General features: G+C 62.5%; 103 protein-coding genes and 1 pseudogene (1 of these 104 only partly in view). 76 read left to right on the forward strand and 28 right to left on the reverse strand.

What is annotated here, in order from left to right; genetic code table 11:
• Positions 1–308: 308 nt before the first annotated feature.
• The 3 genes from GGD61_RS34030 to GGD61_RS34040 all read right to left on the reverse strand — a co-directional run bounded on the left by GGD61_RS34030 (position 309) and on the right by GGD61_RS34040 (position 2220).
• Positions 309–1388: a YeeE/YedE family protein gene (locus GGD61_RS34030; protein WP_092261864.1), complete on the reverse strand. Its 1080-nt coding sequence runs from the start codon at positions 1386–1388 to the stop codon at positions 309–311.
• A 74-nt stretch (positions 1389–1462) separates the two neighbouring features.
• A complete protein-coding gene (locus tag GGD61_RS34035) occupies positions 1463–1813 on the reverse strand; it encodes a metalloregulator ArsR/SmtB family transcription factor (protein ID WP_092261865.1) in 351 nt (116 codons plus the stop codon).
• Positions 1814–1848: 35 nt separating this feature from the next.
• On the reverse strand, positions 1849–2220 hold the full coding sequence (locus GGD61_RS34040; protein ID WP_092261866.1) for a thioredoxin: 372 nt from the start codon (positions 2218–2220) through the stop codon (positions 1849–1851).
• A gap of 106 nt (positions 2221–2326) precedes the next feature.
• Between GGD61_RS34040 and GGD61_RS34045 the strand changes: the two genes are divergently transcribed.
• Positions 2327–3058 (forward strand): cytochrome c biogenesis CcdA family protein, encoded by a 732-nt coding sequence (locus tag GGD61_RS34045; protein ID WP_092261867.1) that lies wholly within the window; start codon positions 2327–2329, stop codon positions 3056–3058.
• Between the two features lie 2 nt (positions 3059–3060).
• Here the strand turns inward: GGD61_RS34045 and GGD61_RS34050 are convergent, their stop codons facing one another.
• Positions 3061–3675: a hypothetical protein gene (locus GGD61_RS34050; protein WP_246786109.1), complete on the reverse strand. Its 615-nt coding sequence runs from the start codon at positions 3673–3675 to the stop codon at positions 3061–3063.
• 146 nt (positions 3676–3821) lie between these two features.
• Here GGD61_RS34050 and GGD61_RS34055 point away from each other — a divergent pair, with 146 nt between their 5' ends.
• The 18 genes from GGD61_RS34055 (at position 3822) to GGD61_RS34140 (ending at position 19403) form a co-directional block, all read left to right on the forward strand.
• Entirely contained in the window at positions 3822–4445 is a 624-nt protein-coding gene (locus GGD61_RS34055; RefSeq protein WP_246786110.1) for a thioredoxin family protein, read from the forward strand.
• A gap of 126 nt (positions 4446–4571) precedes the next feature.
• Positions 4572–5027, forward strand: a complete 456-nt coding sequence (soxX, locus tag GGD61_RS34060; RefSeq protein WP_092261868.1) for a sulfur oxidation c-type cytochrome SoxX — start codon at positions 4572–4574, stop codon at positions 5025–5027.
• 18 nt (positions 5028–5045) lie between these two features.
• Positions 5046–5498 (forward strand): thiosulfate oxidation carrier protein SoxY, encoded by a 453-nt coding sequence (soxY, locus tag GGD61_RS34065; protein ID WP_183231927.1) that lies wholly within the window; start codon positions 5046–5048, stop codon positions 5496–5498.
• An 18-nt stretch (positions 5499–5516) separates the two neighbouring features.
• On the forward strand, positions 5517–5843 hold the full coding sequence (gene soxZ / locus GGD61_RS34070; protein ID WP_092261870.1) for a thiosulfate oxidation carrier complex protein SoxZ: 327 nt from the start codon (positions 5517–5519) through the stop codon (positions 5841–5843).
• Positions 5844–5872: 29 nt separating this feature from the next.
• Positions 5873–6694, forward strand: coding sequence for a sulfur oxidation c-type cytochrome SoxA (soxA, locus tag GGD61_RS34075; RefSeq protein WP_092261871.1), 822 nt, complete (start codon positions 5873–5875; stop codon positions 6692–6694).
• A gap of 27 nt (positions 6695–6721) precedes the next feature.
• On the forward strand, positions 6722–8413 hold the full coding sequence (gene soxB / locus GGD61_RS34080) for a thiosulfohydrolase SoxB (RefSeq protein ID WP_183231928.1): 1692 nt from the start codon (positions 6722–6724) through the stop codon (positions 8411–8413).
• Positions 8414–8419: 6 nt separating this feature from the next.
• The gene (gene soxC / locus GGD61_RS34085; RefSeq protein ID WP_092261873.1) at positions 8420–9682 is read left to right on the forward strand and encodes a sulfite dehydrogenase; all 1263 of its coding nucleotides are present in this window, start codon (positions 8420–8422) and stop codon (positions 9680–9682) included.
• Entirely contained in the window at positions 9666–10358 is a 693-nt protein-coding gene (locus GGD61_RS34090) for a c-type cytochrome (protein ID WP_177237456.1), read from the forward strand. The genes soxC and GGD61_RS34090 overlap by 17 nt, the downstream gene beginning before the upstream one ends.
• Positions 10355–10819, forward strand: coding sequence for a DsrE family protein (locus tag GGD61_RS34095; protein WP_092261875.1), 465 nt, complete (start codon positions 10355–10357; stop codon positions 10817–10819). The genes GGD61_RS34090 and GGD61_RS34095 overlap by 4 nt, the downstream gene beginning before the upstream one ends.
• Positions 10820–10833: 14 nt before the next feature.
• Positions 10834–11739, forward strand: coding sequence for an alpha/beta hydrolase (locus tag GGD61_RS34100; protein WP_092261876.1), 906 nt, complete (start codon positions 10834–10836; stop codon positions 11737–11739).
• 8 nt (positions 11740–11747) lie between these two features.
• Positions 11748–12191, forward strand: a complete 444-nt coding sequence (locus GGD61_RS34105) for a DsrE family protein (RefSeq protein WP_092261877.1) — start codon at positions 11748–11750, stop codon at positions 12189–12191.
• A 106-nt stretch (positions 12192–12297) separates the two neighbouring features.
• Positions 12298–13383 (forward strand): YeeE/YedE family protein, encoded by a 1086-nt coding sequence (locus tag GGD61_RS34110; protein WP_092261951.1) that lies wholly within the window; start codon positions 12298–12300, stop codon positions 13381–13383.
• Positions 13384–13537: 154 nt separating this feature from the next.
• Complete coding sequence (locus tag GGD61_RS34115; RefSeq protein WP_092261878.1) at positions 13538–14797, forward strand: extracellular solute-binding protein; 1260 nt, start codon at positions 13538–13540, stop codon at positions 14795–14797.
• Between the two features lie 2 nt (positions 14798–14799).
• On the forward strand, positions 14800–15741 hold the full coding sequence (locus GGD61_RS34120; RefSeq protein WP_092261879.1) for a carbohydrate ABC transporter permease: 942 nt from the start codon (positions 14800–14802) through the stop codon (positions 15739–15741).
• Positions 15734–16582 carry a carbohydrate ABC transporter permease gene (locus GGD61_RS34125; protein WP_092261880.1) on the forward strand — a complete coding sequence of 283 codons (849 nt, stop codon included), beginning with the start codon at positions 15734–15736 and terminating at the stop codon, positions 16580–16582. Before GGD61_RS34120 ends, GGD61_RS34125 begins: the two co-directional genes overlap by 8 nt.
• 22 nt (positions 16583–16604) lie before the next feature.
• Entirely contained in the window at positions 16605–17702 is a 1098-nt protein-coding gene (locus GGD61_RS34130; protein ID WP_018316060.1) for a Gfo/Idh/MocA family protein, read from the forward strand.
• Positions 17703–17712: 10 nt separating this feature from the next.
• Complete coding sequence (locus GGD61_RS34135) at positions 17713–18357, forward strand: ThuA domain-containing protein (protein ID WP_026201593.1); 645 nt, start codon at positions 17713–17715, stop codon at positions 18355–18357.
• Complete coding sequence (locus GGD61_RS34140; RefSeq protein ID WP_026201594.1) at positions 18354–19403, forward strand: LacI family DNA-binding transcriptional regulator; 1050 nt, start codon at positions 18354–18356, stop codon at positions 19401–19403. The genes GGD61_RS34135 and GGD61_RS34140 overlap by 4 nt, the downstream gene beginning before the upstream one ends.
• A gap of 129 nt (positions 19404–19532) precedes the next feature.
• Here the strand turns inward: GGD61_RS34140 and GGD61_RS34145 are convergent, their stop codons facing one another.
• Both GGD61_RS34145 and GGD61_RS34150 read right to left on the reverse strand, forming a co-directional pair.
• A complete protein-coding gene (locus tag GGD61_RS34145; protein WP_092261881.1) occupies positions 19533–20573 on the reverse strand; it encodes a tripartite tricarboxylate transporter substrate binding protein in 1041 nt (346 codons plus the stop codon).
• Between the two features lie 211 nt (positions 20574–20784).
• Positions 20785–21753, reverse strand: coding sequence for a LysR family transcriptional regulator (locus GGD61_RS34150; RefSeq protein WP_177237467.1), 969 nt, complete (start codon positions 21751–21753; stop codon positions 20785–20787).
• Between the two features lie 173 nt (positions 21754–21926).
• Here GGD61_RS34150 and GGD61_RS34155 point away from each other — a divergent pair, with 173 nt between their 5' ends.
• From GGD61_RS34155 to GGD61_RS34195, 9 genes are all read left to right on the forward strand, one after another.
• Positions 21927–22547, forward strand: a complete 621-nt coding sequence (locus GGD61_RS34155) for a UbiX family flavin prenyltransferase (protein ID WP_183231929.1) — start codon at positions 21927–21929, stop codon at positions 22545–22547.
• A 26-nt stretch (positions 22548–22573) separates the two neighbouring features.
• On the forward strand, positions 22574–23992 hold the full coding sequence (locus tag GGD61_RS34160) for a UbiD family decarboxylase (protein ID WP_092261884.1): 1419 nt from the start codon (positions 22574–22576) through the stop codon (positions 23990–23992).
• 124 nt (positions 23993–24116) lie between these two features.
• Positions 24117–24956 carry a helix-turn-helix transcriptional regulator gene (locus GGD61_RS34165; RefSeq protein WP_091952531.1) on the forward strand — a complete coding sequence of 280 codons (840 nt, stop codon included), beginning with the start codon at positions 24117–24119 and terminating at the stop codon, positions 24954–24956.
• Positions 24957–25099: 143 nt separating this feature from the next.
• A complete protein-coding gene (locus tag GGD61_RS34170; protein WP_092261885.1) occupies positions 25100–28108 on the forward strand; it encodes a molybdopterin cofactor-binding domain-containing protein in 3009 nt (1002 codons plus the stop codon).
• Positions 28105–28920: a xanthine dehydrogenase family protein subunit M gene (locus tag GGD61_RS34175; protein WP_092261886.1), complete on the forward strand. Its 816-nt coding sequence runs from the start codon at positions 28105–28107 to the stop codon at positions 28918–28920. Before GGD61_RS34170 ends, GGD61_RS34175 begins: the two co-directional genes overlap by 4 nt.
• Complete coding sequence (locus GGD61_RS34180) at positions 28917–29435, forward strand: (2Fe-2S)-binding protein (RefSeq protein ID WP_092261887.1); 519 nt, start codon at positions 28917–28919, stop codon at positions 29433–29435. The genes GGD61_RS34175 and GGD61_RS34180 overlap by 4 nt, the downstream gene beginning before the upstream one ends.
• Complete coding sequence (locus GGD61_RS34185; protein ID WP_092261888.1) at positions 29428–30972, forward strand: AMP-binding protein; 1545 nt, start codon at positions 29428–29430, stop codon at positions 30970–30972. Before GGD61_RS34180 ends, GGD61_RS34185 begins: the two co-directional genes overlap by 8 nt.
• A gap of 29 nt (positions 30973–31001) precedes the next feature.
• Positions 31002–31808 (forward strand): enoyl-CoA hydratase/isomerase family protein, encoded by an 807-nt coding sequence (locus GGD61_RS34190; RefSeq protein WP_092261952.1) that lies wholly within the window; start codon positions 31002–31004, stop codon positions 31806–31808.
• A 76-nt stretch (positions 31809–31884) separates the two neighbouring features.
• Positions 31885–33216 carry an MFS transporter gene (locus GGD61_RS34195; RefSeq protein WP_183231930.1) on the forward strand — a complete coding sequence of 444 codons (1332 nt, stop codon included), beginning with the start codon at positions 31885–31887 and terminating at the stop codon, positions 33214–33216.
• 39 nt (positions 33217–33255) lie between these two features.
• On the opposite strand, the gene GGD61_RS34200 is transcribed toward GGD61_RS34195, so the two are convergent.
• A complete protein-coding gene (locus tag GGD61_RS34200) occupies positions 33256–33990 on the reverse strand; it encodes an SDR family NAD(P)-dependent oxidoreductase (protein WP_092261890.1) in 735 nt (244 codons plus the stop codon).
• Between the two features lie 9 nt (positions 33991–33999).
• Positions 34000–35040: a LacI family DNA-binding transcriptional regulator gene (locus GGD61_RS34205; protein WP_092261891.1), complete on the reverse strand. Its 1041-nt coding sequence runs from the start codon at positions 35038–35040 to the stop codon at positions 34000–34002.
• Positions 35041–35208: 168 nt separating this feature from the next.
• Here GGD61_RS34205 and GGD61_RS34210 point away from each other — a divergent pair, with 168 nt between their 5' ends.
• The 8 genes from GGD61_RS34210 to GGD61_RS34245 all read left to right on the forward strand — a co-directional run bounded on the left by GGD61_RS34210 (position 35209) and on the right by GGD61_RS34245 (position 43550).
• Positions 35209–36510 carry a sugar ABC transporter substrate-binding protein gene (locus GGD61_RS34210; protein WP_092261892.1) on the forward strand — a complete coding sequence of 434 codons (1302 nt, stop codon included), beginning with the start codon at positions 35209–35211 and terminating at the stop codon, positions 36508–36510.
• A gap of 62 nt (positions 36511–36572) precedes the next feature.
• A complete protein-coding gene (locus GGD61_RS34215; RefSeq protein ID WP_092261893.1) occupies positions 36573–37460 on the forward strand; it encodes a carbohydrate ABC transporter permease in 888 nt (295 codons plus the stop codon).
• 4 nt (positions 37461–37464) lie between these two features.
• Positions 37465–38292: a carbohydrate ABC transporter permease gene (locus tag GGD61_RS34220; protein ID WP_092261894.1), complete on the forward strand. Its 828-nt coding sequence runs from the start codon at positions 37465–37467 to the stop codon at positions 38290–38292.
• 7 nt (positions 38293–38299) lie between these two features.
• Positions 38300–39304, forward strand: coding sequence for a zinc-binding dehydrogenase (locus tag GGD61_RS34225; protein ID WP_092261895.1), 1005 nt, complete (start codon positions 38300–38302; stop codon positions 39302–39304).
• 6 nt (positions 39305–39310) lie between these two features.
• Positions 39311–40384 (forward strand): ABC transporter ATP-binding protein, encoded by a 1074-nt coding sequence (locus GGD61_RS34230; protein ID WP_092261896.1) that lies wholly within the window; start codon positions 39311–39313, stop codon positions 40382–40384.
• Positions 40381–41340, forward strand: a complete 960-nt coding sequence (locus GGD61_RS34235) for a sugar kinase (RefSeq protein WP_092261897.1) — start codon at positions 40381–40383, stop codon at positions 41338–41340. The genes GGD61_RS34230 and GGD61_RS34235 overlap by 4 nt, the downstream gene beginning before the upstream one ends.
• Positions 41337–42374, forward strand: coding sequence for a tagatose 1,6-diphosphate aldolase (locus GGD61_RS34240; RefSeq protein ID WP_092261898.1), 1038 nt, complete (start codon positions 41337–41339; stop codon positions 42372–42374). Before GGD61_RS34235 ends, GGD61_RS34240 begins: the two co-directional genes overlap by 4 nt.
• Before the next feature lie 48 nt (positions 42375–42422).
• Positions 42423–43550 (forward strand): mandelate racemase/muconate lactonizing enzyme family protein, encoded by a 1128-nt coding sequence (locus tag GGD61_RS34245; protein WP_092261899.1) that lies wholly within the window; start codon positions 42423–42425, stop codon positions 43548–43550.
• 28 nt (positions 43551–43578) lie between these two features.
• Here the strand turns inward: GGD61_RS34245 and GGD61_RS34250 are convergent, their stop codons facing one another.
• The 5 genes from GGD61_RS34250 to GGD61_RS34270 all read right to left on the reverse strand — a co-directional run bounded on the left by GGD61_RS34250 (position 43579) and on the right by GGD61_RS34270 (position 48149).
• Positions 43579–44451: an ABC transporter ATP-binding protein gene (locus GGD61_RS34250; protein WP_177237457.1), complete on the reverse strand. Its 873-nt coding sequence runs from the start codon at positions 44449–44451 to the stop codon at positions 43579–43581.
• Positions 44448–45344 (reverse strand): ABC transporter permease, encoded by an 897-nt coding sequence (locus GGD61_RS34255; RefSeq protein ID WP_092261901.1) that lies wholly within the window; start codon positions 45342–45344, stop codon positions 44448–44450. Before GGD61_RS34255 ends, GGD61_RS34250 begins: the two co-directional genes overlap by 4 nt.
• Positions 45341–46762: an ABC transporter substrate-binding protein gene (locus GGD61_RS34260; RefSeq protein WP_177237458.1), complete on the reverse strand. Its 1422-nt coding sequence runs from the start codon at positions 46760–46762 to the stop codon at positions 45341–45343. The genes GGD61_RS34255 and GGD61_RS34260 overlap by 4 nt, the downstream gene beginning before the upstream one ends.
• Positions 46763–46943: 181 nt before the next feature.
• Positions 46944–47720 (reverse strand): Crp/Fnr family transcriptional regulator, encoded by a 777-nt coding sequence (locus tag GGD61_RS34265; RefSeq protein ID WP_092261903.1) that lies wholly within the window; start codon positions 47718–47720, stop codon positions 46944–46946.
• 120 nt (positions 47721–47840) lie between these two features.
• The gene (locus tag GGD61_RS34270; protein ID WP_092261953.1) at positions 47841–48149 is read right to left on the reverse strand and encodes a gamma-butyrobetaine hydroxylase-like domain-containing protein; all 309 of its coding nucleotides are present in this window, start codon (positions 48147–48149) and stop codon (positions 47841–47843) included.
• A gap of 188 nt (positions 48150–48337) precedes the next feature.
• On the opposite strand from GGD61_RS34270, the gene GGD61_RS34275 reads away from it, so the two are divergent.
• The 4 genes from GGD61_RS34275 to GGD61_RS34290 all read left to right on the forward strand — a co-directional run bounded on the left by GGD61_RS34275 (position 48338) and on the right by GGD61_RS34290 (position 52206).
• Complete coding sequence (locus GGD61_RS34275) at positions 48338–49111, forward strand: ferredoxin--NADP reductase (protein ID WP_092261904.1); 774 nt, start codon at positions 48338–48340, stop codon at positions 49109–49111.
• 104 nt (positions 49112–49215) lie between these two features.
• A complete protein-coding gene (locus GGD61_RS34280) occupies positions 49216–50958 on the forward strand; it encodes a fumarate reductase/succinate dehydrogenase flavoprotein subunit (RefSeq protein ID WP_092261954.1) in 1743 nt (580 codons plus the stop codon).
• Between the two features lie 34 nt (positions 50959–50992).
• A complete protein-coding gene (locus GGD61_RS34285; RefSeq protein ID WP_007593252.1) occupies positions 50993–51226 on the forward strand; it encodes a ferredoxin family protein in 234 nt (77 codons plus the stop codon).
• 2 nt (positions 51227–51228) lie between these two features.
• Entirely contained in the window at positions 51229–52206 is a 978-nt protein-coding gene (locus tag GGD61_RS34290; RefSeq protein ID WP_092261905.1) for a HEAT repeat domain-containing protein, read from the forward strand.
• A gap of 216 nt (positions 52207–52422) precedes the next feature.
• On the opposite strand, the gene GGD61_RS34295 is transcribed toward GGD61_RS34290, so the two are convergent.
• Positions 52423–52761, reverse strand: coding sequence for an AMP-binding protein (locus tag GGD61_RS34295; protein WP_092261906.1), 339 nt, complete (start codon positions 52759–52761; stop codon positions 52423–52425).
• Between the two features lie 119 nt (positions 52762–52880).
• On the reverse strand, positions 52881–53603 hold the full coding sequence (locus GGD61_RS34300) for a response regulator transcription factor (protein ID WP_092261907.1): 723 nt from the start codon (positions 53601–53603) through the stop codon (positions 52881–52883).
• 186 nt (positions 53604–53789) lie between these two features.
• Here GGD61_RS34300 and GGD61_RS34305 point away from each other — a divergent pair, with 186 nt between their 5' ends.
• Both GGD61_RS34305 and GGD61_RS34310 read left to right on the forward strand, forming a co-directional pair.
• Positions 53790–54935, forward strand: coding sequence for a DUF3313 domain-containing protein (locus tag GGD61_RS34305; protein WP_244550806.1), 1146 nt, complete (start codon positions 53790–53792; stop codon positions 54933–54935).
• Positions 54936–55274: 339 nt separating this feature from the next.
• Positions 55275–56393 (forward strand): patatin-like phospholipase family protein, encoded by a 1119-nt coding sequence (locus GGD61_RS34310; RefSeq protein WP_246786111.1) that lies wholly within the window; start codon positions 55275–55277, stop codon positions 56391–56393.
• A gap of 250 nt (positions 56394–56643) precedes the next feature.
• Here GGD61_RS34310 and GGD61_RS34315 read toward each other — a convergent pair whose 3' ends face one another.
• Together GGD61_RS34315 and GGD61_RS34320 are read right to left on the reverse strand one after the other, a co-directional pair.
• Positions 56644–57894: a HAMP domain-containing sensor histidine kinase gene (locus tag GGD61_RS34315; RefSeq protein ID WP_244550807.1), complete on the reverse strand. Its 1251-nt coding sequence runs from the start codon at positions 57892–57894 to the stop codon at positions 56644–56646.
• Positions 57891–58619 (reverse strand): response regulator, encoded by a 729-nt coding sequence (locus GGD61_RS34320; RefSeq protein ID WP_092261908.1) that lies wholly within the window; start codon positions 58617–58619, stop codon positions 57891–57893. The genes GGD61_RS34315 and GGD61_RS34320 overlap by 4 nt, the downstream gene beginning before the upstream one ends.
• Positions 58620–58875: 256 nt before the next feature.
• Here GGD61_RS34320 and GGD61_RS34325 point away from each other — a divergent pair, with 256 nt between their 5' ends.
• Entirely contained in the window at positions 58876–59964 is a 1089-nt protein-coding gene (locus tag GGD61_RS34325) for an efflux RND transporter periplasmic adaptor subunit (protein ID WP_092261909.1), read from the forward strand.
• Positions 59961–63035, forward strand: coding sequence for an efflux RND transporter permease subunit (locus tag GGD61_RS34330; protein WP_092261910.1), 3075 nt, complete (start codon positions 59961–59963; stop codon positions 63033–63035). Before GGD61_RS34325 ends, GGD61_RS34330 begins: the two co-directional genes overlap by 4 nt.
• A 57-nt stretch (positions 63036–63092) precedes the next feature.
• Here GGD61_RS34330 and GGD61_RS34335 read toward each other — a convergent pair whose 3' ends face one another.
• Entirely contained in the window at positions 63093–63917 is an 825-nt protein-coding gene (locus GGD61_RS34335) for an SDR family NAD(P)-dependent oxidoreductase (RefSeq protein WP_092261911.1), read from the reverse strand.
• A 59-nt stretch (positions 63918–63976) separates the two neighbouring features.
• Here GGD61_RS34335 and GGD61_RS34340 point away from each other — a divergent pair.
• The 3 genes and pseudogenes from GGD61_RS34340 to GGD61_RS34350 form a co-directional block, all read left to right on the forward strand.
• Positions 63977–64222: pseudogene (locus GGD61_RS34340) on the forward strand (aldehyde dehydrogenase family protein); the annotation flags it as partial.
• A gap of 458 nt (positions 64223–64680) precedes the next feature.
• Entirely contained in the window at positions 64681–65880 is a 1200-nt protein-coding gene (locus GGD61_RS34345) for an ABC transporter substrate-binding protein (protein ID WP_183231931.1), read from the forward strand.
• Between the two features lie 107 nt (positions 65881–65987).
• Positions 65988–67790 (forward strand): AMP-binding protein, encoded by a 1803-nt coding sequence (locus GGD61_RS34350; protein WP_246786112.1) that lies wholly within the window; start codon positions 65988–65990, stop codon positions 67788–67790.
• Between the two features lie 106 nt (positions 67791–67896).
• On the opposite strand, the gene GGD61_RS34355 is transcribed toward GGD61_RS34350, so the two are convergent.
• On the reverse strand, positions 67897–68409 hold the full coding sequence (locus GGD61_RS34355) for a helix-turn-helix domain-containing protein (protein WP_092261913.1): 513 nt from the start codon (positions 68407–68409) through the stop codon (positions 67897–67899).
• Between the two features lie 235 nt (positions 68410–68644).
• Here GGD61_RS34355 and GGD61_RS34360 point away from each other — a divergent pair, with 235 nt between their 5' ends.
• From GGD61_RS34360 to GGD61_RS34390, 7 genes are all read left to right on the forward strand, one after another.
• Positions 68645–69274 (forward strand): 2-hydroxychromene-2-carboxylate isomerase, encoded by a 630-nt coding sequence (locus GGD61_RS34360; RefSeq protein ID WP_183231933.1) that lies wholly within the window; start codon positions 68645–68647, stop codon positions 69272–69274.
• 42 nt (positions 69275–69316) lie between these two features.
• The gene (locus GGD61_RS34365; RefSeq protein WP_092261915.1) at positions 69317–70054 is read left to right on the forward strand and encodes an SDR family oxidoreductase; all 738 of its coding nucleotides are present in this window, start codon (positions 69317–69319) and stop codon (positions 70052–70054) included.
• Positions 70055–70067: 13 nt separating this feature from the next.
• Positions 70068–71249, forward strand: a complete 1182-nt coding sequence (locus GGD61_RS34370) for an acyl-CoA dehydrogenase family protein (protein WP_092261916.1) — start codon at positions 70068–70070, stop codon at positions 71247–71249.
• A gap of 24 nt (positions 71250–71273) precedes the next feature.
• Positions 71274–72404: an acyl-CoA dehydrogenase family protein gene (locus GGD61_RS34375; protein ID WP_183231934.1), complete on the forward strand. Its 1131-nt coding sequence runs from the start codon at positions 71274–71276 to the stop codon at positions 72402–72404.
• A 14-nt stretch (positions 72405–72418) separates the two neighbouring features.
• On the forward strand, positions 72419–73606 hold the full coding sequence (locus tag GGD61_RS34380) for an acetyl-CoA C-acyltransferase (RefSeq protein WP_092261918.1): 1188 nt from the start codon (positions 72419–72421) through the stop codon (positions 73604–73606).
• 23 nt (positions 73607–73629) lie between these two features.
• Positions 73630–74634, forward strand: coding sequence for a nitronate monooxygenase family protein (locus tag GGD61_RS34385; RefSeq protein ID WP_092261919.1), 1005 nt, complete (start codon positions 73630–73632; stop codon positions 74632–74634).
• Positions 74635–74752: 118 nt separating this feature from the next.
• Positions 74753–75364, forward strand: a complete 612-nt coding sequence (locus tag GGD61_RS34390; RefSeq protein WP_092261920.1) for a TetR/AcrR family transcriptional regulator — start codon at positions 74753–74755, stop codon at positions 75362–75364.
• Positions 75365–75457: 93 nt separating this feature from the next.
• Here the strand turns inward: GGD61_RS34390 and GGD61_RS34395 are convergent, their stop codons facing one another.
• Positions 75458–76618 carry an iron-containing alcohol dehydrogenase gene (locus GGD61_RS34395; protein WP_092261921.1) on the reverse strand — a complete coding sequence of 387 codons (1161 nt, stop codon included), beginning with the start codon at positions 76616–76618 and terminating at the stop codon, positions 75458–75460.
• Positions 76619–77213: 595 nt separating this feature from the next.
• Between GGD61_RS34395 and GGD61_RS34405 the strand changes: the two genes are divergently transcribed.
• Together GGD61_RS34405 and GGD61_RS34410 are read left to right on the forward strand one after the other, a co-directional pair.
• Positions 77214–77591, forward strand: a complete 378-nt coding sequence (locus tag GGD61_RS34405) for a hypothetical protein (RefSeq protein ID WP_177237460.1) — start codon at positions 77214–77216, stop codon at positions 77589–77591.
• 524 nt (positions 77592–78115) lie between these two features.
• Complete coding sequence (locus tag GGD61_RS34410) at positions 78116–79405, forward strand: c-type cytochrome (protein ID WP_177237461.1); 1290 nt, start codon at positions 78116–78118, stop codon at positions 79403–79405.
• Between the two features lie 7 nt (positions 79406–79412).
• Here the strand turns inward: GGD61_RS34410 and GGD61_RS34415 are convergent, their stop codons facing one another.
• Both GGD61_RS34415 and GGD61_RS34420 read right to left on the reverse strand, forming a co-directional pair.
• Entirely contained in the window at positions 79413–79712 is a 300-nt protein-coding gene (locus GGD61_RS34415) for a hypothetical protein (protein ID WP_038970411.1), read from the reverse strand.
• Positions 79713–79764: 52 nt separating this feature from the next.
• On the reverse strand, positions 79765–81735 hold the full coding sequence (locus GGD61_RS34420) for a 4Fe-4S binding protein (protein WP_092261924.1): 1971 nt from the start codon (positions 81733–81735) through the stop codon (positions 79765–79767).
• Positions 81736–81914: 179 nt separating this feature from the next.
• Between GGD61_RS34420 and GGD61_RS34425 the strand changes: the two genes are divergently transcribed.
• The 10 genes from GGD61_RS34425 (at position 81915) to GGD61_RS34470 (ending at position 91063) form a co-directional block, all read left to right on the forward strand.
• Positions 81915–82640: a biotin/lipoate--protein ligase family protein gene (locus GGD61_RS34425; protein WP_244550809.1), complete on the forward strand. Its 726-nt coding sequence runs from the start codon at positions 81915–81917 to the stop codon at positions 82638–82640.
• Complete coding sequence (locus GGD61_RS34430) at positions 82637–83176, forward strand: DUF6505 family protein (RefSeq protein ID WP_092261926.1); 540 nt, start codon at positions 82637–82639, stop codon at positions 83174–83176. Before GGD61_RS34425 ends, GGD61_RS34430 begins: the two co-directional genes overlap by 4 nt.
• A complete protein-coding gene (locus GGD61_RS34435; protein WP_092261927.1) occupies positions 83173–84180 on the forward strand; it encodes a DUF6352 family protein in 1008 nt (335 codons plus the stop codon). The genes GGD61_RS34430 and GGD61_RS34435 overlap by 4 nt, the downstream gene beginning before the upstream one ends.
• Positions 84177–84692 (forward strand): DUF3305 domain-containing protein, encoded by a 516-nt coding sequence (locus GGD61_RS34440; protein WP_092261928.1) that lies wholly within the window; start codon positions 84177–84179, stop codon positions 84690–84692. The genes GGD61_RS34435 and GGD61_RS34440 overlap by 4 nt, the downstream gene beginning before the upstream one ends.
• Positions 84689–85300, forward strand: coding sequence for a DUF3306 domain-containing protein (locus GGD61_RS34445; protein ID WP_092261929.1), 612 nt, complete (start codon positions 84689–84691; stop codon positions 85298–85300). Before GGD61_RS34440 ends, GGD61_RS34445 begins: the two co-directional genes overlap by 4 nt.
• A 137-nt stretch (positions 85301–85437) precedes the next feature.
• Positions 85438–86217, forward strand: a complete 780-nt coding sequence (locus GGD61_RS34450; protein WP_092261930.1) for a molecular chaperone TorD family protein — start codon at positions 85438–85440, stop codon at positions 86215–86217.
• A 29-nt stretch (positions 86218–86246) separates the two neighbouring features.
• The gene (locus tag GGD61_RS34455; protein WP_092261931.1) at positions 86247–86456 is read left to right on the forward strand and encodes a twin-arginine translocation signal domain-containing protein; all 210 of its coding nucleotides are present in this window, start codon (positions 86247–86249) and stop codon (positions 86454–86456) included.
• A 14-nt stretch (positions 86457–86470) separates the two neighbouring features.
• Entirely contained in the window at positions 86471–89413 is a 2943-nt protein-coding gene (locus tag GGD61_RS34460; protein ID WP_092261932.1) for a formate dehydrogenase subunit alpha, read from the forward strand.
• A 12-nt stretch (positions 89414–89425) separates the two neighbouring features.
• Positions 89426–90022: a formate dehydrogenase FDH3 subunit beta gene (fdh3B, locus tag GGD61_RS34465; RefSeq protein WP_018316106.1), complete on the forward strand. Its 597-nt coding sequence runs from the start codon at positions 89426–89428 to the stop codon at positions 90020–90022.
• 39 nt (positions 90023–90061) lie between these two features.
• The gene (locus GGD61_RS34470; protein WP_018316107.1) at positions 90062–91063 is read left to right on the forward strand and encodes a formate dehydrogenase subunit gamma; all 1002 of its coding nucleotides are present in this window, start codon (positions 90062–90064) and stop codon (positions 91061–91063) included.
• A 31-nt stretch (positions 91064–91094) separates the two neighbouring features.
• On the opposite strand, the gene GGD61_RS34475 is transcribed toward GGD61_RS34470, so the two are convergent.
• Both GGD61_RS34475 and GGD61_RS34480 read right to left on the reverse strand, forming a co-directional pair.
• Entirely contained in the window at positions 91095–91292 is a 198-nt protein-coding gene (locus GGD61_RS34475) for a hypothetical protein (RefSeq protein WP_143109136.1), read from the reverse strand.
• 852 nt (positions 91293–92144) lie between these two features.
• On the reverse strand, positions 92145–92360 hold the full coding sequence (locus tag GGD61_RS34480) for a hypothetical protein (protein ID WP_049814761.1): 216 nt from the start codon (positions 92358–92360) through the stop codon (positions 92145–92147).
• Positions 92361–93382: 1022 nt separating this feature from the next.
• On the opposite strand from GGD61_RS34480, the gene GGD61_RS34485 reads away from it, so the two are divergent.
• Both GGD61_RS34485 and GGD61_RS34490 read left to right on the forward strand, forming a co-directional pair.
• Entirely contained in the window at positions 93383–94594 is a 1212-nt protein-coding gene (locus GGD61_RS34485) for a serine/threonine protein kinase (protein ID WP_312012775.1), read from the forward strand.
• On the forward strand, positions 94581–95657 hold the full coding sequence (locus GGD61_RS34490; protein WP_244550810.1) for a nucleotidyltransferase family protein: 1077 nt from the start codon (positions 94581–94583) through the stop codon (positions 95655–95657). The genes GGD61_RS34485 and GGD61_RS34490 overlap by 14 nt, the downstream gene beginning before the upstream one ends.
• A gap of 128 nt (positions 95658–95785) precedes the next feature.
• Here GGD61_RS34490 and GGD61_RS34495 read toward each other — a convergent pair whose 3' ends face one another.
• Positions 95786–96169: an H-NS family nucleoid-associated regulatory protein gene (locus GGD61_RS34495; protein WP_018316113.1), complete on the reverse strand. Its 384-nt coding sequence runs from the start codon at positions 96167–96169 to the stop codon at positions 95786–95788.
• 697 nt (positions 96170–96866) lie between these two features.
• Between GGD61_RS34495 and GGD61_RS34500 the strand changes: the two genes are divergently transcribed.
• On the forward strand, positions 96867–97232 hold the full coding sequence (locus GGD61_RS34500) for an H-NS family nucleoid-associated regulatory protein (protein WP_183231935.1): 366 nt from the start codon (positions 96867–96869) through the stop codon (positions 97230–97232).
• A 55-nt stretch (positions 97233–97287) separates the two neighbouring features.
• On the opposite strand, the gene GGD61_RS34505 is transcribed toward GGD61_RS34500, so the two are convergent.
• The 3 genes from GGD61_RS34505 to GGD61_RS34515 form a co-directional block, all read right to left on the reverse strand.
• Positions 97288–98757 (reverse strand): exopolysaccharide biosynthesis polyprenyl glycosylphosphotransferase, encoded by a 1470-nt coding sequence (locus GGD61_RS34505; protein WP_183231936.1) that lies wholly within the window; start codon positions 98755–98757, stop codon positions 97288–97290.
• 147 nt (positions 98758–98904) lie between these two features.
• Positions 98905–101007, reverse strand: a complete 2103-nt coding sequence (locus tag GGD61_RS34510; protein WP_183231937.1) for a hypothetical protein — start codon at positions 101005–101007, stop codon at positions 98905–98907.
• Positions 101008–101102: 95 nt separating this feature from the next.
• Positions 101103–103436 (reverse strand): AAA family ATPase, encoded by a 2334-nt coding sequence (locus tag GGD61_RS34515; RefSeq protein WP_246786114.1) that lies wholly within the window; start codon positions 103434–103436, stop codon positions 101103–101105.
• 297 nt (positions 103437–103733) lie between these two features.
• On the opposite strand from GGD61_RS34515, the gene rfbC reads away from it, so the two are divergent.
• From rfbC to GGD61_RS34550, 7 genes are all read left to right on the forward strand, one after another.
• Positions 103734–104291, forward strand: a complete 558-nt coding sequence (rfbC, locus tag GGD61_RS34520) for a dTDP-4-dehydrorhamnose 3,5-epimerase (RefSeq protein WP_183231938.1) — start codon at positions 103734–103736, stop codon at positions 104289–104291.
• 10 nt (positions 104292–104301) lie between these two features.
• Complete coding sequence (rfbB, locus tag GGD61_RS34525; protein ID WP_183231939.1) at positions 104302–105360, forward strand: dTDP-glucose 4,6-dehydratase; 1059 nt, start codon at positions 104302–104304, stop codon at positions 105358–105360.
• A gap of 13 nt (positions 105361–105373) precedes the next feature.
• The gene (rfbD, locus tag GGD61_RS34530; protein WP_183231940.1) at positions 105374–106363 is read left to right on the forward strand and encodes a dTDP-4-dehydrorhamnose reductase; all 990 of its coding nucleotides are present in this window, start codon (positions 105374–105376) and stop codon (positions 106361–106363) included.
• Complete coding sequence (gene rfbA, locus GGD61_RS34535; RefSeq protein ID WP_183231941.1) at positions 106272–107183, forward strand: glucose-1-phosphate thymidylyltransferase RfbA; 912 nt, start codon at positions 106272–106274, stop codon at positions 107181–107183. Before rfbD ends, rfbA begins: the two co-directional genes overlap by 92 nt.
• Before the next feature lie 87 nt (positions 107184–107270).
• Positions 107271–113228, forward strand: coding sequence for a DUF4082 domain-containing protein (locus GGD61_RS34540; protein ID WP_183231942.1), 5958 nt, complete (start codon positions 107271–107273; stop codon positions 113226–113228).
• A gap of 10 nt (positions 113229–113238) precedes the next feature.
• Positions 113239–113574, forward strand: coding sequence for a hypothetical protein (locus GGD61_RS34545; protein WP_183231943.1), 336 nt, complete (start codon positions 113239–113241; stop codon positions 113572–113574).
• Positions 113552–114540, forward strand: partial view of a peptidase domain-containing ABC transporter gene (locus GGD61_RS34550; RefSeq protein WP_183231963.1) — the 5' end (the start) only. Its footprint extends 1216 nt past the window's final position; only the first 989 of its 2205 coding nucleotides appear in the window; its start codon is at positions 113552–113554; its stop codon lies off the right edge, out of view. Before GGD61_RS34545 ends, GGD61_RS34550 begins: the two co-directional genes overlap by 23 nt.

The raw sequence follows: 114540 nt of genomic DNA on the forward strand, positions 1-114540 counted from the left end.
TCGGCTCCCGGGAGATCACGGCATAAGCCGTCCAGCCATCGCGCAGGGAAGGCCGAGTGATCGGCACCACCTGTATGCTGCTGTGCGGTTCTTCCGGCGCGTGCTTTTCGCGCAGCAGACCGCGGGTGCGAGCCAGCACCCGGCCTTCCCTGCGCCCTCTTGGCCTTAGAGGGTAGCGAGACCAAGCAAAGCTCGGGCGAAATCAGCCGCGAGAATGCGAAGGTGTGTCTGCCGTCATGCTTGAAAGGGCAACCGGACTGCAGGAGGATACGAGGCCGGCAGTTCGACGGCGATCCGCGTTTTTCGAGTCAGGTCGAGACCCCGAACAGTCTGCGAACGGCCGGCAGCCACTCGCCGGTCATCGTGAACTCGAGCCCGAGGCGGGCGCCGCAGGCGATGGCCACCATCGTGACGGGGGCCGAAACCGCGAGCGTCGACAGCGCGCTCAGGCCCTGACCGATGGTGCAGCCCATCGACATGATGCCGCCGATGCCCATCAGCAGCGCGCCGATCATGTGACGCTTCAGCTCGCGTGCGTCGTCGCACGCTTCCCAGCGGAATCCGCGCGCGAGCATCGCGGCGGCAAACGAGCCGGCGACGACGCCGGCAACCGAGCCGATGCCGAAATTGAGCCGCGCGCCGGAGAAGGTGGCGACGTAGAGAATGGCATCACCAAGCGGTGCCACGAAGCTGAGCGAGGAGACCCGCACGGGGTCGAACTCGTCGTCGGCAAGCCATCCGGTGGCAAACCAGCCGAACGCAATCGCGGCGCCGACGGCAATGCCGGAGGCCAGGAGCCGCGGCGACCGGATCAGCCTGCCATCTGCAAGGGCCCAGAAGGCGAGCGCGGCGGACATCGCCACGACGAGGATCGCGCGCATCGCGCTGCCTGCGCCGAGCAGCGACGTCAAGGTCTGGGTGCTTCCCTCGGGTAGCCGCAACGACAACGGCTCGATCAGCATCAGGCGCAGCATGCCGGTGATGCCGCGCATGGTCGCGAGCGCCGACAGGCCGAGCACGAGAAAGACCACGATGGCGCGCAGATCGCCGCCGCCAACGCGCACCAGCGTGCCGAAGCCGCAGGTGCCGACCAGCGCCATGCCGACGCCGAACATCAGCCCGCCGATGATCGCACCGCCAAGTCCGATCGACGCCGTGAGGTAGATCGACCGCGACAGATCGACAATGCCGAACGCGGCGAGCGCCTGGGTCGCGAGCAGGGCGACTGCCGCGGCCAGCGCGAAGGATTTCAGCCGACGAAAATCCGATCCGAAGAATGCGTCCTCGAGCATCGCCAGCGTACAGAAACGACCCGCGCGGCCGGCAACGCCGAGCACGGCACCGGCGGCAAGCCCGCATGCGAACGCTATGGTCGAAGGGCTCAGCATTCCTCCCGCTTCGTTTTTGGTTCTGCCTTGCGGGTAGTCTGCCCCGGTGGGGCGCGAAAATCCAGCGTGGAGAACTACCGGCGGCGCCGGCGAACCGGCTCGCAGAACACGTCGTAAACGGCGGTGAGAATCTTGCGGACGTCCTCGCTGGCGAGACTGTAGTAGATCGTCTTGCCGTCGCGGCGGGTCGTCACCAGCCGATCGAGCCGCAACCGCGCGAGCTGCTGGGAGACGGTCGATTGGCGCTCGCCAAGGAACTGCTCGAGCTCGGTCACGGACTTCTCGCCCTCGGAGAGGATGCAGAGCAGCAGCAATCGGGACTCGTGCGACAGCGCCTTGAGCATGTCGCTGGCCTCGCGCGCCTTCTCGATCATCTGCTCGAGTTCGGCGGAGCCCTCGATATCCTTCAGCTTTGGCAACGGCATCGCGTCAAGTTCCTCTCAGAAAATCCGCAAGATGGTCACGACCTCCCGGGTTCCGATCCCGTGTTTGACAGGATTCGGTCCAACAAGCCGAAGAAGAAGGCATCGCCGGGATAGCCGCGAATGCGCCCGATCTCGCGGCCCCCTTGTACCACGATGAAGGTCGGCGTGAAGGGACCCGGATCGATTCCGGCGAGATCGGCGGGAAGGGGGCTGTTCAGGTCGACCCGGCGCAGTGGTGCAGCCCGGCTTTCGTCGGTCTTGCCGTAGATCGGGGCGATCTCGGCGTTGAAGCGCGCGCACCAGGCGCAGCCGGCGCGCTCGAACATGACGAGCTCGGCGGCGCGCGATGCCGTCGCGGGCAGCGTGAGCCCGACGGCGAGCGCGAGCAAAACGATGATTCTGTGCATGCTGCGTAACCGGCCTTTGCAGACTTCCTCGTGAAGGACTTGCTTTCCAAACGTCCTCGGCGCTTTATATCATTAAATTCGTATATGTGCTAGGGATGGGGCGGAAATGACCTTGGACGTTACGCTGGGTGCGGCCTTCGTCGCGGGCCTGTTGTCGTTCCTGTCGCCCTGCATCCTGCCCCTGGTGCCGCCCTTCCTGTGCTACATGGCCGGCGTCTCGGTCACGGATCTGTCCGGCGACAGGCCGGATCTGCGGCCGCGGATCCTGATCTCCGCGCTGGCCTTCGTGGCGGGCTTTTCGCTGGTGTTCGTCGCGCTCGGCTCGACCGCCTCGATCGCGGGACACTTCATTTCCGCGCACCTGTCGACGCTCGGCATCGTCGCCGGCGGGCTGATTATCGTCATGGGCCTGCATTTCCTGGGGCTCCTTCGGATTCCGCTGCTCTATCGCAGCGCGACCGTGCAAGTTGACAACCGCCCGGCCGGCGTGGCGGGGGCCTTCGTCATGGGCCTGGCCTTTGCGTTTGGCTGGACGCCCTGTGCCGGCCCCATCCTCGCCGCCGTCCTGCTGATGGCGGGATCGGAGGACACGACCGGACGGGGCGCACTGCTGCTCCTCGCCTATTCGGTCGGGACCGGCATTCCCTTCCTGGTCGCGGCGGCCTTCACCGGTCGCTTCATTGCCGCGCTTGGCCGTGTGCGCCGGCATCTCGGTCTGATCGAGAAGACGATGGGCGTATTCCTGGTCGCGACGGGTCTGATGTTCCTGACCGGATTGATGCCCGTGGTCTCCGAATGGCTGCTCGAGCATTTTCCTGCATTGACCAGCATCGGCTGAGGCTAGCCGTAACGGAAGTCGAGCAACTGGGCAGAGGATTGCAGTTCGATGAGGTAACGATGCACGAGCGGGCCGTCGCCCGCCATCGCGGCATGAGCGATCTCGCCGCTGCTGGCGATTGCGCCGTCGATCAGGCGGCGGAATTCACCTTGGACGGCGATCTCGCTGTTTGCCCATTCGTTACAGCGTTGAAGCCGATCGCGGAACGCACTCGCGGCGGCGACGGTGTCCTCGGCATTCGCCGATGCCGGCTGTTCGCCGTACCTGGTGGCGGCGATACGCAACGCTTCCATGGCGGGCGCGATCTCGAAGATGCAATCGCCGAGGTCGTACAGGCCCGCGTGACGCCTGAGCGCGTGAAAAGCCTGCCGAACCGCAAGCAACTCGCGGCCAGCGGCGACATTGTCTCCGCGGTCCAGCGCGCCCGTGATCGCCGTGAGTCTCTCGCGACCTCCGTCGAGAAATCGCGTCAATTCGGCCGGCGCATAAGCGGGCGGGGGACCGGATGTGCTCGGCACAAGCCGCTTCCACCCGGCGACCGCTTCGTCCGTCTCGATCTGCGCCAGTGCGAAATTTCCAGTGCGCGCATAGCTCGCGGCGGTGCGCAGATTGGCCATGATCGGCGCCATCGCCGATGCGAAATCCGCAGGTCTATCGGCTTCCGCGCCGAGCGCGAGCGCGTTCGAGGCCAGCCATGCCAGCAGCACGATGGTGCAGCGCAAGATAGGATCTCCTTGTCACATTCGTGTATTCGAATATCATAATGAAAATGAGCAACGCGCAAGACCTTCCGAGGCACGAAACCCCGACCTCGCTTCGCAAGCCGACGCGACGCGGCGTCCTCGCATTCGCTGCAGGCGCGGCGTTGGCCGGCCGCGGCGCGGCGGCGGCCGAGGCAGTCGTCGGAGAAGACGGGCTCTATCACGAGCCCTGGTTTCTGCAGAGCTTCCTCGATCTGCGCGAGGATCTGGAGGGCGCTGCGGCCGGCGGCAAGCGGCTTGCCATCATGTGGGAGCTGCGCGGCTGCCCCTATTGCCGCGAGACGCATCTTGTGAACTTCGCCGATGCCGGCATCGCCAGCTATATCCGCGACAATTTCGAGGTGTTGCAGCTCAACCTGATCGGCTCGCGCAAGGTGACGGACTTCGACCGCCAGGAATTAACAGAGAAAGAGCTCGCCCAGAAATACGGGATCCGGTTCACGCCGACCTTTCAGTTCTTTCCACCATCCGCCGATGGCCTCGAAACAAAGGATGCAATGGCGCGCGAGGTGGCGCGGGCACCCGGCTATCTCAAGCCGCCGCACTTCCTGGCGATGTTTCGCTTCGTGCGGGAGCGCGCTTACGAGCGCGGCTCGTTCCGGGATTTTCTCGCCGCGAACGGCTGATGCGGAACGCCGTCGAATTCCGCTTGACGCCAGCGTTTATATGAACATATCATAATAACTGAATTTGATGGACTGTGAGTCCGTCGTGACCAAGCGGGCGTCACCCCGCGATCCGAGGGTAGGAACATGCGGCGCTCGCTTGCAGCTGCGTTTGCACTTTGTCTGTCGGCCGGAAGCGCTCTGGCGCAAGATCCGAACAAGGAGCCGATCAGGCTCGATATCGTCAACGACTCCTTGCCGAAATCCCTGACCGGCGCGCCCGGTAATGCCGCCGCCGGCAAGAAGGTATTTCTGACGCGCACGCTCGGCAATTGCCTGGCCTGCCACCAGGTCACCAGCCTGAAGTCCGAGGATTTCCACGGCGAGTTCGGTCCATCCCTGGACGGCGTGGCCGGCCGCTACACCGAGGAGCAATTGCGCCTCATCATCGCCGACCCCAAGCGCATCTTTACCGACACCGTCATGCCGGCGTTCTTCCGGAATGATGGCCTCAGCCGGGTGCGCCCGGAGTTCGTCGGCAAGTCCATTTTGACGGCCGCGCAGGTCGAGGACGTCATCGCTTTTCTCAAGACGCTGAACTGACGGCGAGGAGGATCAGGAATGAGAGCCATCAATCGACGGCAGGCATTTGCGCTCGGGGGCGGCTTCGTCATGCTGACGCTGATGCCCATCGCAGCCGATGCCGAGGTGACGGGCGATGCGGCGAAGTGGATCGAGACGTTCACCGGCGGCAAGCGGCCTGCCAAGGGCAAGATCGCGCTCGACCTGCCGGAGATCGCGGAGAACGGCAACACCGTGCCGCTCTCGATCAACATCGAGAGCCCGATGACGGCAGACGCCTATGTGAAAGACGTTCTGATCATCGCCGACGGCAACCCCAATGCGGGCGTGGCGACGCTGTCGTTTACGCCGCTGTCGGGCAAGGCGGAAGCTTCGATCCGGATCCGGCTTGCGACCACGCAGAACGTGATTGCGGTCGCGAAGATGAGTGACGGTTCGCTGTTCATGGAGCAGAAGACCGTCAAGGTCACCATCGGCGGCTGCGGCGGCTAGGGCGTCAGGAGAGGAACAATGGCAGACAAACCGCGCATCAAGCTTCCCAAGGAAGCGGCCAAAGGCGAGGTGATCCAGATCAAGACCCTGGTCTCGCATGTCATGGAATCCGGCCAGCGCAAGGACGCGCAGGGCAAGGCCATTCCGCGCAAGATCATCAACAAGTTCGCCTGCGAGTTCAACGGAAAGCCGGTGTTCTCCTGCGCGCTCGAGCCTGCGATCTCGGCCAATCCCTACGTCCAGTTCGACGCGCGGGTCGACGAAGCCGGCACGTTCAAGTTCTCCTGGACGGACGACGATGGCACGGTGATCACGGCTGAAGAGAAGATTGCGTTCAAGGCATGATGCGCATCGCGCATTGAGGGAGGCACGCAATGGCGCGACGATATGTTGGGTTGGCCGCTCTGGTCGCGGCCGCCGCGTCGGTTGCGACGCTCGCGGTCGCTGAGGACGCCGAGCGCAAGGGCATCGCGGCGCCGCCCGGCCACGTCTTCAAGACCATCATCTCCGGCTACGAATTTCGCAGCAAGGAGACCCGCGCGCTGCAGGACGACGATCTCGAGAATCCGGGCTTCCTCGCCGTGGAGCGCGCGGCTGACGTCTGGAAGAAGGTCGAGGGCAGCGAGGGCAAGTCCTGCATGAGCTGTCACGGCGAGGCCGAGACCAGCATGAAGGGCGTCGGCGCCGCCATGCCGAAATGGGACGACAAGCTGAAGAAGCCGGTCAATCTCGAACAGCGCATCAACATCTGCCGCAGCGAGCACATGAAGGCCGAGCCCTGGAAATTCAAATCCCGTGAGCTGACCGACATGACAGCGTTCGTGCGCTACCAATCGCGCGGCATGAAAGTCTCGGTGAAGACCGACGGGCCGATGTCGCCCTGGTTCGAGCGCGGCAAGCAGATCTATTACACGCGCTACGGCCAACTCGATCTCGCCTGCGAGTCCTGCCACGAGCGCAACAACGGCAAGTTCATGCGCGCGGACTTCCTGAGCCAGGGCCAGACCAACGGTTTTCCGACCTATCGGCTGCGCGACCAGCGCCTGGTGCCACTGCATGAGCGATTCGAAGGCTGCATGTTCGACGTGCGCGCCGAGCCGTTCAAGCCGCTATCGGACGAGTTCCTCGCGCTCGAGCTCTATGTGGCCTGGCGCGGCATCGGCCTTCCGGTCGAGACGCCGTCGGTGCGCAACTGAAACGTTGAGCTTGCAGGAGTGTTGCGCATGATCTCTCGCCGCGAGTTCATTCAGGTTGCCGCGGCAACGGCAGGACTTTCGACCGGTGTGGGCTCCAGCCTGAACCGTGCGTTCGCCCAGCAGCGCTTGACCGAAAAGGAATTGTTGGCCTTCGAGCCGCTCGGCAACGTCACGCTGGTGCATGTGACCGATATCCACGGTCAGCTGATGCCGCTCTATTTCCGCGAGCCTTCGACCAATCTCGGCGTGGGTGAGGCCAAGGGCCTTCCGCCGCACGTCACCGGCAAGGAGTTTCTCGCCCGCTTCGGCATCGCGCCCGGCTCCTCGGCGGCCTACGCCCTGACCTCGGAGGATTTCGAGGCGCTCGCCAAGAGTTATGGCCGGATCGGCGGCCTCGATCGCGCCGCGACCGTGATCAAGGCGATCCGTGCCGAGCGCGGCGACAAGGTCGCATTGCTCGACGGCGGCGACACCTGGCAGGGCTCATGGTCGTCACTGAAGACGCGCGGTCAGGACATGATCGACTGCATGGCACTGCTCAAGCCCGACGCCATGACCGGGCATTGGGAGTTCACCTACGGCAGCGAGCGGGTCAAGCAGGCCATCGAAGGCCTCGGCTTCCCGTTCCTCGGCCTCAATATCCGCGACACCGAATGGAACGAGGCGGCGTTCGAGGGCTCGACCATGATCGAGCGCGGCGGCGTCAAGATCGCGGTGCTCGGCCAGGCCTTCCCCTATACACCGGTCGCCAATCCGCGCTGGATGATTCCGAACTGGTCGTTCGGCGTGCGCGAGGAGGACGTCCAGGCGCAAGTCGACAAGGCGCGCAAAGGCGGCGCGCAGCTCGTCGTGCTGCTGTCGCATAACGGTTTCGATGTCGACCGCAAGCTCGCGAGCCGCGTCAAGGGCATCGACGTTATCCTGACCGGCCATACCCATGACGCGCTGCCGGAGGCGGTCAAGGTAGGCAAGACCCTGCTGATCGCATCGGGCTCCTCCGGCAAGTTCGTCTCGCGGCTCGATCTCGACGTCCGCGACGGTGAGGTCAAAGCGTTCCGTTACAAGCTCATTCCGCTGTTCTCCGATGTGATCACGGCGGACGCCGAGATGGCCGCGAAGATCGCCGAGGTCCGCAAACCCTTCGCCTCCGATCTGGCCAAGGTACTCGGCAAGACCGACTCGCTGCTCTACCGGCGCGGCAATTTCAACGGCACGTTCGACGATCTGATCTGCCAGGCGCTGCTGCAGGAGCGCGATGCCGAGATCGCACTCTCGCCCGGTTTCCGCTGGGGCACCAGCGTGCTGCCCGGACAGGACATCACTTTCGAGGACGTCACCAACGCGACCGCGATCACGTATCCGGCGGTTTACCGCATGGGTATGACGGGTTCGCGGTTGAAGGAGATCATCGAGGACGTCGCCGATAACCTCTTCAATGTCGACCCCTATTATCAGCAGGGCGGCGACATGGTGCGGATCGGCGGGCTTTCCTACGCGATCGACGTCACCAAGCCGCAGGGGCAGCGCATCTCCGACATGCAGGTCCTCAAGACCGGCACACCGATCGAGCCCGCCAGGGAATATCAGGTCGCCGGCTGGGCCAGCGTCAACGAAGGAACCGAAGGGCCGCCGATCTGGGACGTCGTCGCGAATTACCTGACGCGACAGAAAACCGTTCGGCTCGAGCCCAACCGGGCCGTCAAAGTTACCGGAGCGTAAGAAGCGATGTCGAAGATGGACAGTCAATCCCGTCGCAGCTTCCTGGCCGCCGGCGCCGGCGTCGCAGCCTCGATGCTGGCAAGGCCGGCGGCCGCAGGCGGAAATCCCGCCAACCAGCCGCCCAATGTGCCGGAATGGACCAAGTCGCTCGGCGAGGGCGTCGCGGTGCGCCCGTATGGTAAGCCGTCGAAATTCGAGAAGGACGTCGTCCGGCGCGACGTCGAATGGCTGACCGCCTCGCGCGAATCCTCGGTGAGTTTCACGCCGCTGCATGAGCTCGAAGGCATCATCACCCCGAACGGCCTCTGTTTCGAGCGGCATCACGGCGGCATCGCCGAGATCGATCCGGCCGATCATCGCCTGATGATCCACGGGCTGGTCGAGCGTCCGCTCATTCTCACCCTGGAGGAGTTGAAGCGCTATCCGCGCGTCAACCGCATCCACTTCATGGAATGCGCGGCGAATTCGGGCATGGAATGGCGCGGCGCCCAGCTTAATGGCTGCCAGTTCACCCACGGCATGATCCACTGCGTGCAGTACACCGGCGTCTCGCTGCGCACCCTGCTGGAGGAAGCCGGCGTCAAGGCGAGCGGCAAGTGGCTGCTGGTCGAAGGCGCCGACGCGGCGGCGATGGACCGCAGCCTGCCGATCGAGAAAGCGCTCGACGACTGCATCATCGCCTACAAGATGAACGGCGAGGCGCTCTATCCCGAACAGGGCTATCCGATGCGGCTCGTGGTGCCAGGCTGGCAGGGCAATCTCTGGGTCAAGTGGCTGCGCCGCATCAAGGTCGGCGACCAGCCCTGGCACACTCGCGAGGAGACGTCGAAATACACGGACCTCATGCCGAACGGCAAGGCGCGCCGCTTCACCTGGTCGATGGACGCCAAGTCCGTGATCACGAGCCCGAGCCCGCAAGCACCGATCAAGCACGGCAAAGGCTTTACCATCGTCTCGGGTCTGGCCTGGAGCGGCAACGGCAAGGTCAAGCGCGTGGACGTGTCACTCGACGGCGGCCGAAATTGGTGGCCGGCGCGGCTCGACGGGCCGGTTCTCGACAAGGCGCTGACGCGTTTTTACTACGAGTTCGACTGGAACGGTGAGCCGCTGCTGCTGCAATCGCGCGTGCAGGACGAAACCGGCTACGTGCAGCCGAGCAAGGCGGAGCTGCGCAAGATCCGCGGCGTCAACTCCATCTATCACAACAATGGCATCCAGACCTGGCATGTGCAGGCCAATGGTGAGGTCGAGAATGTCGAAGTCGCTTAAGTTCACTGCAGCCGCGCTGCTCGCATGCGCGCTGAGCGTGCCGGCGCTCGCGCAGCAGAAGGCGGACGCCAAGAACGGTCCACGCTATCACATCGGCCGCGCGCCGACCGCGGACGAGATCAGCGGCTGGGATATCGACGTGCGCCCGGACGGCCAGGGCCTGCCGGACGGCAAGGGCACGGCCATGCAGGGCGAAAAGCTGTTCATGGACAATTGTTCGTCCTGCCACGGCGAGTTCGGCGAGGGCAACGGCCGCTGGCCGGTGCTGGCCGGCGGCAAGGGCTCACTGACGTCTGACAACCCGGTCAAGACGGTCGGCTCGTACTGGCCCTACGCGTCCACCGTGTTCGACTACGTCCGTCACGCTATGCCTTATGGCAATACGGGATCCCTGTCCGTCGATGAATATTATGCGCTGGTCGCTTACGTCCTCTATCTGAACGACGTCGTCACCGATCAAAACTTCGAGCTGAACAAGAAGACCCTTGCGACGATCAAGATGCCGAACGAGCAAGGGTTCGTGATGGACGACCGCGCCACCAGCGAGAAGTCGTTCTGGCAGAAAGACCCCTGCATGAAGAATTGCATCGCCCCGGTGAAGATTACGGGGCGCGCTGCCGCCATCGACGTGACGCCCGAGGACGGCAAGGAGAAGAAGTCGCGGGGCGTGGAGTGAGACACGGCCGGGCGAGCCGCCGCGCGGTGCTGCATGCGGCTCTCGCTGTTGGCTCGCTCATCGTAATCCATCCGGCCGTGGCCCAGGCGGCCGAACCTCACAGGCTCGCGCTGCAGATCAGCGACGACGACCCGGTCAAGATGCGCGCCGTGCTCGATGTTGCGGCCAACGTCTCGCGGCATTATTCGGGGCAGGGCGAGGATGTCGAAATCGCAGTGGTTGCGTTCAACGGCGGCCTCGACATGCTGCTTCAGGACCGCTCGCCGGTGAAGGAGCGCCTGGCGAACTTCCTGAAATCGATGCCCAATGTGAGCTTCATCGCTTGCGGCAACACGCTGGAGACGCTGGCGGCGAAGGAGGACAAGCGGCCGCCGCTGATTGAGGGCGTCAGCGTCACGCAGGTCGGGGTTGCCGCGCTGATGGATTTGGCGGAGAAGAACTGGACGATTGTCCGGCCCTGAGGAGAAAGCCGCTGATGCGATGGTTGATAGGACTGGCCGTCTTGCTCGCGTTCGCAGGGTCCGCATATGCGGCTGAACAGGAGCTCGAACTGTCGGTCGACGGCCGCACCACGCTCGCGACACTGCGCACGCCAGCCGCGATGACACCGGACACGCCGCTCGTCGTAATGACCCACGGCACGCTTGCGCACAAGGACATGGAGGTCATTCAGGGCGTTGCCAAGGCGCTTGAGCAGCGCGGCATCGCTTCGCTCGCCCATACGCTGTCGCTGGGGCTCGATCGCCGCAAAGGCATGTACGACTGTACCGCACGGCATGATTATGTCGTTGAGGATGCAGTCGCGGAGATCGGCGCCTGGGTCGCGCGGGCGAGGGGCATGTCCCGGCTCGTCTTCGCGTTCGGCCATTCGCGCGGCGGCAACCAGGTGGCGCGGTATCTTGCCGCGAACGAGACTTCGCCGGTGGCGGGTGGGGTGCTGCTGGCGCCGGTGACCGCAAAAGCCGAGGCCGATCTGCGCGCCTCCTACGCCAAGACCTATGGCAAGCCGCTCGAGCCGGTTCTGGAGCTGGCGACGAAAGCGGTTGCGGCGGGCCGGGGCGGGGAGTGGATGGACGTGCCGGGCTTCGTCTATTGCCGCAATGCCGTGGTTTCCGCGCGGGCCTTTGCGTCATTCTACGGTCCCGATGCCGGCCAGGACACGGCCGCGCTGGTGGCGCGCGTGAAGCTGCCGGTGCTGGTGCTCGCCGCGACCAAGGACACCGTCGTGCCCGACGTGGCGGCCGCCTTCACGTCGCTTGCCGGTTCGAGCGGGGGCAGGGTGCATCTCGACAAGATCGAGGACGCCGATCATTTCTTCCGCGACCTGTTCGCGGAAGACGTTGCCGATCGAATCGCCGAGTTCATCAAGCAGGCACGATAGGAGGGACCATGCAGCGTCGATCCATGCTTGGCGCGAGCGTTGCCGGGCTGTTTGGTGCGTTCGCGGTGCGCCAGGCGTCCGCGGCGACGGAAACGCCCGCGCGACAGCGCGTCGTCTATCATCTGGCCGATTCCGATCGTGTCGTCTTCGTTCTGGGCAATCTGCAGAACCATGTCGACGGCGTCGGTGGACCCGGCAAGGCCGACATCAGGCTGGTCGTGCACGGACCGGCGCTGCGTGCCTTCCACGCGCTCGCGGCGCAGGACCACACCGTTGCGATGATGACGAAGCTCGTCGATGCCGGCGTCGGCTTCGATGCCTGCGCCAATACGATGAAGGCGCAGGGCGTCAAGCTGGACGATCTCACGCCCGGTTTCGTGGTGGCCGAGAAGGGCGGCGTGGTGCGGCTCGTCGAGCTGCAACAGCAGGGATTTGCCTATTTGCGCCCCTGAGGCCGCTGTGTTCCGGCATCCTGCGACATCGAGCTTTGATCTGGCTCATGGGACGCGACGACGCGATCGCTAGAATTGCATGCTCGCAGCAACAGCCGAGGCGGACGTGCTGACGCCGATCATCGATCTCTTGGGTGAAGATCCGCTGTCATGGTTCGGCGGCCTCATGGTCGGGGGTCTGTTCGGGTTCTTCGCGCAGCGCAGCCGCTTCTGTCTGCGTGCCGCGGCGGTCGAATTTTCCCGAGGCGAGGGCGGGCCGCGCCTTGCCGTCTGGCTCCTGACTTTTGCCGCGGCGCTGGTGGGTACGCAAGGCCTGGTCGCGCTCGGCTGGCTCGACGTATCCGAGGCGCGCCAGCTCGCGCAGCAGGGCAGCATCTCCGGCGCTCTCCTGGGCGGTGTGATGTTCGGTTGCGGGATGATTTTGGCGCGCGGCTGCGCCAGCCGGCTGCTGGTGCTCTCGGCCAATGGCAATCTCCGGGCATTGTTGTCGGGGCTGGTGTTTGCGGTGACCGCGCAAGCCTCCTATCGCGGCCTGCTGTCGCCCGCCCGTGAATGGGTGACCAACCTGTGGCTGGTCGATGGCGGTCCGTCGCGCGACATCATGGCCATGTTCGGTGCCGGCACGCCCGAGAAGCTTGCATTCGGAGGTTTGTGGCTGATTGCGGGGCTGGCCTTCGCCTTTCGCAGCCGGTTGCCGCGCCGGCTGATCCTTGCCGCGATTGCGACCGGAACGGCCGTCGTCGCCGGCTGGCTCTTCACCTACCAGCTGTCGCAGGCTTCCTTCGCGCCGGTGACCTTGAAGAGCCTCACCTTCAGCGGGCCGTCGGCCGAGCTCTTGATGCTGGTGCTCAACAGCGCGCAGCTTCGGCTCGGCTTCGACCTCGGCATCGTCCCCGGCGTATTCCTCGGCTCGTTTCTGGCCGCGGCGCGCGCGCATGAACTTAAGCTCGAGGGATTTTCGGACGGGCTCGGCATGCGGCGCTATCTGTTCGGCGCGGTGCTGATGGGGTTTGGCGCGATGCTCGCCGGCGGCTGCGCGGTCGGCGCCGGCGTGACTGGTGCCTCCGTATTCGCACTCACCGCCTGGCTCGTGCTCGGCGGCATGTGGCTGGGGGCGGGACTCACGGATCTGCTTGTCGACCGCGCCGGCGTGCCGCAGCAGACGACGGGCTTGCCGGCCGCGAGCGGCTGAAATCAACATTGTCGCATTGCTAAACACAACATCGAGCGTTTTGGCGAATGCGCGTGCTTGCTTCTGAGGTACGTAGATCAGAATTTTAGTTGCGTACCTCAGAAATCGGGAGCAGGATCGCGGCAAAGAATAAGATCGGTCGGGAGGAGATGTGATGAGACTGCTCAGGAAGCTGGGACTCGCCGCTGCCGCATGCCTGCTTTTGGCCGACGCCGCAGCATCCGATACGATCGTAAAGTGGCTGCACATCGAGGCAAATCCGGCCCAGGTGAAAATCTGGGAGGAGGTCGCGCGCGCCTATGAGGCCTCCCATCCTGGCGTCAAGGTCGAGATGCAGTTTCTCGAGAACGAAGCCTACAAGGCCAAGCTGCCGACCATCCTGCAATCCAAGGATCGCCCGAACATCATCTACAGCTGGGCCGGCGGCGTCCTGAAGACCCAGATCGAGGCAGGTGTTCTCGACGACATCACCGAACAGGTGAAGGGTTACAGCGATAGTCTCACGCCGGCCGCGCTCGCCGCGTTCACCGCCAACGGCCGCGTTTATGGTCTGCCGACCGCGCTATCGCAGGTCGGCTTCCTCTGCAACAAGGAGCTGATGGCCAAGGCGAAAGTCGATCCTGCCGGGATCAAGAGCTGGGACGATCTGCTTGCGGCGGTGAAGACGTTGAAGGCCGCCGGTGTGACGCCGATCGTGGTCGGCGGCGCCGACAAATGGCCGTTGCACTTCTACTGGACCCATCTTGCGGTGCGCATCGGCGGCAAGCCGGCATTCGACGCGGCATTGCGCGGCGAGGACAGCGGCTTCGCCGGCGAGACCTTCCAGAAATCCGGCGAGCTGTTCAAGCAACTCGTCGATCTCCAGCCGTTCCAGAATGGCTTCCTTGGTTTCAAGAATCCTCAGGCCGTCGGCTATTTCGGCGACGGCAAGGCGGCGATGACGCTCGCGATCAGCACTGTCTATCATTTGCAGCGCGCTCTCGCCGCCGACAAGGTCGGATTGAGCGAAGACAAGATCTGCTGGTTCGACTTCCCGGTGGTGGCCGGCGGCAAGGGCGCGCCGACCGACACGCTCGGCGGCATTACCGGCTGGCTGGTCACGAAAGGTTCGCCGAAGGAGGCGGTCGATTTCCTGAAGTACTTCGTCTCGAAGGACGTGCAGACGCGGCTTGCGGCGGGTAACTTCATCATCCCGGTGGTGCAGGGCGCGGACGCTGGTCTCAACAATGCCTTCATGAAGCTGATCGCGGCCAATCTGGCGAAGTCGAACTACCACCAGAACTTCTATGACCAGAGCCTTGGTCCGTCGGTCGGCCGCGTCGTCAACGACGTCACCGCGGAGATCGCCGGTGGCAGCATGAGCCCGCAGAATGCGGCGAAGGCGATCGAGGCGGCGTGGAAGCAGGGCAACTGACGGTGGCGCGGCGTATCGCGAATTCGCCCGCGATTGGCGTTGCGGGGACACCGTTCTCTTCGCTCGCGGTCCGCGGCCCGGCCTGGGACGGCCGCTTCACGGTTCTGATCTTGTTCCTGCCGCCGGCGCTGCTGTTATTCACGCTGTTCGTGGTGCTGCCGATCGGCGAGGCCGCCTGGTATTCGGCCTTCAATTGGAACGGGTTCGGCAGGCCGACCAACTGGATCGGCTTCGACAATTACCGCTTCGTGCTGGAGACGCGCGCCTTCTGGCTCGCGCTGCGCAACAATGGGCTGATTATTGCGGTCTCGCTCGCGATCCAGCTTCCGCTCGCGCTGACGCTCGCCTTGATGCTCGCCGAACGCTTTCGCGGGTCGGTGGCGCTGCGCATGCTGTTCTTCATGCCCTATATCCTGGCCGAGATCGCGACCGGGCTGATCTTCAGCTTCGTCTATGACGGCGATTACGGCCTCGTCGCCTCGATCTGGCGCAGCTTCGGCGCCGAGCCGCCGCATCTGCTGGCCTCGACCGACACGTCGATGCTGGCCGTGCTGATCGTGATCGTGTGGAAGTATTTTGGCTTCCACATGATGCTGTTCATCGCGGCGCTCCAGAGTCTCGACAAGAGCCTGATCGAGGCGGCACGCATTGACGGTGCGACGCGCTGGCAAGCCCTGCGCCATGTCGTCATTCCCTTGCTCTATCCGACGATCCGCCTCTCGGTGTTTTTCGCCATTGTCGGCTCGCTGCAGCTGTTCGACCTCGTCATGCCGCTGACACGCGGGGGGCCTGCGGACTCCTCGAACACGATGGTGAGCTTCCTCTACAACAACGGCATCTCGCGCATGCGGGTCGGCTATGGCAGCGCCATCGGCGTCATCCTGTTCGCGATCTGCGTGACCTTTGCCTTTACCTACAAGCGTTGGTTCATGCGCGATGAATAGTGCGAAGATTTCCCGCAGCCCGGTCGATCCTGCCGTGCTGTTCAAGGCCGTGTTCCTCGCCATCGTGGCCATCTTCGTGCTGGTGCCGCTGCTCGCGACGTTGCTCGGCGGCTTCAAATCGCTCGGCGAATTGCGCGTCAACCCGTTCGGTTTGCCGCGTCAATGGGAATGGCAGAATTACTCCGACATCCTGTTCTCCGCGCGCTACTGGCAGCTCCTGCGCAACTCGCTGATCATATCGTCGCTCGCGGTGGTGTTGACCCTGATCACCGCATCGATGGCGGCGTTCACCTTTGCCCATGTCAAGTTCTACGGCAGCTCGATGCTGCTGAGCTATCTCACGCTCGGCCTGCTGTTTCCGGCGGCGACCGCGGTGCTTCCGCTGTTCATCAAGGTGCGCGATCTCGGGCTGCTCGATACCTATTTCGGCGTTGCGTTGCCGCAGGTGGCCTTCAGCCTCGCGATGAGCGTGCTGCTGCTACGGCGGTTCTTCAAGGACATTCCCTACGAACTGCTCGAGGCTGCGCTGGTCGACGGCTGCAGCTACATCAAGTTCTTCCGCTATGTGACGTTGCCGCTGTCGCGGCCGATCCTGGCGACCGTCGGGACCATCACCTTCGTCAACAGCTGGAACGCCTATCTGTTGCCGCTGGTGATGCTCAACACGGATGCGCTCTATCCCTGGCCGCTCGGCATCATGGTCTATCAGGGCGAGTATTCGTCCGAATGGCACCTGATCCTGGCCTTCATCACGTTGACCATCCTGCCGACGATCATTCTCTTCCTTCTGGCGCAGAAGCACATCGTTGCCGGCCTCACTGCGGGTGCGGTCAAGGGATGAACGAACCCTTACGGAGATCACAATGAGAAAAGTCGGAATTGGAATCATCGGCTGCGGTGTCATCAGCACCGCCTACCTCAAGGCGGCGCAACGCTTCCCGGTCATGGAGGTCAGGGCGCTCGCCGATATGCGCAGTGAAGTCGCGGAGCGGCAGGGTGCCGTTTTCGGGCTGCCGGCGATGCGGGTCGATCAATTACTCAAACGCGATGACGTCGAGGTCGTCATCAATCTCACGGTGCCGCTGGCACACACTGATGTCAGTCTCGCGGTGCTGAATGCCGGAAAGCATGTCCATTCCGAGAAGCCGCTCGGCATCAACGCCGCCGAAGCCCGCAAGGTGATCGATCTCGCCGCACAGAAGAACCTGCGCGTCGGCTGCGCGCCCGACACGTTCCTTGGCGGCGGGCATCAGACCGCCCGCAAGCTGATCGACGACGGTGCGATCGGCACGCCGGTGGCGGGCAGTGCCTTCTTCGGCTGCCCCGGCCATGAGCGCTGGCACCCGGCGCCGGGCTTCTATTACTTGCGCGGCGGCGGGCCGATGCTCGACATGGGGCCGTACTACATCACCGATCTCGTGCAATTGCTCGGCCCGGTCGCGAGCGTGATGGGCTCGACGGCGCGGCCGCGATCCGAGCGCCTGGTTACCAGCCAGCCGATGAACGGCACGCTGATCCCGGTCGAGGTTTCGACCCATGTCGCGGGCACGCTTGAATTCGAGAGCGGAGCGGTCATCTCGATCGCGATGAGCTTTGATGTACCGAAGCACCGGCACGCGCCGATCGAGATCTATGGCGACAAGGGCAGCCTGCAGGTGCCGGACCCGAACCGCTTCGGCGGCGAGGTGCACCTCGCCAGGACCGGCGGCGAATGGGAAACAATGCCGTGGACGCACGGCCATGTCGAAGGCGAGTTCCGCTCCATCGGGGTCGCCGACATGGCGTCCGCGATCCTGAACAACCGACCGCACCGCGCCAGCGGCGCGCTTGCGTTCCACGTGCTGGAGGTGATGGAGGCGTTCCAAACCTCCGCCGATGAAGGGCGCCGCGTCAAGATCGAGAGCAGCGTCGAGCGGCCGGCGATGCTGCCGGCGGGACGTGAAACGGGACAGGTCGACTGAGGGAATGACCATGCGCAAAGCAATGATTGTATGGGGCGGCTGGCCGGGACACGATCCGGATCTCTGCGCCTCGATGATTCGCGGCTGGCTGAGGGCGGAAGGTTTCGAGGTGCGGATCGAGACGACGACGGCGGCATTCGCCGATCCTGAGATCCACGACATGTCGCTGATCATCCCGATCTACACGATGTCGAAGATCGAGAAGGCGGAAGCGCTCAATCTCTGCGCGGCGGTGCGGAGCGGCGTCGGGCTCGCCGGCCATCATGGCGGCATGTGCGACGCGTTCCGCGATTCCGTCGACTACCAGTTCATGTGCGGCGGGCAGTGGGTTGCCCATCCCGGCAACATCATCGACTACAAGGTCGACTTGACGAAGCCGGATGACCCCATCATGAAGGGCCTGAACAGTTTCGAACATCGTTCCGAGCAGTATTACATGCATGTCGACCCCGCCAACGAGGTGCTGGCGACGACGACCTTCACCGGCGAGCACGCCCCGTGGATCGAGGGTGTGGTGATGCCCGTGGTCTGGAAGAAGCGCTACGGCGCGGGTAGGGTGTTCTATTCTTCGCTCGGCCACCGTGCCTACGAGCTCGACGTGCCGGAGATCCGGACACTGATGACCCGCGGCATGCTGTGGGCGGCGCGCGAATGACGGGTGGGGCGACGCAGCCGGCGATTCGCGCCACGCTCGAGGACGTCGCGCGTGCGGCCGGCGTTTCGCTTGCGACCGTCGATCGAGTCGTCAACCGGCGCGAGGGCGTGCGCGCCAAGACCGTCGCGCGTGTCGAGGCCGCGGTGGCAAAACTCGGCTATCGCGCCGACCTCGCGGCGGCGCGGCTCGCCCGTGGGCAAACATTCCGCTTCGCCTTCGTGCTGCCGACCGGCAGCAACAGCTTCATGACCAATCTGAGCGAGCAGGTCCTGCGCACCGCGGACTGGCTCGCCGGCCAGCGCGGCTTCATCGACATTCTCCATGTCGATGTGTTCGATGCGGATGTGCTCGCCGGCGCGCTGGAGACCCTGTCGCCGGCCTACCAGGGCGTTGCCGTCATCGCGCTCGATCATCCCAGGGTTCGGGCCGCGATCGACGAGCTCGTCGGACGCGGGGTCGCCGTGGTGACCCTCGTGTCGGACGCGCCAAGCTCGCGCCGCCTGCACTATGTCGGCATCGACAATCCCGCCGCAGGCCGCACTGCCGCGACGCTGATGGGGCGCTTCCTCGCCGGGCGCGAGGGGACGGTCGCGGTGATCGCGGGATCGCTGTCGCTGCGCGATCACACCGAACGGCAGTTCGGTTTCCACCAGATCCTGTCCAGCGAGTATCCAAACCTGCCCGCGCTGCCGGTCATCGAGGGCCGCGACGATAGCGATCGCACACGGGAGCTCACGGCCGCGCTGCTCGCGCGCCATGCAGATCTTCGCGGCATATACTGCTGCGGTGCCGGAAACCGCGGCATCGCCGATGCGCTCGAGGCTTCGGGCCGCGCTCGCGAAGTGGTCTGGATTACCCATGAGCTGACCCAATACACACGGCGTTTCCTGGTTCGCGGCACCCTCGATGCCGTGATCAATCAGGATCCCGGGCACGAGGCGCGCTCCGCGGCACGCATTCTGCTCGCGCACTGTTCGGGCGAGCCAATCAGCGCCGACCAGGAGCGCATCCGCATCGACATTTTTCTGCGGGACAATCTGCCGTAACGCGAGCTCATACCGCGAGCGCCGCAGCGTTGAGCCAGGCGCGGGCCGGTCAGCGAGCGAGCTTTGGGCGAGCAGAGCGCGGATAGCGGATCACGCGGAAGCGGCTGACGACTACCCAAAAGCTGTAAGTCACATCGGCTCGATGCCGATCTTCTTGATGATCCCGGCCCATTTCTTGGTTTCCGCGGTCATGAAATCCTTAAGACCTCGGGGGTCCATTACCAGGGGCTCGGCGCCCTGCTCCACCAAGAGGGTACGCACCTTCGGATCGTTCATGGCTTCGATCATGGCGGCATAGAGCTTGTCGATAACGGCGGTGCCGGTGCCCGCGGGCGCGAGCAGGGCAAGCCACGCCGCGCTCTCGTAATCCTTCAGGCCAGCCTCGGCCGCGGTCGGCACGTCCGGCAGCGCCGTCATGCGTTTGTCGCTGGCAACCGCGAGCGGGCGCGCGTCGCCGCTCCTGATCAGACCGATGACGTTCGGCAAGAGCTGGAAGCCCAGTGGGACTTGGCCCGCGATGAAGTCCGGCGTGTAAGCGGCGATGTTGCGGTAAGGAACGTGGGTTATCTCGGTGCCTGTGAGCTGCTCGAAATAGGCGGCCGCGAGGTGCTGCGACGAGCCGACTCCGACCGTCCCGTAGTTCAGCTCCCGGGGGCGCGCCTTGGTGTACTCGATCAGTTCGCGCAGCGATTTCGGCGGCAGCCTCGAATTGATCACAATGACATTCGGCAGCGTGGCAAACAGTCCGATCGGGGCAAGATCCTTCAGCGGATCGTAGGGCAGCTCCTTGTACAATGATCGGTTCGCGGCCAGTGGGCCCGAGGTGCTCATCAGCAGCGTGTAGCCGTCCGGGGCGGCATGTGCAGCGGCCGCGGTACCGATATTGCCGCCGGCTCCAGGGCGATTGTCGACCACGAAGGCCTGTCCCAATGACGCCGACATGCGGTTAAGGAGGATGCGCGTGATGACGTCGCTGGCGCTGCCGCCTGCGAAGGGCACGAGCACCTGGATCGGACGCGCGGGGTAGTCTTGCGCTTGCGCAGGACGCGGCCCGGTGGCGGAGAGAGCTGCGCCCAGGCCGAGCGAGAGCAAAGACCTGCGGTCAGGGTGAAATCCTTCAACGCGCGGCGCTGTGCCGTCCGTGATCTTGCTGTGACCGAACCTTGCCATCTCGGACTGAATCTCCCGACCGTGTCTTGTTCTGCAAGCCTTGGGAGCGTCCGTGACAAGAATGTCCGGGAGGAGCGCCAGGCCGCGATTTTCTGCGCCTGGACCGTAGTTAGCGGCTTGACGTGACCGTCATGCCGGCTCGTCTCGAAACTTACCAACCCGTCTCATTTTGCAACGGGCGCGACATCTTGTCCGAATGAGCGTTCGGAATTCAGGAAATCATCTTCCCAGCCTTGTGACGCCGCTTGCGGGATGACGAGGCTGCGCGGCCGGAGCCAGGTTCAGCCAACTCCTTTGCCACCGCGGCGGCCTGCGCCAGATCGTGGCTGATGACGTCCAGCACGGCCTTGGCCGCAACCGAGACCGCTCGCCGCGGGTGATGCACCCAGGCGATCGAGCGAACGATCCGTTGCGCGTCGAAACGATGGGCTCGAATGGTTCCGCTTGCCAGTGACTGCCGGAGCGCGATGGTCGGCAGCACGGTCGCGAAGTCGGTGGTCGCGATCACGTCGCAGAGGGCGGGCAGCGTGTCGAGCTCCAGGCGCGGCCGCAGGTCGATGCCGAGGGCTGCGGCGTGCTCATCGAGGATCAGCCGCAGTCCGTGGCGCTTGGATGGTAGCACCAGATCGAAATTCGCGATGTGGTCGAAGCGCAGTTTTGCGGGCGGCTTGATCGGGCCGTCCTTGCGGCAGACGAACACCATTTCCTCGTCCATGATGTGATGCGCGGCGAGCGGCATCCTTCGGCGCGGCACGTTGATCAGCGCGAAATCGAGCTGGCCGCTGTTGACCCAGTCGACCAGCGTTTCGGTGTAGCCTTCGCACGCGGAGAGGATGATCTCGGGATAGCGGCGCGCGACGGTCGCCGACGAGCTTGCCATGGTGCTCTGCGCGACCGAGGTGATGAGGCCGACCGAGACGCGGCCCGAAATCCGCCCGCCGATCTGGGCCATCTCCTGGCGCGCATACTCGGCATCGCGCACGATAGGCGCCGTCAGCCGCACCAGCGCCTCGCCGGCGCTGGTCAGCGTCATGCCCTGGACGCTGCGGTCGAACAGCTTTTGGCCGAGCTCGGCCTCGAGCTTGGCGATTTGCATGCTGAGCGCCGGCTGCACGATGTTGAGCCGGCGCGCGGCCCGCGTGACGTTCTTTTCATCGGCCAGGCACAGGAAATATTGCATCTGCCTGAGTTCCACGAGGCCAGTCCTTCGTTCGCCAACTCGCTCGCGATCCATCATCTCTGATGATGAATGATATAATCAATCATTATTTGTTGTGATGGCAGAGATTGCCTAGTTTTGCGGCCGGCCACGTGACCTCGAGGGTACGTGCCTACGGGAGCGAAATCAGACATATGCAGCACGCAGCGCCCAAGCGCATGATCATCGGCATTTCCGGCGCCTCGAGCGTCACCTATGGCGTGCGCCTGCTGCAACTCCTGCGCAATGCCGGCGTCGAGACTCACCTGGTGATGTCGAAGACGGCCGAGCAGACCTTTGCCTACGAGACCGACCTGAAGATCGCGGAGGTGAGGGAGCTCGCCAATGTCAGCCATGCGATCGACGACATGGCTTCGGCAATCTCGAGCGGCTCGTTCCGTACCGCCGGCATGATCGTGGCGCCGTGCTCGATGCGCTCGATGTCCGAGATCGCCTCGGGCGTCACCACGACGCTTTTGACCCGCGCCGCCGATGTTGTGCTCAAGGAGCGCCGGCGCCTGGTGCTGATGGTGCGCGAGACCCCGCTGCACTCCGGGCATCTCAGGACGATGACGGTTCTATCAGAGATGGGCGCGATCATCGCGCCACCTGTGCCCGCCTTCTACGCAAAACCCGAGAATCTCGACGACATGGTCGAGCACACCGTCGGCCGGGTGCTCGACCTCTTCGATATCGATATCGGCGTGGTGCGTCGCTGGGGCGAGGACGAAGCGCTCAAGCGCCGCTCGCCGTCGCTGCGCAAGATCGCGCCCTGACCCGAACGGCCGAGGAAAGATACGTCATGCGAATGCAAAATTCGGCGAAGAGCACGAACGCACCGGCCGATCTGCGTGCCTGGCTCGCTTACCTCGCCGAGCGCGGCAAGCTCGCGATTGCCCGCGAGGGCATTGCGTTGACCGATGAGCTCGCCGCTATCGCGAAGCGGCTGGAGCGCGACAGCGCGGTGCTGTTCCCGCGCCCCGACGGGCACGAAATTCCCGTCATCGCCAACCTGTTTGCCGGCCGTGATTGGGTCGCCGATTCCATCGGCGTCACCGAGGACCAGTTGCTGCCACGATTCCTTGCCGCCGCAAGCAATCCGCTGCCGACCCGCGAAGTTCCCGACGGTCCAGTGCAAGAGGTCGTTCACGACGACGTTGATCTGCTCCGACAGCTTCCAGTGCCGAAGCACAATGAACGCGATAGCGGTCCCTATATCACGGCCGGCCTGCTGATCGCCCGCAATCCGAGGACCGGCGTTCAGAACGTTTCGATTCATCGTTGTCAGGTCAGCAGCAGGAATCGTATCGGCGTTCTGCTACTGCCGCGGCACACTTTCTCTTACTATCGTCTCGCGGAGGAGCTGGGCCAAGCGCTGGAGATCGCTATCGTCATCGGCGCGCATCCGGCGCTGCTGCTGGCTTCGCAGGCGATTGCTGCGCTTGACGAGGACGAGATGGCGATTGCGGGCGCGCTGCTCGGCTCGCCCGTGGACGTCGTCAAATGTCGCACCAATTCGGTTCGCGTTCCCGCCCATGCGGAGATCGTGATTGAAGGACGGATTCTGCAAGGCGTACGCGAGCCGGAGGGTCCGTTCGGGGAATTCCCGCAATATTACGGCCCGCGCGCCAATCGCGAGGTGATCGAAGTCGATGCGATCACGCATCGCGCGGCGCCGATCTTCCATACCATCGTCGGCGGCGGCTTCGAGCACCTGATCCTCGGCGGCGTGCCGCGCGAAGCGACGCTGCTCCAGCATCTGCGCCGCAGCTTCCCGTCCGTGCTGGATGTTCGCCTCACGCGCGGCGGCACCTGCCGCTACCATCTCGCGATCAAGATGGACAAGACCAATGACGGCGAGCCGAAGAACGTCATGATGTGCGCCTTCGGCGCGCATTACGACATCAAGCAGGTGGTTGTGGTCGACAAGGATGTCGATATCTCTTCCTCCGAGGAGATCGAATGGGCGGTGGCGACGCGCTTCCAGGCCGACCGCGATCTCATGGTCGTCGCCGGCGCGCTCGGCTCGAAACTTGATCCGACCACGGATGACGGTATCGGCGCCAAGATGGGCCTCGACGCGACCGCGCCGGTCAGGGCGTCCGAGCTCGCCTTCAAGCGCATCCGCGTCAAGGGCGAGGAGGACGTCGACTTGACGACAGCCCTGCAGGCCGATCCGGGCGCTGCGGTCGCGCGCCTTCTTGCGGAGGCGCGGATGTGAGCGGGTTGCCGCCCGGAAGCGCCTTGCGTCCGTTTGCGCCGTTGGAATATGTAGCTGGGGCGGCCTATAATGCCGCACCAACAAGGCAACCATTTTGCGGCGCAACGCCGGGAGGAAGAAACTGATGTCGACGGCCCTGCGCATCGCTCATGGCGCTTTCGGCAGGGTCGCTCTGCTCGACATGGACCGTTCGCTGGTCCGCCACGCTCATCATCACTGCCACGTCCTGCTCAAGGTCGAGGGCGCCGACACCCAGTTTCTGGTCGGTGACCAGGTCACGCCGCTGACGGACACGGCCGCCGTTCTGGTCGACGGCTGGAAGCCGCATGCCTATGTGCATGACGTCAATCGCCCGCGCACGCTCATCATGGCGCTCTATATCGAGCCGGAATGGCTGAAGGAGTTCCGGCCCGGATGGGCCGCGAGTGGCGCGCCGGGCTTTTTCGAGCGGCCCTCGGGCGAAGTCTCGCCGCGCATTCGGCAACTCACGCTGCATCTTGCGGCCGAAATGATGGCGAATCCCGATGCGGTGCGAACCCACGAGCAGACCCTTTCGGACCTCATGATCGCGGTGATCGAGCGCTTCACGCCCTGGCGCAGCTTTCCGACCTCGATCCGCGGCATGAGCGCGGTGAGCTGCGACTGGCGGATCCGCCGCGCGATGGACGCGATGCGCGTGAACGATTCCTATGCCAACGTCGATCAGTTCGTGAAGGGCGCGGGCCTGTCGCGCGCGCAGTTCTTCCGCCTGTTCGAGACCTCGCTCGGCGTTTCGCCAAAGCTTTACCTCAACGTCGTCCGCATGGAGCGCGCACTCGACGCGGTGATGCGCGAGGACACGCCGCTCGGCGAGCTCAGCGAGCGCTTCGGCTTTCCGGAGCCTGCGCATTTCACGCGCTTCTTCCGCGATCATGCCGGTGTCAGCCCGCGCGAATTTCGCAACGTCTCGCGCCTCGCGGGCTGATCCTTGCGGGCTGATATTGCGCTGCACGCTCTCGAATGAGACGATTTGGTAAGTCGTGAGAGCGGGCGGTATGGCCCTCGCGCCTCCTGTCCTGACAAACGTCGCCGTCGCGTCAGAGAACGCGTCGGGAGGTATGCCGGGACATGGTGCAGGCCGCGGTTCAATCCGCAAATTCGGTTGATCAGGGTGACGACAAGCCGTGGGTCGGGCGTTCAATCGAACGCGTCGAGGATGCCGCGCTGCTCAGCGGTCGCGGCCGCTTCATCGACGATCTCGGCGTCCAGCCCGGCACGCTGCATGCGACGATCCTGCGTTCGCCGCACGCCCACGCCGATATTGTTTCGATCGACGTTGAAGCGGCCAGGCGGCTGCCGGGCGTTGCCGCGGTCCTGACCGGCGAGCAGATCAAGGCGGTCACCACAAGCCTCGTCGTCGGCGTGAAGGCGCCGGTCGAGTGCTGGCCGATCGCGGTCGAGCGTGTGCGCTATGTCGGCGAACCGGTCGCCGTGATCGTGGCGACTGATCGTGCCCGTGCTGAAGATGCAGCCGAACTCATCAATGTCGCGTATCGCCCGCGAGCGGCCACAGTCGACCCGCTCGGGGCGATAGCACCGGGTGCACCGGTCCTGCACGACGGTTTTCCCGGCAATCTCGCCAGCGACCGCGCGTTCCGCTACGGTGATCCTGAAAAAGCGTTTGCGGATGCGCCGCATCGCTTCTCCATCGACATCCGCTATCCCCGCAACTCCTGCACGCCGATCGAGACTTATGGCGTCGTCGCCTCGCATGATGCCGGCGAGGATGCCTTTGAGGTTCTCGCGAATTTTCAGGGGCCGTTCAGCATTCACACCGTGATTGCGCGTGCACTGAAGGTGCCGGGCAATCGGCTGCGGCTGCGCACGCCGCCGGATTCCGGCGGCAGCTTTGGCGTCAAGCAGGGTGTGTTTCCGTACATCGTTCTGATCGCAGCTGCGGCGCGCGTCACGGGCCGGCCGGTGAAGTGGATCGAGGACCGGCTCGAGCATCTCACCGCGTCGGTGTCAGCGACCAACCGCGCGACGACATTGGCCGCGGCGGTTGCGGCCGACGGCAAGATTCTCGCGCTCGACTGGGACCAGGTCGAGGATTGCGGCGCGCATCTGCGCGCGCCCGAGCCCGCCACGCTCTACCGCATGCACGGCAACATGACGGGGGCCTACGACATCGGCCACGTCAGGATCCGCAACCGCGTCGTCGTCACCAACAAGACACCGACCGGCCTCAACCGCGGCTTCGGCGGGCCGCAGGTCTATTTCGCGCTGGAACGCCTGGTGCAGCGCATCGCGATCGGGCTCGGTCTCGATCCGCTCGATGTCATCGAGCGCAATCTGATCGAGGCAGGTGCCTTTCCCTATCGTACCGCAACCGGCGCGTTGCTCGATTCCGGCAACTACCAGGACGCGATCGCGCGCGCGGTCGAGCAGGGCAGGCTTGCGGAACTGAAGGCGCGGCGCGACGCTGCGCGGGCAGAGGGGCGTCTCTACGGGATCGGTTTCACGGCGGTGGTGGAGCCCAGCGTCTCCAATATGGGTTACATCACAACGGTGCTGACTGCCGCCGAGCGCCGCAAGGCCGGGCCGAAGAACGGGGCGCAGGCGACCGCCACTGTCGGCCTCGATCCGGTCGGCAGCGTCACCGTTCACGTCGCCTCCGTGCCGCAGGGGCAGGGCCATCGCACCGTGCTGTCGCAGGTGGTCGCCGACGTTTTCGGCCTTGAGCCGAAGGATATCCGCGTCAACACCGAGATCGATACCGCCAAGGACGCCTGGTCGATCGCGTCGGGCAACTATGCCAGCCGTTTTGCTGCGGCGGTGGCGGGCACCGCCAAGATCGCGGCCGAGCGCGTCGCCGGCCGTCTCGCCCGTATTGCTGCCAGCCAACTCAACGTCGAGGCCGCGGACATCGTGTTCGCGAGAGGTTTCGTGACCTCAAAACAAAATCCGGAAAACCGGATCGCGTTCTCGCGCGTCGCTGCGCTCAGTCATTGGTCGCCGGGCTCGCTGCCTGACGATGCCGGCCAGACCATCCGTGAGACCGTGTTCTGGACACCGCCGGAGCTGACGCCGCCCGGCGAGGACGACCGCATCAACTCCTCGCTGTGCCATGGCTTCATCTTCGACTTCTGCGGCGTCGAGATCGACCGCATTACTCTGCAGACGCGGATCGACCGCTACGTCACCATGCACGATTGCGGCACCATCCTGCATCCCGGCATGGTCAATGGCCAGATCCGTGGCGGCTTCGCGCAGGCGCTCGGTGCCGCGCTCTACGAGGAATATGCCTACGCCGAGGACGGCAGTTTCCTCACGGGAACGCTCGCGGACTATCTGCTGCCGACCACCACCGAGGTGCCGGAGCCCGAGATCTTCCACATGGAGACGCCATCGCCGTTCACGCCACTCGGCGCGAAAGGCGTCGGCGAAGGCAATTGCATGTCGACGCCGGTGTGCCTCGCCAATGCGGTTGCGGACGCGCTCGGCGTTGCCGACATCACGTTGCCGCTGGTGCCCGCGCGGCTTGCCGAGCTGGTGCGCGGCGCCGAGCCGCCGCCTCCCGCGGATGGCGTGGCCGCGGCGCCTGCGCGCGAATCAGATCGGCGGCTTCGCGGCGAAGGGCAGGCCTCGGTGAGGGGGACGCCCGAGCAGGTCTGGGTCATGCTGCTCGATCCCGCCACGCTCCAATCGATCATTCCCGGCTGCCAGCGCGTCGACAAGATCACCGAGACGCATTTCCGCGCCGACGTCACGCTCGGCATCGGACCCGTCACCGGGCGCTATCGCGCCGACGTGGAGCTGTTCGATCTCGATCCGCCGCGCGCGGTCACCTTGCGCGGCGGCGCCACCGGCGCGCTCGGCTTCGGCAGCGCTGAGGGGCGCGTCACGCTCGCGCCCGACGGCAGCGGCGGGACGAAGCTGACCTACAGCTATGACGCCGCGATCGGCGGCAAGATCGCAAGCATCGGCGGCCGGCTGCTCGACGGCGCGACGCGGGTGATCATCGGCCAGTTCTTCGCCGCGCTGGCCCGCAGGGCCGGCGGTGGTGGTGCGTCGGGCGGCTTCTCGCTGTTGGCTCTGCTGGCGAAGGTCGCCGGCCTGTTCGGGGGGCGCCGATGAAGCCGCCCGCATTTGACTATCTCCGCGCCGAGACCGTCGGCGAAGTCCTTGACGGGCTGGCGCAACAAGGCGGCGATGCCCGTGTGCTCGCCGGCGGACAGTCACTGATGGCGATGCTCAACATGCGCCTCGCCAAGCCGAAGCTTCTGATCGACATCATGCGGATCCCGGAGCTCCGCAAGATCGAGCGTAAAACTGATGCCGTCGTCATCGGTGCCGGCGTGCGCCAGGCCGATCTGCTGGCCTGGCCGGATCTGGCCGAGGCATTGCCGCTGGTGGCGCTGGCGCTGCCCTGCGTCGGTCACATGCAGACCCGCAGCCGCGGCACTATCTGCGGCTCGCTCGCGCATGCCGATCCCAGCGCCGAGATGCCGCTCGCGCTGGTCGCGCTCGGCGGCGAGGTGCTTTTGCGCAGTGCCAGGCGCCGTCGCCGCGTCGCGGCCAAGGATTTCTTCGCCGGCATGATGCTGACGGCGCGCAGCGACGACGAGCTGATCGAAGGCATCTCGCTTCCGGTCATCAATGGATCTCGCTTCGCGTTCCGCGAGGTCGCACGCCGGCACGGCGATTTTGCCATCGTGGCCTGCGCCGCGACGAAGACGCCATCCGGCGTCCGCCTCGCGGTCGGTGGCGTTGCGGACGTCCCGACCGCGCGGGACTGGCCGCGACTCGAGGGCAGCGCGGTCGACGATGCCCTCAACGCCTTTGCCTACGAGCTCGGCGCCCGCGACGACGTCCATGCCACCGCGCGCTATCGCCGCGACCTCGTGCGCATGATCGGCCGCGATCTGATCGGCGAGGTTCTCCGATGAGCCGTTTCAAATCCGACGCCCGCCATCCCATCCACGTCTCGCTGAATGGCGAGCCCGTCGCGGGGGAAGCCGAACCTCGGACGCTGCTGTCCGATTTCCTGCGCCACCGATTGGGCGCCACCGGCACCCATGTCGGCTGCGAGCACGGCGTCTGCGGCGCCTGCACGGTCGTCGTCGACGGCATGCTGACCCGTTCCTGCCTCACGCTGGCGGCGCAGGTCGATGGCTGCGAGATCAGGACGGTTGAAGGGCTTGCACCCGCGGCCGATCGTCTCGGCGTACTGCAACAGGCCTTCCGCCGTCACCACGCGCTCCAATGCGGCTTCTGCACCGCCGGCATCCTGATGTCGCTCGATCATTATCTCGCCAGGAACCCGGCGCCGACCGAGGCGGAGATTCGCGATCTCCTCAGCGGGCATCTGTGCCGCTGCACCGGCTACACGCCGATCATCCAGGCGGCCCTCGAAGCCGCCGCCCAGCTCGCTTCATCAAAAAAAGAGACGTCAGATGCTTGATCTCGCCAGCAGCTTCATGGCCAGCGCCGCGCGCGATCCGCGCGCCATCGCTCTGGTCGACGGCGATCTCCGCCTGACCTACCGGCAATGGTACGACAAGGTCTCTGCTTTGGTCGCATCCTTCGGCCGCCTGGGCCTCAAGCCCGGCGACCACGTCGTCACGCTGCTGCAAAACCGCTGGGAGGCCGCGACGCTGCATTGGGCCTGCCAGTTCGCAGGACTTGTAATCACCCCGATCAACTGGCGAGCCAAGGCCGACGAGCTGGACTTCTGCATCGAGAACGCCGAAGCCCGCGCAGTTTTCTACCAGGATGTCTCTGCCGAGGCGGTGCAGGGTTCGGCGCTCGCCGGCCGGGTGCTACGCGTGTCGGTCGATCCGGGCACAGGCGACGCGGTGGGCTTTGCCGATCTTATCAGGGGCAGCGCGCTCGACGCCGAGCCGTGCGTCGACTCTGATGCCTGGTCCATCATGCTCTACACATCGGGCACAACCTCGCGGCCGAAGGGCGTGCCGCGGCGTCATCGCGCCGAGCGTGCCGCGGCGATCGCCCATGTCGCGCAAAACCTCTACGGCCGCGGCGAGCGCACGCTCGGCGTGATGCCGCTCTACCACACCATGGGCGTCCGCTCGTTGCTCGCGATGTCGCTGATCGGCGGCAGCTTCATCTGCTTGCCGCGCTATGACAGCCGCCAGGCGCTGGAGCTGATCGAGCGGGAAGGGATCACCAATCTCTATCTGGTGCCGACGCTCTATCACGATCTCGTCCATCACGGGGCCTTTGCCCGGACCGACGTCTCCAGCGTGCGCAAGCTCGGCTTTGCCGGCGCCTCGATGACGGATGGCCTGCTGAAGAAGCTGAACGAGGCCTTCAGGCCGGAGCTGTTTGTCAATCATTACGGCAGTTCCGAGATCTACACCTTCACCATCGATCAGAACGCTACGGCAAAACCCGGCTCGGCGGGCAAGGCCGGGCTGAACCAGCACGTCAAGGTCGTGCGCATCGGCGCGCGTTCGGTGACGGAGCTTGCCGCGGTGGGCGAGGAGGGTGAGATCATCGCCACGCTCGCGGGCGACGAAGCCTTTGACGGCTACTGGCGCCGCCCCGAGGCCGACGCCAAGTCGCTGCGCGAGGGCTGGTATTTCACCGGCGACACCGGCTTTATCGATCCGGACGGCGACCTGTTCGTCACGGGCCGCGTCGACGACATGATCATCACCGGCGGCGAGAACGTCTCGCCGGTCGAGATCGAGAGCTGCCTGTCGCTGCACCCGGCCGTCGACGAGGTCGCGGTGGTTGGCGTCGCCGACGAAAAATGGGGCAAGGTCGTCGCCGCCTTCGTCAAGCGCAATCGCAACGTTTCCGAGATCGAGCTGGAGAAGTTCTGCCGCACCTCGGGCCTCGCCAATTTCAAGCGGCCGCGCCGCTACGTCTTCGTCGACGCGATTCCGAAATCGCCGGTCGGCAAGCTGCTGCGGCGCCTGCTCGTCGCCGGAGAATACGAGACCGAGCGCCGGCCGCCATCGGACGGCGCTTGATCGTCACGCATCAACAGAAGGAAGCGAAAATGCCGTCACCCTATACTTTTGCCGATCCTCGGCTCGCCAAGCTCGATGGGTTCAAAGTCGAGATCGATGAGGCGCATGAGCGCGCGGACATCATCCTGGGACGTCCGCCCTACAACGTCGTGGCGATGCCGCAGCGCGACCAGCTCCGGCTGACCTTCGAGACTCTCGACGAGGATCCGCGCGTGCGCATCATCGTGCTGCGCGGAGAGGGCGAGCATTTCTCGAGCGGCGGCAATATCGGAGGCTTCATGGAAGCGAGCCCCGAGCACGTCTCCAAGCTCGCCTGGAACATCGCCGCGCCGGCGCGTTGCGCCAAGCCTGTCATCGTCGCCAATCGCGGCTATTGCTTCGGCGTTGGCTTCGAGCTGTCGCTGGCCTGCGACTTCCGTATCGCCTCGGAGACCACGCAGTACGCGCTGCCCGAGCAGAAGCTCGGACAGATCCCGGGCTCCGGCGGGTCGGCGCGGCTGCAGAAGATGGTCGGCATCACCCGCACCAAGGACATCGTGATGCGCTCCAAGCGCATCTCGGCGAAGCAGGCGCTGGAGTGGGGCATCGCCACCGAATGCGTGCCCGATTCCGAACTGGAGAAGGCGACCGACAAGCTCGTCGACGAGCTCCGCAGCTTCTCGCCGCTGGCGCAGCGCACCGCCAAGAAACTCCTGAACGACACCGAGGATTCGACGCTCGCCATCGCCATCGAGCTCGAAGGCCATTGCTACAGCCGTCTGCGCCAGTCGGAAGATTTCAGGGAAGGCGTCGAGGCCTTCAACGCCAAGCGTCCGCCGAAATTCGCCGGTCGCTGATACGCGACGCAACAAGCTGCCGCGGTTCGCAATGGCGCGGATCGCGGCCCTATTCAAACGGGGAGGGTAAAACAAAATGGCTGAGATGGATATGCCGGTCGCCGGTGCACGGGCATCGACGGATAACAAGCAGATGGTCAATGCGATCATCGCATCAGTGCTCGGATGGGCACTCGACCTGTTCGATTTGTTCATTCTGCTCTATGTGGCGCCGGTGGTTGGCGCGCTGTTCTTCCCGTCGAGCAATGCGGCGCTGTCGCTCGCCGCGGTCTACGGTTCGTTCGCCGTTACGCTGCTGATGCGACCGCTCGGTTCGGCGGTGTTCGGGCACTACGGCGACGTGCACGGCCGCAAGCAGGCGATGCTGATCGCCATCATCGGCGTCGGCATCAGCACGGCCGCGTTCGGCTTGCTGCCGACCATTGCGCAGGTCGGCGTGATCGCTCCCATCGTATTCCTGATCCTACGCCTGGTGCAGGGCGTGTTCGTCGGTGGTGTCGTAGCCTCGACCCACACGATCGGTACGGAATCGGTGCCGCCGCATTGGCGCGGCGCGATGTCGGGCCTGGTCGGCGGCGGCGGCGCCGGCATTGGCGCGCTGCTGGCGTCCTTCATCTTCCTGATCACGTCCTCGGTATTCCCCGGAGATGCCTTTGCCGTCTGGGGCTGGCGCTTCATGTTCTTCTCGGGTCTGCTGAGCTCGCTGCTCGGCTGGTTCATCTTCCGTAATCTTGAAGAATCTCCCTACTTCAAGGAGCTCAAGCGCCAGCAGGGCAACAAGCAGGCGAAGGTCTCGAAGGCGCCGGTCAAGGACGTATTGTCCCGCGAGTATCGCGGCGTCCTGCTGATCAACCTGCTCATTACCTTCGGCGGCGGCGCCGGGTATTATCTGACCTCGGGGTACCTGCCGAGCTTCCTGAAAGTCATCAACGCGGTTCCGAACCAGATCTCTTCGCTGATCCTGATGGGCGCCAGCGTCTCGGCGTTCTTCGCCGCGGTGCTGGTCGGCGCGCTGAGCGATCTCATCGGCCGCAAGAAGACGTTCCTGCTGATCGGGGTCCTGGCGGCGGTGCTGTTGCCGCTGTGCTATCTGAACCTCGCCGCGACCAAGGACACCACGCAGATCACGCTTCTTGCGCTTGCCATCGCGTTCATCGGCAATGCCGGCTATGCGCCGGTGCTGATCTTCCTGAACGAGCGTTTCCCCACGGCGCTCCGCGCCAGCGGCACCGGCCTGTCATGGAACATCGGCTTTGCGCTGGGCGGTATGATGCCGACGTTCGTTTCGCTGGTAAGCGGCAGCCCCGCGGAGATTCCGATGTCGCTGGCCTCCTTCGCAGTCGGCGTGTTCGTGATCTATTTGATCGGCGCGATCGTGATCCCCGAAACCAAGGGCAACTTCCGCTGAGCTGGATCGGCGCGGCTGCACCTGCGGCCGCGCCAGCCACTACCCCGCAAGAAACCCGCCATCCACCGCGACCACCGTTCCGGTCGCGTATTGCGAGGCCGGCATGCAGAGGAAGGCGACGGCACCGGCGATGTCCTCGGGCTGGCCCCAGCGCTTGAACGCGGTGCGGTCGGCGATGCGCTGATAATGGGCGCGGTCGGTGCGGCCGGCTGCATTGATCGCGGTTTCGACATAGCCGGGCGCAACGGCGTTGACGCGGATGCCGTCTTCGGCCCACGCCAGGGCCAGCGCCTTGGTCAGCATCACGACGCCGCCCTTGCTGGCGCAATAGGCAGGAATCCGCGGCAGAGCCAGAGTTGCATTCATCGAGGCGATGTTGACGATCGATCCTTTCATCTTCGCCAGCTGCGAGCGGAACGCCATGCAGGTCCGGAACGTGCCCGTGAGATTGACGTCGAGCACTTTCATGAAGGTCTCGATTTCGTATTCCTTGTCCCGCGCCAGGATGCCGGCACAATTGATCAACGCGTCGACGCGTTGGTGCTGCCCGGCGAGTGACCCGACGGCTTCATCGCTCGTGACATCGAGCGTCGTGAGCGCAAGTCCGGCGCGCGGCTTGAGCAGGGAGCGTGCGAGATCGGCGTCATTGACGCCTGTGGCGGTCACCGTCGCCCCGAGGTCGCAGAACTGGTTGCTGATCGCGGCGCCGATGTCGCCGGCGCCACCGATCACGACGGCATGAAAGCCGGGGGTGAGAGAAAAGCTGGCACTCATCGGGGGATCTCACTTCGGGATTGCAGGAGGCGGAGCCGTCGATTCCCGGACCACCAGCGAGAAGTCGATCTCGCGATGCATGATGGTCTGCTCGCCGGCGAGGCTGCGCACCAGGTATTCTCCGGCCCGCTGCCAGGTCTCGTCGGTTGGGACCTGGATCGTCGTCAGGCTCGGTCGCAAATGGCGGCTCCAGTCGAGGTCGTCGAAGCCGACGACCGACAGATCACGCGGCACCGAAAAGCCGCTGCGCTCCGCTTCCAACAGGACGCCATAGGCAATGACGTCGTTGCCGCAGACCACGGCCGTCGGGCGATTCTTGAGGTTGAGGAGATGGCGGGCCGCCTCGCGCGCGTCGTCCAGGGTATAGGGCACCTCGACATGCCATTCCGGAGGCAGCTCCAGGCAGTTCTCCGCGAGCGCGCGGCGAAAGCCGGCGACGCGGGCGCCGGCGCGGTCGTTGTTGCGCTGAAGCGCGGAAACGATTCCGATCCGGCGATGGCCGAGCTCGATAACATGCTCGGCCGCCCGATGGGCGGCGGCCTCGTTGTTCGTGCCGACGCAAGGGTAGGGCCGGTCGGGCTGATAGATCCCGACATTGATGAAAGGCACCGCATTGTCCGCGAGTAGCTTGCGCAACCCCTCGTGATGGCAGTCGCCCCGCAGCACGAGGCCATCGACGCCGCGGCCGATCAGGTTGCGGGCCTGTTGCAGCTCGACGTCGAGATCGTATCCGCTCGTGGTGAGAAACAGCATGTAACCCACCGAGGAGAGGTATTTTTGCAGCGAGGCGATGCCGCGCGCGAACATCGTGTTGTCGATCGTCGGCACGATCGCGCCAAGCGTACGCGATCGCCGCGATGACAGAATGCGGGCCGGCGCATGCGGGATGTAACCGACGGCTTCGATTGCCTGCGCGATGCGCGCGCGCAGGGACGGGCTCACCGCATCGGGATTGTTGAGCGCACGCGAGACCGATGCCGTCGACACGCCGGCTCGTGCCGCGACGGCGCGGATGCCTTGCTTCGTCAATTTGGCGGACGGTGCGTTCATAATGTAACGTTACAATATCGTCTCACGAGCGAGGTAAGCAGAACAATTGCGATAATGCCGCACAAAGGATCGATTGTCTATCGCTTGACAGAGGTGCGTTGGCGCTTAGGATGTAACCGTTTTCAGAAAGTGCCGACAGCATAATGCGGCCAGCGGGAGGAGAGTTCGATGAAAGTCAGGATGCTCGCGACGCGCGTCGCGTTGCCCGTTCTTGCGATTGCCGCCGTCAGCGCGCAGGCGCGCGCAGCCGATTTCGACTGGATGAAGTTCAAGGGCAAGACCGTCACCTTTCTCGCCAACAACAATCCGGTTTCGCAGGCGCTGCTCACCTATAAGGCCGATTTCGAGAAGCTGACCGGCATGACCCTCAAGGTCGACGGCTATCAGGAACAGCAGATGCGCCAGCGTCTGGTCACCGTCATGAATGCGAACAGCGACGAGGTTGATGTGTTCATGACGCTGCCCTCGCGCGAAGGCGAGCAATTCGCCGCTGCCGGCTGGTACGGCGATCTCACCGCGATGGCCAAGAACGAGGTCGCCAAGGACTACGATCCGGCGGGGTTGAGCCAGGCCTTGCTGAAGGCCGCGACGTTCGGCGGCAAGCTGACCAGCATGCCAATGAACATCGAGGGCCCGATTTTCTATTACCGCACCGATATCTTCAAGAAGTGCGGCCTCGAGGCGCCGAAGACCATCAAGGACGTCGAGGCCGCCGCCGAGAAGATCAAGACCTGCGACAGCACGGTGACGCCGTTCGTCTCGCGTGGCCTCAAGCCTGCGATCGCCTACACCTTCAGCAACATGCTGCACAATATCGGCGGCACGTATATCGCGAGCGGCAAGTCGAGCCTGTGCTCGGCCAAGGGCAAGGAGGCGCTCGACACCTATAGCCGGTTGCTGCGCGACTTCGGACCGCCCGGCGTCGTCAATTATAGCTTCCAGCAGATTTCGGCGCTGTATCGCGGCGGCCGCGCGGCGATGGCGTTCGAATCCTCGAATGAATTGCGCACGGTGATGGAAGGCGGCGCGCGCCTGAAGGACACCGGCCTGTTGCCGTTCCCGGCGGGCGAGGCCGGCCAGGTGCCGACCACGATCGGCTGGGGCATGGCGGTGTCCTCGCACAGCAAGCAGCCCGATGCGGCCTGGTACTTCGTGCAGTGGGCGACGAGCCCCGAGGTGCAGAAGAAGATGGCCCTGCAGGGCATTGCCCCGCCGCGTCCGTCCGTCGCCAAGGACCCCGAATATCGCAAATGGATCGACGAGGAGCCGGTGCGCAAGGAATGGCAGGCCGCGCTCGATGTGCTCGCCACCAAGGGCTCGTCCGAAGTCGGCTATCCCATCGTCGCCAATCCGCAATCGCGCGAGTTCATTGGTCAGGCGGTGCAGGATTTGATCCTGAAGCAGAAGACCGTCGATCAGGCTTGTGCGGACGCCGACAAGGCGCTGGACGCGCTGATCGCGCTGAACTGACCGCCTGGTGCCGGCTGGTGTCCGCGCCGGCTGGCACCTAACTCGATCGAGGACAGGAATACATGTCTGATACGGCTGCGACACTCACGCAGGACCGGCAGAAGCTGGAAATGGCGGCGCTCTCGGCACCGGCCGTGATCTTCACGGTCGCGATGATCGCATTTCCGGTCGTCTATACGATCTGGCTCGGCTTCCAGACTTTCTCTTCGACCGGCAAGCAGTCCTTTGCCGGCCTTGCCAATTACACCAAGCTGATCTCCGACGTCGAGTTCTGGCATGGGTTGTGGATCACCATTGCATTGTTCGTGCTCTCGCTGGTGCTGCAGCTCGTCTTCGGCGTCTGGCTTGCGTTGGTGCTGTTTCATGCCAAGCGCCTTCCTGGGATCGTGCGCTCGCTGTTCATCTCGCCCTTCATGATGCCGCCGGTGGTCGCCGGCATGATGTGGCTCGTGATTCTCGATCCGTCGCTGGGCGCGGCCAATTACATCCTGCAATCGCTCGGCTTGCCGCCATCGGACTGGATGGCGTCGCCGACATGGGTCATTCCGACGGTCGCGCTGATCGATAGCTGGCAATGGACGCCGTACGTCACCTTGATCGTGCTCGGCGGCCTGCAATCTCTGCCGCCGAGCGTCTACGAGGCCGCGCAGATCGATGGCGCATCTGCGTTCAAGACCTTCCAGCGCATCACGCTGCCGCTGCTGCTGCCGACCATCGTCACTGCAGCCATCCTGCGCAGCGTCGATCTCCTGCGCTTCTTCGACATCATCTACATCACGACCCAGGGCGGCCCCGGCAACGCCTCGAATACGCTCAATATCTACGGCTTCCGGGTCGGCTTCGAGTTTTTCAACATCGGCTATGCCAGCGCGTTGATGCTGACGCTGACCGCGATCGTGTTCGGCGCCGTGCTCGCCTTCAACCGCCTGCGCGGCGCGGTAGCGTGGTGATCTCATGACCGACGCAGTCAACACCGACCGCTGGATACGCTGGCTCAACCTGGTGCAACTCGTGCTGGCCGGCGTGATCATCATGACGCCAACGGTCTGGATGGTGCTGTCCTCCTTCAAGCCGTCCTTCGAGGTGACGGCCTATCCGCCGACACTGATCTTCACGCCGACGCTGGACAATTATGTCGAGCTGACCAAGACGACGCCGTTCCTGAGCTACGCCCTCAACAGCCTGATCGTCACCGTCGGCTCGACCGCGCTTGGGCTCCTGTTCGGAATCCCTGCCGCGTTCGTCGTCTCCTGGACGCGTATTTCGTGGCCGGCGATCCTGACGCTCGCGGCGCGCATGGCACCGGGAACGCTATTCCTGCTGCCGTGGTACGTCATGTTCCGGCAGGTCGGCATGATCGGGTCGTACACGGCGCTGATCCTCAGCCACGCGGTGATCACACTCCCGATCGTGATCTGGGTTTTGCTGCCGTCGTTCGATGCCATTCCACGTAGCGTGTTCGAGGCGGCGCAGGTGGATGGATGCGGGGTCACCCGCATCCTCTGGCGCATCGCGCTGCCGCTGGTGGCGTCCGGCATCGCCGTCTCGGCCATACTCGCCTTCGTATTCTCGTGGAACTACTTCCTGTTTGCGCTGGTGCTCTCCAATGGCGACACCAAGACTCTGATCGCGGCCGCCTTCAATTTCATCGGCGAGGGCTCGACGCAATGGGGCGCCCTGATGGCCGCGGCGACGCTGATCGCATTGCCGCCGCTGGTGCTGGCGGCTCTGGTTCAGCGTTGGCTGGTGTCCGGGCTGACGCTCGGCGCGGTGAAAGGTTAGGTATCTGATGAACGAAATGCCTCGTCCGAACGCGATCATGCAGGCGGCGGTGTTCCATGGTCACGAACGCATCACCATCGAGCCGGTGCGGATGCCCGACGTCGGGGCAGGCGAGGTGCTGGTGCGGGTCTCGCGCACCGCGCTGTGCGGCTCCGACTTCAAGCTCTGGCACAAGGGCGCCGAGTTCACCGCCGGTCACGAGATTTTTGGCGTGGTCGAGCAGCCCGGCCACCGCCTGCATGGCCGCCGCTGCGCCGTCTATATCCCGCTGCACTGCGACCACTGTGCGGCCTGCAAGCGCGGCGACACCCAGATGTGCCTGGAGGTCTCGAGCCTGATCGGCTGGAACAGGCCGGGCGGCTACGCCGAATACGTGCCGGTGCCGGAGAATTGCCTGCTGCCGGTGCCCGACGATATCGAAGACAGCCTCGCGCCGCTCTTGCTCGACACCATCGGCACCTCCGGCCACGCCGTCCGGTTCGTCAGTCGTGTCGTGCCGCCGGACGAGGCAGGTGCGGTCCTCGTGATGGGAGCGGGGCCTGTCGGTCTCGGCGTCGTGCTGGCACTCCGCAGTCTCGGCTATGATGACATCCATGTGGCCGATCCGAACGCCGCACGCTTGAATATCGCCCGATCGTTCGGCGCGAAACCGCATCCGGTCGGCGACACATCGAAACGGTTCGCCCTCATCATGGAATGCTCCGGTGCGCATGCGGCACGCAATCTCGGCATCGAGCTCGTCCTGCCGCGCGGGGCGCTGGTGCTGGTCGGCGAGAACGCCGCGCCCTGGACCATCGAGGAAGGCAAGGTGTTCCGCCGCAAGGACTTCTACATGATCCGGACCTTCTACTTCCCGGTCTCGGATTTCGAGCCTAACGTCGAACTGCTGCGCAGGTACAAGGACGAATACCGCGTTCTCGTCGACGGCGAGTTCGGCCTGTCCGCTTTGCCCGAGAACTTCGCCCGCTTCGCCAAGGGCGAGTTGATCAAGCCTGTACTGGCGCTGGACTAAGCGATCATGGCCTCGATCTCGATCCGCAACCTTACCAAACGCTACGGCAATTTCACTGTGATCCCCGATCTCAATCTGGAGATCGCGGACCACGAATTCGTGGTTTTCGTCGGCCCGTCCGGTTGCGGCAAGTCGACCTTGCTCCGGATCATCGCAGGTCTCGAGCCCATTTCCTCCGGCGACCTCTACATCGGCGACACGCGCGTCAACGGCGTACAGGCGGCGCAGCGCGACATCGCGATGGTGTTCCAGGATTACGCGCTCTATCCGCACATGCGGGTTTACGACAACATGTCCTTTGCGCTGGAGCTGCGGGGAACGCCGAAGGCGGAGATCGACGCGCGGGTGAAGCGCGCGGCGGCGCTGCTGCACATCGAGCCGTATCTCGACCGCAAGCCGAAGGAGCTCTCCGGCGGCCAGCGCCAGCGCGTCGCCATGGGGCGTGCGATCGTGCGCAATCCAAAAGCCTTCCTGTTCGATGAGCCGCTCTCAAATCTCGACGCCAAGCTGCGCGGGCAGGTGCGCGCAGAGATCAAGGCGCTGTCGCAGGAACTCAAGACCACCATGGTCTTCGTGACGCATGACCAGATCGAGGCCATGACCATGGCCGACCGCATCGTGGTGCTTCAGAGCGGCACGATCCAGCAATACGACACGCCCGAGGCGGTCTACGAGCGGCCGGCCAACCAGTTCGTCGCCGGCTTCATCGGTTCGCCAGCCATGAATTTCTTCCCGGTCGAATGGCGACAGGAGCGTGCGATCCTTTCGCAAGGCGGAACGGTGGTGCCGTTGGGCGAGGAGACGGCAAACGGGCTGCGGCATGCCGGCAGGGCTGTGCTTGGCATTCGCCCCGAACATTTTGCCGTTGCCACCGATGCTGCCGACGGCATTACAGTGAATGTCAAGCTCGTTGAGCCGCTCGGCTCGGACACGCTGATCCATTTCGATCTCGCCGGCGCGGCATCCATCGCGCGGGTCGATCCGTCGCTACGACCGAAGGTCGGCGATCGCATCAATCTGCGACCGCAGCCCGGCAAGACGCATCTGTTCGATGCCGCAAATGGACAGGTCGTGCGGTGAGCGCATTGGTCAACATCGGCGATCTCTCGGCGCTGGCGGACGTCGCGTCCAAGGCGAGGCCCGTGCACGTGATCTGTCTCGGGTTGTCTGCGCTCGACCAGGTCTGGCGCGTCGACCGGCCGTTCTCGGGTGGAAGCGAGAAGATCAAGGCCGTCGAGTACGGCACGCTCGGCGGCGGCATGGCCGCCAATGCGAGCGTTGCGGTCGCAAAGCTCGGCGCATCCGTCGCGTTCTGGGGGCGGGCAGGGAATGATGCTGCCGGGCACGAGATGAAGTCGGCCTTCACCGCGGAAGGCGTCGACATCGAGAATTTCCGGCTGTTTGCGGACGGCCGCTCGTCCGTCTCCGGTGTCATCGTCGACAATTCCGGCGAACGGCAGATCGTCAATTTCCGCGGTCTCTATCCGGAAGCAGCCGACTGGCTGCCGCTGGAGACCGTTGCCCGCGCATCCTCGGTGCTGGCGGATCCGCGCTGGGTCGAGGGGGCCGCGACGTTGTTCCGCGAAGCCCGCGCGCGCGGGATCCCGACGGTGCTCGACGGCGACATGGCCGATGCCGAGGTGTTCGAGCGGCTGTTGCCCCTGACAGACCATGCAATCTTCTCCGAGCCCGCGCTCACGGCTTTTGGCGGCTCGGCAAAGGATGAAACCCTCGCCGCGCTCGCCCGCTTCGGGTGTCGCATCATCGCCGTCACGCGCGGTGAAGAGGGCGTGAGCTGGTACGAGAACGGCTGCCTGCACCGACAGGCGGCCTTCGCGGTCGATGTGGTCGACACCACCGGCGCCGGCGACGTCTTCCATGGCGCTTATGCCCTCGCGATCGGCGCCGGTCTCGACGTGCGCGACGCGATGGCGTTTTCGGCTGCGGCGGCCGCGATGAAATGCCGCCACGCAGGCGGACGCAACGGAATCCCCACCATCAACGAGTGTCTTGCATTCATGAGGACGAAGCCATGAGAACGATTGGAAAGAACCGCGGCCTGGCGCGTCTGGCCGACGCGGACGGTCATTTTCGCATGGTCGCGCTGGATCAGCGGCCGCCGCTGTTTGATGCTATTGCGAAAGCAAAGGGGATTACGCGGGACCAGGTCGAATATTCCGACGTGACGGCAGCAAAGCGTCTGCTCGTCGAGAACCTCGCGCCGCATTGCAGCTCGATGCTGTTCGATCCGAATTTCGCGGTGCCCGCGGCAATCGATCTTCTGCCGCCGCGTTGCGGTCTCATCATGACCCTTGAAGAGCACCGGGTGGATGAGACGTCGGGCGGACGCAAGTCGCGGGCGATCACCGATTGGAGCGTTGAGAAGATCCGCGCCATGGGCGGCGACGCTGTCAAGGTGCTGGCGTGGTACCGGCCGGACGCCGATGCTGCGGTCATTGAGCATCAGAAGCGGTTCGTTCGCGAGATCGGGCAGGATTGCGCCCGTCACGACATTCCCTACGTCCTGGAACTGCTGGTCTATCCGTTCCTCGGCAGTGCCAATCACACTGCCGACTACGTGGAGTCGCCCGGAAAACTTCCAGATCTGGTCATCGAGAGCGTGCGCGAGTTCGCCAAGCCGGAATATGGCGTCGACCTTCTGAAGCTGGAGAGCCCGCTGGCGGCCAACAGTCTGCCTGCCCGGGATGGCAGCGCCGAGGCGAAAGCCGCGCAGACGGAGTTCGATGCGATTGGCGACATCTGCCGCGCGCGCAGCATCCCCTGGGTGCTGCTCTCCGGCGGTGCTGCGCCCGAGAAATTCGAACGGGTGCTCGACTTTGCCTATGCCGCGGGCGCGGGCGGGTTTTTGGCGGGCCGCACGATCTGGCTCGATGCCGTCTTGAAGAATTTCCCGGACCGCGCGGCGGTTGCCGCCAGCCTGCGCAAGGACGGCCTTGGTGTGCTCGAACGGCTCAACGAGCTGACAAAGGCCAAGGGAACGCCGTGGAAGGCGCGCTTTCCCGTATTTACTGATATCAAGCGGGAAGGGGACTTCGCGCGCGCGTATTGAGCTGATGGCCGTTCCGCGTGGTCTGATCCCGATCGCAGGATCTGCAACATGACGTCTGACAGCTTCACAATCCGCTCGATCGAAGCGTTCTGCTATCGCTATCCGTTGGCAACGCCGGTGGTGACGTCGTTCGGCCGCATGCTCAACCGCCCCGCTGTCTTCATTCGTGCTGTCGATGAAGATGGCGTCGAGGGATGGGGCGAAGCCTGGTCGAATTTTCCCGCGCCGGGTGCGGAGCATCGCGCACGGCTCGTGAACGAGGTGCTCGCACCGGGTCTCGTCGGGCGCAAGTTCGACGGTCCGGCTCAAGCCTTCGAGAGCCTGAGTGGGGGCACCGAAGTGCTGGCGCTGCAATGCGGCGAACCCGGTCCGTTTGCGCAGGCGATCGCGGGCATCGATCTCGCGCTATGGGACCTCTCGGCGCGCCGTCGGCGTTTGCCGCTGTGGCGGCTGCTCGGTGGGCACGGCAGCACGATCAAGGTCTATGCCAGCGGCATCAATCCCGGCGGCGCCACGCAGACGGCCGAAACCGCACTCGAGCGAGGTCATCGCGCGTTGAAGCTGAAGGTCGGATTCGGCGCCGACATCGACCTCGCCAATCTCGCAGCCCTGCGCCAGATCGTCGGCGCGGGCATGCTCGCGGCGGACGCCAATCAGGGCTGGTCGGTCGAACAGGCGCTTCAGATGCTGGAGCGGCTCGGCGGGTTCGATCTGCGCTGGCTGGAAGAGCCCATCCGCGCCGATCGGCCACGCGAAGAATGGCAAAGACTGCGGGCAGGCGCGGACATGCCGATTGCGGCCGGCGAGAACATCTCGAGCGTCGAAGGCTTCAGGCAGGTGCTGACCGAGGACGTGCTCGGCGTGGTTCAGCCGGACATCGCGAAATGGGGCGGACTCACGGTCTGTGCCGGGCTGGCGCGTGACATTCTCGACGTGCGCAAGACGTTTTGCCCACACTATCTCGGCGGCGGCATTGGACTGCTTGCCTCGGCTCATCTGCTGGCCGGTATCGGAGGAGATGGCTGGCTGGAGGTCGACGCCAACGATAATCCGCTGCGCGATTTGTTTTGCGGCTCCCTGATCGACGTGCGTGAAGGCATGGTTCAGCTGAGTGACGACCCGGGGCTCGGAATAGTGCCGGATCTCTCAGCTATCGCGCGCTATCGCAGCATCTAGATCAGTGCGGGTTTGGGGTGTTCTTCGCCTAAAGTACCTCGGCCAAAGACTGGCCGTGCAGCTCGATGTTCAATCCCCGCATGCCGAGGTCGTTGATCTCGCCGCCCATCGCCTTCAGGCTCTCCTCGCGGATCAGGGACATCAGCCCGCGGCGCAGCGCCAAAAATTCCGAGGACATCATCATCGATTGCTGCCGCGGCCGTTCCAGCGGAATTGGGATCTCCGCCTTGATCGAGCCGGGGCGCGCGGTCATGCAGTAGACGCGGTCGGACAGGAAGATCGCCTCGTCGATGTCGTGGGTGACGAACAGCACCGAGATCTTCAGCCGCTGCCACATATTGGTGAGGATCTGCTGCATGATGACGCGGGTCTGGGCGTCGAGCGCACCGAAGGGCTCGTCCAGCAGCAGCACTTTCGGCCCCGTCGCGAGCGCGCGGACGATGCCGACGCGCTGCTTCATGCCGCCTGAGAGCTTTTCCGGATAGTGCTTCTCGAAGGCTTCCAGGCCCGCCAGCCCGAGCAGCGTCCGGGCGGCGCGCTCGCGCTGCGAGCGCGGCATGCCGCGCATCTTCAGCCCGAACTCGACGTTCTCCCGCACCGTCTTCCAGGGAAACAGCGAATATTGCTGGAACACCATGCCGCGCTCGGCGCTGGGACCGCTCACACGCTCGCCGTCGACGGTGACGATCCCTGTGGTGGGTTTAAGGAAGCCCGCGACCGCGTTGAGCAGCGTCGACTTTCCGCAGCCGGAGGGCCCCACGATCGAGACGAATTCGCCTGGCTTCACATGGATCTGTGTATCGGTGACGGCCTGGACCGGTCCCTCGATACTGTCATAGCTGAGGGAGAAGCTTCTGACTTCGATATGGCCCTGCGGTGCCTTGGCGGGGATCTCGCTCATTTCGCTCTCCACGGCATCACCAATTGTCCGGCGCCCCGGATCAGCAGGCTCGATCCCAGGCCGAGAACGCCGATTGCGATCATGCCGAGCGCGATGTCGGCGTACTGGACCAGCGAGTAGGCCTCCCAAGTGAAATAGCCGATGCCGTATTGGCCGGAGATCATCTCGGCCGCGATCAGCGATACCCAGGCCACGCCCATGCCGACCGTAAGACCGGTGAAGATGTGCGGCAGCGATGCCGGAAAGTACACCTCGCGGAAGATCGAGCGCTCCCTCGCGCCGAGGCACTGCGCAGCGCGCACTAGCACGGGATCGACCAGCGTCATGCCGTGAAGTGTGTTCACCAGGATCGGGAAGAACGAGCCGAGGAAGGTGATGTAGACGATGCTCTGCTCGTTGGTCGGCCACAGCATGATCGCCATCGGCACCCACGCGATTGCCGGGATCGGTCGCAGCACTTCGGCGACCGGGAAGATGACCTCATGGACGAGCTTGAAGCGACCCATCACCAGACCGAGCGGCACCCCGATGATGGCTGCGAGGGAGAAGCCGACGAGGATGCGCCGGCAGCTCAAGACGATGTGCATCAGGAATTTGGGATCGTGGATCGCCTTGATGAAGCTGGCATAGACCGCGAGCGGCGAGGGCACGTTGGTGAAGCGCACGAAGAACACGACGCGATAGGTCGTGAGCAGGTGCCAGACCAGGAGGAACGCCAGCAGCGAGGTGATGCCGATCGCGATCGCGCGCAGGCCGCTGCGGTTCAGTCGATACCAGCGCAGCGCGAGCGTTCCGAAGGAGGGCGGGGTGGCGACGGGCTCCGGACCCGTCTCCGCAATGGCTGTTGCCGGCATGCTGTCCTCGGGATGTCTGAGGATGGCGGGACTGCTCACGTCTTGCCTCCGCCGACTGCCGCCTTCACCGCGTCGTCGAAGCCCAGCACCCTGCCGCCGAACTTGGCGGCATAGGCTTCTGCGTCCTTCTTCAGCAGGAACGGCGCGACGTCGCCATCGCCGACCGCGAAGAAGGCCTGGTCGGCGAATAGCTTGATGCCGCGCGTGGTGTCGAAGACGTAGGCGACGTTGATCTTCTTGCCCTTGGCCTTGAAGTCGGCATAGGCCCCCAAGGTGCACGCCGCTGACGCAAACGGCATGATGCCGGCATCATCCACCCAGACCTCGCCGGCCTTGCGCGGATCGGTGATCGGCTTCTTGCAGAAGGCGTCCGCGCCAGCGATCTCGTAATTCTTGGTGCTCGCGAGCTGAGCGTCGTAATCGAGCTTCATCTCGGCATAGGCTTTGCGGATATAGCCATCGTCGACCCATTTCTTCGGATCGAATTCCTTCATCCGGCCGAGGTTTTGCAGAACCTTGACGTCGGCGGTGGCGGCGTCGATCAATGCCGGCTTGACCGTGGGATCGGTGGTCATGTTGCCGCTGGGTCCCAGGAAGATGTACACGACTTCCTTGCTGATGCCGGTCCATTCCTGGATTTTTTCCGCGGCGATCTTGGGATCGTCGCGCAGCCACTGATTGGCGGCAATGACCGCCTTCAGATAGGCGGTGACGACCTCCGGATATTTCTCGGCGAAATCGGTGCGGACCACGATGCCGTGGAAGGTCGGGACATTGGTCTCGACGCCGTCAAAGATCTTCCGCGCGAAGCCGCGGAACGGCAGCAACTCGGCGAAGGGAACGAAGTCGGCATGGGCGTCGATCTTCTTTTCCTGGAGATTGGTCGAGCCGACCTCCGGGCTCTGGCTGACGAGCTGGAAGAAGTCGGACGTGTAGCCACGGTCCTGCATCGCCTTCAGCACCATGCCATGGGCGGCGGAGCCGAACGGCACACTGACGAGCTTGCCCTTGAGATCGGCGAGATCATAGTAGGGCGAGTCCTTGTGAACGACGATGCCGTTGCCGGAGCCGGACAGGCTGTAGGCGGCGATACCGATCAGCCGACTCTTGCTTTCCGGGTTACTTTCGAAGGTGAAGCCGTTCACGATCAGCGGATAGTCGCCCATCATGCCGATCTGCAGCTTGTTCGCCATCATCGCGTTGGTGACGGGCGGGCCGGAGGTGAAGTTCTGCCACTCCAGCTCGAACTTGATGTTGCTGTATTTGCCGTCTTTCGGCAGATATTTCTCGAGCAGGTGCAATTGGCGGATGACGACACCGGCGGTCACCGTGTTGGTTGTCGTATCCTGCGTTCCAATGCCGAGCGTGACGGTTTCCGCCGAGGCCGGCTGCGCGACCAGAAGGGCCAGCGACGTCGCCGACGTCGCGATCGAGAGCGTGGGAAGACGGCGGACCATTCTCATCCTCATTCGGTTGGATGTGCTGTGGTTGCCATGATTGGGTGAGGGCCCGGACAGGGCAAATCCGGAATGAGCGCTGCAGTCGATTAGTTGCCGGGAAAAGCTGATTGCATACTCCTTGAGCAGTTCTGCACTATAAAGCCGCTTGCCTGTGCAGGGGCGATGGTCGCAAATTCGGTCAGTCGGATGCGTGGCCGCGCATCTCCTCCAGCACGTCCGTCCGGCAGACCACGATCTGTGACCGCTTGGTCTGTACGATTCCCTTTTCCTGCATCCGCTTCAGGCTGATCGTGACCCATTGCCTGGTGGCCCCGACCATGTGTGCGATGTCGGCATGGGTGAAGGCGGCCGCGATCACCCGGCCATCGGCGTCCTCGACGCCATAGAGCTCGACGAGATGCAGCAGCAAATGCGCAAGGCGCTGCGTGATCGAGCGCGTTCCCAGCATCTGCGCGAGAGCCGAATAGCATTTGCCCTTGAACGTCAGGCCTTCGATCAGGCCGATCGCAAGGTTCGGGATCTCGACGGCAAGGGATCGCAGCTCCTTTCCGGGAAGGTGCACGACGCTGCAATTGCTGGACGCAACACCGGACCATTGATGCACGGTGCCTTCGAACACTTCCGGCCCGCCGACGAAATTGCCGACGTGCCAATAGGCCAGCGTGATCTCGCGCCCGAGTGGGGAGGTGTAGAACACCCGGATACGGCCGCTCTCGATCAGCCAGATGCCGTCATGCTTGCCGCCCTGGCTGAACAGCGTCTGGCCGCGGTTGAGCACTTTTCGGCGGCCCTGCTTCAGCACCTGCTCCCGCTCGCGCGGGGAGAGCTTGTCCATCAGCGGCGGGGGCCCGCCGATCCATTGCTGGTTCTCGGTGAGCAGCAGCGAGGAGCTGCCTGCAGGCCGGACTGCCGGGGGAACAGCCCCGCGAACCGCATTCGCCGCCTGCAACATCATCTGCCTCCGGAACGTTCAAATCGTTCTAAAGAGGAGCAATGTCCGTGCCAGATTGGGGGTGATTAACTTTCTGCGCCACTCAGGGCTCGCCTTTCGGGCGCCCCGGAATGACGACCCCAGTTATGGGTCATCCCCCGCCAAACTCAGCAGATACGGCTTCGGATAAATCCCCCTGTTATGCCCGTCCGAAAACGAGATGTTCAGCCCATAGCCGAGGTCGCCGATCTCGGTGATGGCGATGCCGGTAAAGTGCTCGGGGAAGCGGCCGTCAAAGCGGGCGCGGGTGCAGTGGGCGCATTTGCAGGAGAGGCGAAGTTTTTCGGCAGGGACGCTCAGCGCGTGATCCTGTGTGGTGCGGACGAGTAGCGTCGCCAGATCGGCGCTCGCTTCGTAGTCGGCCACGGTCGGTGCTACCAATGTCGCGGTCATGGCGTATCTCCGACCCCCTTCTACGTCGTCGCGGACGCGCGCGAATAGCAACTAGTTGCCAACGCCGGCTGCTCTCCGATCATCGCCCGCGAAATGTGAAACTAATCGACCGGGAAATTCACTTCCGCGTTGCCGGATTCTCGTCTCTCCGAAACCTTGTGCGCAAACGAGGCATGGAGAGACGGCGGATGAGCGCATTTCAGAAAGAGACGGTTCTGTCGGTCAGGCACTGGACCGAGTCCCTGTTCAGCTTCACCGCGACGCGCGATCCCGGCTTTCGCTTCCAGAACGGCCAGTTTGCCATGATCGGGCTGGAGGTCGAGGGCAAGCCATTGATGCGGGCTTACAGCATGGCGAGTGCCAATCACGAGGAAGCGCTCGAGTTCTTCTCGATCAAGGTGCAGGACGGTCCGCTGACCTCGCGCCTCCAGAAGATCAGCGAAGGCGACATCATTCTGGTCGGCCGCAAGGCGACGGGGACGTTGATCACCGGCAACCTCATTCCGGGAAAGCGCCTCCTGCTGCTTTCGACCGGCACGGGGCTCGCGCCGTTCGCCAGCCTGATCAAGGACCCAGACGTCTACGAGAACTACGAGGCCATCGTGCTCGCCCACGGCTGCCGCCAGGTCTCGGAGCTCGCCTATGGCGAGCACGTGGTCGAAGGCCTTCGCAATCACGAGTTCTTCGGACCGCTGATCCGCGACAAGCTCGTCTACTATCCGACCGTCACCCGAGAGCCGTTCAGGAATCGTGGCCGCATCACCGATCTGATCGCCTCGGGCCAGCTCTTCGACGATATCGGGCAGGGCAGCCTCGATATCGAGACCGACCGCATCATGCTCTGCGGTAGCCCGGCGATGCTGGAGGAGCTCCCCGCGATGTTCTCCGCGCACGGCTTCGTCGAAGGAAACCACAGCCAGCCCGGCCATTTCGTAATCGAGAAAGCCTTCGTCGAGCGCTGAGGCGCAAATCGCGTCCCGGCGACAACTAATTGCTATCGCCGAGACGCCCTCTGAACAAATCTGATGCAAAGGCGCCGGAAATGCCGGCGAACCAGGAGCAAGCGATGGCACTAGATCAGATCGTCGACGGACTTTCGGAGGTTTCCTGCGATGTGCTGGTCATCGGCGGCGGCACGGCCGGCCCGATGGCGGCGCTGAAGGCGAAGCTGAAGAATCCGAAGGCCAACGTCGTCCTGCTCGAAAAGGCCAACGTCAAGCGCTCCGGCGCGATCTCGATGGGCATGGACGGCTTGAACAACGCCGTCATTCCCGGCTATGCGACGCCGGAGCAGTACACCAAGGAAATCACCATCGCCAATGACGGCATCGTCGACCAGAAGGCGGTCTATAAATACGCGCAGAACTGCTACGGAATCATCGAAGAGCTCGACAGTTTCGGCATCCGCTTCCTGAAGAACGAGAACGGCGACTACGCCGTCAAGAAGGTGCATCACATCGGCACCTACGTGCTGCCGATGCCGAACGGCGAGACAGTGAAAAAGGCGCTCTACCGCCAGCTCCGGCGTGCCCGCATCCTGATCTCAAACCGATACATGGCGACGCGTCTGCTCAAGTCGGCAGATGGGCGCATCGCTGGCGCGATCAGCGTCAATACGCGTACCGCAGAGATGCTGGTGATCAAGGCCAAGGCCGTGATCCTGTGCATGGGCGCGGCCGGCCGCCTGGGTCTGCCGACCTCCGGCTACATGTTCGGAACCTACGAGAATGCTGCCAATTCCGGCGATGGCTATTCGATGGCCTATCACGCCGGCGCCGCGCTTGCGAACCTCGAATGCTACCAGATCAATCCGCTGATCAAGGATTACAACGGTCCCGCCTGCGCCTATGTCGCCGGTCCCTTCGGCGCCTTTACCGCCAACAACGAGGGATCGCGCTTTATCGAATGTGACTACTGGTCCGGACAGATGATGCTCGAATTCTACAACGAGCTGCTGTCGGGTAAGGGCCCGGTGTTCCTCCAGCTCAAGCATCTCCACCCGGATACGATCTCGGAAATCGAATCAACGCTGCACAAGGTGGAGCGGCCGACGCGTGGCCTGTTCCAGCAGGGACGCGGGGTCGATTACCGCAACGATTCGATCGAGATGCACATCTCCGAGATAGGCTTCTGCTCCGGCCATAGCGCCTCCGGCGTGTTCGTCGACGACAATGCGCGCACCACCGTGCCCGGCCTCTACGCCGCCGGCGACATGGCGAGCGTGCCGCACAATTACATGCTCGGCGCCTTCACCAACGGCGCGGTGGCCGGCATCGACGCGATGGAGTTCGCCGACAGCCACGACTTCGCGGATTTCGATGCCGCCGACGTGGCCAGGGAGCGCGACCGCGTGATGGCGCCGACCAGGCGCGAGGACGGCATTCCGCCGAACCAGGTCGAGTACAAGACCCGCCGTCTCGTCAACGACTATCTCCAGCCGCCGAAGGTCACGCGCAAATACGAGCTCGGCATGCGCCGCCTCGCCGAGGCGCGGCAAGACATGCAGGAACACATGATTGCGCGTAACGCACACGAGCTGCTCCGCGCGCTTGAAGTGCAGTCGATCATGGACTGCGCCGACATGGCGGTACATGCCTCGCTCTACCGCGAGGAGAGCCGCTGGGGTCTCTATCACTGGCGCACGGACTTCCCGGAGAAGGACAACGAGAAATGGTTCTGCCACACCCTGCTGAGCAAACAGAACGGAAGGATGACCAGCGAGAAGCGCGCGGTCGAACCCTATGTCGTCCCGATCGCGGACGACGAGAAGGATCTCTACGACAAGCAGCGCATCCGCGCGACCGCCTGATCCACCGCCAACGACAAGCAACAGGAGATCAACGATGCCTCTCGCGTCCTATCAGACATCGGTCCCGGTGGTCGTCGACGACGCCAAGTGCATCGCCGACAAGGGCTGCACCGTCTGCGTCGACGTCTGCCCGCTCGACGTGCTTCGCATCAGCGACATGACCAACAAGGCCTATATGGCCTATGACGAGTGCTGGTACTGCATGCCCTGCGAGGCTGATTGCCCGACCGGCGCCGTCACCGTGAACATTCCCTATCTCTTGAGGTAGTCATGTCGAGCCCGTTCGAATCCTATGACGATCTCGAAGACGCCGACGAGCGGTTGCAAGCCGCAGATCCAGCCGAGCGGCGCGTCGCCATCATTGCGCTCGGCCATTCCGGCGATCCGGTTGCGGTTACGCATCTCGCCAACATGGTGTCAGATCCCGACGCGGGCGTGCGCCAGCAGGTCGCGATGGCGCTTGGCGAGTTCGACGGGCGGGAAGCGGCGAGTGCACTCGTCAAGCTGCTCGTCGACCCTGAGAGAATCGTGGCGTCGGCCGCAGCCGACAGTGTGGCCGAATTCAAGGACCCCGCCTGCGCCGAAATCATCCTGCCGCTGGTCAAGCATGCCCACGCTTTCGTCCGCATGGGCGCGCTGCGCGCGCTCAAGGAGTTGCGCCGCAAGGACACGCTGAAGCCCGCGCTGGAAGCGCTCCAGGATGGTGACGCGGCCGTCCGCGTGCAGGCGATCGGCGTCATCGGTTTCCTGAAGCTCGAAGAATCGATCCCGGCGCTCACCGCGCTGATCCATGATCCCGACGCCCATGTACGCCGCGCCGCCGTGAGCGCGCTCGCCTTCTCGCAGATGAAGCCGGCGGCCGAGACGATCACCCGCGCACTCAGGGATGCGGACTGGATGGTCCGGGAGATGGCAGCCGAGACCCTCGGGCTCAACGTCAATGGTTCGCTCGCCGCCGATCAGCTTATCGTCTCACTTGCCGACGAGTTTTGGCAGGTGCGGCTCAAGGCGATCCGCAGCCTCGGCAAGATGAAGGTCGAGCGCGCCCTGCGTCCGATCGGTAACTGCATCAACCATGAGCAGGCGAATTTGCGGAAGGAGGCGGCTGCCGCGCTCGGCGAGATCGCCGCCCCCGAGGGCGAGGCATACCTCGTGGTGATCGCCAACGATCCTGATCCCGACGTGCGCAAGAACGCGCGCTGGGCGCTTCAGCAGATCGCTGCGCGCAAGGGGAAGGCGGGGTCGTAGGGTGGAAAGGGCCAGTACAACTTTATTGCACCATTGTGCCAGGCCGCGACACGTGCCAGGTCAATTCGATCACCTGCCGCCTGTCGAATAGCTTGCACGACGTGCGCACCTGGATCAAGGAAAGTCTTCCGACAGTAACGTCAGCAGGCGTCTCAAGATTTGCAGGCCCCTGACAATCGGGGCGGTTTCATGTCTTGCTCTCGCGCAACTCAGCTTTCAGAACCTTGCCGTTTGCATTGCGCGGCAGCGGTGTCGTGCGCAGCATGATCGCCGCTGCCAATATCCGGGGACAACCATCGGTCCGGCGATCCACAGCTCGCCCGGCGTGCCCCTGGAAACTTCGATACCGGTGTCATCGACGAGCTTGATCCGGCCGCAAGGTACGCTCATTCCGACGCTGTCGATATGTCCGCGCCACTGCGTTCGCGGCATGATGGTCGCGGGCGAGGTTGTCTCGGTTGCCCCATAGGCGCTGAGCAGCTGCAGATGCGGCAGTCTCGCCGCCAGCATCTCGATGGTGGCAACCGGCGTCGGCGCGCCGCCGTCGCTGATCATCTTCGATGAACCGACCAGAGGCGTGGATGTCGGCGCGATCCCGCAGCTTCATGCCTCGGTCGCACCAAGCAGGAATTCAAACCCAGCATCACTGGTCGGAGGACTGCGGGGCAGCAGCCTTAAGAGTGCTCGTCCAGATACGTGACTTTGGCGGCGAGCTGATAGCCACCATTGCGCACCGTCTTGAAAATGTGGTTCGCGCCATTCTCTGAAAGTTTGCGCCGCAGTCGACTGATCAGCACATCGATGGATCTGTCGAGGACGTCTCCGTCGCGCCCGCGTGTCAGCTCGAGCAGTTGATCTCGGGACAGCACGCGACCGGGACGATCGAGAAAGGTCAACAGGAGATCAAACTCGGCGCCGGTCAAGTCGATCGAACCACCTTGCGGACTGATCACCGACCGGGCGGACGGGTCGGCAGCGAATCCCTCGAAGAGATAGCGCCCCTTTCCGCCCGGAGAGGAGCGATCATTCTCGCCCCGCCGGAGGACGGCCCGGATGCGGGCGATCAGTTCGCGCGGGTTGAACGGCTTGCCAAGATAGTCGTCGGCGCCGATCTCCAGGCCGATGATCCGATCCACGTCTTCCTTCAGAGCGGTGAGTAGAATGACGGGGACTCGGGATCGTCTGGACCGGAGATCGCGACAAAGATCGAGGCCGGATCCGTCGGGAAGCATCACGTCAAGCACGATCAGATCGATCTGGCTCGTGGCGATCCGCTCGTGCACCTCGGCGCACCTCGACGCGAGCTGCACCCGAAAGCCTTGCTCCTTGATGTAGCGAGCAAGGAGCTTTCGGATCTCTAAATCATCATCGACGACAAGGATTTGTGGAACGTGCATAGGGCCGGTTTAGTCCGGTTCGAGCAACTGGAAGAGTATTATTTGTAACGAAGGCTGTCCCCCAATTCGCGTGGACATCTTTCGACACAAATGGCGGTCGAGTAGCAACATTAGGTCATCCGCGGCCAGATTCCGAGCCATGTAGCCCGTCTATCAAAAGCGCAGGGTCACAATATGGGGGTCTGAATGCGCTCCGCCGCCGGTTTTAACCAGTCTCGGTCACATAAGTCGTTTCCGTACCAGCGCCGGGGGCCTCTTGGATTTGGCGTATCGCGGCTGCTCGGCATGTCGTGCTCGCTCCTTCGGGTTGTGGCGATCCCGGTGACGCACGCTTTCGGCGAGAACGTTCCAAGTGCGTTCTTCCTGATCGTCCGCGCTCTCCGGCCTCTGAGACTGCTATTGTGCCGGCAGGCGCGCGCGAAGATCCCATACGACCCGCGTAACCGGCTCTGCGCCGAGATCGCTGCGAGCCGGAAGCAAACGGTGGGTGCCCGAAACAAGGCGATGTGGTTGGCGGCCGTGCCGATCCTTGCCGTGCTACCTGGCTGCGCGACTCCCGCACTGGTGCAGGGCAACGGCCTCTCCTCATACGATGGGTTGAAGCAGTCCGACGGAAAGATCACCAAGTCCCGCCTTCAGGTGAAGAAGGAGCAGGTAGCGGCAGCAAAAACCATCAACGTCGCACCGACAGCATTCCCAGCGCATGTTGCGCCCGACCTGACGCACGAACAGCGCGTCCTTGTTGCCAATACGGTTAGTCGCGCCCTGTGCATCAACTTGAGCGATCGATTCAGACTGGTGCCGCCCGATCAGCGGGCAGATTTGACGGTGCGTGCGGCCATTACGCGCGCTACGCCGACTGATGAAGTCGCCGCTGGCGTCTCGGCTGCTGCGAGTCTCGGATCGAGCTTCGTCGATGCGAGCGTGCCGATTCCGGTGCCGCGCATTCCCGTAGGCTTGGGGGATATGTCCATCGAAGCTGAGGCCGTCGACGCCGCGGGGCGGCAGCAGGCCGCCATGGTCTGGGGAAGAGGAGCGACCGCCTTTTTCAGTACACCGAGGGCATCGAAAGCGAGTGACGCCTACGACCTCGCCCGGGACTTCGGCGACGACTTTGCGAAGATGCTCAGTAAGGGCGAAAGCCCCTTCGAGGGCTTCAGCATCGACATACCCTCTTTGGAGAAAGTCGGTTCGAACATCGGTCTCGCCCCCAAATACGTGGCCTGCGAAGTGTATGGCCGAGCGCCTGGCATCGCTGGCCTGGTCGGCGGCAAGCTCGGACTTCCTCCTGAATGGACCGACGACGGTCCGGCGGCGACGCGAAAGCGGTGACGCGGCTATGGACGACCGGAACGACGGACGCTGCCTGCACGGATCAACCGCGAAGGTCGCCATGATGACGGTCATCCTCGCCGTCGTGTACGGGGCTGTAGCTTATGTTGGTTTTTCGCTGTTCAGGACGGGATGGCCCGGATGACCATCCCAATCATTCCTCAGCCTTCTCGCGAGTCGGATTAGGCTTGCTGATCGTGACGACTGTGTGCCTGTCCAGATTGGTCATGCGCTCGTTCGCGCTCCTTTTGACGACCGTTCTTCTTTGCGGATGCGCCCTCCCTGTTTCCGCGCGATGTTGTTCCGAAACGCCTCATCGACGAGGCCGAACTCGCGGGAATGCCGAACATTCGGGTATGGGGAGACGCTCCGCCGGAAGCGCTTGCCGCGCTCTCCACGACCGAGCAGCCGGGGACAGCGCCAGGTGCCGCGGCATTTCAATCGGGCCGGCTGAATATTCTCACAATCTCTGGCGGGGGAGATAATGGTTCCTTTGGCGCCGGTCTTTTGGTCGGCTGGGGCGATGCCGGCACGAGACCTGAGTTTGATCTCGTCACCGGGGTTAGCGCCGGGGCTTTGACGGCTCCGTTGGTCTATCTCGGGCGGAGCAGGGACACGGCACTGAAGGAGGTCTTCACGCGATATGAGCGCAGCGATATCTACGATCCCGGCGTTATCGCGCCGCTGCTTGGATCGGGCTTGGTCGACAGCTCTCCGCTCGAAAGCCTGATCGCAAAATATGTCGATGATCGCTTTCTCCGCGAAGTCGCCAACGAGCGGAGAAAGGGAAGGGTATTGCTCGTCGGAACGACCAATCTGGACGCGCAGCGCCCGGTCCTGTGGGATATGGGCCGCATCGCAATGAGCGATCATCCTCAAGCCTTGAACTTCTTTCGCAAAATCCTGCTGGCTTCCGCGTCCGTACCCGGCGCTTTTCCTCCCGTGCGCATCAAAGTCAGAGCTGGAGATCGAACCTACGAGGAGCTGCACGTCGACGGAGGTGTGACTCAGCAAGTCTTCGTGCCTCGACCTTCGACAATCATCCGCAGGGACGCCTCGACCAAACGAACCGCTGCGCGACTATTCATCATCCGAAACGGAAAGATCAGCCCGGAATGGGAAGCCGTAGAACCGGGCATTTTCTCGATTTCACTGAGATCGATCTCCACCCTGATAAAGAACCAGAGCATCGGAGATCTTTACCGGATCTATGCGAAAGCAAAGATCGACGGTGTCAACTTCAACCTTGCGGCGATACCATCGACTTTTGGTGCGACGAGGGAGAAGTCATTCGAGCCGGGATATATGCAAGCACTGTATGAGGAAGGCTATCGTTCAGGGTTCGCAGGCTATCACTGGATGAAAGCGCCTCCTGGAATAGCAAAGAACCCGGAGCCGATAAGTAGCACACCCGGTTCGGCATCCCTCTCGGCGGGCCAGGGCGCGGAACTCAGGTAGCGAGATCCCTCGGGGGCCTTCGCCACATCAAGTCAGCCTCCACCCTGGTTCATTGGGGCTTTCCAGGGCGGAGGCTTAGCGAAGCTCAAGCCTGAGAAGCATGCGCCCGCAGCTGACAACTATGCATGTCCATCTGGGCCGTATTGCGGAGAATTATTTCCGAAGTTTGCGCAAGAGATGCGCGGACGGCTGAGCGCGGTGGCTCGTCCGCGAGGGCATCCAGGCTCTCCGACGCCACAGAGGACACGAATCAATGTGGCTCCGCCGGGAGCAACTGCGTAGCCGGCAACGTCACGGTCTGAATCAGCCCACGCAGAGAACCGTTCTCGATCTTGATGCTGCCTCCGGCCCGCTGGATGATCTCTCTTGCGATCGTCAAGCCTAGTCCGGCACCGTCGAACTGCTTCATGCGCGCTCGGTCGACGCGGAAAAACGGCTCGAAAACCTGGCCGATGAGACCGGGTGGGATGCCTGGCCCATCATCGTCGATCACCACGATGATTTCCGTCGCAGTGCTCTGAACGGCGACCCGGGCTTTCTTCCCATGGGTTGCCGCATTGATGATCAGGTTCCTGAAGGCGCGACTTAATCCTGTTCGGTTCGCCTGCGCGGTCCCTGCCGCGGCGCGCGTCAAAGTGATGTCATACGACAGGGTCCGAAGCTCGTCCACGAGGTCGGAAATGAGAATGTCCAGTCGGATGGGTTCGGGGGCCGATTTGCCGGATTCCTCCCTCACAAGAAGGATTGCGCTATCCGCGATCCGGTCAAGCTCGTCGATATCCTTCAACCACATTTCGCGGTCCTCGTCGTTCTCTACGAACTCCGCACGTAGACGCATACGCGTGATCGGTGTCCGCAAATCGTGGCCGGCCGCGGCGACGAGACGCATCCGGCTCTCCATTGCCCCTTTCAGGCGCGAGGAGAGCGAATTCAGCGCTCTGGCCGCGACCCGTACCTCGGCCGGCCCGGTCATTGCGAGTTCCGGAAGCACGGCGTCGGGTCCGACGGTCTCGATTGCACGTTCGAGAAGGACGAGAGGCTTGACCATCCGGTTCGCGAAGAAGAGAGCGACTGCCATCGTACCAAGCGTGGTCACCGCGAGCCAGATCAGGAGTAGATGGAAGACGCCGCCTCCTGGAGGCAAATCCGTGATCTGCGTAACGATCCACCCTTGGTCCAATGGAATGGACAGAAGCGGCAGGTCGTCCTTGCGAGACACGATAACGTCGCGTGGAGTTCCTCGAGTCGTCAGCGCGTCGCGAAGCCAAGAGGTGAGGTTGGATTCGACCTTGCCGCCAGCCGCAGCCTGCTGAACGACGACCAACTTGGGAGCGATCCGGTTGGCTTGGGTCAACAGCTCTATCTGTTCGACGAGTGGACCAATTGCTTGTCGTTCGTTGGGCGGATCGAACAGGTAGATGAGGATGCCGGTCAGGATGCAGACCACCGAGATGATCACGACGGTGAGAAGCACGGCGAGCTTGGCGCGCAAAGTGTTCACGACGGGAAATCCTGCAGCCCGACCTTTGCGACGAGCTGATATCCGCCGTTGCGAACCGTCTTGAAGAGCGGTGGCATCCCGGGCCTGTCCAATTTGCGCCTCAAGCGGCTGACAAGGACGTCGATAGAGCGATCGAAGACGTCTCCTTCCCGGCCGCGCGTGAGATCCAGCAGCTGATCTCGCGAAAGCACGCGACCCGGTCTGTCCAGGAAGACCTGCAACAGGTCGAATTCCGCGCCGGTCAATTCGAGTGCATTGCCTTGTCCGTCGATAACGCTGCGCAATTGCGGATCGGCCGTGAGCCCGTCGAACCGGTACCTTCTTGTCTCTTGGGCTCGGAGATTTCTTTCCGAGCGGCGCCGCAAGACGGCACGAATTCTGGCGACCAACTCTCTCGGATTGAACGGCTTTCCCAGATAATCGTCGGCTCCCATCTCCAGCCCGACGATGCGATCGACATCTTCCTTGAGCGCCGTCAGGAGGATGACCGGAGTCGTGTTCCGCTTCGCGCGCAAATCGCGGCAGGCGTCGAGCCCGGAGCCGTCCGGAAGCATGACGTCCAGAACCACCAGATCGATCTGGTCTCCCGCGAGGCGCTCGCGCATTTCAGCGCAGCTTGCAGCCAGAACGACGCGAAACGACTGGCTTTCCACGTAACGCGCGAGCAGCTTTCGGATCTCGGGATCGTCGTCGACCACTAGAATTTGGGAGGTTTCTTCGCTCATGGACGCCGTTCATGATGGCTCGGGGGATTTTGTTCTACCGCGAAGTCGGGTCGAAAGAAGCCGGAATTCGTAACGAAACGCCCCAAGGCTCCAATCCAGCAATGTTTCGACACAATCGGGGTCCCGCCGAGACGATCCGACACAAATTGTTCGACGTGAGCAAACCTCCCGTCCTACCTGCATCGTCGCCGGTCGTTCGGAAGTGGGCGGTTGGCGAGGCATTGGGGCGTCGACGGTGAGTGGAGGAATTGCTGGCATGAAGAGTGTCCATCGTGGCCTGAGGACGATTGGGATCATAGCGACTTCTCTGGTCTTCAGTTCGATCGTCCGTGCGGAAACTCCCTCATCCGCAATGACTGTGGTGGCCGCACCTGTCGAGAAGTTGGAGGTCACCAGGACGATCGCCGCGACAGGCAACGTCGTAGCGTGGCGCGAAATCCCGGTCAGCTCCGAAGCTGGCGGTATCGCGGTGATCGAGGTCACCGTGGACGAAGGTGATGTCGTTACCAAAGGTCAGATATTGGCCCGCCTCAGCCAGGAGTTGGCGGCTGCAGCGGTATCCAAGCAGAAGGCCGTGGTCGACGAACTGGAAGCGAGCCTTGCCAGTGCCAGATCGGATGCTGCGCGCGCGCATTCGGTCTCTTCAGGGGTAGTGAGCGCTCAAGTCGTCGAGCAGCGCGATACGCTCGTCAAGACGACCGAGGCCAAGCTGGGCGCGGCTCGCGCCCAGCTCGAGGAAGCAGAAGCGCGGCAACGGCAGACGGTCATCGTCGCTCCCGCGGCGGGGATGATCGCGGCAAGATCCGTAGCGATCGGGCAGGTGGTCCAAGCCGGAGTGGAGATGTTCCGATTGATCCAGGACAACCGCATAGAGGTCGATGCGCGCGTCGTTGAAACAGACATCCTCGCTGCTGCCGCTGGACAACACGCGACAGTGGTCGGCGCCGGTGGGCAAGCCGAGCAGGGGGCGGTCCGCATGGTTTCGCCGCTGGTGGATCCGAAGACGCGCTTGGGTACGGTGCATGTCGCGCTCCCCAAGGGCACGAATCTGAAGCCAGGGATGTTCGCCCGTGTCGAGATTTCAGTCGAAAGACGGCTTGTATTGACCGTTCCTTTGAAGGCAGTGGTCTGGCGAGAAGCGAAGGCTCACGTCTTCAAGGTCGGAGGCGACAGTCTGGTGTCATTGGTCGAGATCGGAATCGGCGTCAAGGAATCGGATGACGTGGAAGTTTTGCGCGGACTGGAGGCTGGAGATCGCATTGTGACCCAAGGTGCCGGTCTTCTGAGCAACGGAGATCTCGTAAACGTCAAGACCGCGTCGTTCAAAGGCGGTGCACTGCGATGAACGGCATCTCCAGTTGGGCGATCCGTCATCCCGTTGCGACCATCATCCTGTTCGTGCTGCTGAGCCTGGCGGGGGCCGTCGGGTTCTCGAAGCTCCGGCTCAACAACATGCCCGATATGGACATTCCGACGGTGACGGTCAGCGTCGCCTGGCCCGGAGCTGCGCCGAGTGAAATAGAGACGCAAATCACCCGCTTCGTCGAGGACGGCGTCGCAGGACTTGGGACTGTCAATCGCACTCGTTCGATCGTGAACGAGGGATTGTCCATGACGATGGTCGAGTTTGCGATCGGTACCGATATCGACCGGGCCACGAACGACGTCCGGGATGCCGTCGTATCGATACGTTCGAAGCTGCCGCAAGGAACACTCGATCCGATGATCCGGCGCGTCGAGGCGACGGGGCAAGCGATCCTCACGTTCATCGTCGACGCGCCGATGATGGCGCCGGACGCGCTGAGTTGGTTCATAGACAACGACATCGCCAAAGCTGCGCTTGCCGTGCCCGGCGTTTCCAAGATTGCCAGATCCGGTGGTGTCGATGCGGAAATTAGCGTTAAGCTCGAACCAGACCGATTGCTCGCTCTTGGTTTGACGGCCGCAGAAGTTTCCGAGCTCGTGAGGAACCGCAACATCACCCAGCCCGGCGGCCGTATGAAACTGGCAGGGTCCGAGCAAGCCGTTCGTACGGTGGGCAGTGTCCCGGACGTCGCGGCTCTCAAGGAGATGCGGCTCGCCTTCAGTGACGGCCGCAGCGTCAAGCTGTCGGAGATTGCGACCGTCGAGCGCGGGTGGGCCGAGCCGCGACAGAGGTCATGGTTCAATGATAGGGAGGTCGTGGGCTTCAGCGTCTACCGCGCCGTTGGGACCGGCGAGTTCGCCGTGACCAGAGACGTCAGAAAGCGGATGGCCGAATTCGCCGCCGCTCACGATGGCGTAGGGATCCTCGAGGTGACATCCTCGACCCACGCGGTCATCGAGGGATACGACGCCGCCATCGAGGCACTTCTGTTGGGAGCGTTGCTCGCGGTTCTGGTCGTCTGGATCTTCCTGCGGGATATCAGGGCGACGTTGATCTCGAGCGCCGCACTGCCGTTGTCGATGTTGCCGACCTTCGCTGTGATGTATGCCCTGAACCAGTCGCTGAACAATATCACTCTTCTGGCGATTGCTCTGGTTGTCGGCATTCTCGTCGACGACGCTATCGTGGAAATCGAGAACATCGTTCGGCACATTCGGCAGTCCGGAAAGACCGTTTACGATTCGGCCATCGGTGCGGCCGACGAGATCGGCCTGGCCGTGGTTGCGACGACGTTCGCCATCATCGTGGTTTTCGCCCCGGTTGGGCTGATGCCGGGCATCCCGGGGCAGTTCTTCGAGGCCTTCTCGATCGCCGTTTGCAGCTCTGTCTTCTTCTCTCTCGTGGTTGCCCGCCTGCTTACGCCATTGATGGCGGCCTATCTCCTGAAGACGGGCAAAAGGGAGCATCGCGAGCCGGCATGGGTGCGGTACTATGCGCTGACGTTGACCTGGACGCTGCGCTACCGATGGGCCACTGTCGTCGCCGGCGTGATGTTTTTCGTTGCGTCCCTGTCCCTTATTCCATCCCTTTCGACGGATTTCATGCCGGCGGCCGATAGAAGCCGCACGATGCTCAGCGTGGAGTTGGCACCGGGGGCGACTTTGCAGGAAACGGACGCCGCCACGCAGAAGGTTGCGTTTTTGCTTAGGACGAGACCCGAAGTGGCGTCCGTCTATGCCGCGGTCGGAACCGAGACGTCGACGTTTTCCGGCCCGGGAGACCTGTCTACCTCGGTAGGCGAGGTCAGAAGATCGACCGTGACGATCAATCTCGTTCCGAGAGCCGAGAGGGCTCAGTCCCAGCAGGCGTTCGAAGCCTCGATCGGGCGGCAACTTTCGATCATACCGGGCATTCGGATCCGCCTCGGCGAGGACGGATCTTCCGGCGCGAAAATCCAGGTATCCCTGTTGAGCGATGACGCCGCTGCGCTCGCCGATGCGGCACGTCGGTTGGCCCAGGATATGGGTACCACTACGGGATTCCACCGCGCGAGAGTCATGAGCAGCGTCGCCCGACCGGAGCTCCAGATAACGCCCAAGCCGGACAAGGCTGCTCTACTTGGAGTGCCTACGGCCGTGATTGCCAAGACGGTCAATATCGCCACCGTCGGAGATATCGACCAGAACCTGTCCAAGTTCAGCCTAGGCGCGCGACAGATTCCCGTGCGCATCTTGCTAAACGATGCTGCTCGTTCCGATATGGCAGGCCTGTCGCTGCTGCTGGTGCCTGCCTTCGAGAAGCCGGTGCCGTTGTCCGCCATTGCCGATATCAGCTTTGGCTCGGGTCCGCTCCAGATCGAGCGGACCGATCGCACCAGAAGCGAAACGGTCGAAGCGGAACTGAGTGGCCTGACGGTGGGTGAGGCGGAGGACTTGGTGGCTCAGATGCCGTCGATGAGGGGGCTGCCGGCGGGAGTATTCTACAAGCCCGCAGGCGATTCCGAACGCATGCAGGAGCTGTTCGATGGGTTCAAGCTCGCGGTTGGATCCGCCATCGTTCTGCTCTTCGTCGTTCTCGCTTTGCTCTTCAATGGCTTCGTTCAGCCCGTGACCATTCTCACCGCGCTGCCACTGTCGATCGGAGGCGCTCTGGGATCGTTGCTGATGACGCGGATGTCGATGTCCTTGCCGGTCATGATCGGAATGCTCATGCTCATGGGAATCGCGGCGAAGAACTCGATTCTTCTCGTCGAGTACGTGATTGTGGCCCGGCGCGATGGTGGCCTTGATCGCACGCAGGCTCTGTTGGACGCTGCTCGGAAACGAGCTCGGCCGATCGTGATGACCACCATAGCCATGAGCGCCGGCATGTTGCCCATAGCCCTGGGCATGGGAGCGGATGCCGAAAGGCGGGCGCCGATGGCGATCGCAGTGATCGGTGGACTGTTCAGCTCGACGATTCTCAGTTTGGTGTACGTGCCCGCCTTTTACACGGTGATGGACGACCTCGAGCGTTGGGTCGGGAGAAGCCTTCGCAGACGCTTTACGTGAACCGGTGATCCATTTGAAGCCAGGCGTCTGGTCGGCCTGGAGCATGCACACCGGAGCTCACGCCGGCCATGCCTGGCCGCCACCGTCGATGCGCAGCACCTGACCCGAGACGAAGGCGCCCATGGGTCCGGCGAAGAATTCGACGACCCGCGCGACCTCGTCGACGGTGGCGATGCGGTCGAGCGTGCCGGTCTCGACCATCCGGCCCGGATCGACTGCGCGGGTGCCGAGAAATCGGCCGGTGCGGGTGTCGCCTGGCGCGATGCAGTTGACCGCGATGTCGTAAGCGCGGAGCTGGTCGGCGAGACAACGCGTGTAATGCGTCACGCCGGCCTTCGCCACTGCATAGATCGAGCCGTTGGTGCGCCCCTTGAATGCGGCGACCGAGCCGAGCGTGACGATGCGGCCGCGCCGCCGCTCCATCATGCCCTTCGCGACCGCCTGGCAGGTCAGGATGGTCGAGAGCAAATTGCGTTCCAGCACCGCGCGCACGTCGGCTTCCCTGATGTGTACGGCGTCGTTCGGATCGGGCTTGCCGCCGGCAGCGGCGATATCGCCGCCGGCATTGTGCACGAGGATGTCGATCGGGCCGAGCGCGCCTTCCGTCTCGGTGATCACGCGCGCGATGTCCTCTCCCTCCGTGAGATCTCCGAGCACGCGTTGGCTGCGGACGCCATAGTCCTTGCCGATCTCCGCGGCCACCGCGGTCAGCGTGGTGCCCTCGCCATATTCCGCCGGCCCGTTCTCGCGCATGCCGTGGATGGCGACGTCAGCGCCGAGCGCGGCAAGCTTCTCCGCAAATGCGCGGCCGAGCCCGCGTCCAGCGCCCGTCACCAGCGCAACCTTGCCAGCCAGAATTTTCGTAGTGCCATGCGATGCCATGATCTTCTCCGTTATGAATTGTCAGTCGGCCGCGAGGTCGAGGCCGATCGCCAGCGCCTGCACTCGAGGAAGCTAATCGCCTGCCGGTCGGTCTTGCCTCCTACGCTTTTACCAGCTCGACCAAGTCTGCTACCGCGATCGGCTCGGCGATCGAAGCTGGCATGATGTCCATCAACAGCTTCGGTCTGGCTTTGCCCGAAGTGCCGTTCGGTGGCATCAAGGATTCCGGCTACGGCTCGGAAGCGGGCACCGAGGCCATGGAAGCGTACCTCAACACCAAGTTTATCAGCCAGACCGGTCTGTAGGCGCGATGGTCCCAGACTCCGTGAATGTTACCGTCTGGGCGAGGCTCATCGCTCGGCGGTAGGTCAAATCACGGGTTTTTCTTTGCTTATAAGTTCAATAATAGAATGAAGTAACCAGATATTGTAACGCGCGATATCCGGGCTGAGAGGGGCATCCCCGCAACTGGGCATCGATTCGCGCCACTGCCTTATCAGGTTAAACGTATAACTCGTCACAACATCGCAAGCGCTTCGTTCCTTCTCAGGGGAGATACATCTAGCGCTTGACGAGTTCTAAAAAAGAACTGTAAGCTTTGGGGAATGAGGCGGCCGATCCAAGAGCCGCAACGGTTGACGCGCTTGGCCATCGACGCTTGGCGAGCGCGCTCGATTTCGCGCGGCATGACGCCTAGCGAGCCGTTAGAGACACATAAAAATTACACGGCGCACCGGAAGAGTGCGCATCAGGGAGGATGCCGATGTTGCCGAGATGGAAGAGTCTTGCCGTTCTGCTCGTGCTGTTGGGCAGCCCGGCATTCGCGGCCGACGAGCCCGGGGTTACGGCGACCGAAATCAAGATTGGCGGGGTGTTTCCGTTCAGCGGGCCGGCTTCATCGATCGGTCTCGTGGGCAAGGGGCTGATCGCCTACATTCAGTCCCTGAATGACCGCGGCGGCATCAGCGGGCGCAAGATCAATTACGTCGCCTATGACGATGCCTATAGCCCGCCCAAGGCGGTGGAGCAGGTCCGCAAGCTCGTTGAGAGCGATGAAGTTGCATTCATGTTCGGCCAGCTCGGCACTCCCGCCATTTCGGCGACCTCAAAATACCTGAAGTCGAAAGGGGTGCCCAGCATCGCGATCGTCAGCGGATCGTCCAAGTTCACCGACGTCGCCAGTTACCCGCTGATCACGACAGGTCTCGTCAGCTACGATACCGAGGGAAAGATCTACGCAAAATACCTCACGAAGGCTCTGCCGAACGCCAAATATGCGATCCTCTACCAGAATGACGACCTCGGAAAAGACTACGTCAACGCCTTCAAGGCGTTTCTCGGCAAGGACTACGATCGCAGGGTCATCACCGCGTCCTATGAGGTCACTGAGCCGACCGTCGATTCGCAGATCACCAACCTGAAGAGTTCCGGTGCGGATGCCCTGATGATCGCGGGCACGCCGAAATTCGCTGCGCAGGCGATCCGGCAGGCCTCTTTGATCGGCTGGAAGGCGACCGTGATCATCAACTTTCCGTCCGGTTCGGTTGGGGGCACGCTCACGCCGGCCGGCCTCGACAAGTCGACTGGCGTGATCGTCGGCACCATCAACAAGGATGTCGTGGATCCGAAGTGGAAAGATGATCCCGGCATGCAAGCCTATCGGGCGTTTATCGACAAATATCTGCCCGGCGTCGATATCACCAACGGCAGCTATCTCACCGGTTACCAGCAAGGCATCCTGCTCGAGCAGATCCTGAAGCAATGTGGGGACGACCTGTCCCGCAAGAATATCCTGGCGCAGGCCAAGAACCTCCGGGACTTCGTCGTACCGACCGCACTGCCGGGCATCAAGATCAACACCAGCGAAACCGAGAACATGATCTGGACGCAGATGCGCCTGCAGCGATGGACGGGATCGACTTGGGAAGCCTTCGGAGAAGTGCTGGACGCCAGGTCCGAATGAGCAGGTAACAGGCGAGGGGCGAGCGGCATTGAGCCGGCGCCGGCGTCCTGCGCGACTTGAGCGCAACGGGTGCGATCGCCATCCCGGTACTTCAGGAGATCAATTCGATGTCGACGAAGGCACTGACGTTTGCGCCGCGCGAGGTTTCAATCGAGCGCCGACCAGATGGCGCGCTCATATTGAGTTCGCCCCTCGAGTGGAAGCCATGTGACTGGCGTATCACGGACTTCTTGCCGAGTTGGGCGAGCGCCACGCCGGACCGGATATTCCTCGCGCAGCGCAATGCGAAAGGCGGGTGGGACGAGATCACCTACGGCGAGGCATGGTCTCAGGTCCAGGCGGTGGGCCAAAGTTTGCTCGATCTGGGCGCAAAGCCAGCGGACAAGCTGGCCATCCTCTCCGGAAACTCGATCGAGAACGCCGTGGTTTCGTTTGCGGCGATGTCAATCGGTGTCATCCTGGCGTCGATATCGCCAAACTACACGCTGATGCCCGGTGGACTTGCTCGTCTCAAGGACATTGCCGAAGTGCTGCGCCCGAGCTTCGTGTTCGTCCAAAGCGGACGTGAGTTTTCCGCAGGCCGCACTATTCCGGAATTGGCGGCCGCGACCTGGATCAGTGTCGATGGCGCGCCGGACACGGTACCCTTCCAGACCCTGACAGCCAAAACCGCGTGCGACGGATTTGCCGGGGCATCTCGTGCGGTCTCGTGCGACGCTGTCGCCAAGATACTCTTCACGTCGGGTTCGACAGGCTTTCCGAAAGGCGTGCTCAACACCCATCGCATGATGGCAAGCTCCCTGCAAATGGGCAGCCAGCTCGTGTCTCCTCCGGCTGCGCCAGTCCAGGTGGAGTGGCTGCCTTGGCACCACACGATGGGCAGCAACGTCATTCTTCACGGCATCCTCAAGAACGGCGGTACGCTCTATATCGACGACGGCCGTCCGCTGCCGCAGCTCTTTCACAAGACGGTCGCCAATCTCAAGGAAGTGTCGCCGACCGCCATGTTCAACGTGCCTGCCGGTTATAACCTCCTGTGTGACGCGGTCGAGAAGGATCCCAATCTAGGCGCCAGTGTATTCAAGCGGATGGACCGAATGAGTTATGCCGGCGCTGCAATTTCAAAGGACACGCTGGAGAAGCTCTATCGCTTGACACTCTCGGTGACCGGCCGGCGAATTCCGGTCATGTCGGGTTACGGTACGACCGAAACCGCCCCGACCATCAGTACGACCCATTGGGCGACAGATCGACCCGGCGAGATCGGTCTTCCCGCGCCGGGACTGCGGCTCAAGCTCATTCCGGTCTCGGATACTTACGAGGTCAGGGTCAAGGGACCCAACGTCACGCCGGGTTATCTCGGGCGGCCGCATTTGACGGAAATGGCCTTCGACGAGGAAGGCTTTTATCGCATCGGCGATACTGTCTCGTTTCTGGATCCGCAGAAGCCTGAGCTCGGGCTACGCTTTACCGGTCGAATTTCCGAGAACTTCAAGCTTGCGAATGGGACCTGGGTCTCGATCGGCAATATGCGCGCGGCAATCCTGGCCGCAACGCGCGGTGTCTTGCTCGACATGGTGGTCGCGGGCGAAAATCGTGAGGCGTGCGCGCTGCTCTGCTGGTTGAACCCCACGGAGGCCGCGCGAATCTCGAAAACTCCGGGTGCGGATTTGACCTCGGATCCCGCCGTGGTCGGATTCCTGCAGGATCGCTTTCGGGACTACAACGAGACTGTCGGAAGCAGCGAACGGATCTGCTCCTTCGTTCTGCTGAAAGATCCGCCATCAATGGCGGCAGGAGAGATTACCGACAAGGCCTATGTCAACCAACGCGCTGTGCTGAAAGTCCGATCCGAGCAGGTTGAGCGTCTCTATACCCATGAAGGCGGCGCCGATGTGATCCGGGTCTGAGAGCGAGCTTGTCGCTGTGCGGACGTTACGGACTCCTGGCCGCCAGATCACGTCTGCCGGTACCTTCTGCGGGATTGTTTGCCGCGGAACGGCTTCGGTGCAGGCCTCAGGCGGCCCGCGAGCGCGCCTTTGTTTTCGAGGTCGTCGGCGCCGCTGCCGCCGGGGCGCTGCGAGCACCCGGCCCGGGATGAGTATGAACCCCCTTGGCCGACAGCGGCTCGCCGCACTCGGAGCACACCATGACCGGATCGAAATCTTTTCCGCACTTGCGATGCTGGTGCAGCAGGGGGCGGCCGCGCTCGTCGACCATGTGAGTATCGCCCCAATGCACGATTGCCATCATGATCGGATACAGATCGAGCCCCTTCTGGGTCAGGATATATTCGTGCCTTTTGGGGGATTCCTGGTAGGGAATGCGGCGCAGGATGCCCTGCCGAACCAACTTCTTCAGACGTTCGGCAAGCAAATGCCGGGTGATTCCGAGTGCCGACTGAAATCCCTCGAAGCGGCGTGTGCGCAGAAAGCACTCGCGCAGGATCAGAAGAGTCCAGCGATCGCCGATCACGCCGATAGTTCGGGCCATCGAGCACGGCTCTTCCTCGAGTTCCTTCCACTTCATCCATGCACTCCAGTCGCCGCCGCGGCACGGACCTCGTCTCGAATCGTTGCGGAGGCCGGCGCGGGATTTGCCATTCTAGATAGGTACTAAATTCCAAACAATACCCTTCCAGCCAAGACGAAAGCAGCAGATTGCGGGAGCGATTGACAGTTCTATTTTAGAACTATATGTTTGAGGAAAGTCAGGCCGGCGACCGATCGCCAGTGCAAGCACATGTTCCGCGGGAGGAGCCGAGATGACCTTGGAGATTGAATTCCAGTTCGATTTCGGCAGTCCGAACGCTTATCTGGCAGAGGTGGCGATTCCGGGCATCGAGCAGCGCACCGGTGCGAAATTCGAGTATGTTCCGGTCTTGCTCGGCGGCATCTACAAGGCGACGGGCAATTTGTCGCCGTTCGACTCGCTTCGTGGGATCAAGAACAAGCCGGAATATCAGGCGCTCGAAACCCAGCGGTTTATCCGCCGCCACAACGTCACGAAATTCCGCCAGAATCCCTTTTTTCCCGTCAACACGCTGATGCTGATGCGGGGCGCCGTGGCGGCCCAGTTCGAGGGCGTGTTCGAGTCCTATTTTCGCGCGGCCTATCACCATATGTGGGAGGAGCCGAAGAAGATGGATGACCTCGAAATCTTCCGGAATGCGTTCATCGCTTCGGGGCTCGATATCGACAGATTGATCGCTCGCGCCCAACAGGACGACGTCAAGAAGAGGTTGATTGATCTGACCAACGATGCCGTCAGCCGAGGCGCGTTCGGCTCACCAACCTTCTTCGTCGGCAAGGAGATGTTCTTCGGCAAGGATCAGCTTCGTGACGTCGAGGAGTCCATCCTCGAGCAAACGAGGCCAGTCGCAAGGACGGCATAAGCTGCCGAGTTAACGAAGTTCAATTCAACCGGGAGACGATCCGTGCAAAAGAGAAACGCAACTGTCGCAGTGATCGGTGCCGGCGACTATATCGGCAGCGAGATCGCCAAGAAGTTCGCCTCTGAGGGCTTCACGGTGTTTGCCGGGCGCCGGAACGGCGCCAAGCTCGAGCCGCTCGTCAAGGAGATCGAGGCCACCGGAGGCGAAATCCACGCGCGCTCGCTCGATGCCCGCAAGGAGGAGGAGGTTATCTCCTTCCTCGCTGATGCCGATCAGCACGCGCCGCTGGAGGTCTGCATCTTCAACATCGGCGCCAACGTCAACTTTCCGATCCTCGATACGACCGAGCGCGTGTTCCGCAAAGTCTGGGAGATGGCCTGCTATTCCGGCTTTCTCGCCGGCCGCGAAGCCGCGCGGCTCATGCTGCCTCGCGGCGGCGGCAACATCTTCTTCACCGGCGCGACAGCGTCTCTCCGCGGCGGCAGCGGCTATGCCGCCTTTGCCAGCGCGAAGTTCGGCCTGCGGGCGGTGGCTCAGGCGATGGCGCGCGAGCTCGGCCCCAAGAACATTCACGTCGCGCATCTCATCATCGATTCCGGCGTCGATACGGAATGGGTGCGGCAGCGCCGGCTCGAGGCGCTCGGTCCGAATGCTCTCGACGATCCCGATCTCTTGATGCCGCCGTCGTCCGTCGCTGCGTCCTATTGGCAGCTTTATCAGCAGCCGAAGAGCGCGTGGACGTTCGAGCTGGAAATCCGCCCCTTCGGCGAGAAGTGGTAAGGAGGCCCTTACGATGGAGCTTGCGCTGTCTGCCGAGGACGCGGCTTTCCGCGATGAAGTGCGCGCCTTCATCGCGGACAATTATCCGGCGGAGATGCGCGTTCCCAATCCGGAGACCGACCTGACCAAGGAGCAGTCACTGCTCTGGCACCGGATCCTCCACAAGAAGGGCTGGATCGCGCCGCTGTGGCCCAAGGAGTATGGCGGGCCGGGCTGGACGGTCACACAGCGGTTCATCTTTGAGCAGGAAACCTCCCGGGCGGGAACACTGCCGCCGCTTGCCTTTAGCGTGACCATGGTCGCGCCGGTGATCTACACGTTCGGCAACGAGGCGCAGAAGAAGAAGTTCCTGCCGCGAATTCTGTCCGGCGAGGATTGGTGGTGCCAGGGCTATTCCGAGCCGGGCTCCGGCTCCGATCTCGCAACCGTCAGAACCAAGGCGGTGCGAGAGGGGGACCACTACGTCGTCAACGGGCACAAGACCTGGACCACGCTGGCACAGCACGCCGACTGGATCTTCTGCCTGGTGCGAACCGATCCGAATGTGAAGCCGCAATCCGGAATCTCCTTCCTGCTGATCGACATGAAGTCGCCCGGCGTCACCGTGCGGCCGATCATCACGATCGACGGCAGTCACGAGGTCAATGACGTCTTTCTCGAAAACGTCCGTGTGCCCGTCGAGAACCTGGTCGGCGAGGAGAACAAGGGCTGGACGTACGCCAAATTTCTGCTCGGCAACGAGCGCACCAGCATGGCGGGCATCGGCCGGTCCACCCGCTATCTCCGGAAGCTGAAGCAGATCGTGAAGGCCGAGATACCGGCCGACGATCCGGCGCATCTGGAATTTCTACGCGACATCGCCCGCGTCGAGCTGGACGTGCTGGCGCTGGAGGCGACCGAACTGCGCGTCGTCGCCCAGATGGCGCGTGGTATCGATCCCGGTCCGGCGGCGTCGCTGTTCAAGATCCGCGGCACCGAGATCTTCCAGGACATCACCGAGCTCACGCACCGCGCGATCGGCAATTATGGTCTTGCCATCCGCGAGCATCCGGTCAGTGCCAACTGCTTCATGCCGGGCCCGGACTACGGCCACACCGCGTCCGAGAAATATCTGAACGCGCGCAAGCTCAGCATCTACGGCGGGTCCAACGAGATCCAGCGAAACATCATCGCCAAAGCCGTGCTCGGGCTCTAAGCCACGGCGGATCGGGAGGATCGGATGGATATTCAGTTCACGGAAGAGCAGGAATTACTGCGATCCAGCGTTCAGCGCCTTCTGCGCGACCAGTATGATTTCGAGGCGCGGCGCAAGATCGTGGCGAGCGAGGAGGGGTTCAGCCGGACGCGGTGGAAGGTCTTCGCCGAGCTCGGCCTGCTCGCTGCGCCGTTTTCAGAGGACGCCGGCGGCCTCGGCGGCGGTCCGTTGTCGACCATGATCGTCATGCAGGAGTTCGGCCGTCACCTCGTCGTCGAGCCTTTCGTCGAAACGGTGGTGCTCGCCGGCGGCCTGATCGAGCGGCTTGGTACGTCCGAGCAGAAGCAGGGATTCATTCCAGGCATCATCGACGGCTCCAGGATCTGGGCGCTGGCCTGGACCGAGAGAGCCTCCCGGTTTGATTTCGCCAATGTCGCGACCAAGGCGCGGCGTGAGGGAGGCGACTACGTTCTGAGTGGCGAGAAGACCATGGTGATGGCAGCGCCTTGGGCGGATCATCTGATCGTCTCGGCGCGGACCGCCGGCGATAATCGCGACCGCGGCGGCGTCAGCCTGTTCGTGGTCGAGCGCCATGCCGCGGGTGTCAATCTCCAGAGCTTCAAGTCGATCGACGGACGCCGCGCCGCCGAGATCAGTTTACGCGAGGTCCGCGGTCAATTGCTGGGAGCAGAAGGCGAGGGCGTTGCCGCGCTGGAAACCTGTCGTGACCGCGCGATCGGCGCACTCTGCGCCGAGGTCGTCGGCGCGATCGGCGAGTTGAATGCCGCAACGCTGGACTATTCGAAGACCCGCAAGCAGTTCGGCACCACCATCGGCTCCTTCCAGGTATTGCAGCATCGCATGGTCGACATGTTCATTGCCGATCAGGAGGCGCTCTCCCTGATGCAGCATCTCAATCTCAGCCTCAACGCCGGTGATTCAGGCCTGTCGCGGCTCGCCTCCGGGGCCAAGTCGAAGATTGGCTATGCCGGAAAGTTCGTAGCCGACCAGGCGGTGCAGCTTCACGGCGGCATGGGAATGACCGACGAGCTGAACGTCGGACACTATTTCAAGCGAATCTCCTCCATCAACATCCAGTTCGGCGATCCCGCATTCCACGTGCTGCGCTACGCGCAGCTGGATGCGGCCGCGTAAAAGAAGAGGCCAGCATGACGACTGAAGCAGTCATCGTTTCCACCGCCCGGACGGCCGTCGGCAAGGCCTATCGTGGCGCGCTCAACGACACGGACGGCCCGACCATGGCCGGGCATGTGATGGCCGAAGCCGTGAAGCGCGCCGGCATCGCGCCGGGCGAGGTCGAAGACGTGGTGATGGGCTGCGCGATGCAGCAAGGCACCATGGTGATGAATGTGGCGCGCAAGGGCGCGATCCGCGCTGGCCTGCCCGTGACGGTGGCCGGCACCACGATTGACCGGCAATGCGCGTCCGGCCTGCAGGCCATCGCCGTTGCCGCGCGGTCGGTGATGCTTGATGGGGTCGAAGTCGCCATCGGCGGCGGGATCGAGTCGATCAGCCTCGTGCAGAACGAGCACATGAACAAGTTTCACGCCGTCGACGACGAGCTGATGGCGATGAAGCCCGAAATGTACATGTCGATGCTCGATACGGCGGAGGTCGTCGCCGAGCGGTACAGGATCGGCCGCGACAAGCAGGACGAGTACAGTCTCGAATGCCAGCGCCGTGTCGGTGCCGCATTGCAGGCCGGCCGCTTCAGCGACGAAATCGTGCCGTTCACGACCAGGATGGCGGTTGTCAACAAGGACACCAAGGAGGTCACCTACGAACAGGTGACGCTCACGAAAGACGAGGGCCCGCGTCCGGAAACCACGGCCGAGGGCCTCGCCAAGATCAAGCCGGTGTTCGAGGGCAAGACCATCAGCGCGGGCAATGCCAGCCAGCTCTCGGACGGTGCTTCTGCCTGTGTGATCACGAGCGGCAAGTTTGCAGCCAGCAAGGGGCTGAAGCCGCTCGGCATCTTCCGCGGCTTCGTTGCCGCCGGCGTCGAGCCGGACGAGATGGGTGTCGGCCCGGTCGTTGCGATCCCGCGCCTGCTCAAGCGCCATGGTTTGAGGGTCGACGACATCGATCTCTGGGAGCTCAACGAGGCGTATGCGGTGCAGGTAATCTATTGCCGCGACAAGCTCGGCATCGATCCGGACAAGCTCAACGTCAATGGCGGCTCGATCGCGATCGGCCACCCCTACGGCATGACCGGCTCGCGGCTCACCGGCCACCTCCTGATCGAGGGACGGCGGCGCAAGGCGAAATACGGCGTGGTGACCATGTGCATCGGTGGCGGCATGGGCGCCGCGGGCTTGTTTGAAATCATCCACTGAGCGGAAACGCGGGGAGATCATTCGTGAAGACAGCGATCACTGAACTGTTCGGTATCGAACATCCGATTATCCAGGGCGGAATGCACTATGTCGGCTTCGCCGAAATGGCAGCCGCGGTATCCAACGCCGGCGGGCTCGGCTTGATCACGGGCCTCACCCAGCGGACGCCGGAGCTGCTTGCCAAGGAGATCGCGCGCTGCCGGGACATGACGGACAAGCCGTTCGGCGTGAACCTGACGTTCCTGCCGACCTTCAGCGCGCCGCCTTATCCGGAGTACATCGCTGCCATCAGGGAGGGCGGCGTCAGGATCGTCGAGACGGCCGGACGCAGCCCTGAACAGTATATGCCGTCGCTGAAGGCGGGCGGCATCAAGGTGATCCACAAATGCACTTCCGTCCGGCATTCGCTGAAGGCCGAACAGATCGGCTGCGATGCCGTCAGCGTCGACGGCTTCGAGTGCGGCGGTCATCCGGGCGAAGATGACATGCCGAACATGATCCTGCTGCCACGTACGGCCGAAGAATTGAAGATCCCGTTCGTGGCCTCCGGCGGCATGGCCGACGCGCGCAGCCTGGTTGCGGCGCTGGCGATGGGAGCCGCGGGAATGAACATGGGTACGCGGTTCATCGCCACCAAGGAAGCGCCGGTGCACGAGAACGTCAAGAAGGCGCTGGTCGCAGCGTCCGAGCTCGACACCAGGCTCGTCATGCGCGCGCTCCGCAACACGGAGCGAGTCCTGAACAACAGGGGCGTCGAGAATCTGCTCGAAATCGAGCGCGAGAAGGGCAAGAGCCTCAAGATCGACGACATCCATGATCAGGTGGCGGGCGTCTATCCCAGGGTGATGATCGACGGCGACATGGACGCGGGCGCCTGGAGCTGCGGTATGGTCGTCGGACTCATTCGCGATATTCCGACCGTGAAGGAGCTGATCGACCGCATCATGGCGGACGCCGAGCGATTGATCAGGGGCAGGCTGACGGGATTCCTTGACGCCGACAGCGGGGCCAATCTCCGGGTCGCGTGAAGCCACGGCTTGGCGATCCGCGCTGCAGACGACATTTCGTCGTCTCTGCGCGGGCTGGAAGCTCCGGCCGTGATGGGACCGTCATCAGCGAATATCTTGGGCCATCCCGGAGCAGGCGATGCGTTACGCAAAGGACCATGGGCAGCATACCCGCAGACGCATCGTCGAAAGCGCTTCCCGCGGTCTGCGCCAGGCCGGGGCCGATGGCTTGAGTGTGGCCGACCTGATGAAGCTCGCCAATCTGACGCATGGCAGCTTCTACGCCTATTTCAAATCGCGCGATGCGTTGGTCGTCGAAGGGCTCGCCCTGGCCATGGATCGAACGATCGTGCATTGGCTCTGTCTCACGCAGGGGCTGCCCGCCGGGAAGGGATTCGACGCACTTGTCGAGTCTTACCTGAGCCCCCGCCACCGTGACGATCCGGGGCGGGGCTGCGCGCTGCCGGCCTTGGCGGCCGATATCGGGCGGTCGGGTCCGGAGGCGCGGCGCACCCTTGAAAGGGGGCTCGGCAAGATGATCGATATCATCGCGCGGTTGACCTCGGCGAGGCCGTCATCGGATGTGAGACAGGCGGCCGCCGGCGCAATTGCGACCATGGTCGGTTCGGTCGTGCTGGCGCGTGCGGTCGACGACAAGCGTTTGTCCGACCTCCTGCTGGAGGCCGGACGGCAGGCTTTGGGCAATTCCGTTGCGCGCGACTGCGAGAGAGCGCATTCGGCCGACAATTGAGACCTGTCTTAACCGACGTTGGCTTCAGGGCGGTGCAGGCCGATGGCGGAGGCAAAAAGGCCGTGCCTCCACCATCGGCGGCAGCCTTGGCAGCTATGCGGCCATTCGCAGCAGATCGACGATTTCGGCTTGGTCGTTGAAGGGGCGCGGATTGGCTTTGACGAAGCGATGGTTGATCGCGATTTCGCTGATCTTGCCGAACTTGTCTTCGCCGATGCCGACCTCGGCGAGGCGGCCCGGTAGTCCAAGTTGCCTGACGAACTCCGCAAAGGCGTCTGCCGCGTCCCCACCGGGAGCACCCAAAGCTGCCGCCAAACGCTTCTGCGCGTCATCGGTGAACGGCTTGTTATAGCGAAGAAGGCTCGGCATGATGACGGGCGTGCAATAGTAGTGGGGTACCCCGAAAGTCCCGCCAAGCACGTGGCCGATGCCGTGACTTGCGCCCATGGGAACGCGTGCCTGCAGTCCAAAGGACGCAAGCCATGAGCCGTATTGACACAAGCGGCGCGCCTCGAAATCGTCAGGTTGCTGCAGGGTCCGGAGCATTCCCTCGCGCAGCTTGCGGATACCCGCCAGAACCACTTCGTCAGCAAGGGGAGTGCCGGCTGGCGAGCACAATGCTTCGATGCCGTGATCCATGGAGCGAGTGCCCGATCCCATCCAGAGATTCGAAGGCGTATGAAGTGTGAGGGCAGGGTCGAGGATGACTGCCACCGGCATCATGTGGGGGTGAAAGAATATTTGCTTCAGCTTGTTGCGCTCATCGGTGACAAGCGCCGCGGCATTGTATTCGCCGCCATTCAGCGTTGATGGCACGGCGATCTGTCGGACTGCAGGCGCGCGGAACGGGGAATGGCTCACGCCCGGTCCCATGGGGAACGGATCGAAGCCCGCTTCATCGCGGATATCGTGCTCCATCGCCATGATGACGATCTTGGCGAGGTCAACGGCAGAACCGCCGCCGACGGCCACGACGAGATCAGCGTGGGCTTCCTTGGCGTGGAGGGCAACTTCGGCGGCTTGCTTGCGCGTGGTGTGCTGCGCGATTCCGTCGAAGGTTGCGGCATGCTTGTCGCCGAGCGTATGCTGGATTTTCTCAATCTCGTCGGTCTTGGTGTTCAAGGTGCGGCTGACGATAAGGAAGACGCGCGTTGCCTTTAGTCGTTCCGCTTCTTCGTTGATGGCCTCAGCCGCCGGTCTGCCATAGATCACGCGATCAATTGCCGGAAAATTGTGTGCTCCAGTGCTGCGCATTTTTATCCTCCCATCGGAACTGCGGTCGAAGCCGACATAGTCTTTTATATTATGAGTATCATGCAATAGTGGTTCAAAAATATCGCACCACCTCGGGGTTAGACTGCCTTCGCCAGGTTCCACGCGAAGCACTGGCGAGGACTTGCCGGCTTCGCGCTCCATCATCCTTCGCCGCCCTTGCCCCGTCGAAAAGTCTCAGCCACATCATGTCTCTTGCAGCGGACTCGGCCGCGCCAGTTCCTGATGCCAATTGAGTGAAGGCCACTACGCATGTGCACTCAGCTTTCGTGTGCACCGAAAGGGCAAAACGGGTAGGGCTGGTCGAGAAAGGCTGACGCCGAACGCTGCGATGGTCTTCGGCGTTTGCAGTATACCTTGCACCGCAACCACCAAGGCCTGTGCACGAGTGTTGCTCGATGCTCTCGAACTCCTCGCGTGCCGTCTTGCCGATTGAGGATGCCCCGACGGTCTCGAAAGCCGAGACGATCCTGGGGTCTTTCGCACGCAGAAGCGTGGAGAATGGCACCGGCCGACGGGGCCTAACGCTCTGCGAGATTTGAGTGTCTCAGAGACGCACCCCGGTCGTAGCAAACGCTTGGGCGACGGGCTCCTGGACCCGATTCAAGACCACCACTCCCGCAATCGCGATCACCGTGGCCGCGACGCAGCCAAGAAGAAAAGCCTTCATCCGCAGCCTCCTTCGATCGAACGTCGAGGTGTTTATACAACACGGCGTGCCGCGAGCAAACTCGTTGATCGCACCAAGGCACAGGCGATCTTATGGGCTCTTCAAGATGGGATCGATGGAAAATCCATCGCCCAACAAGCCTACGGACCGAAGCGCCGCGCTATTCAGGTCGACTTCCAATATCGCAAGAAGAAGCGCAAGCACGATGGCAACGAGGATCAGGAAGGGCGAGGCTTCCCAAGAAATAGGATCTTCCGGCCCATCAAGCGCGCGCAGAGCGCGTAGCCGCGCCATCATCCGCAGAAATGGCCGCGTTGGCCCCTGCATGTCAGTCGTCCTTGACGTGACCAGCAAGAGACTAGTCTTCGGACCACCGGCGTTCAAGCGGAGGAGGCGGGAAGTCAGGTTATTGCAATGCACGCTCCGGAACGGAAGGCCGTGTTGCCCGGTTGAGTACACGCACCGGAGGATCCGACGTGAAATTGCCAACAACGATCTTGTGCTTCGCAGCACTCTGCTTCTTCCAGAGCGCCTCCGCCCAACCCGCGCAAACCAACTCATCTGCGCCACCAAGCCCTCCCGAGGAGAAGGGTCAACCACAGCCGCAAGGCTGGACGGGCCCAATCAATACAGGTTCGGGTGGCGCGCCCGCCGAGAGTCCCCAAGGTCAGAGTCCGCCTGGAATGCAGGCCGCGCCTCACGGATCGTCCAAGAGCACGACGGCACCAGCCAAGTAGATCGGTTAGGATATTCTCCTCCGTCCGCTGTTCTGGCAATCTGAGAGCGTGAACGTGACGCGGCGAGGGTCAATGAAACTACCTTTCTGCGCGGGCGGCGCCGCAGCCTTGTGGGCCATCTTTGCCGTATCATCCGTGCACGCCGACATGGCGGGACACGGCGGCCCCGTGCGGGCTCTTGCTATTTCCCCCGATGGGAACGGACTCTTGTCCGGCAGCTTCGACTCAGCCGCCATTCGGTGGTCGCTAAAGGCGGAGACAGCGGAGGAGGTGCTGCGGTATCATGCTGATGCAGTCAATGCCGTCGCCTTTCTGAGCGACGGCCGCATGGTCACGGCGGGTGCCGATGCACGAATTGCGGTCTGGATGGCGGGCAGGCGGCAGCCGGACCGGGTGTTCGAGGGACACGTCGGTCCAATCGTCGCACTCGCGGTCTCTCCCGACGGCGCGCTGCTCGCGTCGGCTTCATGGGATCGGACGGTGCGGCTCTGGTCGCTGTCGGACGGCGTGTCGCGCGTGCTCGAAGGGCATTCGCAGAACGTCAACGGTGTCGCCTTCACGTCGGACGGGAGGTCGCTCGTCAGCGCCGGCTATGACCTTACGTTGCGCATCTGGCGGTTGTCGGACGGCCAGCCTGAAGTCGTGACGTTGCCGGCTCCGCTCAACGTGGTGGCCGTGGCGCCGGACGGTGAAATCGTCACAGGCGGGGTCGACGGCATGCTGCGGATGCTGACCATGGACGGCAAGGTCAGCGGCGAGGTATCGGCCGGCCCAACACCAGTGGTGGCCTTGGCGATGTCGGCCGACGGCAAGCTGATTGCCGCGGCCAGCATCGGAGGCACAGTGGCGATCATCGATCGCAAGTCGCGCAGCCTGCTACGCACGCTGGTCGGGCCTGGGCTGCCGGTGTGGTCGGTTGCCTTTCTTCCGGATCGCGAGACGCTGATGACGGGGGGCGCGGACGGCAAGATCAGGCGGTGGAATGCACGCACTGGTGATCCCGTCGGCTCGAGTCTGATGGGCTCACCGGCCGATCCGCTTGCTGCCTATGCCGGCGATCATGGCGCCGACGTATTCCGGGCGTGTGTTGCCTGTCACACGCTGTCGGACAAGGAGGTCCAGCGCGCAGGCCCGACCCTTGCCGGATTGTTTGGCCGTAAGATCGCATCGCTGCCGGGCTACCGCTTCTCCGATGCCCTGAAGACGATGGACATCGTCTGGACCCCGGAGACGGTTGCAAAGCTGTTCGAGGTTGGACCGAACGCCTACACCCCCGGTACCAAGATGCCGGAGCAGCGCATTGGCTCGCCCGAGGATCGCCGCGCGCTCACCGATTTCCTTGGCCGCGTGACATCGCGATAGCTGCCTCTCAGATCGAATCCCAATTGTCCATCGGAAGATCCCTCATCTCCGGATGTTGCTTGAGGATCTGAATGACGTCGATGCTGGGGTGCTCTTTGAGCGCTTCCGCGACGCAGTGATTGACGTATTTGCGACGCGACAGCCATGCGATCTTCTTGCCCTTGGCCTCGGCTTTGCAGGCGGCGATCGCCTGTTTCACGGCAACCTTTTGTGCCTTGGTCAGTGGAGGAGCGGCAGCCTCGGCCGCCGCGCCGGCGAAAGCGATGGAGATCAAGCACGTCGACAGAGCTGTGATCAAACGAGACATGGTGATGCTCCCCCTGGTTTCCTGCCCCTGCGTAGATGTCTGGTGGTCTTGTCTAGTCCTTGCCCTCGCGCTGACGTAGGTAGTCGTCCGTGGTTCGCGGTGGCGTGCGTTCGGGAACGCCCTTGAACGGATTGAACTGCTGCTCGCTCATGACGATGACGCGGCAGTCGGCGCACATCCTGAGTGCCTCGATCCGTTTGTCGCCGGCGGGATACATCCAGTGCCGCCCCTCGAGCTTGGCGGCGATCCGGTCGATCGCGCTTTTGACGCCAAAGGCCGTGCCGCAGCGGACACAGAGCGCGGGCTCCTCTTCCTTGATGACCGCGGCGGGTGCGCGGGCGGCGCGGAAATCGATCTGCGGCTTGAGCGTGATGACCTTTTCCGGACAGGTGGTCTGGCACAGGCCGCACTGCACGCAGGCATCCTCGATGAATTTCAGCACGGGCCGCTCGGGGTCGTCGCGCAGCGCGCCGGTCGGGCAGGCGGAGACACACGAGAGACACAGCGTGCAGCCGCCCGTGTCGACGCTGATCGCGCCGACTGGTGCGCCCTGCGGCAGCGCAATCACGTCCACCGGCTTTGGCGCAAGGCGATGCAGCTCGCTGAGGCCGAAGCGCAGGAGGTCGCGCCGCTTGCCGACGGTCTTGAAGGTCGCCGGTGTTGCGACCGCCGCAAGCGTGCCGATGCCAGTCAGATGGCCGCCGAGCGCGTCAGGGTCGTCGGTCTCGATCGTGGCGACGCGCTGGCCCTCAAATCCGAGACCGCCAAGGATCGCATCGGCAATGCCGATCGTCTGCGATAGTCCGGTCACATCGTGGCGCGGCTTTGCGCGCAGCAGGAAGCGCACGGCTGTTACGCCATAAGCGAATGCTCCGACGATCGCTTCCAGCCCGACCTGCGTGAGTTCGTTGACGACAAAGGGAAGCACGTTCGCCGGAAGACCGTCGCCATGTCGTGCCAGAGCATCGATCAGCGGTGTGCCGTGCGGGCCGTCATGGAACAGCAGCACCGCGTTGGCGCCGCCGGCTTCGTGGTAGGCGAGCAGCATGGCGCGAATTCGTTGAAGCTGCGTATCGGCAGGCGGCAACGTGTAAGATGCAGCGCCGGTCGGGCAGGCGGCGGCGCATTGCCCACAGCCCGCGCAGATGTTCGGGTCAACAGCGACATGACCGCCAGCGGGCGTGATTGCGCCGGTCGGGCAGAGATCGAGGCAGCGATGGCACCCCGTGCGCTTCGAGCGCGAATGGGCGCAAAGACCGGGCGTAACGTCGACATATTTCGGCTTGTCGAAGCTGCCGACGAGGTCGCGTGCGGCGAGCACGGCGCGCAGCACCGCGGCGGGATCGTTCGGGTCGGCGCGGAGATACCCGTCGCGCAGGTCATGTGCGGGAAAGAGTGGCATTCCGCCCGAAAGGTCCAGCACGATATCGCAGTGCGACGTCACTCCGTTTCGGGGAGCGTCAAGCACGTAGCGATCGCGCGAGGAGGGGCGGGGCCTGGCATAATCGTCGATCGCAAGCTCGAAGGCGCCAAAGTGTCCTTTTGCGGCGCTGATGGTGCCCCTCACTATCGGGAAGACCGTTGCCGCCTGCGGCACGGTGTCACTGATCTGCTTCAGCATGACCGTGACGTCGAGGTGATCCGCAAGCAGCCGGCCGGCCTCGATCGCGGCTTCGTCGCGCCCATAGATCAGGATCACGCCGTCGCTCGACAGGGTGACCAGCGGATAGTCGGGCGCCGGGATAGAGGCGGCCGCCAACAGGGCGGCCATTTTCGCCCCGGTGCGCGCCCCTTCGTGTGACCAGCCGGCCGTCTCGCGGATATTGACAAAGCTGATCGCCTTGGCTCGTTCGCCCGCCTCGTGCGAAAACTGCGCGGCCTGCTGCGTGCAGGCGACCGTCAGCGGGCCAGTCTCCGCGGCTGCCGTGCGGAAATGATCGAGCTCGGGCCCGCAGAGATGGCGAAAGCCTCTGATCTCGCTGTTGGGGCATCCTCGCCGGATCGTGGCCACGTCAAGACGCATCGTGTCTTCGCACGAGCAGATCAGGACGGTCTTCGATGGCTGTTCCAGGTTGACCCCTCCGCCATTCGGGCGCCGACGACGGACTCGCGCCGACCCTTCGCCTCGTATAGACATTATTCATCGGGAAGAAAAGGAAAGCGGAGGACGGCCTGACGTCGACCCCTGTCAGCCACGTTTCCGTGGCGGAACCGATCCATCTGCCGCCGCCGTTCACATTGGTGCGGTTGCGCGAGAGTGGCGACGCTTTTGCCCAAGCATGCCGCATTGCACCGGAGAGTGGCGCCGGCACGCTCGTCTACGTTGGGCGCTTTGACCTGGCGGAGTTCGCCGTGGTGCTCGAGCCGGCTGAGCCGCTGCGCAGCGCGCGACGCGCGTTCTACGCCGGCATGGTCGCGCTCACCGATGCCCTGCGCGCCTACGCGCCGCCGAGCAAGTCGATCGCGATCGGCTGGCCGGACGCCGTCTGGATCGACGGAGGTCTGGTCGGCGGCGGCCGCATGGGGTGGCCTCTCGCGGCCGTTGAGGAGGAGCCGTCGCCGTGGCTGGTGTTCGGCGCGATGATCCGGACGATTGCCATGAATGACGACGAGCCTGGTGTTCATCCGCTCGCCTCGGCGCTCGACCTGGAAGGCTTTGGTGAGGCCGGCGCGGCGCAGATCACAGAGAGCTTTGCCCGGCACCTGATGCTGGCATTCGATGGCTGGCAGGCGGACGGTTTTGACGGCGTCGCGCGCGAATATCTGTCCCGCATGCCCCGTGAACGGCAGACCATTCAGCGCATCGACGATCGCGGCAGTCTGCTGACGCGCCGGATTGGGGCGAGCGCGATCGAACGTGGCGACCTCGTGCAGGCGCTCGCGACCCCATCCTGGCTCGATCCGGCAATCGGAGGGCCGCGGCTGTGAAACTCCTGCGCACCATCGCGCTCGATCCCTCCGACACATTCGTGTTTGATGTGGCGGCGGAGCCGGGCGAATGGGCTGTCTCCGGCGTTTTCCGCTTTTGGGATCGCGATGCTGCGAAGCTCGAGGGAAAGGCGCGCGCGGCTTTTCGCGGCGGTTTCCTCGGGGTGCAATCCTGGGGCTGGTCGACGCTGGCGCAGATCGTTCCGGCCACCGAGGACGATTACCGCAGCCTGGTCGATCTCCTTGCCGGGCAACTGGTCGATCGTTTCGGCGCGCCGGATATGGCGGCCGCGAAGAGCGCCGCAGAGGAGGAGGTAGCGTTTTCGCAGTCGCTCTGCAGCCATCCGATCAGCTCCCTTGTTGCGGTGCACCGGGCCGTAAGCGACGGCGAGGTTCGCGAGTCCTTCCGCCGACTGCAACTGCGCGAAGGGCAGGGGCACGGCAAGGCGTTCTCGTTCATGGAAATGGAGGACGACATCGAGCCTGACGGCAATCTCAAGCTTGTGGATCTGGGCCGGAGGCCAACCGCCAGATGAACGATTTCTGGATTGCCTGCGGCCATCATCTGCTCGATCGCGACGAGGGCGGTGGGCTCCGCGTTACCGACGAATTCCTCAAGGCCTATTTTGCCCGTCCCGAGCTGATGCCGCCGGATGATGCGTGTCAGGTCGAACGCCGGCTGCACCGGGAGTTGCTCTCCGATCCGCGCCAACCGGTCAGCGCCGGCGAAATCGCCGGTATTGCCGACCCCGACGCCCGGGAGAACTGGCAGTTCGTGCTGGCCTTTCGCGATCTCCTGTTGCGGCATCCGACGCTCGAAGCCGCTTATCTTGCGACGGTGCGCGCAGGCGCGAACGATCTGCCGCCGCTGTTCGTCAATCAGCTCGTGCACGTCATCCTGCGCAATGCGCTCGACGGTTGCGACGATCCGTTCGTGCTGCGCGCGGCTGAACTGTTCTTCCGGGCCCAGCGGATTCTGCCGCATGAGCAGGCCCTGCTGCTCGGCGACGAGGAGATCGTCGGCGGAATTAGCCCAACTCCGGTGCTCTCGCTGATGTCGATGCTGGGCGCCACGACCGATGCGGTGGTCGATGTCTTGAACGCGGAGAATGTTGCTGCCTATTGGCAGCGCAGCGACCAGTTCGACATGGCCTTCGACCTCACGGCCGACGGTATGGGGCCGACTGCCCTGGCGCAGGTGATGAGGCGCTGGCTCTCTCATCTGCTCGGTCTGGACGTCACGATCGAACCGCTGCGCGCACTGCAGGACGCAAAGCTCACCTGGTATGTCGGGCTCGATGCCGATGCCACAAGGCTCGGCGATCGTCTCTGGCACGGCGAGGAGCTCGACGGGCCCAGCGCCGACCGTGTGCTCGCGCTGTTCCGCCTCACCTTTGTCGATTCAGCGCTCGCGCTCGACGATGTCGAGGACGAGCCGGTCTACCTGATCCTGTCGATGTCGGCGGATCAAAAACTGCGCATGAAGCCCCAGAATCTGCTGACAGGCTTGCCGGTCAAACGTCTGGAGATGGTGACATGAGCCCCGCGGCGCTGCCATTGCTGTCGATTCCGGTCGGTGTCGTGGTGGAGCGGCGCAAGGCCGACTCTCCTTGGGTCGATTTCATCTGGCGTGGCGTCGCCATCCTGCCGGACGAGCCCGCCACGAGACCCTGGACCGTGCTTCGCGAGCAGGACGGCACGACGCTGTTCTATGCCGGAAGCGCGACCGTGGATCTTTATCCGTCCGAGACGGCGCGCTATCGCGACAATCTCGCCTCCGGCAGTCCGAGCATCTGGATTGTGCTGTCGCCCTCGGAAGGCGCCTGGCCCTATGCCATCGCCGCGGTTACCGCCGATCCCGCGGAGGGCGAGGGGTTTACCGAAGCCGCCGACAATCTCGTCGAGGCCGTGCCGATGCCGGAGGTGCTGCGCGAAGTCATTGAAAGGTTCGTGGCCGAGCACCATGTCGAGCGGGAATTCGTCAAACGCGAGCGGCGCCGCGCCGACCCGGAGGCGTTGGCGCGCCGCGAACATGAAGGCGGACAGGAATGAGCGACGAGGAGTTCCTTGCACGTTGGTCACGCCGCAAGCATGAGTCGCAGGCGGAACCGGCGAAGCCTGCCGAGGCGCAGCCCGCGCCGCCGCCCGAGGCCAAGGACAACGAGAGCGAGGTCGATCTCTCGATGCTGCCGTCGATCGACGAGATCAACGCTGCGACCGACGTCACCGCGTTCCTGCGCAAGGGTATTCCGCAGGAGTTGAGCCGTGCGGCCCTTCGCCGCGCCTGGGCGGCCGATCCCGCCATTCGCGACTTCATCGGGCTCGCGGAGAATGCGTGGGACTTCAACGATCCGACCGCGATGCCGGGTTTTGGGCCGCTCGATTGCTCTTCGGAGGAACTGGCCGCACTCGTCGATCGCATCGTCGGCGGGGTGCGTGAGGCAGTCCGATCCCTCCCCGAGGCGTCGATTGAAACTGCGGATTCTTCAGCGCATTTGCATCAAGCCGATTCGACAGCCGTATCCGACGTCGTCGAGCCCCCGATCGAGGCGGAATGCCCAGCGATCCCTGCTGCAGCGCAACTGACGGTGGCGGACAGACCTGCGGATTTTGCCGAGCCCGTCAGGCCGCGTACGCACGGTGGTGCACTGCCGCACTGAGCAGCACGACCAAAGACTATAGGCTTGGGCTATGGGCGGGCGATTGACGGTTCGTGGAACCGGGATTACGCTTCTTCCTAGTGCTTTGTTAGAAAAGCAAAAATCAAGCAGACGGGACTCTTGGATGGGAGGTCCACGTGCGTGATGACGGGCTTGATCGTGCGATCGATGCCGCGGGCGGCATCGCCCAGCTTGCGCGCAAAATCGGCATCAGCCAGCCGTCCGTCTCGAACTGGACGCGCGTGCCCGCACAACGGGTGATTGCGGTCGAAACCGCCACCGGCGTTCCTCGCAACGACCTGCGGCCCGACCTCTACAGCGAACAAGCCGTTTCCTCAGAGCTCGTCGATCCCGTCGATGCTGCGCGGGCGCAGGAATACGCGCTGCTGGCAATGCTGCTGTCTGCGCCGCCGTCGCGACGATTGCTCGGCCAGCTTTCCATGTTGACGGGCGAGGCGACGCCGCTCGGGCGCGCGCATGTTGCGCTGGCTGAGGCGGCCTCAAGCGCTGTCGCGGCGAAAGTCGAGCGCGAATATTTCGACCTGTTCGTCGGGCTCGGCCGCGGCGAATTGCTGCCCTACGCCTCCTATTACCTCACTGGCTTCCTCAACGAACGGCCATTGTCGCGCCTGCGTGCGGACCTGGCGGGGCTCGGCATCGAGCGGGTTGCCAACAACTCCGAACCTGAGGATTCCGCCGCCATCCTGTGCGAGATCATGTCGGGCCTTGCCGACGGATGCTTCGGCGTCTCGCCCGATGCCCAGCGCGCCTTCTTCGAAAAACATGTGTCGCCCTGGATGGCGCGGCTGTTCGCCGACATCGAGAGTGCCGGGAACGCCCGTTTCTATCGGGCGGTCGGCGCGCTCGGTCGCACCTTCATCGGGATCGAGACGGAAGCATTCACATTCGCCAACTGATCGACGCGCGTCGGTCCGGGAGAGATGCGATGAGTGAAGAAACCAAAGCCAAGGTCGGACGCCGCGATTTCTTGCGCAAGGTCGGCATCGGTACGGTCGGCGCGGGCGCGACGCTCGCGACGCCGCTGGTCGGCTCCGCGCAAGCGGACAGCGAGAACAACGATGAGAAGAGCAAGGCGCGCTACAAGGAATCCGACCACGTGAAGGCCTATTACCGCGTCAATCGCTACCCGACTTGAGAGGGAGGCCGCCCGTGCTTATCAAGCGAACCCACCAGAATTCCAATCGCCGCCGTTCTGTCGCGAACACCCTTGCAAGCCAGACCACCGGTCTCGATCGCCGTACCTTCCTGCGCCGGTCCGGTCTTGCGGGTGGCGCGCTCGCAGCCCTCGGCACCCTGCCGGTTTCAGGCGTGCGCAAGGCGGAAGCGGCCGTGGCGGGTCCGCTGACCGCCGGCGCCGCCGTCAAGAAGAGCATCTGCACGCATTGCTCGGTCGGATGCACCGTGACCGCGGAGGTATTGAACGGGGTTTGGATTGGCCAGGAGCCGAGCTGGGAGTCCCCCATCAATCGCGGATCTCATTGCGCGAAGGGCGCTTCGGTGCGCGAGCTGGTGCACAGCGAGCGGCGTCTGCGCTATCCGATGAAGCTCGTGAATGGGCAATGGACGCGCGTCTCCTGGGACACCGCGATCAACGAGATCGGCGACAAGATCTTCGAGGTTCGCGAAAAATCGGGGCCGGATTCCGTCTATTGGCTCGGCTCGGCCAAGATGACCAATGAAGGCTCGTATCTGTTCCGCAAGCTCGGGGCGTTCTGGGGCACCAACAACACCGATCATCAGGCACGCATCTGCCATTCCACCACCGTCACCGGCGTCGCCAACACCTGGGGCTACGGTGCGATGACGAACAGCTACAACGATATTCGCAATGCCAAGACCCAGATGATCATGGGTGGCAATCCGGCCGAGGCGCATCCGGTTTCGTTGCAGCATTTGCTCGAGGGCAAGGAGCTGCAAAAGGCCAACTTCATCGTCATCGACCCGCGCATGACGCGCACCGCCGCGCACGCGACGGAATACGTGCGGATGCGTCCGGGTACCGACATTCCCGTGCTCTATGGCATCATGTGGCACATCCTCCAGAACGGCTGGGAGGACAAGGAATTCATCAAGCAGCGCGTCTACGGCTTCGACGATCTCCGCAAGGAAGTGGAGAAATGGAATCCGCAAGAGGTCGAGCGCGTCACCGGCATTCCCGGCGAACAGCTCAAGCGGGTGGCTAAGATGTTCGCCACCGAGAAGCCGTCGACGCTGATCTGGGCCATGGGCCAGACCCAGAAGACCGTCGGCACCGCCAATGTGCGGGCGAGCTGCATCCTGCTGCTCATGACCGGCAATGTCGGCGGACCGGGCATGGGCGCCAACATCTTCCGCGGCCACGATAACGTGCAGGGCGCGACCGATGTCGGGCTCGATATCGTGACGCTGCCGTTCTACTACGGCCTTGCAGAAGGCGCCTGGAAGCACTGGTCGCGGGTCTGGGAAGTCGACTACGAGTTCCTGAAGTCGCGCTTTGATTCCAAGCAGATCATGGAAACTCCTGGCATTCCGCTGACCCGCTGGTTCGAGGCGGTGACGCTGCCGAAAGATCAAGTCGCTCAGAAGGACAACGTGCGGGCCGTGTTCGTTCAGGGACACGCCAGCAACAGCATCACCCGCATTCCGGAGTCTCTCAAGGGCCTGAAGGCGCTGGACCTGCTTGTCATTGCCGACCCGCATCCCACGACCTGGGCGTCGCTGGCGGTGGAGGCTGGCCGCAAGGACGGCATCTACATTCTTCCGGTCGCCACGCAATTCGAGTGCAAGGGATCTCGCGTCGCCTCGAACCGCTCGCTGCAATGGGGCGAGCAGATCGTGAAGCCGATCTTCGAATCCAAGGATGATCTCGAGGTCATCTATCTCATGGCCAAGAAGCTCGGCTTCGCCGACCAGATGTTCAAGAAGATCAAGGTCGAGAACAACCTGCCTGAAGCAGAAGACGTGCTGCGCGAGATGAACCGCGGCAGCTGGTCGACCGGCTATTGCGGCCAGTCGCCGGAGCGGCTCAAGGCGCACATGAAGAACCAGGCAAAGTTCGACATGCTGACGATGCGCGCGCCGAAGGACGATCCCGAAGTCGGCGGCGATTATTACGGCCTGCCGTGGCCGTGCTGGGGCTCGCCGGAAGTCAGGCATCCCGGCACGCCGCTGCTCTACAACACCAATCTCGCGGTGATGGACGGCGGCGGCACGTTCCGACCACGCTTCGGTATCGAGCGCGAGGAGAAGCTGCCGGACGGAACCACGCGCAAGGTCAGCATGCTGGCCGACAAATCCTATTCCAAGGATTCCGAGATCCAGGACGGCTATCCCGAATTCACGCTGGCGAGCCTGAAGAAGCTCGGCTGGGACACCGATCTCACCGAAACGGAGATGGCCACGATCATGAAGGTCAATCCGACCAATCCGGATTCGGTGTCGTGGTCGCTCGATCTCTCAGGGGGCATCCAGCGGGTCGCGCTCAAGCACGGCTGCGTGCCTTATGGCAATGGCAAGGCTCGCATGAACGCATTCGGCCTGCCTGATCCGATTCCGGTCCATCGCGAGCCGATCTACACGCCACGCGTCGACCTCGTCGAGAAATATCCGACGCTGCCCGATGCCAAGCAGTTCCGCATGCCCAATATCGGCTTCTCGGTGCAGAAGGCTGCCGTGGAAAAGGGGATTGCCAAGCAGTTCCCGCTCATCCTCTCCTCGGGCCGTCTGGTCGAGTATGAGGGCGGTGGCGAGGAGACGCGGACCAATCCGTGGCTTGCCGAACTGCAGCAGGACATGTTCATCGAGATCAATCCGGCCGATGCTGCCGATCGCGGTGTCAAGGATGGCGGCTGGGTCTGGGTCACGGGCGCCGAGAACAATTCCAGGGCGAGGATGAAGGCGCTCGTCACTGAGCGCGTCGGCAAGGGCGTCGCCTGGATGCCTTTCCATTTCGGAGGCTGGCTGGGAGGCAAGGATCTTCGCAGCGCCTACCCGAAAGGGACCGATCCGATCGTTCTTGGCGAAAGCGCGAACACCATCACCACCTACGGATACGATCCCGCGACCGGCATGCAGGAGCCCAAGGTCACGCTTTGCCAGATCGCGGCGGCATAAGGAGCAACGACGATGGCACGTATGAAATTCCTCTGCGACGCCGACCGTTGCATCGAATGCAATGCCTGCGTCACCGCTTGCAAGAACGAGCATGAGGTGCCCTGGGGCATCAACCGGCGCCGCGTGGTCACCATCAATGACGGCAAGCCGGGCGAGCGCTCGATCTCGATGGCCTGCATGCATTGCACCGACGCGCCCTGCGCGGCGGTGTGCCCGGTGAACTGCTTCTACACCACCGCCGATGGCGTGGTGCTGCATTCCAAGGATCTCTGCATCGGCTGCGGGTATTGCTTCTACGCTTGTCCGTTCGGCGCGCCGCAATATCCGAAGGTCGGAAACTTCGGCTCGCGCGGCAAGATGGACAAATGCACCTACTGCGCCGGCGGCCCGGAGGCCGACGGAAGCAAGGAGGAATACGAGAAGTACGGCGCGAACCGCCTCGCCGAGGGCAAGCTGCCGCTGTGTGCCGAAATGTGCTCGACCAAGTCGTTGCTTGCGGGCGACGGCGAGATCATCGCCCAGATCTACAAGGAGCGCGTCTTGAAGCGCGGCTACGGCTCGGGCGCGTGGGGCTGGAAGACCGCGTATCGCGAGACGATCGAGTCCTGAAATGGACAACCGAAGGGCGCACAACACCGGGAGGACGTGATGGCGTCAATTGAAAGGATCATTCGCCTGGCTTTCGGCGCGTGCGCGCTGCTCCTCTTGGTCATGGCGGCGCCCGCAACTGCTCAGCAGGTCAATCCAACCGCGAGTGCGGTCAAGGAGCAGCAGCTTTTGCAGGAGCTCAACCGGATCCAGGGGCGCGTCAGCATTCCCGATCAGCGGTCGGGCGTTCTCGAGCAGCCGCAGGGGCGGGAATGGCGTGAGTTCCGCAACGTGACATTGCGCTGGGTCGGGGGCGTTGCCATCCTTGGCATGATCGCGATCATCGTGATCTTCTATCTCTCCGTCGGGATGGTACGTCTCGAAGCCGGACGGTCGGGCCGCACCATCGTGCGCTTCAACATGTTTGAACGCTTCGTGCACTGGATGACCGCGAGTTGCTTCATTGTCCTGGCCATTTCCGGGCTGAACATCACGTTCGGCCGGCCATTGCTGCTGCCGCTGATCGGCTTCGAAGCTTTCTCCGAATGGTCGCAATGGGCCAAGTACGCCCACAACTATCTGAGCTTCCCCTTCACCATCGGCGTCGTCCTGATCTTCCTGATGTGGATCGGCGGCAATATCCCGAACAAGGTGGATGTCGATTGGGCGAGGCGCGGCGGCGGCCTGATCGGTCACGATCATCCGCCGGCCTATCGCTTCAATGCCGGCCAGAAGATGATCTACTGGATCGTCGTGATCGGCGGCGGCTTGGTTGCAATCACCGGGTACGCGCTCATGTTCCCGTTCTATATGACCGGGATCGAGGCCATGCAGATGGCCCAGATCGTCCACTCCATTGTGGCCGTACTGTTTGTCGCGGCGATGATCGGGCACATCTATATTGGCACGATCGGAATGGAAGGTGCGTTCGAGGCGATGGGCTCAGGCGAGGTCGACGTCAACTGGGCGCGCGAGCACCATAGCCTCTGGTTCGACCAGGAGACGGCACGAGCGGGGCCCGACGACGGACAGTCACGACCCGCAACCGAGGCGGCAGAGTAAGACGGACAGCCGCGAAAGCGGGTGGTTCGCTCTATTGCGCCGGTTCTTTCGCAAACAAGATCGAACGGTCTTGCATCTCCTGTTCAGGGAGCTTGTTCGCCTGACCTGTCTGCAGTTCTTGGATGGATGGCATGCCGTTCTGATCGAACAGTGCGTGCGATCTGAGCATGCTGCTGGCCGCTCCGGCGAGAAGCAAGGCTGCAATGAGCGAGAGCATGAGGCGTTTCATGCGCATCTCCGTCTGCCACGTCCACCCAGCACGACGGATACACGTATATTGTCTTGCGCAATGTGAGCCACTTCACAGCTAGCGGTTCCGAAGTCATCGACGCGTCTCGTCCAACGAAGCCGGAAGTACGAAGCGAGGAAACGGGAAGAGCTGGATCAGACTCGCACGAATACGTTCGGCGCTGTCTGTTGTGATGCGGCTTTGGTCGTGACGAGAGCCGGAATCGGGGTTCAAGCCTGCGATGTATGCCGCTGTGCAAGTGGCCGTATGGCCTCGCTCTCGTGGGCGCGATGTGGGCACCGGTAGACCCCAAAGGATCCATCGAAGGCAATTGGCGCCTGTCGAAGGCGGGCTAGAGAGGACACGGCACGCTTGCGGCGAATAGGCGTTGCGCATCCATGCTGGTCTTTGATTCAGCCAGCATGGTGATCAGAAATGCACTAACTTGGGAATCGTTCGCGTGCGATATCTCGTTGCTCGTGGCTTTCGCGCACGCGACGCCGATGTTCGTCTGTCTCCCGAGCGCCGTGCTTCCGCCCTTCGTACTCTCTCCCGGAGCCGCTTCAATTGAGCGAGCAGGTTAACGAGCTCGATCGCTGTATGATGCAGAACAGCCAGGCTGCAAACCCCAGTACTCACTATAACACCCCAACAGGCCTTGCCGAATCCGTGACGGGAAGATCGAATTTGTGACGACGTGACAATAATTTCTAAGCAATGGATCCCGGAGTCGTCCGTTCGCTTTACGACGATACGCAGAAATATTTTCGAGCACTCTAGTGCATTGCATCAAAATGCTTGCATCGGAAAAGGGAGTTTGGACGCGCGCTTTGAAATGGCCTTGGCATTACATCAGCGCGAAGGAGCCGCACGAAGGATATCCACCGTCCGGGCGATTGATTCTTCGACCCAGGCCTCGCGGGCGAACCAGTTGTGATTGGCCTCACAGATTGGGCAAAGAGTATTGCCGAAAAACACGATGCTCCGCAGGAAAGTCTCGCGATCGGATTTGATGCCGGTAGGAATCGCGCGACCCGTTTGCGGACACTCGACCATGACCATACCCATGTGACCCTCCCAGAAACATACTGCTGAAAAAGGGGCCGGTCGGCTGGAGTGCGCTCTCGTCGGTGCGGGTTACTTGGGGGGGCATCGCACCTGGGGTCGTTGTCGAGCAAAGGGCAGCTTGCTCGTGACGACGCTTCTCCAACCGACCGGATTCCTGCTTGGCGAATTCTCGGGATACCGCCGGCTTAGCCGGCAGGCCTATGAAATGAGGCTTTCGGCTTCAACCGAAGGCTTCTGGGAGGCCCCTCACAATTGGCATGTCCAAATCCCTGCGGCTTCGTGCCAAATATTCTGCTGAATATCTTCCTCTTGACGGACAGATCGGCCAACCGGATCACTGGTCTCACTCCCCCTCGCGCAACTCGTTAACATTATCTTTTCGCATTTAATGCGCAATTAAATTCGTGTTGTCGGTCCGGTTTGCGACTCTCGGCCGATTTATTTTGTGGGCTGTCGCGGCGGGGTGTCGTCATTGAAAAGGTCGGGCCCTTCGCACGCTCGGCCCATCCCTCACTACCTGCCATCAGTTCGGTGCGCGCCGCCAATTAGCTTTGGTAACGGGTGGTTAGGTTCGGTTCAAATATGAAATAAATTTTGATTATATGGTACTGCTGTAAATATCATTGTTAATTGCTGCCGATCACGTAAGCTAAGCTCGTCCAGGTTTCGTTCGGCTGGAGGAGACAATGTGGGATTTAACTCTTAGCGAGTACGATTTCGCCCCCGATGCGCCGCAGTTGGCCCAGATGCGCGCGGATTTGATAGGCATTGGCGAGAAGGAGCGCATTCTGCGAGAACGCAGTGCCGATCGCGAGGCCTATCGGTACCTCCTGGATGCTCATCGGTTGAGCGCGAGCGCACTTTCTTTGAGAGCAGGTGTTGAACATTTCTCCGGAGGGAGGGGGTAGGGCGGCCAGCTGTGGCATGACGGACCGGATTGTCGCTTCGAAACAAGACCGATTGGGTCACTTGTGCCCGGCAGACGGGAATTGCTGCGCCGCGGACGGTTCGGATTGAACTTCGTGGGCTGCCGAGGCCGCGACGATAGCATCCCAGGCGCTGTCGTCGCTTCGTCGGTGCAGGACGGGGCAGATGTCTTCACATTGGTTGGAGCCGTGCTGGAAAGATCGTCGGCAGAGATGGGGTTGAGACCGGCTTCGGACGCAGTGTTCGCGCTGCTGGACGGTCGATCAGTGCTCTTCAGCGGAGCAGGGCAGAAGATCTTTGAACTGGACCGAATAGGGGCATTCATCTGGTGTAAGCTGGCGCAAGGCGCCTCTCTGGAAGACGCCTGTAAGGGGCTTGGGACGCTAGGCGTTGACGAGCACACGGCGCGCCAGTTCACGCGACAGGTCGTAGATGCCTGGATCGATCGAGCGTTGCTCGAGGTCGACTGGCAAATGCGGACCGATTGTGCCTTCTCAGCGGTACTGGGCCGGCACCGGATAGGGGTCCGAGCTGCAAATCGGGACCTGTTGGGGCGGCTGTGTTCGCTGTTTTGTGTTTCAGACCAGAGCGCCGGCGGCGATGACGACATTGCGATCGAGGCAATGATGCTGGACGAGCAAGTGATCTTGCGCGGAGAGGATTCCAGCATCTCCAGATGTCAAGTCGAGGCTCTGGCCCCAACGATCAAAGCTCACATCACCGAGCGGCTTATTCGAAGCGATCGCTGGACCTTCTCCCTTCATGCCGCTTCTCTTGTGAAGGACGGTATGGGCCTGTTGTTGTGCGGCCAACCGGGAGCTGGAAAGTCTACCCTCTCGTTGCAGCTGGTGGATGCCGGACTTCGGTACGCCGGCGATGACGTTGCGCTGGTTGGCGCGGACGGAGCGATCTGCGGCATCCCGTTTGCACTCACCCTCAAGGAGGGATCGTGGGATTTGCTCTCGCGACTACATGGCGGCCGGTACGATGCGACGCATTGCCGCTCCGACGGCGTTCTGGTGCGATACGTACCCATTGCGGATGCGTACCGTCAGAGCTTTTCCGCAAGCTGGATTATCTTCTTGAACCGTGTCGCGAGCGGTCCGGCCGAACTAACCGCGATAGATCGACTGGATTCGATGAAGCGGCTCATCGATAACGCGTTTGCTGCTGACGGAAGACTTTCGCAGGCCGGCTTTTTCGCCTTGAAGCGGATCATCGCGGGCGCGCGCTCGCTTCAACTCACCTATTGCGAGGCCGTGGAGGCTCGGCGCGTGCTTATGGATCTATGCAATGGCAAGGCATAGCGCGGCGCTGACGAGCCTCTGCAATTGCCTGCGAGGCATGCCACCTGTCGATGTCGAGTGGACGTCCGTAATCGCGCTCGCAAATCAGACACTGACGACGCCGGCGCTCATCGATTTTGTCGACAAATTTGCACCGATCCTTTCGGAGGACGTCTGCGGATATATTCGCCAGATCCACCGCCGGAACGTGCTGCGGAACAATCGGCTCGTCGCTCAACTCGAAGAAGCCGTCATTGCGATGAACGACCTGGGAATTACGCCGATCATGCTCAAGGGGGCATCGACCTTGGTGACCGCGCCCGAGGAGCGACGAGGCGTTCGGCTAATGTCTGACCTGGATATTATGGTTATGCCGGACGACGCCAGATTGGCGGTCTCCGCCCTATGCGTAATTGGCTACAATGTAGACTATGAGACCCCTCCTGAAAGCCCTAGATGGCATGTCGAGCTAAATCGCTCGCAGGATGTCGGGACCATCGACCTGCAGCGGGCAGCTCCAGGTCCTGCGTACCTCTACCAGAGCTTCGGGCACCCGCTGAACCATTGTGTGCCGGCGCCGCTGGGGCGCGGACGCGTGTATATCCCCGCGCCCACCTACCGGGCGCTCATGTTGATCATCCATGATCAATTTCAAGACTACGGTTATTGGCTGGGCGATCTCGATCTGCGGCACCTTGTTGAATTGCGCGATATGAGCAATTCTGCTGAGGGCCTGGATTGGAAAGAGCTTGCCTCTCTTGTGTCAGGCGAATTGATGAAGAACGCGGTTGAAACCCAGCTGTTCGCTCTTGCTGAGTTGCTTGGCGTCGAGATTCCGCAAGAGTTGCGCTCTCGGCTGATTCCCCGTCTGCAGTTCATGCGACAGTTGATGCAAGCACGATTTCCGGCCACACGCGTGCCCTTCCTCGCAATGATGATGCTGGATCTCGGAAACTACCGGAAGATGGCGAATGACACCATCCAACCCACTGCGCGCCGGCGTGGATTGTGGTCCCTGCCGAGGATGGGAACCCTGCAGTTTCTGTTGAAGGCGGCCGTCGCGGTGCGCGCAGGGAAGGCCTAAAATCACAAGCTTCTCCGTAAAGGCGGCAGCTCCGAAGCGAACGCTTTCCATTGGCCGCGTTCCGAGCGGCTGCCAGCTTCCGTGGATCAAACGATTTCGCGCATGCGGGATTTGCAGTGGCAGGGCAATCAATGCCCCTGACCACCAGCATTCTGGTCGGAGGCTTCACCGTTCTCGTGAATCCTGAACTCCTCCAATGTGTGCCCTGATTGTAGTGCGGCGACCAGCCAGCGCGGCTGTTTGCCACGTCCAGACCAAGTCTCTGTCGGCTTGAGAGGGTTGAAGTATTTCGGTACGACCTTTGGGTATTTGCGGCGGGGAGGCTGGCCTAGGCCCATCTCTGCCGCCCCGCTCTCGGGCTCACCGACCTGTTCCGGTTGATTGAGTTGCGCCAAGCGCTTCTCCAACTCCCGCTTTTCGGCCGTGATCTTTTCAGCAAGAATCTTTGTTAGCTCCTCGTGGAGGAGCCAAAGTTCCTCAAAATCCATGGTTTCGAGATCTTGCCTGCGCATACGATTCTGGTCACCGTTCGACCCACGCCCCGACTATCTTGTCATCTCCACGCCGAGTATCGTTTCCGAGCGCCAAATCTGGGGATAGATCCAATGCTGGTTTTTCAAATTAGCGTGACGATAAATAAATAATATATTATTTAATATTTATTGCGAGGATTATTTTCGTTATTTTTAATGCCTCCGAAGAAAAGGGTCGGATGTTATCGATTGCCCTCTGGGCGCCTTCAGGAGGCGATCAGCCGGTTCATCGCTCGCGCGGCTGAATAGACTGATAGCCAGGCTTTGAAGCCACAAATCCAGCTGCGACGGCTCGCCCTCAGGCGTATTGCAGTCCCTCAGCATCCCGGATGCCGCGGGTCCATGGTCGCATTTCAGTAAGAACGAAGCAGCGCGGCCCGCGTGCCGGATATGTTTTTCGAGGGCGCGGCATGGGAGGTCGATCCCACGCCCGACCCAACGTGTCATTCTTCACTTGAGTCGAGACGCCGGTGCACGCAAGGCGCGTAATGTTACTTCGGCCGCTATTAAATTCAGCGGATAAGTTCATTTTTTTGTCTTGATCAGAACCGGCGGCGCAGTTATGTGGAGCACGAACCTGCCGTTCGGTTCCACATATTTTTGAATAAGCTGACCACTTGGTTCTTGATTACCCGGCCGGGACAATATTAAATGGGCGCAACTACAGGATGCTAGCATGTCGACCAAGAAGCTCGAACTAGAAGCGATGTCTCTCGACGATCTATGGTCGCTTCATGAGGAAATTAGCGGCATTTTGTCGGATCGGATTAAGGCCGAGAAGCAGGAACTCGAGAAACGCCTGGCGGTTCTCGGCGGGGGGATGGCTGTTTTGGCCGAAGCAGGTGGGCCGGGCGTCTCGCCGACCGGCAAGCAGAGGCGCAAATATCCGCGCGTGCTGCCGAAATATCGTAACCCCCAGACTTCCGAAACCTGGTCAGGGCGTGGCAAGCGGCCGCGGTGGTTGGTTGCTGCCATGAAATCCGGCCGTCGGATCGAAGAGTTTCGCATAGGGGCAGCTCCGAAGCTCCGGCAGCGGGCGTGAAACCTCGCTGCGCCAGCGGGGTTGCGGAGTCTGGGGCTTTGGGCGGGGATCAACCCTAGTAGGCGTTGCGGCCCCGCAAGACCTCCATCGGAGTTTGCAACACGATTGCGAGATCCAGCCGAAGACTCCAATTGTCGATGTACCAGAGATCGTACTGTACACGTGCTTCGATCATGGACGCTGTGGGTGTTGCACCGCGGCACCCGTGGATCTGGGCCCATCCGGTCAATCCTGGCCTGACCCTGCGGCGAAACGCGTAGTTTCGCACGAGCTTGTCAAACTGTCCGTCGTGGGCCAAGGCGTGGGGGCGCGGACCCACCAGCGACATGCTGCCCTCGAGCACATTCAGCAGTTGCGGCAGTTCATCGAAACTAGTTCGACGCAGCCATCTGCCCACGCGGGTGATGCGTTGGTCGGCCGGGGTGGCCTGAACTATCACGCTGCCGTCCTCGAGCACGTGCATGGTCCGAAACTTGCGGATCAAGAATGTCCGACCATTAAAACCACAGCGTTGTTGTCGGAAGAACACGGGGCCGGGAGAATCCAGCTTGATTGCGATTGCGGCAAGCGCAAGCAGCGGTGCGGATATCGCCAAGGCGAGCCCTGCGCCAAGAATATCAATGATTCGCTTGGTTGCGCACTCGAACGGGGTAAGGGGACCGCGCTGCAATTCTACGCAAACGGCACTACCAAGGCTGCGCGTAGGATGTCGAAGCAATTCGGCTGTTGTGCCGACCGGCACGAATATGACCGGAAACGGCAATACCCGCAACTCGGCAACAAATGCCCGAAGCTCGGGCCATCGCTCCGGGCTGGCTTCGACCACCACCTGGTCGAGCCGGGCGTTGCGAATGTGGTCGATTACGCGAGACGTGAGGCGCTTGCGACCGGCGGGACCGAACCCAATGGGCGGCAGGCTGAACCGCCCCTTGATGCAATATCCATGCATAGCCAAGGTTTGCGGTAGGCCGGCATTCTTCGAAAGCGGCTGGTCCGTGATTAGAACGATATTCGTGCTGGCAAATCTTCTTTCGCTCAGGCCTCTTATCAGCAGCGATTTGACAGCCCAACGCTCGGCTACAAGCAACCCTAAGCCAAGGATGGCGAAGAGCGGGCCTGCTTCCTGAGATACGCCCGGACGAATTGCAAAGCCGTCGGCGGCCCAAATCAAGAGCAGCAATGACGCCCACGTCACGCAGACGGCCCGAACCTGGTTTTTGAGGACGAGGAGCTCAATCGGGCGATAAAGACCTTGAGCCTTCAGCACGGATGCAACGCAAGCTGCGCTGACCAGCGCTAAGCCAAATGCGTTGCCATGGTGTCCCTCAGCTTGCCCGTTTTGGAGCCGGTACAGTAATGTGGAGACGACGCTCGCCAACAAAATCGTCGCGATATCGGCACAGAGTGCAACATGTTCGATCCAGTCATAACGGAGCGGCCATTTATGCCTGGGGGACACCGACGGCTCGAGGCTGACACGAGCCGTATCGTTTCGATCGGGAAGGTGCCGGTTCACGAAGTTCATGGTGGCGCACTCGGAATTAGCATTTAATTTATTATTAATATTGAATATATCAAGCAAAATATCTTAATTTAAATGTTACCAAATGCCGCTCTTCGGGATATGACGCGTGCTCGAAGAACTGCCCATCGAAGCGGAACAGGTTTGGAACTACCGCGCCGCCCCTCGACCCCATGTCCGGTTCGGCAAAGGTAGATCCGTTTTAGGCCCAGGGATCGGGACTTCCTTGCGCATGCTTTGAAGAGCTGCTGAATCCCATTCCGAAATCAGATTGTCCACAAGGGCCTTCCCCTCCGCCGACGCCGATTGATAGGCAGCAATGAGAGCGGGTCGAAGAGCGGGCTGCCTAGCAAAGGCAATCTTGGCGTCGCGCTGCACCAGTTCACGCAATTCGGGATCGCTGACGACCGAAGCCTCGCCGAGAGCGGCAGTCAGTCGTAGCGGAAGCAGTGCCAAATCGTTTGGAGCTGTGTAGTACGAGAGTTTCAGCAAGGCCGCGACGTCGTATTCGACCGATTTTTGTTCCCTCGACAGGGCCGCAAGCATGAGCCAAAGATCCCCTCGTAATGGCGAGGACCGCAGTGCCTGCGCCAGTACAGTCGGCGCGGCAGGATGGACTCCGAACTCCGGTCTTGAGGCTGCTGCTCCATTGGCCGCGGGCTGCGGGGCGGGAGCGGGTCTCCCAGACCGCAAATCGCCATCACTGCGCAGTGAGTTCTGCGGCAGCACTCTCAGAAGTGCTTGGCGTGAGGCATCATTGGCAGCGAGCGCTTCAACCGGCAAACCGCCGGGATACGACGGCTGAGCGAGCAGCCAGACCGTTTGGGCGATCAGCGCGACTGCGATGGAGCCCAATCCAATACGCATCGATGCATTACCAATCCCATATGAGCGTATTGGCGCGCATGCCGGGCCCGGACTATCCAGTCCAACGACGGGCCGCGTCGACCGCGACTGCTCGGTCACGGCGCCTGTATCACGCTGGCTTTGGGCGACCGCAAGTCCAAACAGCGCAGCAGCCAACAGCGATGCGCCGAACTCGAGAATGCCGTCTTCGACCAAGGCCAGCACAACCAATGAAGTCGCAGCGCCGGCGCCAATGGCCGCGTAGACGTAGTCATGCCTTCGCCGCAGGGAGCATCTGAGCAAGGCCCCGGCGCCAACCACCGCAACGATCAACACGCCGTACAGAAAGGGGCGGCCCATCTCGATTGCGATGGCCGCGGCAGCCGTCGGGCGCTCTCGTGACAACGGCGCCGCAATATCGCGATGGATCGGTAGCAATGCCGCGTAGGTTCCCGCGCCGGAGCCGGCATGGCCGGCATCCTGCAACATCCGCTCAGTCGCCCCCGGGGCGTGCTCGGACAGGGCGACTGTCAGATCGGCATTAGGCCTTATTGGCATGAGGGTGAAGGCCGCCAGAAACAACACTGTAGCCGTGGCCAGGACGCTCGCGATACCCCATAGCCCAGAGAACCAGTTCCGGATCGCGAACGCGGCGAGCACGATTCCCACTCCGAGCAATGCCGCTGTGGCCGTTCCCATCCCGTCTCCGCTGGCGAGGGTTGCCGACAGACAGAGAAGGGTTGCGAGGAGTGCGAACCACAGAGTCGTCGCCACTCGAAATGGGCGTTGCTTGACACGGCGGCGGTGGTCCTCGAACGCACGGGTTATCATCGCTGCGGACAGCACCAGCCCCAGCACTGCCGGGACTGCGCCGGTCGCGGCGAGGACAGGAGCATCGCCGCGCGAAAAACCGTCCGCTCCGATCGTCTGCCGCAACAGCAGGTACGCACTGACGATCGTCGAGATTGAGACCAGCATGCAGAGGAGTTGCCACGCACGCTGTCTGTCCAGCGCGACGACAGCCGTGATGAGCGCGAGGGCGACGGCAATGCTGTACTGCAAGAATGCCTGCACAGTTGCACGGACGTCCACCGTGAGCCGTTCGGCGAGGGGGGCATTCAAGGCGGCCGATGCGGTTTCCCAAATCGGATTGCCGAGCCCGTGGATAGGAACTGGCGCGAGCTGGAAGGCCATGTAGATCGCCGGTACAGCGAGAATGAGGATGAGAACGAGTCCCGACCGCCGTACCAGACTCGCGATTACGGAGGATGAGGCGAAGATTGCGGTTGCCAGCGCCGCGGTTGCGAGGAGAGCAGAGGATAGAGCTCGTTGCTGCGGGATCTCGGGCATTGCAAAAGCTGCTGCGACGGACACAACGAGTGCCAGCATCAGGAACCTGACGAGCATACCACGTCACCTCTCTGGCTTTGCGTTCCTCCGGATGCTCCGATCGGCAGACCGTCTAACGCGCAAATCGTGATGAGTGCACGGCGAGGGGCCGCTCAAGAGCTCGATAGACCGTAACGAACATAGTGACTGTCGTCGTAATAGTCGCTTCGATGGGTGTCGTATCGCGCCATTGCCTTGATGTCCGTCTTGTTCAAGACTGCGCCGATCAGCGAGTCCGAGATCGTCGGGGCGGTGTGCAGCGCATGCTGAACGACCTCGATCTTGGTGCGTCCCCACTCGACGACGAGAACGTAACAATCGATCAGAGGCGCCGTGACCCGTACGTCGACAAGCGGACTCAGCGGCGGAAGATCTACAATGACATAGTCATAGCTTTGTCGCAGGCGATCAAAGAGCTTGCATATCGAGCTGTCGGACAGCAGTTCGCTCGAGTGAAGTACGGGCCCGCGTTGAACGGCCGGAAGAACGGCGAGATTTGTCCTCGGGTCCCGCCATACCACCTCCTCGAGTGGGCGAGCACCGTTCATGACCTCAATAATGCCATCCACGGCCTTCGGGACCAGACGGGCCGAGAGCGATGGATTCCGGAGATCGCAGTCCACTATGATGACCTTCTTTCCGCTGTGTCCGATGAGTTGCGCCACGGAAGCAGCAATCGTAGTCTTGCCCTCATTTGGGAGAGCTGACGTCAGGCCAATCACCTGGTTGGGGGTCTTCGCCGGGCTGTGATCGATCGCAATCTTGATCGCACGGATGGCCTCCGTGTACCGAGAGAGAGGCATGCCTACGACGGCGCGATGAATGTCCGGAGCGGTCGAAAGCATTCGTTGGCTCGAGTCTTCCTGCGTCTGTTGAAGCCGGGCCGACGGTCTCTGCGGCTTGGGTAAGTTCAGGATTGGCACGAGAGACAGGCACGGAAGTTCCAGCGCAGCCTCGAGCTGGGAAGAGGTCCGGAAAACGCGGTCCATTACATCTCTCACGAAACCGAGTAGCAGTCCCAGCGCGAGGCCACCCAGAAGACCGAAACTCAGCACGACCTTCGTCTTCGGTTTGCTCTTGGTTTGAGCGGCGGAGGCGGGGAAGATGACCCGGGTTTCCGAGATAGGGAAGGTATCCTGCTGCGTCGAGCCCATGTACTGCTGAAGGAAGGTGTCGTAGAGCGCCCGCAGGCTCTTCGCGCGACTTTCCAAATCTCTTATCGTCAGCTCTGCCGAGTTCGTGAGGCGCGATTGCGAGACTGCAACCGAAAGTTGTTGTTCGATTTCCTGCTGTCGTTGCTTGGCAAGTTGGACTTCGCCTCGGCTAACTTCCGCAAGTCTCCTGACCTCCTCGAGCATGGAGTTTCGAAACTCACGCATCCTGTTCCGGACGTTGACGACTGCTAGGTGGTCTCGGCCGACGCGGGCCGACAGTTCGGCCTCGCGCCTGGCGAGTTCAAGATATTGCTGGCGCAGGGAGGTGATAATTTGACTGTTCATCGCGTCGGGGCCGATGGCATCCAGGGGGCTGATCGAGGACAGTTTTGTCGGATCCGAGCTTAGGACGCGTTCGTAACCAGCTAATTTGGCGGCGGCCTCTGAGCTCTGGGCGCGGGCGGCGACGAGGCGGGTGTTTAGCTCTGTTATCTGCTGCTCGTCGATCGGCTTTCCCACCAGCGAGACAATATTGTTCTGAGTCTTATAGGCACCGACGGCACGTTCGGCGGTCAATGCCTCTTCGCCAAGATTTCGTAAGCGCTCCTGCAGCCAGCTTGTTGCGGTACGACTGGCTTCAAATTTTGCGGCAAGCTGATCGTTGATATAGGCTTTGGCAATTGCGTTCGCGATGTCAGCCGCTAGCACCGGGTCGCTCGAGGTGAAGTTGACTTCAATGACGCGGCTATAGCCAACCCGACCTGCAGACAGGCGATCTAGAAAGCTGGCAATGGCGGCTTCTGAGGGCTGGTCTGGCGTGGTAGATTGCGCACCTTCTGACGGATTCGATCGCCATCGTCGAAGCCAGCCCAATAGCCAGGACTGCAGCGGCCGGTTTTCTTTAAAATCCGGATGATCGCCCAATTTCAGCTGGTTGATCACGGCGGCGGCGGTTGCCTGCGACTTGATGATCTGCAGTTGCGTCTCGATCTGAGTAATGTCGACGATGGGTTCAGACAGAAGCGATTGCTTCTGTAGAAATTGCGCCCTTGGGTTTTCGAACAGGACCTGAACCTGCGCCGTATAGCTCCGTGGGACCAGCCTTAGGTATACAAGGCTGGCCGCAGTTACCAATGCAGCGGTGACAATGATAACGAGATATTGGCGCCGTACAAAGACGAGCGTCAGTTTGATGACCTCGCCGAGGCCCGCCCCGTCCTGGCGGTCCGACTGCATCTGCATTGGGGAGGGGAGACGTGCTCCATCGGTCTGGAGCGGATTGGTCTGAAGCATCGGACAATTCTCTCGGCTGTCGACAGTCGCGCGGGAGCACGAGGCCGCAGGCGATATTCGGACCGCGGCCGTATTTAAATTAATATATCTGATAAATTTTGTATTGCCAATTAAATCTAGCTCAGGCATTAATTGCCTTGAAAATTAACTCGACGAAGGGCCGGCGTCCGATTAAACCCGATATTTGTCGCGAACTGACCAGGCGGACTTGGTCCGCTGCGGTGCTCGGTTGGGAGGACATTGGGGAGATTAGGCCGACCGTCCGGGCGCTAGCGCCGCTAATCGGAGCGTGCGGTCATGCTGGAAGTGCGAAGTTTGGCGATTCCGGATGTCAAGCTGGTCCGATCGAAGCGCTTTTCCGATACGCGCGGCTATTTTTGCGAGACGTTTCGTCGCTCTGCTTTCGCCGAAAGAGGAATTTCTCACGATTTCATCCAGGACAATCAATCCTGCTCGGAGCGAGTCGGGACGGTTCGCGGATTGCACTTCCAGCGGCCTCCATTCGCGCAAACCAAGCTGGTTCGCGTGTTGAGGGGAGCGATCGTTGACGTGGTGGTCGACCTTCGGCGGCGGTCGCCGACCTTCGGCCGGCACGTCTCGGTCAAACTGGATAGCGAGACTGACGAGCAGTTGCTCGTTCCAAAAGGGTTCGCTCACGGTTTCTGTACGCTCGAGCCTCAAACTACGGTCTTTTACAAGGTCGACGAGGTCTACTCTCCGGACCACGACGCCGGCATCCATTGGGCGGATCCCGAATTGGCTATCGAGTGGCCGGTGAGGGCCTCGGCGGCCCAGCTTTCACCGAAGGATCGGGCGCTTCCCCGTTTCGACCAGCTTGCTTCAATGTTTGAATAGAGGGCGTGGCATGCGTGTCCTGGTGACCGGAGGAGCGGGATTTATCGGGTCTGCGGTCTGTCGACAGTTGGTGTTGGAAGCCGGTGCTTCGGTCGTCAATGTCGACAAGTTGACCTATGCGGCAAATTTGGCCTCGCTGGCCTCCATCGAGGGTGCCAGCTGTTATCGATTTGAGCAGCATGACATCTGCGATCAGGAGGCGGTCACTCGTTTGTTTTACAAGTGGGAGCCAAGCGCAGTCATCCACTTGGCAGCGGAGAGCCATGTCGATCGGTCGATCACAGGCTCGGCAGCGTTCGTTAGCACCAACATCGTCGGTACCTATACTCTACTGGAAGCTGCCAGACGATATTACGACGGGCTTTCAAGCCAGAGGCAAAGACAGTTCAGGTTCATTCACGTGTCGACGGACGAGGTCTACGGTTCATTGGGGCCGGCCGACTGCTTCCGGGAAGATACCCCTTACCGGCCGAGTTCACCCTATTCGGCGAGCAAGGCCGCCTCGGACCACCTTGCGCTCGCCTGGTATAAGACCTACGGCTTGCCGGTGATCGTCTCCAATTGCTCGAACAATTACGGTCCATTCCAATTCCCGGAAAAGCTCATTCCGCTGACGGTTCTCAACGCGATTGAGCACAAGCCGTTGCCTGTCTATGGCGATGGCAGCAATGTGCGCGATTGGCTTCATGTCGACGATCACGCCGCAGGCCTGATCAGGCTGCTATTTGAGGGCAGGGCTGGAGAGAAGTACAATTTCGGCGGCGATAGCGAACGCTCGAACCTGGAGGTAGTCACCCAGATTTGCGACGTGCTTGATCGATTGCGTCCGGGGCCGACAGCGAGGCGATCATTGATCTCGTTTGTGCCGGACCGTCCGGGACACGACGCACGTTATGCAATCGATGCGTCCAAAGCTCGCAGCGAGCTGGGATGGCAGCCGAGCCGAAGCTTCGAGCAAGGCCTCGCCGACACGGTGGAATGGTATCTGGCCAGCGGCGCCTGGTGGGCGCGGGCTCGCAATATTGTCTACGACGGCGCGCGCCTTGGTCTCCCAGCCACGCGACATTGAGGTTGAGGTTGCCATGATCGATGGACCGATCCTGATTGCTGGTCGAAATGGCCAATTGGGCAGTTGCCTTCGGGAACTCGCTGCTCTTCGCGGCCTGTCTGCAGTAGCCCTCGGACGTGAGGAGTTGGACCTGGAAGTCCGGGACGGGATCGACAGGACGGTCGCTTCGATCGCCCCTAGCATGATCATCAATGCCGCTGCTTATACAGCTGTGGATGGGGCAGAGGCTGAAGTCGGAAAAGCCTTCAGTATCAACCGCGATGGTGCGGCTGCGTTAGCGGATGTCGCATGGCAGAGAAACATTCCATTTGTGCATTTGTCGACGGATTATGTCTTTGATGGTGCCAAGCGCGAGGCTTACGACGAAGCCGACGTTCCGGCGCCGTTGAACACGTATGGCGCGTCAAAGTTGGCCGGCGAGGCCGCCGTTTTGGCGGCGCATCCTCTCGCGACTGTCGTCAGGTCGTCTTGGATCTACAGCGCAACAGGAAGCAACTTCGTTCGGACGATGTTGCAGCTGGCCGAAACGCGTCCAATCGTGAGGGTCGTCTGCGACCAACACGGAAGCCCGACGTCAGCAGCGGAGTTGGCCGCAGCGCTCCTGAAGATCGCAGAGCGGTCGATCACAGATGATCGCCGCATCGCGGCAGGCATCTTCCATGTGTCCGGCCAGGGAACAACGAGCTGGCACGGCTTCGCCGAGGCAATTTTCGATGGTTTATCCCGTCGTGGAGTGCGGCCGCCGGCGCTGGAAGCCATCACGACCGAGCAGTACCCCTGCGCTGCGCGCAGGCCCCTGAACTCCCGCCTGGACTCGTCCAAAGTGGAGCGCGTGTTTGGAATTCGATTGCCGGCTTGGCGCCACTCTCTCGAAACCTGTCTCGACCAACTTGTCGGAAAAGGAGACACCGATGCTGAAGGGAATTGTCCTGGCTGGCGGCAGCGGAACGCGGCTCTATCCGATCACGCGTGTGGTGAGCAAGCAGTTGCTGCCCATCTATGATAAGCCGATGATCTACTACCCGCTGTCGACGCTGATGCTGGCAGGAGTCCGCGAAATCCTGGTGATCACGACCCCGGCAGACCGGTCTCAGTTTGAGCGATTGCTCGGAAATGGAAGCCAGTGGGGGATTAGCATCAGCTATGCGGAGCAACCTCGTCCCGGGGGCCTGGCGGAAGCCTTCATCGTAGGTGCCGATTTCATCGGAACCGATCGCGTCGCAATGGTGCTCGGAGACAATATCTTCTTCGGCGGCGGCTTGCGCGAACTTCTCACAAGGGCGGCAGCCCGCGAGGAAGGTGCATCCGTGTTCGCGTATCACGTGCGCGATCCCGAACGATACGGCGTCGTTACGTTCGACGAGGCGGGCCGCCCACTACGAATCGAGGAAAAGCCGAGAAAGCCGACATCGAACTGGGCCATCACGGGGCTGTATTTTTTTGACAACCGGGTTGTGCGGTATGCCCGCCGTGTCGAGCCGTCGCCCCGGGGAGAGCTTGAGATCACCGATCTGCAAATGCGCTATCTCGCAGCCGGCGCTCTCCACGTCGAGCGCATGGGACGGGGATACGCATGGTTGGATACGGGCACGGTCGAGTCGCTGATCGATGCAGGGACCTTCGTGCAGACGCTCGAAAAGCGACAGGGCATGAAGGTGGCTTGTCTTGAGGAGATCGCCTTTCGGCAGGGCTTTATCAATCGAGACCAGCTTCTTGCTCTGATTCAACCGCTAGAGAAGAGCGGCTATGGTATTTATCTGAAGGAAATCACACGGCTCCCGACTGCCGATGCCACAATCGGAGCCAGTGCCTTATTAAATTAAATTAACAGTAAATTTATATTACTCGAATTGACCGGCGTATTATTTTTAAATTAGATTTCTTTCGTATCTGAATTTGAGAGGCTGGCCATGCTGAATCGAAAGGCGAGCGTCCTTGATCGAGGAACCAGGCCCCTTTCGCCGGAAGAAGGCGCTTCCGGCTGGTCAGATGTCATCGCACGGGGCGCATGGTTGGAGCCCATCGCCGGCGCCTGGGCATTGAATCAGTTTTGGATCTCCCCGAATGCGGACCAGTCGGTCGGCGGGCCGGATCTTCTGTCCAGGGCAACGCCGGCTATCAACGCTGGTCAGGCGGCAACTGCATTGCTGTCGCGTGGCGGCTCCAGCAGGACGCGGGTCCCCGGTACGCCGTCATTCCAGTCGAGATTGGCCGCTCTGCTCTCGAGTTCGGTAAGCGTGGTGGTCCGTCCCAACGCAGCGGGCCCGGCGCGCTCGTCCATGCCCGACAGAGAGATGGCACAGGCATCATCGACATCGAACGCCGGTACCACTCATTGGACGAATTCAAGCGACCGCCACGGTCCATCCGCATTGGAGGGGCTTTGGATCCCACTGCGCGCGGAGCCATCTAGCGGGTCAGAGCAACAGCTTGATTCGATTGCGGGAATGGCAGGCCACCCGGCTTCTACCTCGGGATTGCTGGATCGGTCGTCCACGTCCGCGACGTTGAATAGTCAGGTCTCGCTCATGCCGTCCCCCGCCGAGGCTGCACTGCCTTTCGCGATACCTGGTGGATCTGTCGTCAATTCCCTCCCGACAAGTTCGCTGTCCGTCATGACGGACAGCGCGGACTACGCGCCCGGCAGTACGGCAACGTTTACCGCAGCCGGAATCGGGTCGGGTGCGCCCGTCACATTCGATATTGCTGACCTATTGAGCGCCCCCGGCGCTAACGGCATCGCCGATATCTATACGCCCTTCACGATCGAGGATGGCGGCATCGGCGACATGGATGGGCTCGCCAATGGGACAGTCGTCGCGCAATGGCAGGTGCCCGCTGATGGCCGATCGACCGGAGCTACGTTGCAACTCACCGCGACCTCGGGCGCCCAAACGGGGACGGCAACCTTCAGCGACGCGAGCAACAAAACTGTCACGGAAAATCAACTACCGGGCACGCCGAAGAGCACATGGGCGATCCACGGCTCGATCGCGAACGCAGGTGACTCGCAGATTGAAGGCTTCGCGACGCAGATTAGCACCAATGCCGGACAGACCGTCTCTTTCAAGGTGGATACAGCCTCGAGCGGTTATACCGTCGCTATTTACCGACTTGGCTACTACGGTGGCAATGGTGCGCGTCTCATCACGAGCATGCACCATACAGGAGCTGCCAACCAACCGGCTCCGCTCTTTAATGATCCTACCAACACTGTTGATGCCGGAAATTGGTCCATCACGGATTCATGGACAATTCCTGCCACCGCTGTTTCCGGCGTCTATTTTGCGAAGCTGACGACGGACACTGGCAATTTCCAGAACATGATTCCATTCATCGTTCGCAACGACGGCACCTTTTCGGACGTCTTGTACCAAACCAGCGACACGACATGGGAGGCGTACAATCCCTGGGGCGGATATAATTTGTATCAAGGTCCCAGCGGAACCAATAGCGATCGTGCCTATGCTGTTAGCTACAACCGTCCGATCGCCATGAATGTCAACTCCAACCTGGCTCAGCCGACCGATTTCCTATTTGGTGAGGAATACGCGGCGATCTACTGGTTGGAGCGGAACGGCTACGACGTCAGTTACATATCCGGCATCGATGCCTCAACCAAGCCAGGATTGCTGCTGAACGCCAGCGCCTACATGGACGCCGGCCACGACGAATACTGGTCGCAATCGCAATTCGCCAATGTCAGTGCGGCCCGCGACGCGGGAGTCGACCTCGCCTTCTTGAGCGGCAACGAAATCTATTGGGATATCGAGCTTGGTGCGAGCTTCGACGCTAGCCATACGGCAAATCGAACGATCGTCGAGTACAAGGACATTTGGAGCGGCGTGCAGCTCGACCCGAATGGCACCGCCAACGGTGGAGCGGGCCTGTTTCGTGATCCGGTTTATGGACCTGGTACTCCGGAAAACTCTCTCTCCGGCACGATCTTCACCGTCGACGACATCGGTACGCTCGACAACATCAGCGTTCCGGCCAGCATGTCACAGCTGCGCTTTTGGCGGAACACCAGCATTGCCAGTGGCAACGGGGGAACGCTGACGCGCCTGCTTGGCTACGAGTGGGACAGCGATCTGGACAACGGCTTTCGGCCAGCCGGGTTAATCGACATGTCGTCGACGACAAGAAATGTCAACTCCTTGCTGCTGGATAATGGTTTGACCACTGGTCCTGGGACGGCCACGCACAACCTCACGCTCTACCGTGATCCCGAGAGCGGTGCCTTGGTTTTCGGTGCCGGCACGGTCATGTATCCATGGGGATTGTCAGATCAATATGTTCCGTACAAGGGCCTTACCGCCCCAGTCAGCTCGGCCGTGCAGCAATCGATGGTGAATCTCCTCGCCGAGATGGGGGTGATGCCGCAAACGTTGCAGGCGGGTCTTGTGAGCGCACAGGCGTCCGCCGACCATACCGCGCCAACAGCCGTCATCAACTCCCCGACAGGTGGGACCAACGTCAGCCAGGGCCAGACGGTCACGATCACCGGCACAGCCTCGGACGCCGGCGGACGTGTTGCCGGGATCGAAGTTTCCACTGATGGCGGTACGACGTGGCACCCGGCGACTGGCACGACAAACTGGAGCTATACGTGGCTTGCCTCGGGCTCTGGTACGCGAGTCATCGAAGCGCGAGCGACTGATGACAGTGTCAATATGCAGACGACTCCCGCCATGGTCAGCGTCAACGTCACAGGCGGGAGCAGTACAGGAAGCCTTTTCACAGCTTCCAACGTACCGGCGCAGACCAGTTTGAATGATGGTACGCCGATTGAAGTCGGCGTGAAGTTTACCTCCGCCACGGCCGGTCAAATCACCGCGCTGAAATTCTATCGCAGTCCGAGCGACAGAGGGGCCGATCTCGTCGACCTCTGGACCTCGACCGGTACCAAGCTTGCCAGCGCGAGCTTCACCAACACGGCGGCAAGCGGCTGGCAAACGGTCAATCTGGCGACCCCCGTCACGATCGGCGCCAATACAACCTATATCGCCTCGTATCACACCAATGGTGCGTATGTCGCCACGACCAATTTCTTCACCAATTCCTTTACGAGCGGGAGTTTGACGGCGCCTTCGTCCGCCACATCTGGCGGCAACGGCGTCTATTCCTACGGTGGTACCAGCACGGCTGGTATCTTCCCGACCAGTACGTTTGGTTCTTCGAACTACTGGGCTGACGTGGTGTTTGTCCCCAGCAACGGCACCAACAGGCCGCCGACCGCCGTCGCCGATACCGGCGACGCCACGGAGAAGGGGGGGACTAACAATGGCACGGCTGGCTCCCCCGGTACTGGGAACGTGCTGACGAATGATACCGATCCGGATTCCGGCGACACCAAGACCGTGACAGCAGTCAGCTTTGGCTCGACGTCTGGCACGCTCGGGTCGTCACTCAATGGCGCGCACGGAAGCTTGGTCCTCAACGCCTCGGGCGCGTTTACCTACACGGTCACTGAAACGGATCCCGCCGTGCAGGCATTGCGGCTCTCGACCAATACACTGACAGATGCGTTCAACTACACGATGCGCGATACTGCTGGTGCGACATCATCGTCTACGGTCACCATCACGATTCATGGCGCCAACGACGCACCGGTGCTGGCGGCCCAGACCGGCAACCAGACGGCGACGGTCGGCTCGGCTTTCTCGCTGACGCTGCCCGCTGGCACCTTCACCGATGTGGATTCCGGGGATTCGCTCGCCTATGCCGCAACCGCCGCCGATGGCTCGCCACTTCCTGCCTGGCTGACCTTCAATGCCACGACCCGGACCTTCAGCGGCACACCGACGTCTGCGGATGTTGGCACGGTCAGTGTGAAGGCGACTGCCACCGATCTCGGCAGCCTCTCCGCAAGCGAGACGTTTAATATCGCGGTGAGCACGACTGCCAACAGGCCGCCGACCGCCGTCGCCGATACCGGCGACGCCACGGAGAAGGGGGGGACTAACAATGGCACGGCTGGCTCCCCCGGTTCTGGGAACGTGCTGACGAATGATACCGACCCGGATTCCGGCGACACCAAGACCGTGACAGCAGTCAGCTTTGGCTCGACGTCTGGCGCGCTCGGATCGTCACTCAATGGCGCGCACGGAAGCTTGGTCCTCAACGCCTCGGGCGCGTTTACCTACACGGTCACTGAAACGGATCCCGCCGTGCAGGCATTGCGGCTCTCGACCAATACACTGACAGATGCGTTCAACTACACGATGCGCGATACTGCTGGTGCGACATCATCGTCTACGGTCACCATCACGATTCATGGCGCCAACGACGCACCGGTGCTGGCGGCCCAGACCGGCAACCAGACGGCGACGGTCGGCTCGGCTTTCTCGCTGACGCTGCCCGCTGGCACCTTCACCGATGTGGATTCCGGGGATTCGCTCGCCTATGCCGCAACCGCCGCCGATGGCTCGCCACTTCCTGCCTGGCTGACCTTCAATGCCACGACCCGGACCTTCAGCGGCACACCGACGTCTGCGGATGTCGGCACGGTCAGTGTGAAGGCGACTGCCACCGATCTCGGCAGCCTCTCCGCAAGCGAGACGTTTAATATCGCGGTGAACACGACTGCCTCGACAGTCAGTCTATTCTCGACCTCCGATAGGCCCTCGGTGCTATCGGGCTCCGACACGTCGCAGGTCAATTTGGGGGTACGATTTTCGTCCTCCGCGGCCGGCACGATTACCGGCATTAAGTATTACAAGAGTGCGAACGACACCGGCACCCATACCGGATCACTGTGGAGTAGCACAGGCACGCTTCTGGCGACCGCCACCTTCACCAACGAGACCAGCAGCGGGTGGCAAACCGTCACTTTCAGTAGTCCGGTCTCGATCACGCCTGGCACCACCTATATCGCAAGCTTCCATAGCAACGGCCGCTATGCCGATACGCCCAGCTACTTCACTACTGCTCACGCGAATGGGCCGCTTACGGCCTCTGCGAGTAACAATGGTGTCTACACCTATGGAACGGGGAATCTGTTTCCGACGAGCACGTTCAATGCCACCAACTATTGGGTGGATGTCGTCTTCAGCAATTCCGGCGGCGGAACCAACCAGCCGCCGATCGCCAATAACGATACGGGCTTCAACGCGACCAAAGACGTGGCGCTCAGCATTTCCGGGACATCACTTCTAGCAAACGATACCGATCCCAACGCGGACGCTCTGACGATTACAGGCGTCAGTGGCGCTGTCAACGGCACCGCCAGTTTCAACGCTCAGAACAACACGGTGACGTTCAGTCCGGCCAGCGGCTATACCGGACCGGCCTCATTCAATTACGCCATCTCTGATGGCCGGGGTGGTACCGCCAGCGCAACGGCAAGCGTCACTGTCCGCGCGCCCTCGTCCAGCACCGTGAGCCTGTTCAGCTCCAATCCCACGCCGAGCATCGTCTCCGCCAATGATCAAAGCTCGGTGGAACTTGGTGTAAAGTTCCAGGCTTCCACGGCGGGCGACATCGTCGGCTTGCGCTTCTACAAAGGTCCGAACAATACGGGCACACACGTTGCCGATCTATGGAGCAGCACGGGCACGCTGCTAGCTACTGCCACCTTCACCAACGAGACAGCAAGCGGCTGGCAGCAGGTCAATTTCGGTACGCCGGTGACGATAGCGGCGGGGACAACCTATATCGCATCCTACCATACTGCGGGCAACTACTCGGCCGATCCCAACCTGTTCGCCAGTTCAGTGACCAATGGTCCGTTGACAGCCCCGTCATCCGCGTCCAGCGGCGGAAACGGCGTCTATGCATACGGATCCGGAAGCCTCTTCCCCACCAACACCTTCAACGCGACGAGCTACGCGGTTGACGTCCTTTTCAGGCCGCAGCTCGCAGCATAGGAGAACCGCAATGCATACAGAGCTCTATACAGACGGGATTGACGAGGTCACAATTGGCGGGTCGATCGTGCGGGTCGACCTGGTCAGTCTCTCGCCCACGGAACGTGATGCCAACAACGCGCCCAAGAAAGTCTTTCGGCAAAGGCTGATCTTTTCGGCGGAGTCGTTCGCGAACTCCGTGGAGGTGATGCAGAACGCGCTTCAGGGTCTGGTCGACGCCGGCGTCGTCCAGCGCTCCCGGCCCAGGACGCCGATGGCCGCGCCACAGGCGAGTGCGCGCGTCGAGCCTGCCTCATCAGTTTCGGACAATCCGCGATCTTCCAATGTCTCAACCAACTTCCGTTGAAATCGAGAGGTTCGAACCGGAACCGCCCTCGTCGGAGGACGAGCCGCGTCGGGCTGCTCAAACGGCCCTTGAATGCTTGTCAAGGATCGCTGCCCATCACGGCATCGATCTGCCTTCCGACCGGCTGCGGCACGCCTATGCCGTCGACGAGACCGGCATCTCGACCGATCTCTTGCTCCGCATGGCTCATGATGCGGGCCTTCGCGCCTGCACGGCGCAGCTCGATTGGAAGGAGATATGTCAGCTCGGCGAAGCCTATCCGGCTCTTGTCCAGCTCTTGAACCTCAACTGGGTCCTCGTGGTCGGCGCCGGGCCGGAGGGCGACGCTGTAACGGTCTTCGATCCTCTGGCGGAGCGGAGGGGCGAGCACCTGCTGGTCGATGAGGACCGCTTTTGCGCCAGGTGGACCGGAAAGGTCGTTCTGTTCAAGCGCGAGAGCTCTCCATCGCAGGGCCAGAGGCCTTTTGGGCTGCGCTGGTTCATACCCGAAATGCTGCGGGAGTGGCGGCTCTTTTCCGACGTCGCAATTGCTGCGGTGTTCCTCTATGCGCTCGGGCTGGCGCTTCCGATTTTCTTTCAGCTCGTCATCGACAAGGTTCTTGTCCACGAGAGCCTCACGACCCTCTACGTGCTCTCGGCTGGCGCGATCCTTGCGCTCTGTTTCGACGCCGTCTTCAGCTTCTTGCGGCGCTACCTGCTGCTCTATGCCACGAACAAGATCGACATCCGGGTCGCGACCAGGACGTTTCGGCATCTTTTGGGACTTCCGGTAACCTTCTTCGAGCGCATCTCGGCCGGCGTGTTGGTGAAGCACATGCAGCAGGCCGGACGAATCCGCGAGTTCCTGACCGGTCGACTGTTCCTGACCGCCTTGGACGCGCTTTCGCTTTTCGTCTTTCTGCCTGTTCTGGCGCTATACAGCATCAAGCTGACGTGCGTCGTGCTGGCCTTCACCGCCATCAGCGC

Source organism: Bradyrhizobium sp. SBR1B (assembly GCF_014198205.1).
In the GTDB taxonomy this organism is placed as follows: Bacteria; Pseudomonadota; Alphaproteobacteria; order Rhizobiales; family Xanthobacteraceae; genus Bradyrhizobium.

What these genes read in the sequence shown, in the direction of transcription:
- GGD61_RS34030 (WP_092261864.1), bottom strand. Translation starts at nt 1,388, where the DNA reads ATGCTGAGCCCTTCGACCATAGCGTTCGCATGCGGGCTTGCCGCCGGT.
- GGD61_RS34035 (WP_092261865.1), bottom strand. Translation starts at nt 1,813, where the DNA reads ATGCCGTTGCCAAAGCTGAAGGATATCGAGGGCTCCGCCGAACTCGAG.
- GGD61_RS34040 (WP_092261866.1), bottom strand. Translation starts at nt 2,220, where the DNA reads ATGCACAGAATCATCGTTTTGCTCGCGCTCGCCGTCGGGCTCACGCTG.
- GGD61_RS34045 (WP_092261867.1), top strand. Translation starts at nt 2,327, where the DNA reads ATGACCTTGGACGTTACGCTGGGTGCGGCCTTCGTCGCGGGCCTGTTG.
- GGD61_RS34050 (WP_246786109.1), bottom strand. Translation starts at nt 3,675, where the DNA reads ATGGCCAATCTGCGCACCGCCGCGAGCTATGCGCGCACTGGAAATTTC.
- GGD61_RS34055 (WP_246786110.1), top strand. Translation starts at nt 3,822, where the DNA reads ATGAAAATGAGCAACGCGCAAGACCTTCCGAGGCACGAAACCCCGACC.
- soxX (WP_092261868.1), top strand. Translation starts at nt 4,572, where the DNA reads ATGCGGCGCTCGCTTGCAGCTGCGTTTGCACTTTGTCTGTCGGCCGGA.
- soxY (WP_183231927.1), top strand. Translation starts at nt 5,046, where the DNA reads ATGAGAGCCATCAATCGACGGCAGGCATTTGCGCTCGGGGGCGGCTTC.
- soxZ (WP_092261870.1), top strand. Translation starts at nt 5,517, where the DNA reads ATGGCAGACAAACCGCGCATCAAGCTTCCCAAGGAAGCGGCCAAAGGC.
- soxA (WP_092261871.1), top strand. Translation starts at nt 5,873, where the DNA reads ATGGCGCGACGATATGTTGGGTTGGCCGCTCTGGTCGCGGCCGCCGCG.
- soxB (WP_183231928.1), top strand. Translation starts at nt 6,722, where the DNA reads ATGATCTCTCGCCGCGAGTTCATTCAGGTTGCCGCGGCAACGGCAGGA.
- soxC (WP_092261873.1), top strand. Translation starts at nt 8,420, where the DNA reads ATGTCGAAGATGGACAGTCAATCCCGTCGCAGCTTCCTGGCCGCCGGC.
- GGD61_RS34090 (WP_177237456.1), top strand. Translation starts at nt 9,666, where the DNA reads ATGTCGAAGTCGCTTAAGTTCACTGCAGCCGCGCTGCTCGCATGCGCG.
- GGD61_RS34100 (WP_092261876.1), top strand. Translation starts at nt 10,834, where the DNA reads ATGCGATGGTTGATAGGACTGGCCGTCTTGCTCGCGTTCGCAGGGTCC.
- GGD61_RS34105 (WP_092261877.1), top strand. Translation starts at nt 11,748, where the DNA reads ATGCAGCGTCGATCCATGCTTGGCGCGAGCGTTGCCGGGCTGTTTGGT.
- GGD61_RS34115 (WP_092261878.1), top strand. Translation starts at nt 13,538, where the DNA reads ATGAGACTGCTCAGGAAGCTGGGACTCGCCGCTGCCGCATGCCTGCTT.
- GGD61_RS34125 (WP_092261880.1), top strand. Translation starts at nt 15,734, where the DNA reads ATGAATAGTGCGAAGATTTCCCGCAGCCCGGTCGATCCTGCCGTGCTG.
- GGD61_RS34130 (WP_018316060.1), top strand. Translation starts at nt 16,605, where the DNA reads ATGAGAAAAGTCGGAATTGGAATCATCGGCTGCGGTGTCATCAGCACC.
- GGD61_RS34135 (WP_026201593.1), top strand. Translation starts at nt 17,713, where the DNA reads ATGCGCAAAGCAATGATTGTATGGGGCGGCTGGCCGGGACACGATCCG.
- GGD61_RS34140 (WP_026201594.1), top strand. Translation starts at nt 18,354, where the DNA reads ATGACGGGTGGGGCGACGCAGCCGGCGATTCGCGCCACGCTCGAGGAC.
- GGD61_RS34145 (WP_092261881.1), bottom strand. Translation starts at nt 20,573, where the DNA reads ATGGCAAGGTTCGGTCACAGCAAGATCACGGACGGCACAGCGCCGCGC.
- GGD61_RS34150 (WP_177237467.1), bottom strand. Translation starts at nt 21,753, where the DNA reads ATGCAATATTTCCTGTGCCTGGCCGATGAAAAGAACGTCACGCGGGCC.
- GGD61_RS34155 (WP_183231929.1), top strand. Translation starts at nt 21,927, where the DNA reads ATGCAGCACGCAGCGCCCAAGCGCATGATCATCGGCATTTCCGGCGCC.
- GGD61_RS34160 (WP_092261884.1), top strand. Translation starts at nt 22,574, where the DNA reads ATGCGAATGCAAAATTCGGCGAAGAGCACGAACGCACCGGCCGATCTG.
- GGD61_RS34165 (WP_091952531.1), top strand. Translation starts at nt 24,117, where the DNA reads ATGTCGACGGCCCTGCGCATCGCTCATGGCGCTTTCGGCAGGGTCGCT.
- GGD61_RS34170 (WP_092261885.1), top strand. Translation starts at nt 25,100, where the DNA reads ATGGTGCAGGCCGCGGTTCAATCCGCAAATTCGGTTGATCAGGGTGAC.
- GGD61_RS34175 (WP_092261886.1), top strand. Translation starts at nt 28,105, where the DNA reads ATGAAGCCGCCCGCATTTGACTATCTCCGCGCCGAGACCGTCGGCGAA.
- GGD61_RS34180 (WP_092261887.1), top strand. Translation starts at nt 28,917, where the DNA reads ATGAGCCGTTTCAAATCCGACGCCCGCCATCCCATCCACGTCTCGCTG.
- GGD61_RS34185 (WP_092261888.1), top strand. Translation starts at nt 29,428, where the DNA reads ATGCTTGATCTCGCCAGCAGCTTCATGGCCAGCGCCGCGCGCGATCCG.
- GGD61_RS34190 (WP_092261952.1), top strand. Translation starts at nt 31,002, where the DNA reads ATGCCGTCACCCTATACTTTTGCCGATCCTCGGCTCGCCAAGCTCGAT.
- GGD61_RS34195 (WP_183231930.1), top strand. Translation starts at nt 31,885, where the DNA reads ATGGCTGAGATGGATATGCCGGTCGCCGGTGCACGGGCATCGACGGAT.
- GGD61_RS34200 (WP_092261890.1), bottom strand. Translation starts at nt 33,990, where the DNA reads ATGAGTGCCAGCTTTTCTCTCACCCCCGGCTTTCATGCCGTCGTGATC.
- GGD61_RS34205 (WP_092261891.1), bottom strand. Translation starts at nt 35,040, where the DNA reads ATGAACGCACCGTCCGCCAAATTGACGAAGCAAGGCATCCGCGCCGTC.
- GGD61_RS34210 (WP_092261892.1), top strand. Translation starts at nt 35,209, where the DNA reads ATGAAAGTCAGGATGCTCGCGACGCGCGTCGCGTTGCCCGTTCTTGCG.
- GGD61_RS34215 (WP_092261893.1), top strand. Translation starts at nt 36,573, where the DNA reads ATGTCTGATACGGCTGCGACACTCACGCAGGACCGGCAGAAGCTGGAA.
- GGD61_RS34220 (WP_092261894.1), top strand. Translation starts at nt 37,465, where the DNA reads ATGACCGACGCAGTCAACACCGACCGCTGGATACGCTGGCTCAACCTG.
- GGD61_RS34225 (WP_092261895.1), top strand. Translation starts at nt 38,300, where the DNA reads ATGAACGAAATGCCTCGTCCGAACGCGATCATGCAGGCGGCGGTGTTC.
- GGD61_RS34230 (WP_092261896.1), top strand. Translation starts at nt 39,311, where the DNA reads ATGGCCTCGATCTCGATCCGCAACCTTACCAAACGCTACGGCAATTTC.
- GGD61_RS34240 (WP_092261898.1), top strand. Translation starts at nt 41,337, where the DNA reads ATGAGAACGATTGGAAAGAACCGCGGCCTGGCGCGTCTGGCCGACGCG.
- GGD61_RS34245 (WP_092261899.1), top strand. Translation starts at nt 42,423, where the DNA reads ATGACGTCTGACAGCTTCACAATCCGCTCGATCGAAGCGTTCTGCTAT.
- GGD61_RS34250 (WP_177237457.1), bottom strand. Translation starts at nt 44,451, where the DNA reads ATGAGCGAGATCCCCGCCAAGGCACCGCAGGGCCATATCGAAGTCAGA.
- GGD61_RS34260 (WP_177237458.1), bottom strand. Translation starts at nt 46,762, where the DNA reads ATGGTCCGCCGTCTTCCCACGCTCTCGATCGCGACGTCGGCGACGTCG.
- GGD61_RS34265 (WP_092261903.1), bottom strand. Translation starts at nt 47,720, where the DNA reads ATGATGTTGCAGGCGGCGAATGCGGTTCGCGGGGCTGTTCCCCCGGCA.
- GGD61_RS34270 (WP_092261953.1), bottom strand. Translation starts at nt 48,149, where the DNA reads ATGACCGCGACATTGGTAGCACCGACCGTGGCCGACTACGAAGCGAGC.
- GGD61_RS34275 (WP_092261904.1), top strand. Translation starts at nt 48,338, where the DNA reads ATGAGCGCATTTCAGAAAGAGACGGTTCTGTCGGTCAGGCACTGGACC.
- GGD61_RS34280 (WP_092261954.1), top strand. Translation starts at nt 49,216, where the DNA reads ATGGCACTAGATCAGATCGTCGACGGACTTTCGGAGGTTTCCTGCGAT.
- GGD61_RS34285 (WP_007593252.1), top strand. Translation starts at nt 50,993, where the DNA reads ATGCCTCTCGCGTCCTATCAGACATCGGTCCCGGTGGTCGTCGACGAC.
- GGD61_RS34290 (WP_092261905.1), top strand. Translation starts at nt 51,229, where the DNA reads ATGTCGAGCCCGTTCGAATCCTATGACGATCTCGAAGACGCCGACGAG.
- GGD61_RS34295 (WP_092261906.1), bottom strand. Translation starts at nt 52,761, where the DNA reads ATGATCAGCGACGGCGGCGCGCCGACGCCGGTTGCCACCATCGAGATG.
- GGD61_RS34300 (WP_092261907.1), bottom strand. Translation starts at nt 53,603, where the DNA reads ATGCACGTTCCACAAATCCTTGTCGTCGATGATGATTTAGAGATCCGA.
- GGD61_RS34305 (WP_244550806.1), top strand. Translation starts at nt 53,790, where the DNA reads ATGCGCTCCGCCGCCGGTTTTAACCAGTCTCGGTCACATAAGTCGTTT.
- GGD61_RS34310 (WP_246786111.1), top strand. Translation starts at nt 55,275, where the DNA reads ATGCCGAACATTCGGGTATGGGGAGACGCTCCGCCGGAAGCGCTTGCC.
- GGD61_RS34320 (WP_092261908.1), bottom strand. Translation starts at nt 58,619, where the DNA reads ATGAGCGAAGAAACCTCCCAAATTCTAGTGGTCGACGACGATCCCGAG.
- GGD61_RS34325 (WP_092261909.1), top strand. Translation starts at nt 58,876, where the DNA reads ATGAAGAGTGTCCATCGTGGCCTGAGGACGATTGGGATCATAGCGACT.
- GGD61_RS34330 (WP_092261910.1), top strand. Translation starts at nt 59,961, where the DNA reads ATGAACGGCATCTCCAGTTGGGCGATCCGTCATCCCGTTGCGACCATC.
- GGD61_RS34335 (WP_092261911.1), bottom strand. Translation starts at nt 63,917, where the DNA reads ATGGCATCGCATGGCACTACGAAAATTCTGGCTGGCAAGGTTGCGCTG.
- GGD61_RS34345 (WP_183231931.1), top strand. Translation starts at nt 64,681, where the DNA reads ATGTTGCCGAGATGGAAGAGTCTTGCCGTTCTGCTCGTGCTGTTGGGC.
- GGD61_RS34350 (WP_246786112.1), top strand. Translation starts at nt 65,988, where the DNA reads ATGTCGACGAAGGCACTGACGTTTGCGCCGCGCGAGGTTTCAATCGAG.
- GGD61_RS34355 (WP_092261913.1), bottom strand. Translation starts at nt 68,409, where the DNA reads ATGAAGTGGAAGGAACTCGAGGAAGAGCCGTGCTCGATGGCCCGAACT.
- GGD61_RS34360 (WP_183231933.1), top strand. Translation starts at nt 68,645, where the DNA reads ATGACCTTGGAGATTGAATTCCAGTTCGATTTCGGCAGTCCGAACGCT.
- GGD61_RS34370 (WP_092261916.1), top strand. Translation starts at nt 70,068, where the DNA reads ATGGAGCTTGCGCTGTCTGCCGAGGACGCGGCTTTCCGCGATGAAGTG.
- GGD61_RS34375 (WP_183231934.1), top strand. Translation starts at nt 71,274, where the DNA reads ATGGATATTCAGTTCACGGAAGAGCAGGAATTACTGCGATCCAGCGTT.
- GGD61_RS34380 (WP_092261918.1), top strand. Translation starts at nt 72,419, where the DNA reads ATGACGACTGAAGCAGTCATCGTTTCCACCGCCCGGACGGCCGTCGGC.
- GGD61_RS34390 (WP_092261920.1), top strand. Translation starts at nt 74,753, where the DNA reads ATGCGTTACGCAAAGGACCATGGGCAGCATACCCGCAGACGCATCGTC.
- GGD61_RS34395 (WP_092261921.1), bottom strand. Translation starts at nt 76,618, where the DNA reads ATGCGCAGCACTGGAGCACACAATTTTCCGGCAATTGATCGCGTGATC.
- GGD61_RS34410 (WP_177237461.1), top strand. Translation starts at nt 78,116, where the DNA reads ATGAAACTACCTTTCTGCGCGGGCGGCGCCGCAGCCTTGTGGGCCATC.
- GGD61_RS34415 (WP_038970411.1), bottom strand. Translation starts at nt 79,712, where the DNA reads ATGTCTCGTTTGATCACAGCTCTGTCGACGTGCTTGATCTCCATCGCT.
- GGD61_RS34420 (WP_092261924.1), bottom strand. Translation starts at nt 81,735, where the DNA reads ATGCGTCTTGACGTGGCCACGATCCGGCGAGGATGCCCCAACAGCGAG.
- GGD61_RS34435 (WP_092261927.1), top strand. Translation starts at nt 83,173, where the DNA reads ATGAACGATTTCTGGATTGCCTGCGGCCATCATCTGCTCGATCGCGAC.
- GGD61_RS34440 (WP_092261928.1), top strand. Translation starts at nt 84,177, where the DNA reads ATGAGCCCCGCGGCGCTGCCATTGCTGTCGATTCCGGTCGGTGTCGTG.
- GGD61_RS34445 (WP_092261929.1), top strand. Translation starts at nt 84,689, where the DNA reads ATGAGCGACGAGGAGTTCCTTGCACGTTGGTCACGCCGCAAGCATGAG.
- GGD61_RS34455 (WP_092261931.1), top strand. Translation starts at nt 86,247, where the DNA reads ATGAGTGAAGAAACCAAAGCCAAGGTCGGACGCCGCGATTTCTTGCGC.
- fdh3B (WP_018316106.1), top strand. Translation starts at nt 89,426, where the DNA reads ATGGCACGTATGAAATTCCTCTGCGACGCCGACCGTTGCATCGAATGC.
- GGD61_RS34470 (WP_018316107.1), top strand. Translation starts at nt 90,062, where the DNA reads ATGGCGTCAATTGAAAGGATCATTCGCCTGGCTTTCGGCGCGTGCGCG.
- GGD61_RS34475 (WP_143109136.1), bottom strand. Translation starts at nt 91,292, where the DNA reads ATGAAACGCCTCATGCTCTCGCTCATTGCAGCCTTGCTTCTCGCCGGA.
- GGD61_RS34480 (WP_049814761.1), bottom strand. Translation starts at nt 92,360, where the DNA reads ATGGGTATGGTCATGGTCGAGTGTCCGCAAACGGGTCGCGCGATTCCT.
- GGD61_RS34490 (WP_244550810.1), top strand. Translation starts at nt 94,581, where the DNA reads ATGGCAAGGCATAGCGCGGCGCTGACGAGCCTCTGCAATTGCCTGCGA.
- GGD61_RS34495 (WP_018316113.1), bottom strand. Translation starts at nt 96,169, where the DNA reads ATGCGCAGGCAAGATCTCGAAACCATGGATTTTGAGGAACTTTGGCTC.
- GGD61_RS34500 (WP_183231935.1), top strand. Translation starts at nt 96,867, where the DNA reads ATGTCGACCAAGAAGCTCGAACTAGAAGCGATGTCTCTCGACGATCTA.
- GGD61_RS34505 (WP_183231936.1), bottom strand. Translation starts at nt 98,757, where the DNA reads ATGAACTTCGTGAACCGGCACCTTCCCGATCGAAACGATACGGCTCGT.
- GGD61_RS34510 (WP_183231937.1), bottom strand. Translation starts at nt 101,007, where the DNA reads ATGCTCGTCAGGTTCCTGATGCTGGCACTCGTTGTGTCCGTCGCAGCA.
- GGD61_RS34515 (WP_246786114.1), bottom strand. Translation starts at nt 103,436, where the DNA reads ATGCTTCAGACCAATCCGCTCCAGACCGATGGAGCACGTCTCCCCTCC.
- rfbC (WP_183231938.1), top strand. Translation starts at nt 103,734, where the DNA reads ATGCTGGAAGTGCGAAGTTTGGCGATTCCGGATGTCAAGCTGGTCCGA.
- rfbB (WP_183231939.1), top strand. Translation starts at nt 104,302, where the DNA reads ATGCGTGTCCTGGTGACCGGAGGAGCGGGATTTATCGGGTCTGCGGTC.
- rfbD (WP_183231940.1), top strand. Translation starts at nt 105,374, where the DNA reads ATGATCGATGGACCGATCCTGATTGCTGGTCGAAATGGCCAATTGGGC.
- rfbA (WP_183231941.1), top strand. Translation starts at nt 106,272, where the DNA reads ATGCTGAAGGGAATTGTCCTGGCTGGCGGCAGCGGAACGCGGCTCTAT.
- GGD61_RS34540 (WP_183231942.1), top strand. Translation starts at nt 107,271, where the DNA reads ATGCTGAATCGAAAGGCGAGCGTCCTTGATCGAGGAACCAGGCCCCTT.
- GGD61_RS34545 (WP_183231943.1), top strand. Translation starts at nt 113,239, where the DNA reads ATGCATACAGAGCTCTATACAGACGGGATTGACGAGGTCACAATTGGC.